Consider the following 114,921-nt stretch of genomic DNA (forward strand, 5'->3'; position numbering starts at 1 on the left):
TGGAGATCGCCGTCACGAGCGTCGGGCAGATCATCGGGCAGTGGCGACCGCTCGGGCTCGCACCGGTCGAGCTGCTGTCGGTCGATGAGCCGGCTGCACCGGCACCGGCAAGTGCGGGGCGCAACGAGGCCTGTCCGTGCGGCAGCGGCAAGAAATACAAGAAATGCTGCGGCGCCCCGCGATGACTGGCAGTTCGGCCTGTCCGGCGCCCCTGTCAAGGGCAGGGCGCGCGCCCGGCACGGCTTGCCGCTGTTGCAGTTCTGAAGCGGCTCGGCGTGCCGGCGCGCCGCGAGCGTCGGCTTCGGGGGCTTGCGGTTTCGATCACGCGGGAAATCCGACCGACGTCAGCAGGTGCAGTGGACCGATGCGGCGCACGACGTCGATCTGTTCGGGGCGGCGAACGAACAGCGACCCCGCGAAACCCAGCGCGTTCACCGAGATCCCTTCATGCTGCTCGCGGCTGCGCGGAACCACGACGAGCCAGCCGCCGCCGGTCAGCATGTTGTAGGGCGGCATCGGATCACGGTCCGCAGCGAGGCCGAGGGCGGCGCAGGCGGCGTGGAAAGCCTGATGCAGGGCTGCTCCGTTGAGGGCGGCGGAATCGCTGCCCGGCGGCGCGGGCCGGAGACGCACGAAACGATGTCGCCACGGGAGCTTCGCGTCGAATATGGCCTCACCACGCCCGACCACGGGCAGGCGGGCCGTGATGCGGTCGAAGTTCGAGCTGGCCGGAGTGGTGCCGGGAATCCATTGGAGATGCTTGTGGCGCTGGCTCGCGCCGGCTTCGGTGCCGCCGTTGTAGAAACCGAGCCCGCCGAGCTCGGTGGTGACGCGCGCGAGGGCGACGAAATCCGCAAGGCTGAGCGGCGTGGTCTGGGATTCGAACGCCTGCGTGACGATGAGCAGATGGCGCTCGATCACCGGATATTTGTTCAGCACCGCGAGATGGTGTTTGCCGACCGGCCCGACGTTCAGATCCTCTTCGGGCGGCAGGAAAGGATTATGGTCCGGGTCGCGGCGCAACGCCGCGCTGACCCGGCCGGCATCCTTCAGCGCGAGCGAAGATACCCAGCGAACGGTGAAGTCGAAGTCTTCGTCGCGGATGAGTGCGCGCTCGGTGCGGATTGGCTGCAGCGCCCCCGATTCGTTCGCGTGGACGTACGTGCGGTCGATTCTCGGCAGGAGCGGCAGCGGCATGTTTCTCGTTCACGGAAGCGGCAGACGGTGAGCTGGCAGTGTAGGCTCACGGCTTCCGATCGATCAATTGATTCGCGCAGCTCGAGGGGGTTGTGCGGGAGCATGCAATGACAATTTCCTTTGCCGTGCGCGGCGAATACGTCCAGCTCGATCAGCTGCTGAAAGCAACAGGTCTGACCGGGACCGGCGGCGAAGCGCATGCCGCCGTCGAACGCCAGCTTGTCCTCGTCGACGGGCGGGTCGAATTGCGCAAGCGGGCCAAGCTGCGCCCGGGCCAGACGGTCGCTTTCGGCAACGAGACGGTGGTCCTCGTCGCTGAGCATGGGTGAGAACCCTCTCAGCGTTCGTGCGGGGCCGGATCGGCCGCCGTAGCACGGGAGAATTTCTCCCACAGCCATCCTCCGGGCAGATCTCGCCCGGTCAGCACATAGGTGAGGGCATGTTCGTTCGATAGCGTCAGGTCGAATTCACGCCTCGCCTCCTGTCGACCGATCAGCAGCAGCTCGTCGCCCGCCCGGATTTCAGTCTCGGGATCGGGCAACAGCAGGTGATCGTCATCATCGCGGTGCAGGTACAGCACCTCGCACGCGAGCTCATCATTGCGGTTCGACGGCGCGCGCAGGATTTCCTCCAGGGCGATCGTCGAGCCATGCATCAGCTTGTGGTGGAGCGCCGGGGCCTGCATGAAACTGATGCGTTCGCTCCAGACGCTGGGTACCTGCCAGCCGAATTTTCCGGTCAGCCTGTCGAGCAGCGCCGCGCACCAGGGTTCGTCGCGGCGCTTGACCTCGTTCAGGAAGGGTACGAGCAGCGGCGTCGTCAGGATTGCCAGGCATTCGTGCGCAATGATTTCGCTGGGCACGACGTCGACGTCGGAATCGTAGGCCTCGAACAGTGAGCGGTTGGCATAGTGATTCTGGCGCAGGATCACGAACAGCGCGGGATTCAGTTCGCGCGCGGTGACCGCGATCGACAGGTTGTCGACGTCGTTGCCGGTGCCGGCGATGATGCCGGCAGCTTCGCGTACGCCTGCCTGCTCGAGCGCCGCGGCGCCGGTGCCATCCCCCTGCACCCAGCGATGGTGAGGGTCGTCGGACGATTCGCGGTCGATGATCGTAAGCGATACCGCAGATTCCTGTTCCATCGCCTGCACCAGAACTCGCCCGAAGCGGCCGTGGCCGCATACGATCCAGTTGCCCGACGGCGGATCCCGCTCGCGCTCGACGGTCGTCCCCGGCAGTCCCGTCAGCCAGGTCAGCAAATGCCACGCGGCCGGCGCGTGCAACGCGAGCGACAGGTATTCGGCGAACTTCTCGAACGGGTTGATGATGTGACGCGTGCCGAACGAAGCCATGTTCGCAGCGGTCTCCGGTGTCTCGGCGCGGCACAGCGCCGGGATTTTCGACGCGAGCAGGCGGGCGGCGATCCCGATTGCGAGGTTCGCGCTGTCGTCGTTCGTCAATGCGATCACGCCGACGCAATACGGATGGGTGAGGCCGGCGAACTGCAGCAGTTCGGGGTTGCGCGCATCGGCACACATCGTCGGCACGTCCGCCCGGTAGCTGTGCAGGTCGATCTCGCCGGCCTTGACTTCGTCGCATTCCACGACGACGGCGCGATAGCCGAGCTGGTCGAGCGCGCCGCAGATCAGCCGTCCGGTTTCGCCATATCCGCACACGAGGTAGAACGGCTCACGCAGGCGCTTGACCGCGCGCAGGAAGCGATGCGTGCGGATCGCCAGTTGCAGGCTGCGATCGGCGAGCAGGGCAAACACGGTGCCGATGCTGTATGCCCAGCCGATCACCGACAGGTAGATGCACAGCGTCACCCACAGTCGCTGCTGGTCTGAAAATGCGTGCGGAATCTCGCCGAAGCCGATCGTCGTCGCCGTGTAGCTCATGAAATAGAGCGCGTGGAAGAAGCTCAGGTAGTGCACCTTGCCTTCGTCGTCCACGCCCGGCGCGAGCGTCAGCCCCAGCACCGAGATCGCAAGGATGCTGATGAGCAGGATCAGCGGCGCGCGCAGGCGGCGCATGATCAGCAGAATGATGCTGTGATGGCGCAGCAGAGGCGTCATCGGCGCGCCTCGCCGCCTAGCGGCGCTGCATGATCGTTTCGGCGATCAGGATCACCACCGACACGACGTTCGCGAACAGCGCTCCGCCCGACAGTGAAACCACCCGCGCGACCATCTCGGGTGTCACTCCCCCGGCAGAGACATGCGCGGCATAGCCCCAGACCATCGCGGCCGCGATGAGCTGCAGGTCCGCCACCAGACTCGTCGCCAGATGGACCGCGCCGATCTGGGTGCGGTCGCCGAACTTCAGGACGGTCGCGATCAGGCTCACGACGAACGCGGCGAAAAGCTCGTAGATGTCGTGGTGCGAAGGATCGTCGATGTCGCCGACGAAGAAGCCGAAGTTGAGGGTGGCGGCGAGCACGATGAAGAAGCCGAAGATGACTTTTTCGAGGTTCATGTTTTTCTCGTTGCCGGATCGCTCCGAGGTGCGTCGGTTGCCGTCGGAGTTCAGCCGGGCGGGATATTCTTCCGGCAATTATAGGGGCCGGGGGGCGCCGCGCGACGGCTTCACTCGTGAATATCGCCCTCCACATACTGCCAGCGGCCCTCGGTGCGCACGAATCGGCTCGTCTCGTGCAGGCGATGGGCGCGGCCGCCGACGCGGTATCGCGCGACGAACTCGACGACCGCGGTGTCGGTGCCGGTCTGGACGTAGTGGCGGATCTGCAGCCCGATCCACTTTCGCGCCGGCTCCGCCGTGAAATCGATCGCTGCCGGCCGGCTCGACGGATGCCAGCTCGCCAGCAGATACGCCTCGTCGCCTACGGTGAACGCCGTGTAGCGGCTGCGCATCAGCGCCTCCGCGGTGTCGGGCAGGAGCTGGCCGGCGATGAGCGGAGCACAGCAGTCGTCGAACGACCTGCCCGACTGGCAGGGGCAGGGCAGGGAGGCGGTCCGTCGCATCGGCGAACTCGAATTCCGAACTCGAATTCTATTGCACGCGCCCGAGAATCTCCCGCAGTACATACGACAGGATGCCACCATGACGGTAGTAATCGACCTCGACCGGCGTGTCGATGCGGCACAACACCGGGACCTCGATCCTCTCGCCATTGCGCCGGTGCGCGACCAGCGACAGATCCTGCTGGGGTTTGAGCGTCGCATCGATGCCGAGGACGTCGAACGTCTCGTCGCCGACGAAACCGAGGCTCTCCCACGAGTCCTGGCCCTTGAACTGCAGCGGCAGCACGCCCATGCCAACGAGATTCGAGCGATGGATGCGCTCGAAACTTCTGGCGATGACGGCCCTGACGCCGAGCAGCTGCGTGCCTTTCGCGGCCCAGTCGCGGCTCGAGCCGGTGCCGTACTCCTCGCCGGCGAAGATCACCGTCGGCGTGCCGGTCGCCATGTAGGCCATCGCGGCGTCGAACACCGTCATCTGCCGGTCGTCGAGAAGCGTGTAGCCCCCTTCGACGCGCGAGCCGTCCTGTTTCGGCGGCAGCATCATGTTCCTGATCCGCACGTTGGCAAAAGTGCCGCGCACCATCACGTCGTGATTGCCTCGCCGCGAGCCGTAAGAGTTGAAATCCTGCTTCGCGACGCCCTTGGCGATCAGCCACTGCCCTGCCGGAGTTGTCTCCCTGAACGAACCGGCCGGCGAGATGTGGTCGGTCGTGACCGAGTCGCCGAGCATCAGCAGCACGCGCGCGCCCTTGATGTCGGCGACGGCGCCGGGTTGAGGCGAGAAACCTTCGAAGAACGGCGGACGCGCGATGTAGGTCGACTCCGGCCACGCGTACACCTGTCCCGCCGGCGCCGAGATCTCGTTCCACAGGTCGTGGTCTTTCGTGAAGTCGGAATACAGGCGCTTGAAAGTCGCCGGATCCATCGCATAAGGCATCACTGCGGCGATCTCGTCGGACGTCGGCCAGATGTCCTTCAGGTACACATGGTGGCCGTCCACTCCGGTGCCCAGCGGGTTCTCGGTGAGATCGACGTTGGCCCGCCCCGCGATCGCGAACGCGACCACGAGCGGCGGCGACGCGAGAAAGTTGGCGCGGATGTTCGGATGAATGCGCGCTTCGAAATTGCGGTTGCCGGACAGCACTGCGGCGGCGACGACGTTATGCTCGCCGATCGCCTCGTTGAGCTCCGGCGCGAGATCGCCCGAGTTGCCGATGCAGGTCGTGCAGCCGTAGCCGGCCAGCGCAAAGCCGAGCTCGGCGAGCGGCTCGAGCAACCCGGCCTTCTGCAGGTAGTCGGTGACGACGCGCGAGCCCGGCGCGAGCGAAGTCTTGACGTGAGGTTTCACGCGCAACCCTTTCGCCACCGCTTTCTTCGCCAGCAGGCCGGCGGCGATCAGCACGGCCGGGTTGCTGGTGTTCGTGCAGGACGTGATCGCGGCGATGAGGATGTCGCCATGGCCGAGGTCGACGCCCGGCAGCTTCGTCGGAAAACGCGTGCCGAGTGCAGCTTCCGGCTGGCCGAAGCCGTTTTCGCTCGCCGGCCGGGAGAACAGCCGGTCGAACATGTCTTCCATGTCGGACAGCGGGATGCGGTCTTGCGGCCGCTTCGGACCGGCGAGCGACGGGACGATCGATGCCAGATCGAGCGTCACCGTCTCCGAGTAGTCGATCTCGCCCGCCTGCGGCACGCCGAACAGCTGCTGCGCCCGGAAATAGGCTTCGAACAGTTCGCACTCGGCGTCGCTGCGACCGGTGCCGCGCATGTAGGCGACAGTCTTGTCATCGATCGGGAAGAAGCCCATCGTCGCGCCATATTCAGGGGCCATGTTGGCGAGCGTCGCCCGGTCGGTGACGGTCAGGCTGGCGGTGCCTTCGCCGAAGAACTCGACGAACTTGCCGACGACCTTGTGCCGGCGCAGCAGTTCGGTGACGGTCAGCACGAGGTCGGTCGCCGTGACGCCTTCGTTCAGTCGCCCCTTCAGTTCGACGCCGACGACGTCCGGCGTCAGCAGGTAGACCGGCTGGCCCAGCATGCCGGCTTCGGCTTCGATCCCGCCGACACCCCAGCCGACGACGCCGAGGCCGTTGATCATCGTCGTGTGCGAGTCGGTGCCGACCAGCGTGTCCGGGTAATACAGCATGCCATCGCCGGTGTCGTGCCCGCGCACGCCGCGGAACAGATATTCGAGATTGACCTGGTGGACGATGCCGATGCCCGGCGGCACGACGCGGAACGTGTCGAATGCCTGCATCCCCCATTTCATGAACTGGTAGCGCTCGCGGTTGCGCTGGAATTCGAGTTCCATGTTCTGCCGCAGCGCGAGCGGCGAGCCGTAGTGATCGACCTGCACGGAATGGTCGACGACCAGATCCACCGGCACGAGCGGTTCGATCAGCTTCGGGTCCTTGCCCATGTCGGCCGCGACGTTGCGCATCGCCGCCAGATCGCACAGCAGCGGCACGCCGGTAAAGTCCTGCAGCACGACGCGGGCGACGACGAACGGAATCTCGGCGGTACGCGGCGCGTTCGCAGTCCAGCCGGCGAGCTGGCGCACGTGGTCTTCGGTGATTTTCCTGCCGTCGCAATGGCGCAGCACGGCTTCCAGGACGATGCGGATCGACACCGGCAGGCGCGAGACCGTCGCGACGCCGGCGGTCTCCAGTGCCGGCAACGAGTAATAGCGGCCGCTGCGCCCGGTGGGGGTGGAGAAGGTCTGGAGCGTGTCGAACAGAGTATGGAGCATGGTTCGTCTCCCGAGGATTGGGACTTCGTCGAAGGGCGCGAGGTGCCGCCGCCGGTTGCACAGCCACCATTGGAGCCCCTGCTGGCGGCGCTCGTTCCCGTCGTGCTCCTTGCCCTGTTTAGTCGAAAGCGGTGCCCAAAGCAATGACGACGTGATGAGGGGGCGCCGGCCGGCCCGCAACCGGAGCGGGAAGAGTAGAATCCCGGCGCGGCAACGGGATGGCCCGAATGCTGCATTGCCCACCCAGTCTTATAAAAGACATATAATCACAGAGTTCCGTTCGGGTTCGCACCCGGACGCCCTGCCACCGTCCCGATATTGGAAGGAATCGCCCGTGCTTGAAGCCTACCGTGCCCATGTCGCCGAACGTGCCGCTCTCGGAATCCCGCCGCTGCCGCTGTCGAAGCAGCAGACCGAGGAACTGGTCGCGTTGCTGAAGAATCCCCCGAAGGGCGAGGAAGAGTTCCTCGTCGAACTCCTGACCTATCGCGTGCCGGCGGGCGTCGACGATGCCGCGAAGGTCAAGGCGGAATTCCTTGCCAAAGTCACGAAAGGTGACGAAACCTGTGCATTGGTGTCTCGCAAGAAGGCGACCGAACTGCTCGGCACGATGCTCGGCGGCTTCAACATCAAGCCGATGATCGACCTGCTCGCGAATTCGGAAAATGACGCCGAAGTCGGCGCGGTCGCGGCCGAAGGGTTGAAGAAGACGCTGCTGATGTTCGACTACTTCCATGACGTCAAGGACCTGGCCGTCGCCGGCAACGCGAATGCAAAGGCCGTGATGCAGTCGTGGGCCGATGCCGAGTGGTTCACGAGCCGTCCGGAAGTGCCCGCGTCGCAGAAGCTGACCGTGTTCAAGGTCACCGGCGAAACCAACACCGACGACCTGTCGCCTGCTCCGGACGCCTGGTCGCGGCCCGACATTCCGCTGCACGCGCTGGCGATGCTGAAGAACCCGCGTTCGGGCATCACGCCGGAAGAATCCGGCGTACGCGGTCCGGTGAAGTTCCTCGAAGACCTGCGCGCCAAGGGCAACCTTGTGGCCTACGTGGGCGATGTGGTCGGCACTGGTTCCTCGCGCAAGTCGGCGACCAACTCGGTGCTGTGGTTCACGGGCGAGGACATCCCGTTCGTGCCGAACAAGCGTTTCGGCGGCGTGTGCCTGGGCTCCAAGATTGCCCCGATCTTCTTCAACACGATGGAAGACGCCGGCGCGCTGCCGATCGAGCTCGACTGTGGCCAGCTCGACATGGGCGACGAGATCGAGCTGAAGGTCGACGCTGCCAGCGGCCAGGTCACCGCGCTCAAGAACGGTGCCGTGGTGTCTGAATCGCAACTCAAGACCCTCGTGATCCTCGACGAAGTGCGCGCTGGTGGCCGCATTCCGCTGATCATCGGCCGCGGTCTCACGGCCAAGGCGCGTGAAGCGCTGGGCCTGCCCGTGAGCACGCTGTTCCGCCTGCCGCAGGCTCCGGCCGATTCCGGCAAAGGTTTCTCGCTCGCGCAGAAGATGGTCGGCCGTGCCTGCGGTTTCCCCGAAGGCCAGGGCGTGCGTCCGGGGACCTACTGCGAACCGAAAATGACCACCGTCGGTTCGCAGGACACCACCGGACCGATGACCCGTGATGAACTCAAGGATCTCGCGTGCCTCGGCTTCTCGGCCGACCTGGTGATGCAGTCGTTCTGCCACACTGCCGCGTACCCGAAGCTCGTCGATGTCAAGATGCACCGCGAGCTGCCGGGCTTCATCAGCACGCGTGGCGGCGTTGCGCTGCGTCCGGGCGATGGCGTGATCCACTCGTGGCTCAACCGCCTGCTGCTGCCCGACACCGTAGGCACCGGCGGCGACAGCCACACGCGCTTCCCGATCGGCATCTCCTTCCCGGCCGGTTCGGGCCTCGTCGCGTTCGCCGCGGCGACCGGCGTGATGCCGCTCGATATGCCCGAATCGGTGCTGGTGCGCTTCAAGGGCACGATGCAGCCGGGCGTCACGCTGCGTGATCTCGTCAACGCGATCCCGCTGTACGCGATCCGCCAAGGCCTCTTGACCGTCGAGAAGAAAGGCAAGAAGAACGTCTTCTCCGGACGCATCCTCGAGATCGAGGGGCTGCCGGACCTCAAGGTCGAACAGGCGTTCGAGCTCACCGACGCGTCGGCCGAGCGCTCCGCTGCGGGCTGCACGGTGCACCTCGACAAGGCGCCGATCATCGAGTACATGCGCTCGAACATCACGCTGATGAAGTGGATGATCGCCAACGGCTACCAGGACGCGCGCACGCTGGGCCGCCGCATCAAGGCGATGGAGCAGTGGATCGCGAACCCGCAGCTGCTGAAGGGCGACGCCGACGCCGACTACGCCGCGGTGATCGAGATCGATCTGGCCGACATCAAGGAACCGATCGTCGCGTGCCCGAACGACCCGGACGACGTCAAGCTGCTGTCGGAAGTCGCCGGCGACAAGATCGACGAAGTCTTCATCGGCTCGTGCATGACCAACATCGGTCACTTCCGCGCCGCCGGCAAGGTGCTCGACGGCAAGTCGGACATCCCGACCCGCCTGTGGATCGCCCCGCCGACGAAGATGGACGCGATGATCCTCAACGAGGAAGGCTACTACTCGGTGCTCGGCAAGTCCGGCGCGCGCATGGAAATGCCGGGCTGCTCGCTGTGCATGGGCAACCAGGCGCAGGTGCGCAAGGGTTCGACCGCGATGTCGACGTCGACGCGCAACTTCCCGAACCGGCTGGGCATCGATACGCGTGTCTATCTGGGTTCGGCCGAGCTCGCTGCGGTGTGCGCGCTGATGGGCAAGATCCCGACGGTCGCGGAGTACATGTCGCAGGTGGCAGTGGTCAACGCGAAGGCGAAGGATGTCTACCGCTACATGAACTTCGATCAGATCGAGGAGTTCAAGAGCGTGGCCGACACCGTCACGGTCTGATGCAGGAAGCCGGGCCGATCGGGTTCGCCTGACCGGCCGCTTCATCAGAACGCCCCTGTCCGGGAAACCGGGCAGGGGCGTTGTGCTTGGTTTGACGGACCGCGCACGCCCGTCCCACCTCCGGGCCCGCCGGCGCGCTCGAATGCGTGGCTTCGCTGTTGTACTACGATGAAAATCAGGCGACGGAGATGTCCGGTCCGGCGCCGAGTCCGCACCCGACAGTGAAACTCCGACTTGCCAAAGGAGCACGCCATGCTAATCAACCCCTACCTGACGTTCGACGGCCAGTGCGAGGCCGCTTTCCGCTTCTATGCCGATTGCCTTGGCGGCACCGTGACGGCGTTGGTCCGTTTCGGCGAAGCCCCCCAGTGCGACGAGGTGCTGACGCCGGAGCAGCGTGAGCGGATCATGCATGTGCGCCTGGCGGTCGGCGACCAGGTGCTGATGGGCTCGGACACGACGCCCGAGCACCCGTACGAAGGCATCCACGGCTGCGCGGTGTCGCTGAACGTCGACTCCATTGCCGAGGCCGAACGCATCTTCAGGGCGCTGGCCGAAGGCGGCACAGTGCAGATGCGGCTGGGGCAGACGTTCTGGGCGGCACGCTTCGGCATGTGCGTCGATCGCTTCGGCGTGCCGTGGATGGTCAACTGCGAAAAGAACCAGTGATGCACTGGTGGTGAGGCGCGGTGTGACGTGCTGCGCCAGGCTTGGCCGTCTTCCGACAGCGATCGTGTCGCGACTTCACAAACGATAATTCAATGAGCAACGAAGTCATGATCGGCGAACCGTGGATGCGGGCCGCTTCCACCTGCTGAAGTATGGCTTGACGATGGCGCTGACCTTCATCGGCGTGAAGATGCCCACCGCCCCCTGGTATCACGTCCCGATTGCCCGCTCGTCGACGATCGTCGCCGTGCTGACCGGATCGAGGGCAGTCGTCAGCCTGCTGGCAACACACCGGCCGCCGTCCTGAGGTCCGTCCCGCGGCAAGCGCCAGCAGCGCTGCGGGACGAAAACCTGCAAGCCATGCAGGTGATTGTCGTGGCATAAAATATTTGTGCAAAAGCAATTTGCTATAATGGCTTCCACTTTCGCGCCGGAGGGCCGCGCTGGAGCGCAGGCAACGTTCGATCCGGCGTTTCGTCACGATCAACCTCCGGTGCGCTGCCGAAGGTTCCGATTCTTGCTTCCCGACACGAAGTTTCGACCGCGTGTGGCGAAGACTCGGACTGAATGGACCGCGTGATCCGGTGCCGTACTGTCGAAGGGCGCCTCCCGGCGCTCGGATAGTAAGAGCCGATCCGCGCGGACGAAAGAGGGGACAGGACATGTGCGGTATTGCAGGTGAAATCAGATTCGATGGGCAGTCGCCCGACGTGGGGGCGCTGGAGCGGATGAATGCGCGGCAGCGCGTGCGCGGCCCCGACAGCGGCGGCGTGTTCGTGCAAGGCGCGCTCGGCTTCGGCCACCGCCGGCTGAAGATCATCGACCTGTCCGAATCGGCGCAGCAGCCGATGTTCGACCCGGCCCTCGGCCTCGGGATCGTCTTCAATGGGGCGATCTATAACCACGCCGCGCTGCGCCGCGAGCTCGAGACTCTCGGCTACCGCTTCTACTCGCGCGGGGATACGGAAGTCCTGCTGAAGGCCTACCACGCGTGGGGGCAGGATTTCGTGCAGCGGCTCAACGGCATGTTCGCGTTCGCGATCTGGGAGCGGGACAGCGGCCGCGTCGTGCTCGGTCGCGACCGGCTCGGCATCAAGCCGCTGTATTACAGCGCACAGCCCGGCCTGCTGCGCTTCGCGTCGAGCCTGCCGGCGCTCGTTGCCGCCGGCGGCGTCGACACCACGGTCGATGCGGTGGCGTTGAACCACTACCTCTCGTTCCATGCGGTCGTGCCGGCTCCGCACACGATTCTTGCCGGTGTGCGCAAGCTGCCGCCCGCGACGCTGATGACGATCCACACGGACGGGCGTCGCAGTGAACGCAGCTACTGGTCGCTGGCCTACGCTCACGAGCCGGGCGACGCGGCGCGCAGCTTCGAGGAGTGGACGGAAATCCTGCTCGAAGGCTTGCGCAGTGCGGTCGGCCGCCGCCTGGTCGCCGACGTGCCGGTCGGCGCGCTGCTGTCCGGCGGCGTCGATTCGAGTCTGATCGTCGGGCTGATGGCGCAGGCCGGCGTGCAGGGCCTGCGGACCTACAACGTCGGCTTCGAGGACGTCGGCGGGGAAAAGGGCAACGAGTTCGAATATGCCGACATCGTCGCCGAACGTTTCGCCACGATCCACGAACGCATCTTCGTGCCCGAGGCGCAACTCCTCGCGCGGCTGCCGGAAGCGGTCGCGGCGATGAGCGAGCCGATGGTGAGTCATGACTGCATCGGCTTCTTCCTGCTGTCGGAGGCAGTGTCGCGCCATTCGAAAGTCGTGCAGAGCGGGCAGGGGGCGGACGAAGTGTTCGGCGGCTACCACTGGTACCCGAAGCTCGCCGGCAGCGTCGACCCGGTCGGCGATTACCTCGCGGCATTTCGCGACCGCGACTACGACGAGTATTGCCGCATGGTCGGCGCGGCGAATCGTGCCGACGATTGCAGCGGTGCGTTCGTCGCCGCCCACTTCGACCTGCCCGGTGCGATCGACCCGGTCGACAAGGCACTGCGTCTCGATACCACCGTGATGCTCGTCGATGATCCGGTAAAACGCGTCGATAACATGACGATGGCGTTCGGTCTGGAGGCCCGCGTGCCTTTCCTCGACCATGAACTCGTCGAGCTGGCGGCGCGCATTCCTGCGCGACACAAGCTCGCCCACGGCGGCAAGGGCGTACTGAAGGAGGCGGCGCGCCAGGTCATTCCTTCCGCGGTCATCGACCGGCCGAAAGGCTATTTTCCGGTGCCGGGGCTGAAATACCTGCAAGGCCAAGTGCTCGAGCGGGTGCGCGACGCGTTGACGAACCGCGCGGCCCGGGAGCGCGGCCTGTTCCGCCGGGAGTATGTCGACACGCTGCTCGCCGATCCCGGCGCGCACATGACACCGCTGCGCGGCTCCAAACTCTGGCAGCTCGGGCTGCTCGAATGGTGGCTGCAGACCCATGTCCGCTGAGGTGACTCGATGATCCGCAAACAGCTTGTCCGGTCGCTGCGCACCGGAAACCAGCCGCTGCACCTGCCCGCCCGCCAGCCCGAGGCACAGGCGATGCCCGACAACGTCGTGATCGAGTGTGGCTGGGGGCGACTGCTGCCCGGCCAGACCTGGCGCGAGCCGGCGCTGCTGGCGACGGAACTGCTGCAGGAACGAGCCGGCCAGCGCGACATCGCGTTCTACGTCGAGAAGCCGCACGTCGTGGTCGCGGCCGCGCCGCAGCAGCTCTTCGTCGATCCCTCCGAAGCGTTTCGCCTGTCGCTCGGCGGTTACCGCAGCGCCCGCCAGACGAGGCGAGGCTTCACGTTGCGGCGCCTGCGCACGCGCGCCGACGTTGCAGCGATCAACGTGCTGTACCGCAGCCGCGGCATGGTGCCGGTCGATACGCAGCGGGTGTGGCGCGAGCGCGCGAGCCGCGCGATCACGTATGCGATGGCCGAGGACCGCACGAGCGGCGAGATCATTGGCGTCGCGATGGGACTGGACCATGTCGAGGCGTTCGCCGACGCGCAACACGGCGCGAGCCTGTGGGCGCTCGCCGTCGCCCCGCAAGCCGCCCATCCCGGCGTCGGTGAGTCGCTCGTGCGCTACCTCGCCGAGCACTACCAGGCGCGCGGGCGGATCAGCCTCGACGTGTCGGTGATGCATGACAATTGCCAGGCGATCGCGCTGTACGAAAAGCTCGGATTCCAGCGCATCCCGGCGTTCGCGGTGAAGCGGCGCAACGCGATCAACGAACCGCTCTTCACCGGCCCGGAAGACGGGGCCCAGGACCTCAATCCCTACGCTCGCCTGATCGTGACCGAGGCGCGCCGGCGGGGCGTCCTCGTCGAAGTGCTGGACGCGGAAAACGGCTATTTCCGCCTCACGCTCGGCGGGCGCAGCATCGTCTGTCGCGAGTCGCTGTCGGAGCTGACCAGCGCGATCGCGATGAGCCGCTGCCAGGACAAACGGGTGACGCTGAAGCTGCTGCGCGAGGCGGGCCTGCGGGTTCCGGCGCAGGCCGACGCGACGGATGCCGAGGCCAACGAGCGCTTCCTCGCCGAGCACGGCGCGGTCGTCGTCAAGCCGGTCGAAGGCGAACAGGGCAAGGGCATCAGCGTGGATCTGCGCTCGCCCGACGATGTCGCAGCCGCGATCGGACGCGCGCATCACTTTTGCGACCGCGTGATTCTCGAGCAGTATTGCGAGGGTGAGGACCTGCGCATCGTCGTCATCGACTTTCGCGTCGTCGCCGCGGCGGTGCGCCGTCCACCGGTCGTCGTCGGCGACGGGCGTTCGACGGTGCTCGAGCTCATCGAGAAGCAGAGCCGCCGCCGCCAGGCCGCGACCGGGGGCGAGTCGAGCATTCCCGTCGATGAGGAGACCGAGCGCTGCCTGCGCATGCAGGGACACGGCCTCGAGGACGTGCTCGACCACGACGTGCAGATCAGGGTGCGAAATACCGCGAACCTTCACACCGGGGGGACAATCCACGATGTGACGGGCGAGCTTCACCCGGACTTGCGTGACGCGGCCGAGGCGGCTGCTCGCGCGCTCGACATCCCGGTCACGGGGCTGGATTTCCTGGTACCGGCAGTCGATCGCGGGGACTATGTGATCATCGAGGCGAACGAGCGCCCGGGGCTGGCCAACCACGAGCCGCAACCGACCGCGGAGCGCTTCATCGACCTGTTGTTCCCGCGCACCCGGGCCGCCTGACCTGCCAAAGGAGGGATGATGATTCCGCTTGCCAATGCATTGCCGGATATCGACTACGACTACCTCGAGGAGACGATGCTGCAGCTCCTCGCGATCCCGAGCCCGGTCGGGCTGACCGATGCGGTCGTGCGCTATACCGCCGCCCGGCTCGAGGCGCTCGGGATTGAGTACGAGCTCACGCGGCGTGGCGCCATCCGCGCGACGCTGCGCGGTCGCGAGGCGCAACCGGCGCGCGCGGTCGTCACGCACCTCGACACCCTGGGCGCGATGGTCCGGGAGATCAAGCCGAACGGGCGGCTGGCCATCGCCCCGATCGGACACTGGTCGGCGCGATTCGCCGAGGGTTCGCGCGTGACGGTGTTCACCGACCACCGCCAGCTGCGCGGCACCTGCCTGCCGTTGAAGACTTCGGGTCACGCATTCGGCAGCGAGATCGACAGCCAGCCGGTCGGTTGGGACCATGTCGAGGTGCGGGTCGACGTGCCGGCAACGACGGCGCTGGAACTCGAACAGGCCGGCCTGCATGTCGGTGACTGGATCGCGTTCGATCCGCAGACCGAGGTGCTGCCCGGCGGCTACATCAATTCGCGCTACCTCGACGACAAGGCCGCCGTCGCGGCCCTGCTCGCCGCATGCAAGGCGATCGGCGACCATCGCCTGCCCCTCGCAGTCGACGTCCACCCCTTGTTCACGATCACCGAGGAGGTCGGCTCGGGCGCGTCCGCGGCGCTGCACGGCGAGATCGCGGAGATGGTAAGCCTCGACATCTCGATCGCCGCGCCGGGCCAGAACACGTCCGAGCATGCCGCGACGATCTGCGTACAGGACATGTCGGGGCCGTTCGACTACCACCTCACGCACAAGCTGATCGCGCTCGCGCGCGAGCACGGCATTCCGCACCGCCGCGACGTGTTCCGCTTCTACCGCTCGGATTCCGCCGCCGCAGTCGAGGCGGGCAACGACATTCGTACGGCCCTGATCGGCTTCGGCGGCGACGCGTCGCACGCGCAGGAACGCACGCACCGCGACGCGCTGGTGGCGCTGACGCAGCTCGTGGTCGCCTACATGACGAGCGAACCCGTGACGCGGCGCGACCGGCGCACGATGAGTTCGCTGGCGGGCTTCACCGAGCAGCTGCGGCCCGAGGACATGGTGGTGCCGTCGACGCCGCTGCCGCTTCCGGGCGAATTTCTCGACTGCGGCCGGGAGGACGACGGGGTGGGCAGCGGCGGCGAGGCGCAGGATTGTGGCGCGCTGCAACGCGAGCCGGGGAGCGATCCGGAGGCTTGATTCGCCCTCTAGGGCCGCTCGTCGCCGTCGTGCAGGAAGTGTCCCGTCGCGAGGAAAGCTGCGACTTGGCGGGCGCAGGCTTTCGAGAACAGCATTTCGGAATGGGCGACGTGCAGCGTGAGCGAGTCGGTCGCACCGGCAAGCTGTGTCTCGGCGACTGCGACGATGCCGTCATTGGGTTTCGGCAGGCCGAACAGCAGCGGTCCCGTGCCGACGCCGCGATCGCCCGCGATGACGCCGATTTCCACCCCGGCAGTGAGCGGTGACGCGACTTCCTGCCAGTCCCGCATCGAGTGTCCGACGATCCGGGCGCAGCCGGGAATCCCTGCCAGCATCGCGGCGCAATGCGAGCCCCGGCAGGGCGTTCCCATCAGCACAGCACGGCCGATATGCGGCGCGACTGGCCGTGACAGCAGGTTCAATATCAGCAATCCGCCCAGGCTATGGCCGACGAGGTGCACTTTTTCGGCATCCCGGCCGGCGACGAAGTGCGCAAGCCGATCGGTGTTCGCGGCAAGGCCGCGACGCACCGAAGGATAGGAGAAAGTCTCCACCCGGAAACCGCAACGCACGAGCGCCCGCCGCAGAAAATGAAAGACGATCCCGTGCATCCATAACCCATGGACCAGGATGATGGTTTCGCCGCGCTGCGGGCGGGGGGGCTTTTCAGTTGAAGACAGGGTGAATCGCGTACTGCGGAGGGTATTCCGGAACTGCCAGTCAATCCTGCCGATCGACCTCGAACATATGGAGGACGGAATTGAAGGCATCGGCGCTGACGCACGGGTCGTAGCGCGAGAGAAGTTCGAGCTGGCGGACTTTCGTCGCCGACCGGGCGAGATCGATGATCAGCTGCCGCTCGGCGGCAATCTCGTCGCGCATGCGGCTGGTGACGAACAGGAACGGAATCGGGATGTAAAGGTCATCCGGCCCCTGCGTGTGATAGCGAAGATTCGTGATGCGTGTCTCGTTGTCGGAGTGTCTTTTCATTGGTTGCGCCTTTTTGGTGACGTTCGAAGCACATCTAACTCTGCGATTCCAATCGCTGAAAAGCGTTGATGTACCGCAAGAAATCTTGAAGGCATGCACCGGTGCGCACAATACCCATTTTCGCGCAATTACTATAAGCGGTTGCAAAGATGCGAAAACCGTGCACTATAATGCACCTATATGAATCATGCTTCCGACTGGTGAACGCTCATGCACAGCGAAAACAGTGGCGAAAGACTGAAGCGGCCCGATTTGACGGTCGAGGAAAACGGCTATCTGCTGATGCTGGGGGAACGTATACGCGAATTGCGTGCCCGGCGTGGAATGACGCGCAAGGCGCTGGCGCAACAGTCGGGCGTGTCGGAACGCTACCTCGCCCAACTGGAAACCGGCCACGGCAACATCTCGATCATCCTGCTGCGGCAGATCGCATTGGGGATGGGCCTGCCGCTCGTCGACCTGGTGCGCGAAGAGCCCGAGCAACCGCCGGAGCTGACGCTGCTGATGCAATACCTGAGCCGCTTTTCGCCGAAAAAGCTGAACTGGGCGCGCGGTCTGCTGGAGAACGAACTCGAATCGTCCGGCAAGACGGGTCGGAGTGAGCGGATCGCGCTGATCGGACTGCGCGGAGCGGGCAAGACGACGCTCGGTTCCCTGCTGGCGAAAGATCTCGAAGTGCCGTTCTTCGAGCTGGCGAAGACCATCGAGCAGGAAGCAGGGGCCGAGCTTTCGGAAATCTTTTCGCTCTACGGGCAGGGTGCCTACCGGCGCTACGAGCGCCGCAGCCTCGAATCGATCATAGAGAACAACGAGCGCTTCGTGCTCGTTCCGGGCGGAAGCATCGTCTCCGAGCCGGCGACGTTCGAATTCCTGCTGTCATCGTGCTACACGGTGTGGCTCAAGGCCTCGCCCGAAGAACACATGGAGCGCGTCGTCGCCCAGGGCGACTATCGGCCGATGAAGGACAGCCAGGAGGCGATGGACGACCTCCGGCGCATCATTGCCGGCCGGATCGCGATGTACAGCAAGGCCGACGCGATCGTCGAAACGTCGGGCAAGACCGTCGAGCAGAGCCTGGCTGCGCTGCGCGAAGTCGTCGTTTCGGCCTGAACTGCACACGGCCGGTGTCACCGGTCGTGCCAGCTGCCATTCTCCGGCGGCTGCTTTCCACTGCTCTCCCTCGGGCACCGAATCTCCTCCTTCCTTCCCGTTGCGCTGCGCTTCGTCCCTGTGTGCCCTTCGCGGGAAGGCCGGGGTCTGTCCCGCGATTTCACGACCCGTTCGGTCTGATTTGTCTTGTTGCAATGCACAAAATTGCATGCGCGGGAAAAACGTCGAAGAAAAATGCACGTGAGTGCAGTTTTCCTGTGCTGCGTTTGATCTATGTCAACAGTGGCTGCACTGGAGTGCGTACTATGCGCAATCATGCAGGGCCGGAAAAATAATGCAGCAGCCGCGGGGTCGGTACAGGCGTCGCGGATAAATCAGAGGAGATAGTTCGATGAGCGATGGTTTGTTCGACCAGTTCAAGACCTGGTACGAGAAGCGCCACGATTATGCACGGGACTGGAAGGCGCGGACCGGTGGGCAAGTGGTGGCAACGATGTGTACCTATACTGCCGAGGAATTGCTGATTGCCGCCGGGATGCTGCCGGTGCGCGTGCTCGGTGCCCATGAACCGCAAAACGTGACAGAGCCGCACATCTTCGGCATGTTCTGCCCGTTCTGCCGCGACTCGCTCGCCCAGGGCCTGCTCGGCCGCTTCGATTACGCCGAAGGCGTGACGCTGACCCAGTCGTGCATCCAGTATCGCCAGACCTTCGGTTCGTGGCGCCAGCACGTCCCGACGGTGAAGTGGGACTACTACGTGCCGATGCCCAACGAAGTTCAGTCGGAGCATGCTCGCAAGGCGCACTACGCGGAAATCCAGTCGTTCCGCGTGTTCCTGCAGACGCTGATCGGCAAGGAAATCACCGACGACATGCTGCGCGAGTCGCTCGCCGTGGTCGACGAGAACCGCCGCCTGCTGCGCGAACTGTTCGACTACCGCAAGGATGCGAATCCGAAAGTCACCGGTGTCGAAGCTGTCTATGCATCGCTGACCGCGCAGTTCATCGACAAGCGCGAGCACAACGAAATGCTGAAGAAAGTGCTCGCCGCGCTGCCGTCGCGCAAGGTCGAGCGCCAGACCGGTGCCCGCTTCATGACGATTGGTTCGGAAAACGACGACATCGCGTTCATGGCGATGGTCGAATCGGTCGGCGCGACGATCGTCATCGACGACCAGTGCTCCGGTACCCGTTACTTCTGGAACGAGTCGAAGCCCGAAACCGACGTCATCAAGGCGATTGCCGATCGTTATTGCGATCGTCCCGCCTGTCCGACGAAGGATTACCCGGTTCATACCCGTTACGACCACGTGCTCGGCCTGGCCAAGGACTACGGCGTTCAGGGTGCGATCTTCCTGCAGCAGAAGTTCTGCGATCCGCACGAGGGCGACTACCCGGACCTGAAGCGTCACCTGGAAGCCAACGGCATCCCGACGCTGTTCCTGGAATTCGACATCACGAACCCGATCGGCCCCTTCCGTATCCGTATCGAGGCATTCCTCGAGACGCTGAGCGAAGAAGAGCTGTTCTGAACTGACTGCGGAGAGAACGATGAACGCAATGGCAAACAAGTATCCGACCGAGCCGCTCAAGCTGTGGGGCAAGGCCAAGCAGCTGCGCGAGCAGTACTACCAGAACTACGCGCGGGCGAAGGAAAAGGGCGGCATCCGCTGGTCCGGTTCGGCATGGGCGCTGGACGCGATCCCGGCCGGCCTCGGCGAGGACGTGTATTCGCTGACCGGCGAGCCGTATGCGGCAGCTGTCGCGCATGACCGCAAGTTCGCGAAGGAGTGTATGGACGCTGCGGAAGCCTACGGCTTTGCCCGCGACCTGTGCTCGTACATGCGGATCTACTGGGGCGGCATGCATCTGAACAAGTACGCGTTCGGCGGCGAGTTCCCGAAGCCGGACTTCGTGTTCCAGACGCAGATCTGCTGCTCGCACTCGAAGTGGTACCAGCACGTCGCGAAGGAAGAGAAGGTTCCCGAGTTCTACCTGGACGTGGGCGTCGGCCCGTATCGCGACATGACCGATGCGCGCCTCGACTACGTCGCGAACCAGCTGCACGACGGCATCGAGTTCGTCGAGAAGGCGAGCGGGCGCAAGTTCGATGACGAGCTGTTCATCAAGGCGGTCAAGAACGAGATGCGTTCGACCAGCCGCTGGGCCGACATCTGCGCGCTGAACAAGGTCAAGCCCGCGCCGCTCGACGAGAAGACGATGTATTCGCTGTACGTGCTCTGCACGCTGCAGAAGTCGTCGCAATGGTGCGCCGACTTCATGGACGAGCTGTACGAGGAAGTGAAGGATCGCGTCGCGCGCGGCATCGCCGCAGTGCCGAACGAGTCCGTGCGCCTGATGACCGACACGCAGCCGCCCTGGTCGTTCCTGAAGATCTTCCGCTACCTCGAGACCTACGGTGCAGTGTCGATCGGTTCGCTCTACACTTTCGCGCTCGAAGGCATCTGGGAAGACAAGCCGGACGGTTCGTGGGGTGGCCGCACGCTGCCGTGGGAGAAGGGCATCGAGATCAACGATCGCGCGACGGCAGTGCGTCTGTATGCCGACTGGAACCTGTCGAAGCCGCAGTGGCAGCACTTCTACGATCCGCGCATCAAGAGCGAAATGATGCTGCGCATCATCAGGGAATGGCAGGTCGATGGCGTCATGCTGCACCTGAACCGCGGCTGCGAAGGCCTGTCGATCGGCATCATGGAAAATCGCCTCGCGATCGCCAAGGCCGGCATCCCGGTGATGACGTTCGAAGGGAACATGGGCGACGAGCGTGAGTTCGACGAAGTCCGTACCCAAGCCCGTGTCGATGCGTTCATGGAACAGCTCGGCATGCGCCGGCAAGCCGCTTGATCAGAACTGAGAATCCAAGGAGGACACGAGAATGATTACTGCAGGAATCGACATGGGCTCGCGCAGCGTGAAGGTGGTGCTGCTCGAAGAGATCGATGTGGAAGGCAAGCCGCAGCTGGCGATCAAGAAGACGCACCTGATGATGCCGGGCGACATCGACGCCGACCAGGCCGCCGAGGCGGCTTTCACCCAAGCGCTGGCCGCAGCCGGCGTGTCGCGTGACCAGGTGAAGTCGGTGTTCGCGACCGGTGCCGGGCGCAAACAGGTCGAGTTCGCCACCGAAGGCGTCACCGAGATGACGGCCGGGGCGCGCGGCGCGGTGTACATGTACCCGCAGGCGCGCACCGTGGTCGACGTCGGTGCCGAGGAAGGCCGCGGCATCAAGACCGACTCGGACGGCAAGGCGATCGACTTCGCCGGCAACGAGAAGTGCGCTGCCGGGGCCGGATCGTTCGCCGAGGCGATGAGCCGCGCGCTGCAGCTCACGCTGCAGGAATTCGGCGAAGCGAGCCTGAAGTCGGACAAGTCGATCCCGATGAACGCGCAATGCACGGTGTTCGCCGAGTCCGAAGTGGTGTCGCTGATCCACTCCTCGACGCCCAAGGAAGACATCGCCAAGGCGGTGCTCGACGCGGTGGCGAGCCGGGTGTGCGCGATGGTGCGTCGCGTCGGTATCGAAGGCAACGTCGTGCTGATCGGCGGCATGGCGCACAACCCGGGCTTCGTGCAATCGCTCAAGAACGCGATGGACGTCGATGAAGTGCTGCTGCCCGAGCTGCCCGAATTCGTCAGCGCGCTCGGTTGCGCGCTGATTGCGGCCGAACGAGTGCACTGAACCGACACGCGAACAGATACGGATAATAGGAGCAATCAAATGAATGCAGAAGTTGCTGCTGCTGCGGCCACCGCACCCGAGAAGAAGGAATTCTGGCGCTGGCAGGAAAACACCGTCTGGGACGAGAACAAGGACTGGCGCGACGCGAAGATCATCACCTGCGGCATCGACGTCGGCTCGGTGTCCTCGCAGGCGGTGCTGGTCTGTGACGGCGAGCTCTACGGCTACAACAGCATGCGCACCGGCAACAACTCGCCGGACTCGGCGCGCAACGCGCTGCAGGGCATCATGGACAAGATCGGCATGAAGCTCGAGGACATCAACTACGTCGTCGGCACCGGCTATGGCCGGGTGAACGTGCCGTTCGCCCACAAGGCGATCACCGAGATCGCGTGCCACGCCCGCGGCGCGAACTACATGGGCGGCAACGCCGTGCGCACGATTCTCGACATGGGCGGCCAGGACTGCAAGGCGATCCACTGCGACGAGAAGGGCAAGGTCACGAACTTCCTGATGAACGACAAGTGCGCGGCCGGTACCGGGCGCGGCATGGAAGTCATCTCCGACCTGATGCAGATCCCCATCGCCGACCTCGGTCCGCGTTCGTTCGACGTCGAAGTCGAGCCCGAAGCCGTGTCGTCGATCTGCGTCGTGTTCGCCAAGTCCGAAGCGCTGGGCCTGCTGAAAGCCGGCTACACCAAGAACATGGTGATCGCGGCCTACTGCCAGGCGATGGCCGAGCGCGTCGTGAGCCTGCTCGAGCGCATCGGCGTCGAGGAAGGCTTCTTCATCACCGGCGGCATTGCGAAGAACCCGGGTGTCGTCAAGCGCATCGAGCGCATCCTCGGCATCAAGGCGGTCGACACCAAGGTCGACAGCCAGATCGCCGGCGCGCTGGGCGCAGCGCTCTTTGGCTACACGCTGATGCAGAAGCAGGCGAAAGCGGCCTGAAGTCCGGGCTGAAGCACGCCGCCCCCCAGCCGGGAAAGCCGCGTTCAATCGCGGCGTTTCCCTGGGCGGGCGGCCTACGACTCAATTCACAGGAGAGAGGACGGACATGATTGCGAACTACGGCTACAAGGACGGGTCCGGCGAGTATTACATCAGCATCGATACCGACAAGTGCATCGACTGTGCCGCGGAGCGCGCCTGTCTGACTGCGTGTCCCAAGAATATGTTCGAAATCATCACCGATGATTACGACGACGAAGTGGCATGGGTGAAGAAGGAATGCACCCGTACGCTCGCTTATAGCTGTACCGAATGCAAGCCGGCCGGTGGTTACACCAGCCTGCCCTGTACCACCGCCTGTACTCCGGGCGCGATCAAGCATTCCTGGTAAGGCGGGACGAGATGAAAGGCGTGACGACGGAGGGTCCTGCGGTGAACGTGAAGAAGATGATCCCGATCAAGCTTGCTTCGGTGAATGAAGAAGAGGAAATCGAAGACCGTCTGTTGCGCCAGGGCTGGAAGCGACTGACGACGATCGGCGAACCGCGGTTGTCGGAGATCGCCGAAGCTTATCGCGGCATGGGTTTCGAGGTGCACGTCGAGACTTACAAGAGCGAAGGCGACGGCTGCAACACCTGCCTCGACGCTGACCAGGAAATGGGCAAGATCATCGGCACGGTATACACGCGCCGGGCGGCTGTGCCGCAAAAGGATGACGAATTGTTCTGAATGGCGTGCGAGCGCATCCAGCGCGAAGCCGCGATATCCAAGGAGGAATGCAAATGGCCGAACAGAAGCGCGTAATGCGGGTGCTGACCAAGGACGACCTGAATGCAGTCGTCGAGATCGATGCTGCGGCTTCGAAGCAGAATCGCCGTGACTACTACGAGCGCAAGTTCGCAGCGATCCTGAACCCGAAGCACGAGATCAATGCCTCGCTGATCTGTGAGATCGACGGCAAGATCGCCGGCTTCGTCATGGGCGACATCTATTTCGGCGAGTTCGGGATTCCGGAAAGCACCGCGACGATCGACACGATCGGCGTCGACCCGCGCTTCCAGAATCATGGTGTCGCGAGCGAACTGCTCGACCAGTTCATGATGAACATGAAGGCGGGTGGCGTGAGCAAGGTCTACACGCTGGTGAACTGGGACGACTTCGCACTCGAGAAATTCTTCTCGCGGCAGAAGTTCGCGCCCTCCAAGCGTATCAACCTCGAATACACGGTGGTCTGAGAAACGAGCGCGCGGAGCCCATCCCCATGTGGATCGATTGCCACTGCCACACCAAGTACTCGTACGACAACTGGCTGGAGCCGGTGAACCTGATCCGGCGCGCGAGAGCGCTCGGTCTCGATGCGGTGTGCATCACCGAGCATTACTCGTTCGAGGCGTCGGAACCGGTAGAGCAGGTCGGTCGCGACGAGGGGATGCTGGTTCTGCGCGGTGTCGAGATTGCGACGGACCGGGGCCACATGCTGGCCTACGGCGTCGAGGACGACGGCTGGAACATCTGGGGACGTGACAATTACCTCCCCCTGGACGCAGTTGTCGAGCGCATCAATGAACTCGGCGGCATCTGCGTGCCGGCGCATCCGTTCCGCGAAGTCGGGGCGTGCCTGCTCGAAAGCGTGCTCGACCTGACCGGGATTGCCGCAGTCGAGACGCACAACGGCGGCAACCGCGAGAGCGACAACGAACTGGCGATTTCCGCCGCGGGGCACATGGCGCTGCCGTCGCTCGGCGGCAGCGATTGCCACAAGACCGAAGCAGTCGGCCGCTGCGCGACGCAGTTCCTGCAGCCGGTGACCGACATGAAGAGTTTCATCGCGGCGGTGCGTGCCGGAGCGTGTCGGGGAGGGTACTTCCCCGGTTTCGCCCAGGCGGCGCTCGCAGCCTAGCCCGGCCCGCTGCCAGGCACGGCCCGGCAGCGAAACCGCACCACCGCAAACCGAACGCAACCTGGCCCCGCCGAGCCGGAGCCTGGAGCAAGAACAGCGCAAAACGACGCCGGAAAGCGAAAACCGGCGATAGCAGAGGGACGAGAGACATGGAAGCCGTACAGACATCGGAAATCAGGTGGTGGAAGGCCAGCCGGCCGGTCGATATGCCGGAGTTCGGCGCCCCGGTGCAGTTGAGCATCGACGGCGTCGACGTCGAAGCGCCCGCTGGCGCGTCGATCCTCAATGCCGCGACGGCGGCCGGCCTCTACATTCCCGCGCTGTGCGCGCATCCCGATCTGCCGCCAGCCGGCCAGCGGGGCGCCGGAGACGGCGGCTGCAACCTGTGCATGGTCGAGGTCGAAGGCGAAGAGGGGCTGCGCAAGGCCTGTTCGATGCCGGTCCGGGCCGGCCTCGTCGTCAAGACCCAGTCGCCCGCGATCCAGCAATCGCGCCAGGCGAGCCTCGCCAAGGTTCTCGGCCCCCATCCTCATGTCTGTCTGACCTGTCCGCAGCGCGAAGGCTGTTCGCGCTCGCAGTGCTCGTACGGCAACCCGCAGGAAACACGCTGCTGTTCGATCTTCTCGAGCTGCGAGCTGCGCAAGGTGTCCGACTATATCGGCATCCCGAACACGACTCCGCCGTACAAGCCCGCGCAGCTGCCGATCGTCCTCGACGAACCGTTCTTCGACCGCGACTACAACCTCTGTATCGACTGCCGCCGCTGCCTCGTCGCCTGTAACGACGTGCGCGGCGTGGGCTGCCTGGAAGTCAAGGAAGTCGAGACGCCGCAAGGCAAGCGCACCTATGTCGGTACGATCGCGCCGACGCTGATCGAATCCGGCTGCACGTTCTGCCAGGCTTGCGTGACCGTGTGCCCGACCGGCGCGCTGATGGACCGCACGCTCGACCCCGCGCGGCGCGAGGAATCGATGGTGCCGTGCAAGTCCGCGTGCCCGGCCGGCATCGACGTGCCGCGCTACGTGCAGCTTGCCGCCGAAGGCAAGTATGGCGAGGCGATTGCGGTGGTGCGCGAAAAGCTCCCGTTCCCGGGCATCCTCGGCCGCGCCTGTTTCGCAATGTGCGAATCGGCCTGCCGCCGCAAGGACCTCGACGACCCGCTGTCGATCCGCAACCTCAAGCGCATCGCCGCGGACAACGACACGGGCATCTGGCGCGAATTCGCGAAGAAGCTTCCCGCGACCGGCAAGAAGGCCGGCGTCATCGGCGCCGGCCCTGCGGGCCTGACCGTCGCGTACTATCTCGCGAAGCAGGGCCACGCGGTCACGATTTTCGATGCCCAGCCGGCTGCCGGTGGCATGGCGCGCTACGGCATTCCGTCGTATCGCGTGCCGGCTGAAGTCATCGACGACGAAGTCAGCGAGGTCGCTGCGCTCGGCGTCGAGTTCCGCTACGGTGCGAAAGTCGAGAACGTCGATGAGCTTTTCAATGACGGCTATGGGGCGGTGTTCGTTGGCATCGGCGCGCAGGGCGGCGACAGGCTGGGCATTCCCGGCGACGACCTGCCGGGCGTGGTCGACAGCCCGACTTACCTCAAGGCCGTGACGATGGGCCTGGTGAATACGCCGGAGGGTATCCAGACCGGCAAGAAGGTCGCGGTGATCGGCGGCGGCAACGTCGCGACCGACAACGCCCGCAGCTCGCGCCGCTACGGTGCCGAAGTCGACATGGTCTATCGCCGCACCCGCGAAGAAATGCCGGCACGCCTCGAGGAGTTCGAAGGCTGCGTCGAGGAAGGCGTGAATATCCGTTATCTGCTCGCGCCGAAGAAGATCGAGCCGGGCACCAACGGCTACCGGTTGCAGATCACGTACGCGAAGATGGCGCTGGGCGAGGCGGATGCTTCCGGCCGCCGTCGCCCGGTCGAGACCGGCGAGGAAATCGTCGAAGGCGTCGATCTCGTGATCGGTGCGATCGGCCAGTTCCCGAACCGCTTCGAAGGCTTCGGCGTCGAGACCGACCGCAAGGGCCGCATCACGGTGCGCGAGGATTCGATGCTGACGAGCCGGCCCAAGGTCTATGCCGGCGGCGACTGCGTGCTCGGACCTTCGACGCTGATCGAGTCGGTCGCCCAGGGCCGGGTTGCGGCCTCGGCGATGGACAAGGCGCTCGGCGGCGATGGCGACATCTCCGAAGTGCTGCTGCGCGACGGCTGGGAAACCAACCCGTGGATCGGGCGTAAGGACGGCTTCAACACGACGCGCAAGTTCCACCCGATCATGCTCGCGCCGGAACAGCGCACGGGCTGGGACGAAGTCGAACTCGGCTTCGACGACGCGACTGCCCGTCTCGAGGCCGCGCGCTGCTTCAAGTGCAACCTCGCGCCGAAGATCGCCGAAGCGGTGCTGCCGCCGGAATCGTCGCTGACTTTCGATGCCGCGGCGATCGCCGCAGTGCCGACCGAAGCCGGCGTGTTCCAGCTGCTCGACGGCGACAAGAACGTGCTGATGATCAAGGGCGTCGAGAACCTGCGCGAAGGGCTCACCGAGCAGCTCGAACGCGGCACGAGTGGTGACAACTGCGCGACGAATTTCGTGTTCGAGGAAGCGGCGATGTTCACGTCGCGCGAAAGCCAGATGATCCAGGCTTACCTGCAGCAGTACGGCAAGATGCCCGGCGGCGGCTCGGACGAACTCGACGACCTGTTCTGAGCGGCACCGACATGGGACAAGTCATCGATTTCTGGTCGGCGGAGGAACTCCGCCCGACGATCTCGGCGGAGGCCAAACGCCGCTGTACGAATTGTGGCGCCGACTTGTGGCACATCAGCTGTGACGGCGAAGTGTGCTGTGCGGACTGCGACGCCGTGTGCCCGTACCGCCTGCAGGTAAAGAACGAAAACTGAACACGATCCAACCGCACGACCCGGAAAAAACGGGAAACGGGAGACACCATGACGCAAGCGCAATTCAAGTTCATTACCTACGGCGTCGCCAATGGCCTGGCAACGCTGACGATCAACCGGCCGCCGTTCAATGTCCTCGACATTCCGACGATGGAAGAGGTCAACGTCGCGCTCGACCAGTGCCTCGCCGCGACCGACGTCAAGCTGCTAATGATCACCGGCGCCGGTGAGAAGGCGTTCTCGGCCGGTGTCGAGGTCGCTGACCACACGCCGGACAAGGTCGACCGCATGATCGAAGTGTTCCACGGCATCTTCCGTCGCCTGCAGGAACTGCCCGTGCCGACGCTCGCCGCAGTCAATGGCGCGGCGCTCGGCGGCGGCATGGAAGTGGCGATCGCGTGCGACATGATCGTCGCCGCGGCGAATGCCAAGTTCGGCCAGCCCGAAATCAAGCTCGCGGTGTTCCCGCCGATCGCGGCGGTGCTGCTGCCGCGCCTGGTGCCGCCGGCGCGGGCGATGGAACTGCTGCTCGGGGGCGAGAACATCGCGGCCGAGGAAGCCCGTGCGATCGGACTCGTGAATCGCGTCTTCGCGAAGGAAACTTTCGCCGCCGACGTGCAGGCTTTCGTCGCGCCGTATCTCGCGCTCTCGCGCGCCGCGCTGGTCAGCACGCGCAAGACGATCCGCGCGACCAGCGGCAAGCCGTTCGGGCAGGCGCTCGATGTCGCCGAGAACATCTATCTGAACGAACTGATGGCGACCGAGGATGCGAAAGAAGGTCTCGCCGCCTTCCTCGAAAAGCGCAAGCCGGTGTGGCGTGACCGCTGACCGCCGCGATCGACCGAACGACACTGATTTAATGGAGACAAGCGTGATTCCTCAATTCATCGATACCTGGCAGATGACCGAGCCGGGCAAGCTGCAAAAAACGCGCGTGCCGATGCCGGAACTCGGATCGGGCGACGTCGTCGTGAAGATCGCCGGCTGTGGCGTATGCCACACCGATCTGTCGTATTTCTACATGGGCGTGCCGACGGTGCAGAAGCCGCCGCTGTCGCTCGGCCACGAGATCTCCGGCACCATCATCGGCGGCGAAGCCTCGATGATCGGCAAGGAAGTCATCGTCCCTGCCGTGATCCCGTGCGGTGAATGCGAGCTGTGCAAAACGGGTCGCGGCAACCGCTGTCTCGCGCAGAAAATGCCGGGCAACTCGATGGGCATCTATGGCGGCTATTCGAGCCACATCGTCGCGCAGTCGAAGTACCTGTGCGTGGTCGAGAACCGCGGCGACACGCCGCTCGAGCATCTCGCAGTGGTCGCCGACGCGGTGACGACGCCCTACCAGGCTGCCGTGCGCGCGGACCTGAAGAAGGACGACCTCGTGATCGTCGTCGGTGCGGCGGGCGGCGTCGGCAGCTTCATGGTGCAGACTGCAAAAGGCATGGGTGCGAAAGCCGTCATCGGCATCGACATCAACGAAGAAAAGCTCGAGATGATGAAAGGCTTCGGTGCCGATTTCATCATCAACCCGAAAGACAAGAGCGCCAAGGAAGTGAAGGAGCTCTTCAAGGGCTTCTGCAAGGAGCGCGGCCTGCCGTCGAACTACGGCTGGAAGATCTTCGAAGTCACCGGCAGCAAGCCTGGCCAGGAGTTGGCGCTGTCCTTGCTGTCGTTCACCGGCAAGCTCGTCATCGTCGGCTACGGCACGGCCGAGACGAACTACATGCTGTCGAAGCTGATGGCCTTCGATGCCGAAATCATCGGCACCTGGGGCTGCCCGCCGGACCGCTATGCCGCCGTGCGCGACATGTGCCTCGACGGCCGCATCCAGCTCGGACCGTTCGTCGAGACGCGCCCGATGAGCCAGATCGAACACGTGTTCGACGAGGCGCACCACGGCAAACTCAAGCGACGCGTCATCCTGACGCCCGATTTCTGAACCACGCTGACAACTGTAAAAACAGGAGACATTCCAATGGCACTCGATTGGCTGCCCCGCGACAACGAAATCAAGGATCACGCCCTGATGGGCGAAGAGCACTTCGGCACCGAGGCTCCCTCGGTCCTCTTCGAGAAGCGTCCGGTGACGGATCCGCAGGGCAACGTGGTTCCCGGCCTGTATGCGGCGTGGATCATTCTGAACAACCCGAAGCAGTACAACTCCTACACCACCGAAATGGTGAAGGCGATCATCGCCGGCTTCCAGCGTGCATCGTCCGACCGCACGATCGTCGCGGCGGTGTTCACCGCCGTCGGCGACAAGGCGTTCTGCACCGGCGGCAACACCGCCGAGTACGCGTCCTACTATGCGCAGCGTCCGAACGAGTACGGCGAGTACATGGATCTGTTCAACGCGATGGTCGACGGCATCCTGAACTGCAAGAAACCGACGATCTGCCGCGTGAACGGCATGCGCGTCGGCGGAGGCCAGGAAATCGGCATGGCGACCGACCTCACGATCACCTCCGACATGGCGATTTTCGGCCAGGCCGGCCCGAAGCACGGCAGCGCGCCGGACGGCGGCTCGACCGACTTCCTGCCGTGGATGCTGAACATGGAAGATGCGATGTACAACTGCATCTCGTGCGAGCCGTGGAGCGCGTACAAGATGAAGTCGAAGAATCTCATCACCAAGGTCGTGCCGGTGCTGAAGAAAGATGGCGAATGGGTGCGCAACCCGCTGGTTCGCACCGATGCGTACGTCGATGACGGCGAGCTGGTCTATGGCGAACCGGTCGCGGCCGACAAGGCCAAGGCGGCGAAGGAACTGATCGCGCAATGCACGACCGACTTCGCGAAGCTTGACGAAGCCGTTGATGCGCTGGTGTGGAAGTTCGCAAACCTCTTCCCGCAGTGCCTGATCAAGTCCATCGACGGCATCCGCGGCAAGAAGAAGTTCTTCTGGGATCAGATGAAGCTCGCGAACCGCCACTGGCTGGCTGCGAACATGAACCACGAGGCGTACCTCGGTTTCACCGCCTTCAACAACAAGAAGGCCACCGGCAAGGACGTCATCGACTTCATCAAGTTCCGTCAGCTCGTCGCCGAAGGGCATGCGTTCGACGACGCTTTCGCCGAGCAGGTCCTGGCCAAGCCGCAGTCCTAGAGTCAAAAGTCTCTCCCTTCTCGGGGTGGGGGCGACGGTGATCCGTCTTTAACCCACCCCGTTTTTTTTCGCACGGGAGAGAGCGAAATCCCTCGCTGTACCTAACACGGGTAGTCGCGTCCGCAACAAGGGGAGCAGACATGCAATTGAAGGACAGAGTCGCCATCGTCACCGGCGCCGGGCAGGGCATCGGCGCCACGGTGGCGAGGGCTTACGCCCGCGAGGGCGCGAAAGTGGCGGTGATCGATCTGAACATCGACGCCGCCAATGCCGTTGCCGCCGAGATCGTCGCGAACGGCGGCGAGGCGCTCGGCGTCGCATGCGACGTGTCGAACCGCGACCAGGTGCTGGCGATGGCCGAGCAGGTAACGGCCAAATGGGGACGCGTCGACATTCTGGTCAACAACGCCGGCATCACGCGCACCGCGATGCTCAACAAGATGACGCCCGAGCAGTGGCAGCAGGTCCTCGGCGTGCATCTGACCGGCGCATTCAACTGTCTTCAGGCAGTCGTCGGCGGCATGATCGAGCGCCAGTACGGCCGCATCATCTACGTCACCTCGACGGCCGGCTTGCTGGGCACGATCGGGCAGATCAACTACAGCGCGGCCAAAGCCGGAATTCTCGGGATGACCAAGAGCACCGCGAAGGAACTCGCGCGCTACAACATCACCGCCAACGCGATCGCGCCGGGCGCGGCGACGCCGATGACGGAAACCATCCGCACCGACGAGCGCTTCAAGGAAAAGTATCTCGACCGCATTCCGCTCGGACGCTGGGCCGAACCGGAAGAGATCGCACCGGTATTCCTGTTCTTCGCCTCCGACGCGTCGAGCTATGTGACCGGACAAATACTGGCAGCTGACGGCGGAATGACGATTCATTAACCGCGGCGCCAACGGGCGAACGCACGGCATCGACGCGGCGGGTCGAAACGATTGGGCGGGATTCGGATCGCGTCGGTGAAAGATCATCAATCGAATCGAATTGGAGGAGAGAGCATGCCAGAACTGAGTACTGCAGACCACACATCGAGCCCCCCGCACATCACGATCCCGCGCGACTACAACGCTGCCCATGATCTGATCGAGCGCAACCTGCGTTCCGGCCGCGGCAACAAGATCGCGGTGATCGACGACGCCGGCCAATACACCTATGCGCAGCTGGCCGAGCGGGTCGACCGCTTCGCCCACGCGCTCGGCGAAATGGGCGTGCGCATGGAAGAGCGGGTGGTGCTGTGCCTGCTCGATACGGTCGATTTCCCGACGGCGTTTCTCGGCTGCATCAAGGCCGGCGTCGTCCCGGTGCCGATCAACACGCTGCTGACCGCCTCCGACTACAGCTACATGCTGCGGGACAGCCGCGCACGCGCGCTGGTGGTGTCGTCGCTGCTGCTGCCGGCGTTCGCGAATGCGATCGAGCAGAGCCCGTTCGTCAAGAACGTCGTCGTATCCGGCGGCGATGCAGGCGTCAGGGGCAGTCACCTCGATTTTGCCGACCTCCTGGCTGCGCCGCGTCCGCCATTCGAGGCGGCGCCGACGTGTGCCGACGACCCCTGTTTCTGGCTGTACTCGTCGGGCTCGACCGGCGCCCCGAAGGGGACGGTGCATCTGCATTCGAGCCTGATCACCACGTTCGAACTGTACGCGCGACCGATCCTCGACGTGCAGGAGAGCGACGTCGTGTTCTCCGCCGCCAAGCTGTTCTTCGCCTACGGCCTGGGCAACGGCCTGACTTTCCCGCTGGCGGCAGGCGCGACGGCGGTGCTGATGTCCGAGCGCCCGACGCCCGCGTCGGTCTCCCGCGTGCTGCGCCGGCACCAGCCGACGGTGTATTGCGGCGTGCCGACGCTGTATGCGTCGATGCTTGCGAGCCCCGAACTTCCGGGGCGCGCCGAAGTGTCGATCCGCCGCTGCGCCTCAGCCGGTGAAGCCCTGCCGGCCGAAGTCGGCAAGCGCTGGACCGAGCACTTCGGGGTCGAGATCCTCGATGGCCTCGGGTCGACCGAGATGCTGCACATCTTCCTGTCGAACCGGCATGGCGAGGCGCGCTACGGCACCAGCGGAAAGCCGGTGCCGGGCTATGAGCTTCGCCTCATCGGCGACGACGGCGAAGAAGTCGCGCCCGGCGAGCCCGGCGAACTGCAGGTGCGCGGGCCGACCAGTGCAGCGTTGTACTGGAACAACCGCAGCAAGAGCCGCGACACCTTCATGGGACAGTGGACGCGCAGCGGCGACAAGTACAGCCAGGATGCCGACGGCAATTTCGCTTATGCGGGTCGCAACGACGACATGCTCAAGGTGGGCGGCATCTACGTCTCGCCGATCGAGGTCGAGTCGGCGCTGATCACTCACGAGGCAGTGCTCGAAGCTGCAGTGGTCGGCAAGGCGGACGTCGACGGCCTGATCAAGCCGCTCGCCTTCGTCGTGCTCAAACCCGGCCTGCGCCCGTCGCCCGGCCTCGGCGACGAGCTCAAGCTGCACGTGAAATCGAAACTCGCACCGTACAAATATCCCCGCTGGCTCGAGTTCGTCGATGAGCTGCCGAAAACCGCGACCGGAAAAATCCAGCGATTCAAGCTGCGCGCTTCCTCCTCCGTGTAACATCACGTTCCAAATAAGAAACGTAACGCGCCGAATGAGCGGCCAATCACCGGAGGAGTCATGCCATGAGTCATGAAGTCAGTCGTCGCCAGTTTCTGCTGTCCAGCGCCGCGGTCGCGGCAGGCCTGGCGCTGCCGTCTGCGCCGCTGTTCGCGCAGGGCGCGAAGAAGGTGCGGGTCGGGCTGATGCTGCCCTATACCGGCACCTATGCGGCGCTCGGCAATGCGATCACCAACGGCTTCAAGCTGGCGGTCGAGCAGGGTGGAGGCAAGCTCGGCGGAAGCGAGGTCGAATACTTCACCGTCGACGACGAGTCGGATGCGGCGAAGGCGCCGGAGAATGCGAACAAGCTGATCAAGCGCGACAACGTCGACGTGCTCGTCGGCACGGTCCATTCCGGTGTCGCGCTGGCGATGACGCGCGTCGCGCGCGAGACCAAGGCCTTGCTGATCGTGCCGAACGCCGGTGCCGACGAGATCACCGGGCCGTTGTGCGCGCCGAACATCTTCCGCACCTCGTTCTCGGCGTGGCAGCCGGCCTATGCGATGGGCAACGTGATGGCCGAGCGCAAGCACAAGAACGTCGTCACGCTGAGCTGGAAGTATTCGTTCGGCGAACAGTCGGTGGCGGGTTTCAAGGAAGCGTTCGAGAAGGCCGGTGGCAAGGTCGTCAAGGAGTTGTACCTGCCGTTCCCGAACGTCGAGTTCCAGCCGTACCTGACCGAGATCGCGGCGCTCAAGCCGGACGCGGTGTTCGTGTTCTTCGCCGGCGGCGGCGCGGTGAAGTTCGTCAGGGACTACGCCGCTGCAGGGCTCAAGAGCACGATCCCGCTGTACGGCTCGGGCTTCCTCACCGACGGCACGCTCGAAGCCCAGGGCGAGGCCGCCGAGGGCCTGCTGACGACGCTGCATTATGCCGACGGCCTGGATATCCCGAAGGACAAGGAGTTCCGCGCTGCCTATGCGGCCGCGTTCAAGATGCAGCCGGACGTCTATGCGGTGCAGGGCTATGACGCGGCGCAGCTCTTCGCCGCAGGCCTCGCGGCCGTCAAGGGCGACGTCGACAAGCGCGACGAACTGGTCAAGGCCATGGAGTCCGCGACGATCGACAGCCCGCGCGGGAAGTTCACCCTTTCGAAGGCTCACAACCCGGTGCAGGACATCTACCTGCGCAAGGTCGAGGGGAAGGAAAACAAGGTCGTGTCGGTGGCAGCGAAGGCGCTGGCCGATCCGGCTCGCGGCTGCCGCATGTAATCCTCCTCACGCGGGGCCGCGTCGGCGGCTCCGCTCTCCCCCTCGCTTCGCCGTCATCCGGGCGCCTTCGCGGCGGCCCGGACTGGAGCCTTCATGGACTTGACGACCTTCCTGATTCAGCTACTGAATGCGTTGCAGTACGGGTTGCTGCTGTTCCTCGTCGCCAGCGGACTGACCCTGATTTTCGGCATCATGGGCATCATCAACCTCGCCCACGGCAGCTTCTACATGATGGGCGCCTACATGGCGTTCGCGCTGACCTCGGCGACGGGCAATCTCTTCGTCGCGATCCTCCTCGGCATCGTCCTCAGCGCGCTGATCGGCTTTCTCCTCGAATGGGGGCTGTTCAGCCGGCTCTACAAGCGCGACCACCTCGACCAGGTGCTGCTGACCTACGGCCTGATTCTGATGTTCGAGGAGATACGCAGCATGATCGTCGGCGACGACGTCCATGGCCTGCGGATTCCCGACATGCTGTCGGCGTCGGTCCAACTCAGCGAGACCCTCAGCTATCCCGTATACCGGCTGTTCATGTCCGTAGTCTGCATCGTGCTTGCGGTGCTGATGTACTGGCTGATCCGCCACACGCGGCTCGGCATGATGATTCGCGCGGGCAGCAGCAACCGCGAGATGGTCCAGTCGCTCGGCATCAATATCGATCTCATCTACCGCCTCGTGTTCGCGCTCGGCGTCACGCTCGCCGCGTTCGCCGGCATGCTCGCGGCGCCAGTGTCGTCGGTCTATCCGGGCATGGGCAACCAGGTGCTGATCATCTGTTTCGTTGTCGTCGTCATCGGCGGCGTCGGTTCCGTGTGGGGGGCGCTCGTCGCGGCCCTGCTGATCGGCCTCGCCGACACGTTCGGCAAGGTCATCATTCCCGACTTCGCCGGACTGACTGTCTATCTGCTGATGGCCGCGGTGCTGCTGTGGCGCCCTGAAGGCATCTTCCGGAGAATATGACCATGTCTGCAGCCATCAAGACTCCGCGCAGCGCGCTGCTGGCGACACTGCTGGTGCTGTCGATCTTTCCGTTGTTCGGCTCGGACTACTACAGCGAACTGCTGACGAAGATCATGATCATGGCGATCTTTGCCATGAGCCTCGACCTGCTGGTCGGTTTCACCGGCCTCGTGAGCTTCGGCCACGCGGCGTTCTTCGGCATCGCCGCGTATGCGGTGGTGCTGGTGTCGCCGCAGTACGATCCGGCCAGCCTGTTGCTCGTGCTGCCGGCCGCGGTGCTCGCGGCCGCAGTCGCCGCGTTCGTCATCGGCCTGTTCGTGCTGCGGACGAAGGGGATCTATTTCATCATGGTGACGCTCGCGTTCGCCCAGATGATCTACTTCGTGTTCCACGACTCTCCGCTCGGCGGCGGGTCGGACGGCGTGTTCATCAACTTCAAGCCGGAACTGCGGATCGGCGAGACGCAGCTGCTCGACCTCGGCAACGCAGCGCACTTCTACTACCTGGCGCTGCTGCTGCTGGTCGCGACCTACGTGTTCCTGCGCATCCTGCTGCGCTCGCCGCTCGGGCACGCGCTCGCCGGGATCAAGAGCAACGAACACCGCATGCTGTCGCTGGGCTTCCCGGTGTTCCTGTACAAGCTCGCCGGTTTCGTCATCGCGGGCGCGCTGGCCGGCGTGGCCGGGTTCCTCTCGGCGTGCCAGTACGGCTTCGTGACCCCGGAGATCCTGTCGTGGCACCAGTCAGGCAACGTGCTGCTGATGGTGATCCTGGGGGGCATCGGCACTCTCAACGGCGCCGCGATCGGCGCGTTCGCGTTCGTCGTGCTGCAGGAAGTGTTTTCGGCGCTGACCAAGCACTGGCAGTTCCTGATGGGCACGGTGATCGTCCTGGTGGTGATGCTGCTGCCAGGGGGGCTGTCGAGCCTGACACAGCGGCTGCGCCGCCTGCTCCTGGGAGGTGGCTCGAATGGGTGAATTGGTACTGGCCGCGCGCGGCCTGTCGCGCCAGTTCGGCGGGCTGGCCGCGAACAAGGACGTGTCGCTCGACATGCATCGCGGTGAACTGCACGCAGTACTGGGGCCGAACGGCGCCGGGAAATCGACGCTGATCAACCTGCTGTCAGGCGACCTGCCGCCGTCTGGCGGGCAGATTCTCTACCGCGGGCAGGATATTTCGGGCTGGAGCCCGGACCGGCGTTCGCGCGCCGGGATCGGCCGCAGCTATCAGCGCACCAATATCTTCCCGGCGTTCACGGCGTTCGAAAACTGCCGGCTCGCAGCGCAGTCGCGCACGCCGCGGGCATTGCATGTCTTCTCGCGGGCTCAGAACTACGACGACCTGCGCAGCGCGGCCGATCGTGCGCTCGAGCAGGCCGGACTCGCGGCGCGACGCGATGTCGTCGCCGCGACGCTGAGCCACGGCGAGCAGCGCCAGCTCGAGATCGCGATGGTGCTCGCAACCGCGCCGTCGGTGCTGCTGCTCGACGAGCCGCTTGCCGGGATGGGTTCGGAGGAGTCGCAGCTGATGGTCTCGCTGCTGCAGAAGCTCTCGGCCGATCACGCGATCCTGCTCGTCGAGCACGACATGGACGCGGTGTTCGCGGTCGCGGACGTCATTACCGTGATGGTGACCGGGCAGGTGCTCGAGAGCGGGCCGCCGGATCAGATCCGCTCGAGCCTCGCAGTGCAGGAAGCCTATCTGGGCGGAGGAGAACCCGACGATGAGTGAAACCTTGCTGGAAGCGGAAGGCCTTCATTCCTTCTACGGCAGCAGCCACATCCTGCACGGCATTGATTTCGTCGTGCGTCGCGGCGAGACGATCGGGCTGATGGGCCGCAATGGCATGGGCAAGACGACGCTGATCCGCAGCATGCTCGGCCACGTTCGTCCGCGCCACGGGCGCGTCGCAGTGCGCGGCAAGACGATGACCGGTGCGGCGCCGTATCTGATCGCGCGCAAGGGCATCGCCTACGTGCCGGAAGGGCGGGGCATTTTCCCGAACCTCTCGGTGCGCGAAAACCTGCTGATGGCCGCCAAGCCGGGCATCGACGGACGCCGGGACTGGACGTACGAGCGGGTGCTGGAGACTTTTCCGCGGCTCGGCGAGCGGCTGACGAACGGTGGCGGGCAGCTCTCCGGCGGCGAGCAGCAGATGCTGACGATCGGTCGGGCGCTGATGACGAACCCGGACGTGCTGATCCTCGACGAGGCTACTGAAGGCCTGGCGCCGCTGATCGCGAAAGAGATCTGGTACATCGTCCGCCAGATCCGCGCCACCGGCATCGCGACCATCGTCATCGACAAGAACCACGCGGCAGTGACCTCGATTTCGGATCGCAACGTGATCCTCGTCAAGGGCAAGGTCGCGTTCGAAGGCTCGAGCGCGGAGCTGCGCGCGCAGCCTGAACTGCTGCAGAAGCATCTCGGCGCCGGCTGACCCGGACTGCACGGCGGACGCCGTGCGGCGAATTCGATATTGATCCCGCCGACACTCATGAAGCGGCGTGGCACAGGATTTCACCCATAGGAGACAGGCAATGCGAAAAATCGATGTTCACGAGTTGATCGACAAGGCGAAATTCAACCGCTTTCACTGGCAGGTGTTGTTCTGGTGTGCGCTGATCATCATTTTCGACGGTTACGACCTGGTGATCTACGGTGTCGTGCTGCCGGTGCTGATGAAAGAGTGGGACCTGACGCCGCTGCAGGCTGGCACGCTCGGCAGCTACGCGCTGTTCGGGATGATGTTCGGGGCACTGATCTTCGGTCCGTTGTCCGACCGGTTCGGGCGCAAGCGGGTGATCGCGATCTGCGTCATGCTGTTCAGTTTCTTCACGTTCATAAACGGCTTCGCGACGACACCGACCGAATTCGCGATCTGCCGCTTCATCGCCGGGCTGGGTATCGGCGGGGTGATGCCGAACGTCGTCGCGCTGATGACCGAGTACTCGCCGAAAAAACTGCGCACGACGCTGGTCGCGATCATGTTCAGCGGCTATTCGGTGGGCGGCATGCTGTCGGCCGGCCTCGGCATGTACCTGATCCCGAATTTCGGCTGGCCATCGGTGTTCTTCGTCGCAGGGGTTCCGCTGCTGCTGCTCCCGGTGATCCTCTACGCGCTGCCGGAGTCGATCGGCTTCCTGCTGCATGCGAAGCGCGATGCCGAAGCGGGCGTGCTGCTCGGAAGGGTCGAGCCGAACTTCGCGGCCCGGACCGGGGACCGCTACGAGATGCCGACCGGCAAGACCTCCCATGTGTCGCTGGTCGCGCTGTTCAAGGACGGGCGCGCGCTGAGCACGCTGATGTTCTGGCTGGCGTTCTTCATGTGCCTGCTGATGGTGTACGCGCTCGCGTCCTGGCTGCCGAAGCTGATGACCCAGGCGGGATACGGACTCGGCTCGAGCCTGTCGTTCCTGCTGGTGCTCAATTTCGGTGCGATTTTCGGCGCCATCGGCGGCGGCTTCATCGCCGACCGGCTGCACCTGAAGACCGTCCTGATGGTGTTCTTCGTCATCGCCGCGTTCTCGATCAGCCTGCTCGGCTTCAAGAGCCCGACAGCCGTGCTCTACCTGCTGGTGGCCGCGGCGGGCGCGACGACGATCGGATCGCAGATCCTGCTCTATGCGTACGTGGCGCAGTTCTACCCGATGGCGATCCGCTCGACCGGAATCGGCTGGGCCTCCGGTGTCGGGCGCAGCGGCGCGATCGTCGGTCCGATCCTCGGCGGGACGCTGCTCGGCATGGCGATGCCTCTGGAGTACAACTTCATGTTCTTCGCGATCCCCGGCGCGATCGCGGCATTCGCGGTGTCGCTGGTCGCCCGCAGCGCGGCCCACGCTCCGAGCGAAGAGCTGCCTTTGCCGTTCGCCGCGGAGACAGGCGCCATTTCCGACTGAGTCGGTCGCGCGCCGCGTTCGCGCGGCGCGCGGGGTGCGCCCGCTATCGCGGGCTGGTGCCCCAGCGCAGCATGTCCACCATCGTCGCTGCGATTTCCTGCGGCGACCGTCGCCCTTCGCGGTACCACAGGTATACCCAGTTCATCGCGCCGAGCAGCATCAACCGCAGCAGCGAGCGGTCGGTGCCCGGCGCGACGGGCAGGGCGTCGATGAGTCCGCGGTACAGATCCTCGTAGTCGTCGCGCACCGGCCGGATTTTCGCCAGCAGTGTGTCGTGCCCGATCAGCGCCAGGCTGTGGCCGGTCACGCGGTGCACCGGCGAGCCGCCGACGATGAGATGTACATGCACTTCGCACGCACGCGTGAGGCGCTCCCACGGGTCGCTCGCGCTGTCGACCTCGCGCTGCACCGTTTCCATGACGTCGTGGAAACCTTCGCGGTGCACCGCCAGATACAGCTCGTCCTTCGACGCGAAGTGGTGATAGACCGATCCGGCGAGCAGTCCGGCCTTGTTCGCGATATCGCGGATCGACGCACGGTCGTAGCCCTGTTCCGAAAACAGTTCGGCAGCCGCGTTGAGGATCACCCGTCGCCGGTCCAGGCGTTCGTCATCCGGTCCCGCTTCTTCCCCCGCTCGCCCGCGGGACGCCTGCGCGCTCAATGTCGCTCGCTCGAGCAGCCGGCGTTGGCTGTCACTCAGCACCGCAAGGCCGCCATCGGAATCACGCACCAGCGCCTGCAGGCGCTTTGCCGCCGTCTCCAGCCCGTGCTTCTGCCACAGGTAGCGCACGCCGGACGCTGAAATCCGCATTCCCGATCGCCGTAGCCGCTCAGCGACCGCCGCCTGCCCGAGCTCGGGTTCCTCCCGCGCCAGCTGCAGTATCGCCTGCTCGGTGTCGAGTGCTGGCGTGTCGTCGTCTGAAGTTGTTTTCGGGGCCATCCGGAATCCTGCCGCGCTTCGGGCCGCAATGATAGCGAGCAATGGCCGGAACGCGCCGCATAACGTGTCCCGGCGCCGCGTCGAACTCTGGCGTGCTGCGCTCCGTCCGGGTTACAGTACTCACTCACAAACTACTCGAACAAGTGTTTGACAAGATCGTTCGTCATTGCTAACTTTGCGACACGCCGACATCTTTCGGCGCGATACCCAGAGCGGTCCAGCCGCCGTTCGATTGGCCCGGGAAAATCCCGTGTCGGAACCAGAGGAGTGACCATGCAAGTCAAGAAGCTCGCAGTCCTGTGCTCGTTCGCGTCGCTGTCGTTCGTTCAACCCGCTGTCGCGGACATCACGGTGGGAGTGTCACTGTCGGCGACCGGGCCCGGTGCGTCGCTCGGCATTCCCGAGAAAAACGTCTTCGCGCTGCTGCCGGCGCAGATCGCCGGGGAAAAAATCCAATACATCGTGCTGGATGATGCGACCGATCCGTCGATCGCAACGAAGAATGCGCGCAAGCTGGTCACGGAAAACAACGTTGACGTGCTCGTCGGCTCGTCGACGACCCCGGCCACCGCGGCAATGGCCGAAGTCGCAAACGAGAGCGCGACGCCGCAGATCACGATCAGCCCCGTGTCCCTGCCTGCGGACCGCAACAGATGGGTGTTCCGCACGCCGCAGCAGAACAGCGTGATGGCCGAGGCGCTGCTCGCCCACATGAAGGCGACAGGCGTCAGGACGCTCGGTTTCATCGGCTTTGCGGACGCCTACGGTGAAGACTGGCTGGGCGCCGTAAAGAGCCGCGCCGAGGCGGCAGGCATCAGGATGGTGGCGGTCGAGCGCTATGCGCGCGCCGACACGTCGGTCAGCGGGCAGGTGCTGAAGCTGATCGCGGCGCGGCCCGACGCGGTTTTGGTGGTGGGCTCCGGAAGCCCTGCCGCGCTGCCGCAGACGACGCTCGGCGAGCGCGGTTACAAAGGCCAGATCTACCAGACGCACGCGGCCGCCAACCAGGCTTTCCTGAAGGTCGCAGGCAAAGCCGCCGAGGGCGCGATCATGCCGGTCGGCCCGGTCGTCGTCGTCGACCAGGTGCCGGACGCTCACCCGTCGAAGACCGCCGGGCGCGAGCTCGTGAGCAAGTACGAAGCCGCATACGGCGCAGGCTCGTTCTCGTCGTTCGCGGGTCATGCGTTCGATGCGTTCCGCCTCATCGAACAGGCGATCCCGATCGCGCTGAAGACGGCCAAACCGGGAACGCCGCAGTTCCGCGCGGCGCTGCGGGATGCGATCGAGTCGAACAAGGAGGTCGTCGGCAGCCATGGCGTGTTCAACATGAGCGCCGCCGACCACTTCGGTCTCGATGCGCGCTCGCACGTGCTCGTGAAGATCGAGAGCGGTGCGTACAAGATGATCCCGCAGTGACCCCAACGGAAAATCCCATGAGCACCGTGATATCCGATATCGACGCGATGTTCGCCCGGCCGGTCGTGAACATCGAGGCACGCCCGGACGGCAGCCGCGTCCTGCGTTCCGGAATCCAATTGCCCGACGGCTACGCGCGCTGCGTCGGCGAGTGGCTCGAACGCTGGGCGCGCGACACGCCGGAGCGCCTGTTCCTCGCCGAGCGCAACGTGGCCGGTGAGTGGGACCGCGTCAGCTATGGCGAGGCGCGCCGGCGCGTCATCGCGATCGCGACTTGGCTGCTCGGCCAGAACCTGTCGGCCGAGCGGCCAGTCGCGATCCTTTCCGACAACTCGATCGAACATGCGCTGCTGATGCTCGCGGCGATGCACATCGGTGTGCCGTCGTGCGCGATCTCGTCGGGCAACTCGCTGATGTCGAAGGATTTCGCCAAGCTGAAGGCGAACATCGAGTTGCTGCGACCCGGCGTCATCTATGCCGATCAGGTCGGCAAGTTTGCGGCCGCGATCGATGCGATCCGCCCGCTGCACGACGGCGTCGTGGTCGCCGGGGGCGGCAGCGAATCGACCGCCGGCTGCATGCCGTTCGCCGCTATCGAGGCGGACAGCGACGAGGCGGCGGTGATGGAGGCATACGCCCGGATCACGCCGGACACGATCGCGAAGTTCCTGTTCACGTCCGGCTCGGTCGGTACACCGAAAGCGGTCATCAATACCCAGCGCATGCTGTGCGCAAGTCAGCTCGCGAAGGAGCTGGTGTGGCCTTTCCTGCTCCACGAGCCACCGCTGCTGATGGAATGGCTGCCGTGGAGCCACACTTTCGGCAGCAACCACAACTTCAACATGGTGCTGCGCTTCGGCGGCAGCATGTACCTTGACGACGGCAAGCCGACGCCGGCGCTGCTCGACAAAACGCTGCGCAACCTGCGCGAAGTCTCGCCGACGATCTATTTCAGCGTGCCGCGCGCGTTCGACATGCTGGTGCCGGTACTGCGTCGCGACAAGGTGCTGCGCGACAGTTTCTTCAAGCGCCTGAAGCTGATCTTCTACGCCGGCGCCGCGTTGCCGCAGCACCTGTGGGCCGAGCTGGAGAACCTGTCCGAGGAAGCGACCGGCCGCCGCGTCACGATGGTGTCGTCGTGGGGCTCGACCGAAACTTCGCCGCTTGCGACCGACTGCCATTTCCAGGCGGTGCGCTCAGGCGTCATCGGCGTGCCGGTGCCCGGCACCGAGCTGAAGCTCGTGCCGTCGGCCGACAAGCTCGAAGTGCGGGTCAGGGGGCCGAACGTGTTCCCCGGCTACTGGAAGCAGCCCGAGCTGACGGCGAAATCCTTCGACGACGAAGGCTTCTACCTGATCGGCGACGCAGTCGAGTTCGTCGATCCGGCCCGTCCCGAACAGGGCCTGCTGTTCGACGGACGCGTCGGCGAGGACTTCAAGCTGCTGACCGGCACGTGGGTGCACGTCGGAGCGCTGCGCGTCAAAGGCATCGACGCGCTCAAGCCGGTTGCGCAGGACATTGTCGTCACCGGGCATGACCGCGACGACATCGGCTTCCTGGTGTTCCCGAACATCCCCGAATGCCGTTCGCTGTGCCCGGGACTGCCCTCCGACGCTCCGGTCGAGCAGGTGCTGTCGAACCCGGCGGTGCTCGCCCGCGTGCGTCTCGGCATGGCGGCGATGATGCAGGCCGGCGGCGGCTCGTCGACGTGCCCGACGCGCGCGTTGCTGATGGCCGAGCCGCCGTCGGTCGAAGCCGGCGAGATCACCGACAAAGGCTACATCAACCAGCGCGCGGTGCTGACCCGGCGCCGCGACCTCATCGAATCCCTGTATGCGGCGATGCCGGACAAGTCCGTCGTCACTGCGTAGCCGGACGCCGACCGGAGAATTTCGGCATGAATCACGAAAGGATCATCCTGATGACCGAACAACTGGTAAGAACCTCGCATGAGGACGACATCTACACCGTCACGCTGGCGCGCCCCGCCAAGCGCAACGCGATCAGCGACCGTCTGCTGGCTGCGATCGACGAAGCTTTCGCGGCCGTCCCCGACGGCGCCCGAGTGATCGTGCTGGCCGCGGAGGGCGAGCATTTCTGCGCCGGCCTCGACCTGACCGAGCACCAACACCGCGAGCCTTTCGGCGTCATGAAGCACTCGCAGGGCTGGCACCGCGTGTTCAGCCGCATCCAGAACGGCGGCATTCCGGTCGTCGCCGCGCTGCACGGCGCGGTCATCGGCGGCGGCCTCGAGCTGGCGGCCGCGACCCACGTGCGCGTCGCCGAGCCGAACACGATCTACCAGCTGCCCGAAGGGCGCCACGGCATTTTCGTCGGCGGAGGCGCCTCGGTGCGGGTCGCGCGGATCATCGGCGCCGGACGGATGGGCGAAATGATGCTGACCGGACGCATCCTCGATGCCGACGAAGGGCAGCGCCTCGGCCTGTCGCATTACCTCGTCGGGCCCGGCGAAGGGCTCGCGAAGGCGCAGCAGCTCGCGCGCCGGATTGCCGAGAACGCGCCGATGGCGAACTGGGCGATGGTCACGTCGATCGCCCGCATCGAGAACATGGCGGCCGACGACGGCTTCTTCGTCGAGTCGCTGACGGCCGCGGTCACGCAGACCGGCCCGGAAGTCGCCGAGCGCATCGGCCAGTTCCTGCAGCGCAAAGGTCAGGGAGCGCAGCGATGAACACGACCAATTCCTACGCCGCGTCGCAAGCCGCGGCCCATGCCGCGCGCTACGACGACATCTGGCTCGTCGCCGGGAGCCGCACGCCTTTCGCCGACTACAACGGTGTGCTGCGCGACGTGTCGCCGACCGACCTCGGCATTTTCGCCGCTCGCGCGTTGTTCGACAGGAGCGGCATCCCGGCGAGCGAAATCGACGCGATCGTCGCCGGCAACATGGCGCAGGCGAGCTTCGATGCGTATTTCCTGCCGCGCCACATCGGCCTGTATTCGGGTGTGAACCCGAACGTTCCGGCATTGCTCGTGCAGCGCCTGTGCGGTACCGGCTTCGAGACGATCATCGCCGCCGCCGACCAGATCACGCTCGGCAAGGCTAAAGTCGCGCTCGCCGTCGGCACTGAATCGATGTCGCGCAACCCGATCGCCGCCTACACGCACCGCGCCGGTTTCCGCATGGGCCAGCTCGATTTCCGCGACTTCCTGTGGGAAGCGACGAAGGACACCGCGCCCGGAGCGAGCATGGGCGACACCGCGGAAAACCTCGCGAAGCGCTACGGCATTTCGCGCGGCGAGGTCGACCGCTTCGCCGAGCAGAGCTTTGCACATGCTTGTGCGGCCTGGGAGTCGGGCTGGTTCGCCGGCGAAGTTGCCCCCGTCGTCAATGCGAAATGGGAGTTGGACGGCTACAACGCCCGGTCGCTGAAGCTCGCCGACCGTGCCGAGGTGTGCGATCGCGACGGCCATGTGCGCCCGACGTCGTTCGACGCGCTGCAGAAGCTGAAACCGGCGTTCGGCGGCGTGCAGACCGGCGGCAACAGCTCGGCGATCGTCGATGGCGCCGCTGCGGTGATCGTCGCCCACGGCGACTGGGTGCGCGCGCACGGCGTCAAGCCGCTGGCGCGCATCGTCGCCGGCGCGTCGGTGGCAGTGCCGCCGGAGATCATGGGCATCGGTCCGGCGCCGGCGATTCGTGCCGCAGCAGCGAAGGCCGGACTCACCGTCGGCGACCTGGGGCGCGTCGAGATCAACGAAGCGTTCGGCGCGCAATACCTCGCGTGCGAACGCGAACTGGGGCTCGACCGCGAGCGTGCCAACGTGCATGGCGGCGCGATCGCGATCGGTCATCCGCTCGGCGCATCCGGTGTGCGGCTGACGACGACGGTGGCGCGCGAGCTGCAGGAGGCGCGGCTGCAGTTCGGCGTGTCGTCCGCGTGCTGTGGTGGCGGCCAGGGCGTTGCGATCGTCGTCGAGAACGTCGGCTGAGCCATCAGCCAGCGAAAAGGGGAAAAACGATGAAACTCGAAAGCAGCACTTTTATCGTCACCGGCGGGGCGTCGGGGCTCGGCGAAGCGACTGTGCGCGCGTTCCACGCTGCCGGCGCGAACGTCGTTATCGCGGACCTGAATAGCGTCGGCGGGGAAAAGCTCGCCGATGAGTTCGGCGCCCGCGCAGCGTTCCACCGCACCGACGTCGCATCCGAAGCCGATGCGCGCGGCTGCGTCGAGCTCGCGCTCGCACGCTTCGGCGCGCTCAACGGGCTCGTCAACTGCGCCGGCATCGGCACCGCCGCGAAAGTGCTCGGCCGCGACGGCCCGCATCCGCTCGACACGTTCGCGCGCATCGTGAACATCAACCTGGTCGGCACTTTCAACATGATCCGGCTCGCGTCCGAAGCGATGTCGAAAGGCGAACCGAACGCCGGCGGCGAGCGTGGCGTGATCATCAACACCGCGTCGATCGCCGCGTACGACGGCCAGATCGGCCAGGCCGGCTATGCCGCGTCGAAAGGCGGCATCGTGTCGATGACGCTGCCGGTCGCACGCGAACTCGCCCGCTTCGGCATCCGCGTCGTGACGATCGCGCCGGGCCTGTTCCTGACGCCGATGATGCAGGGCCTGCCCGAAGACGTGCAGCGCTCGCTCGGCGAAGCAGTGCCGTTCCCGTCGCGCCTCGGCGAACCGGCCGAATACGCCCAGCTCGCACGCCAGGTCGTCGAGAACGCGATGCTCAACGGCGAGACGATCCGCCTCGACGGCGCGATCCGCCTCGCGCCCCGCTAAGCCCGTTTGGCCGGACCTGTGCCGGCCGGAGCCAGTCCCATGCACGACTACGCCGCGCCGCTGCGCGACATGCACTTCATCCTCCGCGAGCTCGCCGGTCAGGACGCGGTTTCTGCACTGCAGGGATTCGAGGACGCGACGCCGGACGTCGTCGAAGCGATCCTGGACGAGGCGGGCAAGTTCGCCGCCGGCGTGCTCGGCCCGATCAACGCCCGGGGCGACGTGCAGGGTTGCCGTCTCGACGCCGACGGGCGTGTCGTGACCCCCGATGGTTGGAAGGAGGCGTGGGACCGCTTCGTCGAAGCCGGCTGGACCGGTCTGTCGCTGCCGCTGGAATTCGGCGGCCAGGGCCTGCCGAAGCTCGTGTCGACGCCAGTATGGGAGATGTGGTTCGCGACGAACATGGCGTTCGCGATGCTGCCGCAACTGAACGTCGGCCAGGCCGAAGCCCTGCTGATCGCCGCCAGCGACGAGCTCAAGCAGACGTGGCTGCCCAAAGTCGTCAGTGGCGAGTGGGGCAGCACGATGAACCTCACCGAGCCGCAGGCGGGCTCCGACCTCGCGGCGACGCGTACTCGCGCCGAGCCTGCCCCGGACGGAAGTTTTCGCCTCTTCGGCCAGAAGATCTTCATCTCGTACGGCGAGCACGAACTGACGAGCAACATCGTCCATCTCGTGCTCGCGCGGCTGCCCGACGCGCCGGCCGGCGTCAAAGGGCTGTCGCTGTTCCTCGTGCCGAAGTTCCTGCTTGACGCCGACGGCAATCCGGGCGCGAAGAACGACGTGCGCTGCATCGCGATCGAGCACAAGCTCGGCATCCACGGCAGCCCGACCTGCACGATGAGCTACGGCGACGCCGGCGACGCCGGCGGCGCGGTCGGCTGGCTCGTCGGGGGGCCGAACCGCGGCCTCGAGACGATGTTCATCATGATGAACGAAGCGCGCTTCGGCGTCGGCGTGCAGGGCGCCGGGCTCGGCGAGCGTGCCTACCAGCTCGCCCTCGGCTATGCGCGCGAACGCGTGCAGGGCCGCGACGCGATCACCGGCGAAGCGGGTCAGCCGATCCTCCATCACCCCGATGTCAAGCGCATGCTGCTGTCTATGCGCGCGAGGGTGATGGCAATGCGCGCGCTGCTGTATACGGCGGCCGGCTGGTTCGACTTCGCCGAGCATCATCCGGACGCCGCGCTCGCGGCGAAATGCCGGCGTTACGTCGACCTGTTGATGCCGGTCGCGAAAGGCTGGTGCACCGAAGTCGGCCAGCAGGTCTGCAGCGACGCGATCCAGGTGTTCGGCGGCATGGGCTTCGTCGAGGAGACGGGCATTGCGCAGTTCGCCCGCGACGCGCGCATCATCACGATCTATGAAGGCACGACGGGCATTCAGGCCAACGACCTGATCGGCCGCAAGATCCTGCGCGAAAGCGGGGAGACGCTGCGCGAACTGATCGCGGACCTGCATGCGACCGCCGCGACGTTGCGCGAAGAGGCCGAACTCGGGTCGCTTGCCGACGGATTCGCCGACAGCATCATCGCCGTCGAACGGGCGGCCGAGTGGGTGCTCGCGAACGGGAAGGAACGCTTTGCCGAGGTGCTCGCCGGCGCAGTGCCGTTCCTGCATCTGCTCGGGATCACATGCGGCGCGTGGCAGATGGCCCGCGTCGCGCTCGCCGCACGGCGACGGCTCGCCGCCGGCCAGGGCGACCCGGTGTACCTCGCGAGCCTCGTCGAGCTCGCCCGTTTCTACATCGCGAGCTTCGGCCCGCAGGCGGCGGCCTGCTCGCAGGCGGTGCGGGAAGCCGGCGGGCCCTTGATCCGCTTCGACGCTGCGGCCTTCTGAGCGAAGTAAGCCTCGCCGTGGCGAGGCAAAGCGAGACGGAGAAACAGCCGAGGCCGTTCGCCCTGAGTGGGATATTCGCCCGATGGTCGAAAGGCGTTGGCAAGAAACAGGGCGGTGGTAGTGTTCGGGGAGTTGCTTGTGGACAAAGACCGACTGAGCACTGGTGCCCTGGAGCCCGTCCTCTGAGTATGGTTGAGGCATCGTCGGCGAGTATGGTGAGTCCCCTGGCGCGTTGGTGCTGGCCACCGGCGGGTCTGTCCGACATCCCGATTGAGAGATTGAGCGTATCGACATGCCCACGTCCGCGAGCGACCTTGACTCAAGGAGAGAACATGGCGCAACGAGTTGGTCCGACCCGACGCGGAGTTGACGGCACACCGGTCGAGCCGTTGAGCATCAAGCATCCCAACGCTGCCGGCATCGACATCGGCGGGGCAAGCCACTATGTGGCGGTGCCGCCTGATCGGGTAGGCAAAGGCGAGCCCGCGGTGCGCGAATTCGGACCGCACACCGAAGACCTGGTCGCGGTTGCCAATTGGCTTTGCGCGTGCCGCATCGATACCGTCGCGCTCGAATCGACGGGGGTGTATTGGATAGCGCTGTACGAGCTTCTGCAAGCGCGTGGCTTTGAGGTGTGGCTGGTCGATGCCAAAAGCGTACGCCACGTCAAGGCGCGCAAATCCGACGTGCTTGATTGCCAGTGGTTGCAACAACTGCACAGCTTCGGACTGCTGAGTCAGGCGCATCGGCCGGATGAGCAGGTTTGCGCGCTGCGCGAGATGTCGCGGCTGCGCGACATCACCATCGATGAGCGCGCCCGGCATACCCAGCGCATGCAAAAGGCGCTCACCCAGATGAATGTGCAACTCACCAACGTGATTACCGACATCACCGGCGAGACGGGCATGAACATCATCCGCGCCATCGTTGCCGGCGGCGCGACCGCATGGCCCTCGCGCAGTTGAGGAACTACCGGGTACATGCCAGCACCGAGCAGATTGCCAAGGCGCTCGAAGGGCGTTGGAGCCGCGAGCATCTGTTCAGTCTTGCCCACGAGCTCAAGGCCTATGACTTTGCCAGCGAGCAGATTGCGCGGCTGGACGCCGAGATCGAGGGGCGGCTTGAGGCGATGCGCGTCTTCGACAAGAGGCCGGAGGCGAACGCGAACAAGGGACGTCGCAAGAACACGCTGGCCTTCGACGGACGGCGGGCACTGATGAACTGGTGCGGCGTGGATTTGACCGAAGTGCCCGGCATCGACGTGGGCACCGCCCTGAAGATCCTCTCGGAGTTGGGGAGCTCGCTCACCCGCTTCGCCACGGCAAAGCATTTCTGCTCGTGGCTGGGACTGTGCCCCGGCACGCGGATTTCTGGCAACAAGAAGCTCTCCGGCGCCAGCAAACGAATCCCCAACCGTGTCGCGCGGGCGTTGAAACTCGCCGCGCTGGGCTTGTCGCGCTCGCGCTGCGCCATGGGGGCCTATTACCGAAAGCTTGCCCTGCGCATGGGCTCGCCCAAGGCCATTACCGCCGTGGCGCATAAGCTCGCGCGTATTGTCCATGCGATGCTCAGCGGGCAGGCCAGCTACGTCAAGGAGGATCAGGCCAGGCACGAAGCGCGCTACCGCGAACGCGCCATCAAAGCACTGCAGAAGCGCGCCCAGGAGCTCGGCCTGACCCTCTCGCCGCAGGCTGTTCCCGCTCAACCATAATGCCGATCGTTCCTCGCTGCACATTTTTAACCCATTGAATCAAGATGCGAAAATTACTGTTTCTTGAGAGCCTGTCGAAGGGCGCTGCCAGGGCTTCGACAACCTCAGCCCGAACGGTAATTAGCTGACGAGCCAATAATGGCGAATGGAAGCTGTTTCTCAAGAGCCCGCACCGCCCGCTTCATACGAGCCGCTGCCGGGTCGCGTCGAATTCCTTGCGATAGCGTTCGACCAGTTCGCGCGCGGTTTGCCGCAGTTGCTCCGGGTCGGCGTTCAAGGCTTCGCCGATGCCGTCGGCGATCTCGTCCACCTCGACCGTCGCACGCACTTGCGGCGGCTCCCACGTCGCGGCGAACGCCGCCTGCTTGCCGGGATGCCCTGCGCGCCGATGGAGCAGGTTGACGCGCGGCAGCGCGAAGGCCATCGCGACGATCCGGCCGTGCAGGCTGCTGCCGCAGTACCCGCGACTCGCCGCGATCAGCGCGCAGATGTCCCAGATGTCGAGCGATTCGACGATCCTCACCAGTGTTGTCGGCAGGCGTGCCGCGAGCCGCGCGTAGCAGGCCGTGTCGTCGTGCCAAGGTGCCGCGCCGGCGCGAAACAGGGCGACGCCGTGGCCGCTCGAGCGCGCACTGCGTTCGAGCCCGGCAGCGATCGCGTCGAGCGTTGCATCGTCGCCGAAGTCGGCGCTGAACTGCACCGCGAGATAGCCTTGCGGGAACGCGGCGCGGATCTGCGCGACTTCGCCCACACGGGCGTGCCGGGCGATGCGCTCGCCGAACAGTACCGCGACCATCACCGCGGGGTCGGGCACGAGCCGGGCCGGGACACTCGCCGCGGCGAGCTGCGCGCGCGTCTCACGGTCCCGCACGCCGATTGTGTCGGCGGCGCGGAGATTCGCGAGGACTTCGGCGCGCAAGGCCTCGTCGCACTCGCCGAACCCGGCACCGCCGACGGCGTTGTAAATCACGCGTGCACCGGGGAAAAAATCGCGGGGCACGCAATAGGGTGCGAGCGCCCGCGTGCCCAGCCGGCGCTGCGCCCATTCCAGCGCCTCTTCCGGGCGCGGGTCGAAGCGGGCGACGACTGCGCGCGCTTCCGGCAGCGGGAGCAGCATCACCGCGGCATGCCACGCGCCGCAGGTGAGAATCTCGCCGCCGACGTGGATGAGGTTGACCGCGCGTTCGCCCCATGCCGCCGCGAGTGGCGCGATCGCGTGGACCGCATGTCCGCCGAAACGCCGCAAGTCGGCGTCGACGAGACCGGCGAATACCGGATTCCGGTCGTCGAGCATTGCGGCGACGATGTGCGGAAACAGCAGGTCACCGAAGTTGTGGCGGTCGAACGCGCCGAACAGGATCGTCGGAATGTGTGCTGGCGGTTCGCGAACGAGCGGAATTCGTGCCACCCGTGCCTCCTTTCGGTGCGCGCTGTCGGGGCGCAATGATTGCCTCTAGAATGTGCGGCCCGAGCCCAGCGCAAACCTTGCGGCGATTTCCGAAGGATCATGCCGGTCGCAGTCGTCGGCGCGCGTCTCTCGCGACACCGCTTCCCGATCCGGTTCTCCCGACAGGCTCTCCTGCCATGATGTCAGACACCTCCTTGCGCGTTTTGTCGGTAATCCCGCCGATGACGCAACTCAACACGCCGTACCCGTCCACCGCGTACCTGACCGGCTTCCTGCGCTCGCGCGGCATCGATGCGGTGCAGGAGGATCTTGCGCTGGCGCTCGTGCTGCGGCTGTTTTCCGGTGACGGGCTGGCGGCGATCCGCGACAACATCGAAGCGACGCCCGAATCCAGACGCCCGCCGCGCGTGCAGGCTTTCCTCGCGCAATTCGACCGCTACCGGACGACGATCGGACCGGCGATCGCGTTCCTGCAGGGGCGCGATCCGACCCTCGCGCATCGCATTGCCGGGCGCAGCTTCCTGCCCGAAGGCTCGCGCTTCGACTCGCTCGACGTCTACGTCGACCCGGACGGAGGCGATCCGCTCGCGTGGGCGTTCGGCGCGCTCGGGCTGCAGGACCGCGCGCGGCATCTGGCGACGCTGTATCTGAACGACGTCGCCGACGTGCTGCGCGAGGCCATCGATCCGCGCTTCGAGTTCGTGCGCTACGCCGAATCGCTGGCGCAGAGCCAGCCGACTTTCGATCCGCTCGCCGAAGCCCTCGCAGCGCCGCTCAATCTCGTCGGCCGCACGCTGCGCGCGCTGACGCTCGACGCGATCGCCCGCCATGCGCCGCAGCTCGTGCTGCTGTCGGTGCCGTTCCCGGGGGCCGTCTACGCGGCGTTTCGCATCGCGCAGGCGATCAAGGAACACGACCCGGCGATCGTCACCGCCCTCGGCGGCGGATTCGTGAACACCGAGTTGCGCGAGCTCTGCGAGCCGCGGGTGTTCGACTATTTCGACTACGTGACGCTGGACGACGGCGAGCGCCCGATCCTGGCGCTGCTCGACCACCTTGCCGGCGGGCGTTCGCAGGAGCGGCTGGTGCGTACTTTCGTGCGCGACGACGATGCGACGGTGCGTTACATCAACCTCGGGGAAGCCGACATCGCGTTCGCCGAAGTCGGCACGCCGACCTGGGACGGCCTGCCGCTGGATCGTTACCTTTCAGTCCTCGACATGCTCAACCCGATGCACCGGCTGTGGTCGGACGGGCGCTGGAACAAGCTCACCGTCGCGCACGGCTGTTACTGGAAAAAGTGCAGCTTCTGCGACGTCAGCCTCGATTACATCTCGCGCTACGACGGCGTTGCCGCGACGACGCTCGTCGATCGCATCGAGGCGATCATCGACGAGACCGGCCAGACGGGTTTCCATTTCGTCGACGAAGCCGCGCCGCCGAAAGCGCTGAAAGCTCTCGCGCAGGAGCTTCTCGACCGCCGCCGCGCGATCTCGTGGTGGGGCAATATCCGCTTCGAAAAATCGTTCACGCGTGAGCTGTGCCGGCTGCTTGCCGACAGCGGCTGCATCGCGATTTCCGGCGGCCTCGAAGTCGCGTCGGACCGCCTGCTCAAACTGATGAACAAGGGCGTGTCGGTCGAGCAGGTCGCGCGCGTCACGCACGGCTTCAGCGAAGCGGGAATCCTTGTCCACGCCTACCTGATGTACGGCTTTCCGACCCAGACCGTGCAGGATACCGTGGATGCGCTCGAATACGTGCGGCAGCTCTTCGAAGCCGGCTGCATCCAGTCCGGGTTTTTCCATCGCTTCGCCTGCACCGTGCACTCGCCGGTCGGCCAGCAGCCCGAAATGTACGGCGTCACGCTGGCACCGCTGCCGCCGGCATCGTTCGCCCGCAACGACGTGCGTTTCCTCGATCCGACGGGCGTCGACCACGACATGCTGGGGGTTGCGCTGAACAAGGCGCTGTACAACTACATGCACGGCATCGGTCTCGATGAAGACGTGCGCAGCTGGTTTTCCGATCGCGTACCTCGCCCCCGCGTGCCTCGCCAGTTCATCGCGCGGGCGTTGCGGTGAGCGTTTCGAGTGGCCCATATCCGCGTTAGCGCGCGGTCGCCGGCGTTTTCTCCGCCGCGGTCCTTGAGGCGAAGCGCCCCTTGCGCTAGGCTGGTACCCCAGTGCGGGGGGCGGAGGTCGATGATGACGATGCCGGCATGACGGCCGCACGATTCGGCGAGCCGGACTGCGGCCCCCGAAAATGCACTGTCCGCGACCATGGGTCGCGAGGTTCTTTGATATGGAAATGGAGTGTTCGAGCATGAGTGCGTGGAGCTGTCCTCACGATCTGGAAGGAATTTGTCAGCGGGTGCAGGGTGCGGTCTGTTCGCCCGGCATGCGTGGTTGCGAGCTGGAAGGCAAGGTCCGGTTCGCCCGCGACGAGATGAACCTGCCGCGCAAGCCGGTCAAGGCCACTCCCCCCGCGCGCAGCGAAAAGCCCGCGCAAGCTCCGAGGCGCCGACTGCCGTTCTGAGCGCCCGCAGAAAACGGCTTTGCCGTTTCCGCCCCCCGAGGGGGACAAGAAAACTTGAGGCGGCACGGCGTTTTCTCGAGAGCGGGCCGCACGCGACCATCGAGACAATCGGATTTCCCGGCCTCGGCGTCGCCGGAGCCTCTTCTCAAGGACAGCGAATGAGCCGACTCCGCTCCGATGTGACACTCGACGTGCTCAATCAGCGCGGCGGCGAATACCTGCCAGGCTATCTCGGTATCGAAATCCTGTCGGTGGAGCAGGGCACGCTCAACAGCCGGATGCCGGTCAGGCAGCTGCATTTCGCACCGAACAATTTTCTCCACGCGGCGAGCATCGTCGCGCTGGCGGACACCACTTGCGGCTACGGCACGATGGCGCACCTGCCGGACGGCGCCGAATCGTTCACGACGATCGAGCTCAAGAGCAACCATCTTGGCACCGTCAGGGACGGCAGCATCGCGTGTGTCGCAACGGCTCAGCACCTGGGGAAGAGCACGCAGGTGTGGGACGCCGTCGTGACCGACGAGGCGAGCGGGCGCAAGCTGGCGCTGTTCCGCTGTACCCAGATGATCCTGTGGCCGAAGTCCTGAGCGGGCACCCGCTGCTGGTACCGCACGGCGTTCGCGCAAAATAGCGTGCCGGCACCGGCTCCACAGAGCCTGAAACGCTTCCGCTCCGGTTCGGCGCGCCGCTCGCAGGCGCGGGTCCGCTTTTCTCAGCTCCGCCAATCCCCTGCGTTGCCCGCATCGCGATCAGACCCGAACTGCCGCTTCCTTCGTTGAAGCCGCGAAATCCACGGGTGTGCGCGCGTGTAGCGATTGCGCCGAATTGAAACCACTTGTCACTGAGAATGCTTCGCGTTTATGATGCGACGCGTTCTCATTTACTCACGTCAAATCTCCCGAGACGATTCAGCACAAATTTTCCAGTCATCGGCAAGCCAGGCGACATCTCTCCCAGCCAGCCAGGATTCACGAAGGAGCAAGATAGATGTCGTTCAAGATCCGCATGAAGCCCGCGGCAGTGGCCGTGTTCGCCGCGCTCGGCGGCGCTCATGTCGCTGTGCATGCCGCCGACGCGGTGCTGGCCCCGGTTCTCGTCAAGGGCGAGGCCGAGCGGGCCGACGGCCCGGTGCAGGGTTACCGCGCCACCCGCTCGGCCACTTTCACGAAGACCGACACGCCGTTGAAGGAAGTCCCGGCGTCGATCACCGTCGTGCCGGGAGAAGTCATCCAGGACCAGGCGATGCGCGGCATGTCCGACGTGCTGCGCTACGTGCCGGGCGTGACGGCGGCCCAGGGTGAAGGCAACCGTGACCAGATGGTCATCCGCGGCAACAACACGACGGCCGACTTCTTCGTCAACGGCATCCGCGACGACGCGCAGATCTTCCGTGACGTCTACAACCTCGAGCGCGTCGAAGTGCTGAAGGGCCCGGGCGGCATGACATTCGGCCGCGGCGGCGCGGGCGGTGTCGTCAACCGCGTGACGAAGCGCCCGCTGTTCGGCCATGTCGGCGAAGCCAGCCTTACCGTCGGCAGCTGGGATCAGCTGCGCGGCACTGTCGACGTCGGCGAAAAGATCAACGACGCGGCGGCGTGGCGCCTGAACGCGATGGCCGAAAAAGCCAACAGCTTCCGCGACGGCGTTGATCTCGACCGCTACGGCATCAATCCGACAATCACCTTCACGCCGGGCGGCAACACGGCGCTGACTCTCGGCTTCGAGCATTTCCGCGACGAGCGGACTGCCGACCGCGGCGTGCCGTCGCAGAACGGCCGGCCGTTCGACGACAGCCGCAGCCGCTTCTTCGGCAACGCCGACCAGAGCGAATCGCGCACCGGCGTGGATGCGCTCACCGCAGTCATCGAGCACGACTTTGGCGGCGTGCAGTTGAGGAACAGCTTCCGCGCGGCGCAGTACGACAAGTTCTACCAGAACGTCTTCTCGTCGAACGTCGCGATCAATCCAGCCCGACAGGCGACGCTTTCCGCCTACAACAACTCGAACGACCGGCTGAACGTCTTCAACCAGACTGACCTGACGACGAAATTCGCGACCGGCGGCCTGCAGCACACGCTGCTTGCCGGCATCGAGCTCGGCTATCAGGACAGCGACAATCGCCGCAAGACCGGTCAGTTCGCGCCCGGGACAAACGTCGTGCCGGCGAGCAATCCCTTCGGGACCGCGATCAGTTTCAATCCGACTGCCACGGATGCGAACAACAACGTCGAGTCGGACACTTACGCTGTCTATGTGCAGGACCAGATTGCGCTGAACGAGCAGTGGAAAGTGCTGGCCGGCCTGCGCTACGACAAGTTCGAAGTCGATTTCAACGACAAGCGCGCGGCGAACACCGACCTGTCGACGACCGATGAGGAAGTCAGCCCGCGTTTCGGCTTGATCTGGACTCCGACGGCCCGCCAGACCTACTACGCAAGCTACAGCTACTCCTTCCTGCCGGCCGGCGAACAGCTGAGTCTCTCGCCCAACACCGAGGACCTCAATCCCGAGAAGGCGATCAACTACGAAGTCGGCGCGCGATGGGACGTCCTGCCCGAGCTGACGTTGTCGACCGCGGTGTTCCGCCTCGACCGCGAGGACGTGCGTGCTGCCGACCCACTGAACCCGGGCTTCTTCGTGCAGACGGGCGAGCAGCGCACCGAAGGCTTCGAGATCGGTCTGCAGGGCCAGGTGACGCCGTGGTGGCAGGTCTTCGCCGGTTATGCGAACCTCGACGCCGAGATCACGAAGACCAGCGCGAGCGCGCCGAAGGGCCGCAAGGTCGGCCTCGTTCCCGACCACATGACGTCGATCTGGAACCGCTTCGACCTCGGGCAGGGCTGGGGCGTCGGTCTCGGCGTGATCAATCAGTCGTCGAGCTACACGTCCTTCACGAACAGCGTGAAACTGCCGTCGTTCACCCGCGTCGACGGCGCGGTCTACTACACTTTCAACGACCGCAAGACCCGCCTCGCGCTCAACGTCGAGAACATCACCGACAAGGAATACTTCCCGACTGCGCACAGCGACAACAACATCAGCCCGGGAGCGCCGCTCAACGCGCGCCTGACGTTGAGCACGGCTTTCTGAAAACCGATACTCCGGGGGCTGATGCGATGCGCAAAAGCCTCGCGGACGACTGGCCCGAGCGGGCCCGACGGACTTTCGCGAGCCCTCGGGCCCGTTTTTTGATATACCTTTCCGGCAGCAGACTTTGCCGGGAGGAAAAAACATGACGACGAACACTGCCTATTCCGCGACGGCGCCCGAGCGCGCGGAGATCGATGCGCTGCAGGAGCCCGCGGTCGTCGAGTTCGGAGCGAACTGGTGCGGGTACTGCCAAGGGGCACAGCCGCTGATTGCCGCTGCGTTCGCCCGTCATCCGGAGGTGCGGCATATCAGGGTCGAAGACGGCAAGGGGCGCAAGCTCGGCCGCTCGTTCGGTGTCAAGCTGTGGCCGACGCTGATCTTCCTGAAAGAGGGAAAGGAGGTCGCCCGCCTGGTCCGCCCTGCGAATGCGGAAGCGATCGCGGAAGCGCTCGGGCGGATCGACAGGAACGCGTGACGCGCGGGGCTTTCACCCGCCTTCGTTGAACCCTCTGATCTGCCGCCGTGCCTTCTTCGTCGGGCGCCCGCGCAGGTCGCTGCCCGGCACCGGCGCAAGCCGCCGGTTTTCCTTTTCTGCCGCGCGCCGCTCGCTGCTTTCGACGGTCTCCTCGTACAGTTCCCGTGCTTCGGGTGCGGGACGACGCTGTTCGTTGAGGCCGAGCACGACGACGGTCCAGTGCGCATCGCCCGTGACGATTTCGAGCATGTCGCCCGGGCGAACGTCGCGCGCCGGCTTGACGGCGTGACCGTTGAGTCTAGGATGAAACCCAGTCTTTTAAACGGGCACGACGCTCACGGCGTAACCGATCTGTTGAAGCCTTCGGATCAGTCGGTTGGCGGTCTTGTGAGCATCGGCACGATCGAAGTGTGTGGCGCCCAGGTCCTGCCATTCGGTGCCGTCTCGCAGCATGTGCCAAGCGGCGGTGAGCATCGAGGCGGCCACGCCGATGATGGCCTTCTTGGCACCGCGGCGAGCGCGCAGGCGATGGAACTGCGCCTGCAGGTAGCTGCCCTTGACCTTGATGGCGGCCCAGGCCGCTTGTACCAGCGTGGTCTTGAGCCAGTTGGCACCGCGACGCAACCGGGTGCTGCGGCGTTTGCCGGCGCTCTCGTCGTTACGCGGGCACAGGCAGGCCCAGGACAGCAAATGGCCGGGCGTGGCGAAGCGCGACATGTCGATGCCGATTTCGGCCACCACCACGTGGGCGCTGACCGCGCTCAAACCCGGCATCGTGCTCAGCAGCGCGGCCGCCTGTCGAAAGGGTTCGAGCCCCTGGCCGACCTCCTTCTCGATGGCGGCAATGGCGTGATCGAGCGCATCGATGTGCGTGAGGTGCAGCTTGAGCATGAAGCGGTGGTGCGGGCTGACGTGGCCGCGCAGGGCTTCGAGCAGCTCGGTGCGAGTCGCCTTCACGCGCGTGCTCACGCACGCGAGCAGGCGGAGGGGATCGTCCTGCCCCGCGATGATGGCCTGCAGCACCGCGCGCCCGCTCTGGCCGAGTATGTCGCTGAGCACGACGCCGAGTTTGAGATTGGCGTCTTCGAGCACTTTCTCGATGCGCTGGATGTGCGCACTGCGCTCGCGCACGAACTGTTTGCGGGTGCGGGTGAGCGAACGCAGTTCCTGCACCGCCACGGGCGGCACGAAGCTCGCGCGGATCAGGCCATGGGCCAGCAGGTCGGCCAGCCACGTCGCGTCATTGACGTCGGTCTTGCGCCCGGGCACGTTCTTGACGTGTGCCGCGTTGGCCAGTACCTGCTCGAAGTGGCCTTCGAGCACGTGCCACACCGGCTTCCAGTACACCCAGGGCTGCCGCAGCTACGCATTTGTCGTTGACCACCAAAGAATGACGTTCACGATCAAGCACTTGCCGCGCCCCTGTTCACAAGCCGTTGTTTTGTGTAGCTTCCTGTCTTTTTGGGTGACCGATGGACATAGGGAAGCTGGCCGACATGGTGGAGGTTTTCGAGGGGCTCGAGGACTGGCGCAACGCGCAACAGACGCGGCACCGCTTGAGCGAACTGCTCACGGTGGCGGTGTGTGCGGTGCTCAGCGGCGCCGACGACTTCGAGTGCGCATTCCGACGAACGTGACCGCCTGCACCGACGAACGTGACCGGGGGGTCTGCGCGCGAAGCGTGGTGTTCAGATTCTAACCGTGTCGGTCACGATCACGGTCAATTCGGGGCACGGCGCAGGCTTATCCACAGGCGGCCGCCAGCGCGCCTCATACGCTGGCGGGCGGGCGCCTGTGGGTAAGGCGTCTCGCGCGCACGGCCTCATGCCTTTTCCTTTCTTCTCATCGACTCGCCCTTGAGGGCGAGCTTGTGCGCGGCGTGCACGACGCGATCGAGGATCGCATCGGCGAAGGTCGGGTCGCCCAGGTAGGTGTGCCAGTGCTCGATCGGCAGCTGGCTGGTGATCACGGTCGAACGCGTGCCGACGCGGTCGTCGAGCAGCTCCAGCAGGTCGCTTCGCTCCTGCGCCGACGGCGCGGCCAGGCCCCAATCGTCGATGACGATGAGATCCATGCGCGCGAGCTGCATCAGGCGTCGGCTGAAGCTGCCATCGGCATGCGCGATGCGCAGCTCTTCGAAGAGCCGCGGCAGACGCACGTAGTAGGCCGCGAGGCCCTGCCGGCACGCCGCGTTGGCGAGCGCGCAGGCGAGCCACGTCTTGCCGCTGCCGGTGGGGCCCGTGATGAGGCAGTTCTGGTGGTGGCGAATCCACTGGCCGGTTCCGAGCGCGGCGATCTGACTGCGCTCGAGGCCGCGCCCGGCGCGGTAGTCGACGTCCTCCAGGCAGGCGGCAGCGGCTTTGATGCGGGCTGCCTTGAGCAGCCGATCGATGCGTTTGCCGTCGCGCAGCAGGATCTCGCGATCGATGAGCTGGGCGAAACGCTCCTCGAAGCTGAGCGCGGTGATGGCGGGCTGGGTGAGCTGCTCCTCGAAGGCGCGGGCCATGCCTTCCAGGTGCAGGGTGCGCAGTTGTTGCAGGCTGTGTTGTATCAGCATCGATGTTCTCCGGTGGGTGGAATCAGTGGTAGTAGCGCGCCCCGCGCAGGTTCTCGTGAGCGGCCGGTAGCGCAAGCTCGCTTTGCTGCGCAGTGGATGCGGGCAGCGGTGCGCGGTCGAGCCCGCTCTTGAGGATCGAGGCGACACTGCGGTAACGCATTGCCCCGAGGGTGACGGCGCGGGTCGCCGCGGCTTCGAGGCGTTCGTTGCCGTATTGACGACCGAGGCGCATCAGCCCGAGGCACGCCCGGTAGCCCTGCTCGGGGTGCGGCATGCGTTCGAGTTGGTGGCTGACCACCTGCTCGGTGTGAGGTCCGACCGTGGCACCCCAGGCGATGAGTTTGCCCGGGGACCACTGGCGATGCGCCTGATGCGATGCGGGCATGTGCTCGGTGAGCGTGGTGAAGGCACCGTGCCGGTGGCTCCTCGCATGCACGGCCACGCGCCTGCCGCCGGCGAGGCATTCGATGCTGCTCGCGGTGATGCGCAGCTCCACCGCCTGGCCGGCGAGCGCATAGGGCACGCTGTAGTAATGCCCGTCGAACTCGACGTGGTAATCGATGTTGGGCTTGGCCCGCTTCCACTGGGCGAACTGGAAGGGCGTGGCCGGCAACGCGCGCAGCGCCGGGCGGTCGAGCGTCTCGAACGCTTCGTGGCGCGAGCCTGGCAGGCGCCGGAAGGCACGCGTGTTCAGCGGCTCGAGTAACGCGGCGATCGCCTCGTTCAACTCCCCCAGCGAGAAAAAGCGCCGGTGACGCAGCCGCGCCAGAATCCAGCGCTGCACGATCTGCACGCCGACTTCGACCTTGGCCTTGTCCTGCGGCTTGTAAGGGCGCGCGGGCAGGATCGCCACGCCGTAGTGCGCGGCGAACTCGGCGGTGGTGCGCTGCAGTTGCGGCTCGTAGCGGTCGGCTTGGCCAACGAGCGAGCGCGTATTGTCGGGCACGACGAGCTCGGGCACGCCACCGATGAAGGTCAGCGCCTTCGCCAACGACCCCAGCCAATCCGCCTGCGACTGCGTCGCCGTGGCACAGGCGAAGGTGTAGCTCGAGGCCCCGAGGACCGCGACGAAGATCTGCGCGCGGGAAATCTCGCCCGTGTCGGCGTCAACAATCGGCACCGTGTCGCCGGCGTAGTCGATGAAGAGCTTCTCGCCGGCGCGGTGAACCTGGCGCATCGAGCGCTTCAGGTGCCGGGCGAACTCGCGGTACAGGTCGCAAAAGCGCGAGTACTGATAGCTCGGCCCGTCGGCCGTCTGCACGTACTCTTCCCACAGCAGCGCGAGCGTGACGTTCTTTCGCTTGAGCCCCTGATGCACCGCCGCCAGATCCGGCGGCACATTCGCGACGCTCGCGCCACGTCCACGCCGGGCGACCCCCAGCACCCGGCGCAACTCTGCCTCGTCGGCCGCTGACAACTCGGCCCACGTCAGCTCGCTCGCCTCGGCCGCCTTCACATACTTGGCGACCACGCCTTTGGAAATCGACAGCGCGCGGGCAATGCGCTCATGCGACAGCGCGCAGTCGTATTTGAGCCGTAACAGCTCCCTGATCTTGTGCATGGCAATCCGCTCCGCCGGCATCCTCGGTCTCCGCGCAAAGCGCGCGAGGGTAGCCGGCCTGACAAACGACGTTGCCACGCTTGGCCTCACAAACCCGTTCCGATTTGATCGTGACCATTGATTCCGACATCGTGACCGCCCATTCCGACAACTCGCCGAAATCGGTCACGATCAAATCGGAATCCGCGGTCACGACCGCGGATTCACCGGTCACACTATTTCGGAGTCAGCGGTCACGTTGGGTCGGAATCCGCATTCGAGGAGATCTCGCAGTGGGGGTGCGCCAAACTGCCGTGGCTGCGGGGCTTTCTGCAGCTCGACTACGGCGTGGCCTCGCCCGACACCTTCGAGCGCGTGTTCGCGCTGCTCGATCCGAAGCAGTTCGAGCAGGCCTTTCGCATTTGGGTGGGAGGCATTATCCCGGCAGTGGGCAAAGACCAGGTCATCGCCATCGATGGCAAGTCGAGCCGACGCACCACGAGCAAGGCGGCCGCTGCGCCACTGCATCTGGTCAGTGCGTTTGCGGCCAAGGTGGGCGTGGTGCTGGGCCAGACGGCGACGGCGGAGAAGTCCAACGAGATCACGGCGATCCCCGAACTGCTCAAGGTGCTCGACATCGACGGCTGCATCGTCACCATCGATGCGATGGGCACGCAGACCAAGATCGCGCGCGCCATCCGTGAGCGGGGTGCACACTACGTGCTGTGCGTGAAGGACAACCATCCGAAGCTGCTTGACTCGATCATCTTCGCGGACATCGATCCGCGCGGCCCGCTGACGCCGAGCTCGACGCACGAGAGCACGAGCACGGGCCACGGACGGATCGAAGTGCGACGCTGTACGGCGTATGACGCGACCGATCGGCTCTACAAGGCTGCTGCCTGGAAGGACGTGGCCAGCTTTGCCGTCGTCGAGCGCGTGCGAACGGTGGGCGAGCGCACCAGTACCGAGCGCGCGTACTACATCAGCAGTCTGCCGGGCGATGCCGAGCGAATCGCACTGGCGATCAGAAGTCATTGGGAAGTCGAGAATCGGCTGCACTGGTGTCTGGATGTTCAGTTCGGTGACGACTACGCAAGGGGCCGCATCGGCCACATTGCCCATAACCTGGCGCTGGTGCGCCACATGGTGCTCAATCTCATCCGGCTCGATAAGTCCATCAAGACGAGCATCAAGACCAAGCGGCTGCTGGCAGCAACATCCGATGAGTTTCGGGCCGCACTGCTCGGCTTCCAAGTGCCTGAAGAGGATGAGGATGACGACGAGTAATGATGAGCGCGTAGCTGCGGGAGCCCTGCCAGTACACCCCGGTGGCCTCCATCGCGACCTGCTCGACGCCAAAGCTCTCGAGCCAGTCGGCCAGGGCCAGCAGCCCCGAGGTGGTCGTGACGAACGTGCGCACTTGCTGCAACGGCGGGCCGTCGCCAGCGATACGGGCGCAGGCCACCACTGTTTGTTTGTGCACGTCGAGTCCCGCGCAGCGCGGATAGATGACTTCCATGATCGCCTCCATGTCGCGGCGACATCGGCGTGCGGCCCACGTCATCGAACTCTAGGATGCGTGCTCAGGGGCGCGAAGCTCCAGGCGACAGTACGGGGTGCTCGTGTGGCCGCGGGTCCAACTGACATACGGGTTCAAGACACCAAGGATGAACCGACCTCTGTGCCGGACGCCGCCCCACTATTTAACGCCCGTTTCATGCGTCGTGGGACGCGTGCAGCGCGGTGGAGTAACTGACATGACCGGCCTCGACCGATTGACTGGCGAGCGAGCGTGTTTTGTAGAAACGCGCCGCCCACAGCCACTTGTCGAGGCGCATGCGGTCGGTGTTTTCGGCGTTTGCCATGCTGGAACGTATATGTCCTGACGGTTATCCCGCCGCTGCCTCGGCACGCCGGGCCGGCAGGTCGGGTAGACGAGGGGGTAGGCCCGTGGCGGCTCAGCGTACCTCGATTTCGTTGATCACCCCGCTGATACCGTGCAGGAACCACGCATCCAGTTCGGCTCGCTGACGTTCGTCCTCGGAGGAGACGACGCCCTTGAGCGTGACGACGAAATCGCGGCTGGCGATGGCGATCTGCTCTGCATGCACGAGCGGGTCGGTTTCGAGCACGAGGCGCATCGCTTCGACGACTTCCTCGTCATTATCGTCTTCGGGGGGCCTGATTTCGAGCGCGTTGTCCACGTTTCGGCAACCGCGTGCCCACCACGCCAGCACGCCCGCCAGGCGTTTGTGGGACAGGCTGATGACGTGGCCGCTCAGCGTGATCACGCCGTCCTCGACAGCGATATCGATCGCGCCGCTCGGATCGACACTCGCGTCGCGCAGTACTTCCATGCGGCCCGAGCTCAGCCCTCTCAGAGTGCAATTGAAGAAATCCACGTCCCGCGAAATCCATTTGCACGCTGCGTCGCGAATCGCTCCGTCGCCTGCCTCCACGACCGGTGGAATCCGCAGCCGATCGATGACTGTCTGCACACCTTCGATCTCTGTGGCGGCCGCAACCGCACGTCGCTTGCTCGCGATTCCCGGTGCCTCGCCTGACAGGGTCACCACGCCCGCAGCAACGCTCACCTCGAGCGGATGACGGACGGGATCAATATGCGCCCCGCGCTCGAGTGCGGCAAGAACGCGGCGCACGATGTCGTCTTTCGTCTGCATGATCCCGTCTCCTTTGGTGATGTCGGTAGGGGCGTTTGTCTGATCATAGACAACGAACCGGCAGTGACGCGATCTGCAGGGGTGGCGGAGGTGCAGCAGGCGGGAGAGGGCAACTCCGGCCTGGCCGATCCGGGCCCCCGAAAGCACAACGCCCCGCTGCTGGCGGGGCGCTGTGGCGCTCTTTGCTGTCCTGTCAGGCCGCGATGCTCGACGGACGCAGCCTCAGCCGCCGGCGATGATCGGCACCAGCGTAACCCGGTCGCCGTCGTTCAACGCGGTCTCGCGCTCGCCCGACAGCACCATGCGGCCATTGACCGCGACGTTCCACGAATGGTCGCCGAGTTCCTCCTGCGCTTCCGGGAACCGCCGGCGCAGGGCGTCGCGCAGCGCGATCACGTTCGACACCGGCTCGTCGATGACGATGTCCTTGTCCGGTGCACCCGGAAGCGGCTTCGGCAGTTCGACGCGGACCGCAAAGCCGGTCATGGTGTGGGCGAGTTGTTCGTGCCAGTCCGCCGCCGGCACGCCTTCGGCGTTCAGCCCCGTGACCGTGTAGAAGCGCGACTTCATCGCCTCGAACTCCTTGCGATCGACTTTCTCGCCCTTGAACGGACCGACTTCGATTTCCTCGTCGAACCAGCGCCGCGGCAGCGTGTCGTCCTTCGCCCGCAGGCCGAGGCGGAAGTTCAGCAGCCGCTCGATGCCGGTGATGTTGCGGCCGATTTCGTTGAGCTCGTCGGCGCTGAGCGTCACGTCGGTGGCCGTCGACACCTGTGTCGCGAAGTCGCCGCAGTCGGGCGTGGTGGGCGAGTTGAACAGCTTGGTGTTGAAGCGGCACATGCCGACCGAGTCGCCGACGGCGAAAGTGTTCTCGCAGCGACGCACCGCGAATTCCTTGCCTCCATAGCCGTTCGGCTCCGGCACGACGGCGCCGCCGTAGAGCTGCGTCTTGAATGCCGCGTCGTCGTTGATGCGCGCGTTGATCTCCAGCGTCACGCGGTTCCTGAGATGGTCCATGCCGCGGGTCGCGACCGACAGGCCAAGCGCGAACGCCTTGAGGATGCGTGCGTCGTGCGGGTCGGACTGGAACAGGCCCTTGACCGCCATGCGGTAATCGAGCGCTTCCTTCGGGTACTTGCCGCGCTCGACGGCGCGCGACGAATCCGCGATGGTGTCGCCGAAGCCTTCGCGCTTGGCCGTCATGAACAGCAGTTTCTCGACGGTCTCGTAGTTGCCCCACGAGAGGTCGAGGCCGCCGGTGTGGCTCGCGTCGATGATGCCGCGCTGCCACAATTCCATTGCCCACGCGATCGCGCTGCCGGTGGACGAAGAGTCCAGGCCGAGGTCGTTGAGGATGTTGTTGAGGCGCAGCACGTGCTCCGGCTCCTTCAGTCCGATCATCGGGCCGAACTTGCCGACCGTGACGTACTCCGGGCCGTCGCCCTTGTCGTACTTGTCGAACTGGCCGTCGTTGTGGATGCCGTTATACGTGCGCTCTTTGCCGTGCTCGACATCGGCCTGGGCCTTGTCGTAGCTCGCATTGCCCTTGAGGCCTTTCAGCGCCGCCGAGCCCCAGCCGCCCTTGCCTTCGGGGGTCATGTCGTTGAGGTTGCGGCAATGCACTGGGCACTTGTAGCAGCCGTCCATACCGGGGCGGTAGGGGTCGAAGTTGTCGGCGTCGAGCGACTCGTGCCAGGCGGTCTTCTGGTTGTTCATCGTGCCCAGCGCGCCGAGCACGCGCGAAGGCTTGTACAGGAACGGCGTGCCGACCTGCTTGAGCGCATTCTTGATGACCGAGGTCGAGGTGATCTTCTTGCCGATTACCTTGTTGTGCTCCTTCAGCTCCTTGACCTTCGGCGCTTCGCCCGGCTTGCCGTGCACCATGATCGCTTTCAGGCGCAGCGCGCCCATCTTCGCGCCGCCGCCGCCACGCGCCCAGATCGCCTTGATGCCGCCCATGATGCCGCTGCACAGCGCGAGGTTTTCGCCGGCGCTGGTGATGCGCGCAAGCGCCATGTCCTTGCGTTCGGTGCAGTCGAAGTCGCGCTCGATTGCGCCGGGGATCTCGAGGTTGTCGAGGCCGACGTAAGGCGTCGCGTCGAGGAACTGGACTTCGTCGTGCGCGATACGCAGCAGCGTCCATTGCGGCGCCAGGCCGTACAGCACGATGTGGTCGTAGCCGTGGCGCTTGACGAAGGACGGGAAGTAGTCGCCGCCGTTGGTGTCGAGGATCGCGTCGCTTTCAGGGGAGCGGCTGGTGAAGTTGCCGCGCGTCGCGGCCGGCATGTCCCCGGTGAGCGTGCCGGCACCGAAGATCAGCGGCACTTCGGGGTCGAGGGCGTCGCGTTCTTCCTGCAGCAGGTTGTAGAGCAGGTACATGTTCGCGCCGCGACCGCCGAGGAACGTCTGCAGCACGTCGCGCGGCAGGTATTTGCGGCGCGTCTCACGGCGTTCGAGATCGACGAACAGGGTGAGGCCCTGCGTGGGGAACTGCGGCTCGTCATGCATTCTGGCGCACAACTGCTCGACCTTCGTCCTGATATTCATTGGCGTGTCCGTGGCGATCAAGAGAGTGGTTCGAAGTATAGAGAGCAAATTGTTTGACGTCAAACAATGGTGGCGAGCAATGAATGTCGGTGGACGACGATCGATTTTCGATATTTCGGCGACGAATCTCCTCGTTGTTTCATCCTCCCGATCGCCCGGCCCGTATGGGCACCGAAACGGGGGTGTAAATGAAAACGGGCGCCGCAGCGCCCGTCTATTCCAGTCGGGAGATGATCAGAACAGGTGGTTCAAACCGACCATCAGGTTGCGGCTCGTGTCGCCGGGCGAAGTATTGGCCGCACTGACAAACGACGGGGAGCGCACCGCCCGTCCGTCGTCGTTGCTGATGTGGCCGTAACCGGCGTAGGCGAGCGTGCGCTTCGACAGCGAGTGGGAGTACACCACGGCCCACGAGTCGGCGTCGCTGTCGTTCGTATCCGCGTCCAGTCGGCCATAGGCCACGGAGAATTTGCCCGAAGTGCCGATCGGCACGGTGCCGCCGATATGCCAGACGTTGTCGGTGTCTTCCGCTGCGGTGGCATCCTCGATGCGCTGATACGAGCCCGCCAGCTTGAACACGCCGAAATCGTAGGAGCCGCCGATGTACGCTTCGCGCTTGTCCTCGTCGCCGACGTGTTCCTTCACCTGGCTGTAGATCAGGCCGATGGCGAGCGGGCCGTTCGCGTAATCGGCGCCGATCGCCGCGATGTCGCCTTTCCGGCGGTCGTCGTCCTGGTTGACTTCATTGAGACCATAGATCGCGTTGAGCGTCAGGCCGCCGAAGTTCGGCGACTTGTAGTTGATCGAGTTGCTGACGCGGGCGGGACCACCTGCCACGAGGTTCGATCCGGCGGCAGCCGCCAGGGCGAACTGCGGGCTGATCGGCACGGGAACGATGGCGTCGTACTTGAACACGTAGTAGCCCGGATGGTACTGGCGACCGAGACCGATGAAGCCGAAGCCGCCCTGCAGGCCGATGAACTGCTGCCGCGAAAGGTTGGGGGCTGCACCCAGGCCTGCGTTCTGGTCGAGCTCGATCCCGTACTCCAGCGTGAACACGGCCTTGAGCCCGTTGCCGAGGTCTTCGGTGCCGCGGAAGCCGAGGCGCGAACCCGCCCAGCCGCCACTCTGCACACCGGTAAATTTGGCGTCTCCGGTCTTGCCGTAGCCGATGAAAGCATCGGCCACGCCATATACCGTCACATTCGACTGGGCTGCGGCGGAAGCCGAAACCAGACCGGCGACGATACAAGAGACCGCTATGGCGAGACGTTTTTTGTGCATTGATTTCCCCTTTTTTGATGTGGATTCGAAGCCCGTTGCAACTCGTCCGACGCGGGTCGGCAAGTTGAACTTTGTTATGAATAGTGCCGCTCTCTCTGGTGAAACCTGTGGCGGTTCTTGTCGGCGCATCGCCAGGGCGATAACCCTTCTGACGCCAATGTATTTTCCGAATCGTGTCTAACAAATAGTTACAAGTCAAACAAAAGATCAACGAATTCATCCGGCAGGGGGCGGACTACTCCCCGCGCGCAGCCCTGCAGACCCATCTGCGCGCCGGGGGGCACGATGCTCTCCAGAGCTCGCTTGCAAGAGACGTTTGTGAATATCGTAGATTGTTTGATATTCATCAATCGAAGCGAAGATAGGCAATGCTCCATGTTGTGGGGCGCCTACCTCAGGCCTATCGTGCAGAAAAACAAAAACCACGAACCGATACACCGGAGGAGCAGATGAGCAAAGGTATTTCAGCTGGATTCAGGGTAGTGGCAGGCGCGACGATGGCGCTGGCGTTCGGTGCAGCGTCGGCGGAGGAAGTGACGCTGAAGGTGCATCACTTTCTGCCGCCGGGTTCGACGGCGCACGCCAAGTTCATCACGCCGTGGTGCGACAAGATCAACAAGGAATCCGCCGGTCGGCTGAAATGCCAGATCTACCCGGCGATGCAGCTTGGCGGCACGCCGCCGCAGCTGATCGACCAGGCGCGGGACGGCATTGCAGATATCGTCTGGACGCTGCCCGGCTACAGCGCGGGGCGCTTCCCCGCGGTCGAAGTGTTCGAGTTGCCGTTCATGATCAAGAGCGCTGAAGGGTCGAGTCGTGCATTGTGGGAATACGTCACGGCGAACAAGCTCGACCAGACCGAGTTCAAGGATGTGCACCCGATCCTGTTCCACGTCCACGACAGCGGCCAACTGCACCTCGTCAAAAGGCCGATCACCCAGCAATCGGACTTCCGTGGTCTCAAGCTGAGAGCGCCGACGCGCCAGACGAACAAGTTCCTCGCCGCGCTCGGTGCGACGCCGGTCGGCATGCCGGTGCCGCAGGTTTCCGAGGCACTGTCGAAAGGCGTCATCGACGGAGCGATGCTGCCGTGGGAAGTCGTTCCTGCGGTCAAGGCGCACGAACTGGTCAAGTTCCACAGCGAAGGCGACCCGAAAGCGCGCGCGCTCTACACGGGGGCGTTCATCTTCGCGATGAACAAGGCGAAGTACGACAGCCTGCCGGCCGACCTGAAGCAGGTCATCGACGCCAATGGCGGAGCCGAGGCCTCGGCGTGGGTCGGCAAGGTGTGGGACGAGTCGGCGACCGCCGCGCGCAAACTGGCGTCGGACCGCGGCAACCAGTTCAACGTCATCCCGGCGGCCGAGCTCAAGAAATGGGAGAAATCCGGCCAGCACGTCTATGACTCATGGGTCTCGGAAGTCTCGGGCAAGGGATACGACGGCAAGGCGCTGCTCAAGAGCGCACAGGATCTGATCCAGAAGCACGACCCGATCTGAAGCATTCGGCACGCCGCGATGCGAACCGCCACGGTTCACATCGCGGTCACATGACCCGCGGTCTGCGGGTCCGGCGACGAATCGTCCGCCGGCCGGGATCGCCTCACCGGGAGACTTCAAATGTCCGAACCCATTGCAACGCCGGTCTGTGCGCCGCAGGACCCGATCGGCCGCTCACTGTTCTTCCTTTCCCGCACGTTCGCCGCGACCGGCGGACTGGTGCTGGTCGCAGTCAGCATCATGTCGGTGTTCAGCATCGCGAGCCGCGCGCTGACCGGCAACGCCGTGCTCGGTGACTTCGAGCTGGTGCAGATCGGCTCCGCCGTTGCGGTCGCCGCGTTCCTGCCGTGGGGCCAGATGCGCGGCAGCCACGTGTTCGTCGACTTCTTCACGACCGGCCTGCGCCCCTGTATGCGGGCACGGCTCGACGGTCTCGGGGCACTGTTGCTCGCGATCTGCGCTGCGATCGTGGCTTGGCGGATGACGATCGGCACGGTCGATCTCAGGGCCAGCAGTGAAACCTCGATGCTGCTCGGCGTGCCGACCTGGTACGCGTACATGCTGATGTCACCGTCCTTTGCGCTGCTCGCCGCGACCGCGTTCTACACGTCATCACGGAAATTCCGGGAGCAGCCAGCATGAGCGGTACGGCAATCGGTGCAAGCTTCTTCGTTTTCCTGCTGGTGCTGCTGGCACTGCGGGTGCCGATCGCGATCTCGATGCTGATCACCGGCGTGGCCGGCTACGTCACGATGGCGGGCTGGGATCCGCTGCTGGGCTATCTGAAGACCGCCGCCTACGGGCGCTATTCGATCTACGATCTGTCGGTTGTCCCGCTGTTCCTGCTGATGGGCAGCTTCGCGTCGCGCGGCGGCCTGTCGAAAGCGCTGTTCGGTGCCGCCGAATCGATGATCGGCCATTACCGCGGCGGCGTCGCGATGGCGGCGGTCGGCGCTTGCGCGGGGTTCGGCGCAATCTGCGGCTCGTCGCTCGCGACGGCGGCGACGATGGGGCAGGTCGCGTTGCCCGAACTGCGCCGGCTCAATTACTCGCCGGCACTCGCGACCGCGACGCTCGCCGCCGGGGGGACGCTGGGCATCCTGATTCCGCCGTCGGTCGTGCTGGTGATCTACGCGATCCTCGCCGAGCAGAACATCGCCAAGCTGTTCGCCGCGGCGCTCATTCCGGGGATCATCGCCGCCCTCGGCTACATGGCCGTCATCGCGCTGCACTGCCGGTTCAACCCGGGTGCGGGACCGGCCGGGGAACGCAAGAGCGTGGCGCTGCGCATTCGTGCGCTGATCGACGTATGGCCGGTGCTGACGATCTTCGTCGTCGTCATCGGCGGCATCTACGGCGGCATCTTCACGCCGACCGAAGCCGCTTCGGTCGGCACGATCGGCGCCGGCGTGCTGGCGGTCGCGAAAGGCATGCGCCTGGATGGACTGATGGAGTCGCTGTATTCGACCGCGGAGGCCACCGCGATGATTTTCCTGATCCTGCTCGGGGCCGACGTGCTCAACGTGTTTCTCGCGCTGACGCAGATGCCGGCGGAACTGGCGAGCTGGGTCTCGGGCTCGGGCCTGCCGCCGCTCCTGGTGCTGTTCGCGATCATCGTCATCTACATGTTCCTCGGCTGCGTCATGGACAGCCTGTCGATGATCCTGCTGACGATCCCGATCTTCTTCCCGGTGATCATGGGCCTCGATTTCTGGGGCCTGGGCCAGTCCGAAAAGGCGATCTGGTTCGGCATCCTCGCGCTGATGGTCGTCGAGGTCGGCCTCATCACACCGCCCGTCGGCATGAACGTCTACATCATCAACAGCATGGCGAAGAACGTCCCGATGTCGGCGACTTTCCGCGGCATCGTGCCGTTCCTGATGTCGGACGCGCTGCGCGTCGTCCTGCTGGTTTTCTTCCCGGTCCTGACGCTGTTTCTGGTCCGGGTGATTGAATGAAGTCCGGGGCTTCCGGGTTAGAGGAGAAAATCGCAATGAATGCTGCCGAAACTTTGCTGTCCGCGGGCGTCGACACGGCGATCGCGATCGAATGCGACGATGAAAAAGTGAGTTACGCGGTGCTTCGCGACCGCGTGAGCCGCGCGGCCGGCGCGTGGAAGACCCTCGGCCTGCAACCGGGCAACCGGGTCATCGTGTTCGCGCCGGACAGCGTCGACTGGGTCGTTGCCTACCTCGGCGCGATCTGGGCCGGCGGGGTCGCGATCGGCGTCAATCCGCGCCTGTCGATGAACGAGTTCGCGCCGATCCTCAACGAATGCGAGCCGCGCTTCGTGTGGTGCGAGACCGAGCAGGCCAGGGCGCTTGTCGCCGAAGCCCGCACCGTTGCGGAAATCGTTGCGGACGGTCCCGGCACGTCCAACTGGGCGACGCACCTCGCTGCGGCTGAAGCCGTCGCGCCGCTCGAGCGCGCCACCGAGGACGCTGCACTGTGGATCGGAACGTCCGGGACGACGGGCGTGCCGAAAGGCGTCGTCCATGCGCAGCGCACGGTGACCAACGCACATTCGTTCGCCTGCGGCATCCTCGGGCTGACCGCGGCCGACCGGCTCTACGCCAGTTCGAAGCTGTTCTTCGCCTACGCGCTGGGCAATAGTCTGTTCGCGGGCCTGCGCGTCGGCGCGACGGTGATTCTCGACCGCCAATGGCCGACTGCGGAGCGCGTCGAGTACATGGTCGAAAAATACCGTCCGACGCTGCTGTTCAGTGTTCCGACGCTGTACCGCAAGATGCTGCAGACCGGCGTCGCCCGGCGGATCGCTCAATACGGCATCCGCCACTGCGTCTCGGCCGGCGAGGCGCTGCCGCTGGCGGTGCGACAGGACTGGCGCGAAGCGACGGGCCATACGTTGATCAGCGGCTACGGGACGTCGGAGACGCTGTGCCTGATGCTCTTCAGCGATGACGATTCCGGCCTGATGCGGCCGACCCCGCTGACCGAAGTCCGTCATGCCGACGACGTCGATCCGGACGTGCCCCAGCGCGTGTGGATCCGCCATTCGGCGGTCGCGCTCGGCTACTGGGAGCGGCCCGAGGCGCAGGCGGACGGGTTCCGCGACGGCTGGTTTTCTCCTGGCGACATGTTCCTGCGCCACGCCGACGGGCGCCTCGAATACACCGGGCGCAACGACGACATGCTGAAGATCGCCGGCCAATGGGTCAGCACCTTGTGGGTGGAGCAGTCGCTTGCATCGGTTTGTGGCGAAACGCTTCATCAGATCGCGTCGGTGGGGGTAAGCTCCGCCGACGGCTTGACGGCACTCGCAGTGCTCGCCGTGGCATCGCCGGAGCGCCGCAGCGAAGCGCGCCAGAGGATGGACGAAGGCATTGCGACGCTGCCCGGTCATCGCCGTCCGCGCTGGGTGCACTGGCTCGACGAGCTGCCGCTGACGCCCACCGGCAAGCTTCAGCGCGGGCGTCTGCGGGCGTTGCACGAGAGCGCCGTCGCCGTGTCCTGACCGGGGGCTCCCGTCGCGCGCATTGTGAAAATTCTGCCAAGGCAGGGGAGAACTGGAATGCGCGCGGACGAACTTGATTTCTTCTCCCTCGTCGAGCTGCGGCCGAACGAGGGGGCGATCGAGTTCTGCGGCCGTCGCGCGATCCTGTTGCATACCGATGCGATGGGAGCGCTGCGCAAGGAACTCGTCGAGACGCTCGGCGCGGAAGCGGCGAAAGTCGTCCTGACGCGCTACGGCTTCAGCTGTGGCCACGAGGATGCCGGCCTCCTCGCCGCGTACATGCATCCGGACACCATCGAGCAGTTCGTCCGCGGCGGCCCGCGCACGCACATGTTCGCCGGCATCGCCGAAGTCGAGACCCGCTCCGTCGAGATCGACTGCGAGCGCCGGCGCTATCGCATGGGCGGTTTCTGGCGGCGTTCCTACGAAGCCGAGCAGCACTTGCGCCTGTTCGGCCGCTCTCATGAAGCGGTGTGCTGGACGCTGGCCGGCTACGCGTCCGGCTTCGCGTCCTTCGTGTTCCAGACCGACATGATCTGCATCGAACACGAATGTGAAGGGAGCGGCGCCGAGCGGTGTTCATGGACGCTGATGAATGCCGATGATTGCACTCCCGAACTCGCTGAACTGCGCAAGTATTTCCAGCCGCTGAACATCAAGGATCAGATCGACGGCCTCGAAACCAAGGTTTTCGAGCGCACGCGCGAGCTCGAGGCGTCCGAGCAGCGTTACCGCAACCTGATCGAGGACCTGCCCGAAATCGTTTTCGCGCTGCATCTGTCCGGCCGTCTGGTGCAGCTCAACAAGGCCGGGCGAACGCGCCTGGGCATCGACGAGGCCGAACTGCCGTCGCTGCGCCTGAAGGATCTGGTGCTGCCGGAGTATCGCGCGCAGGCATCGAGCTTCCTGAAGCACAGCGCGCAGCAGCGCAGCGTCGCCCGCCTCGACGTCGTGATGAGCGATTCGGCCGGAAACCCTTTCCCCGTGCAGCTGCAGGTCGAACCGGTCATCAAGGGCGACAAGATCGTCGGCTACAGCGGCCTGGCGCTCGATGTCACCGCGCAACACGAACGCGAACGCAAGCTCACCGAATACGCCGCACGGCTCGAAAACCGCGAACAGCAGATCCAGGACATCATCAATGACGCGGTGTACATCCTCGATCTGGACGGGCGCCTGAGCTTCGTCAACACGCGCATGGCCGATCTTCTCGGGGTGCCGGCAGATCGGGCGATCGGCCGGCGCTGCGGCGAATTCATGCTGCATTCGTCGGCATTGCGCCTCGAGCGCGATTTCCGGCGGCGGCTGGCCGGCGGGCCGGGGCTGCCGTTCGAGATCGCGATCGAGGCGCCGTGCGGGACGAACTGCCTCCTCGAAGTCAGCACCGCGGTGCTGCTGACGAACGGAAAAGCGGAAGGCGTCATCGGCGTCGCGCGCGACATCACTGCCCGGCGCGAAATGGAGCGGCAGCTCGCGCAGGCGAATCGCCTCAGTTCGCTCGGGCAGTTCGCGTCCGGCATTGCGCACGAGATCAACAACCCGCTCGGCCTCGTGTCGGGCTTCGCCGAAGAGCTGCAGTCGCTGATGGAGGCGATCCCGAATGCAGCGCAGATCCCCGACCTGGAAATCATCCGCGACGGGCTGACGACGATCCAGGAACAGGCGCAGCGCTGCAAGGCGATCACCGACAACCTGCTGCTTTTCTCGCGCCGGCAGAGTCCGCCGATCGAACCGGTCGACGTCGCGCTGTACGTGCAGGAGCGCTTTGCCTCGTACCGCGAGGTCGGCCTCACGCGCGGGCTGGAGATCACGTTCGACATCGAGGACCGCCTGCCACCGGTGCGTACGAACCCGACGCTGCTCGACCAGGTGATCCAGAACCTCGTCAAGAATGCACGCGACGCGATGAATGGCGCCGGCCCCCTGCGGGTCGAGCTGCGAAGCGCCGACGACGCCGTCGAGCTCGGCGTGCTCGACGAAGGCGCTGGGCTGCCTGCAGGCGTCATCGACCATGTCTTCGACCCTTTCTTCACGACCAAGCCGCCGGGCCGCGGCACCGGCCTGGGCCTGTCGATCTGCTACGGGATCATGTCCGAGCTGCACGGCAGGATCACCTGCGGCAACCGGCAAGAAGGCGGGGCGTGGTTCCGCATTTCGCTGCCGTACGATGAAGCCGGCATCGAGGGGGCGGACTGATGAACCGACACATCCTGATCGTCGACGACGAGGCGCTGTACCGCCAGCTGCTCACCAGCCGGCTCGGCCGCGCCGGCTACCGCCTCAGCGAAGCCGCGGACGGCGAGGCTGCGCTCGAATGTGCGCAACACGGCGGAATCGACCTCGCGCTCGTCGACATCAAGATGCCGGGCATCGACGGCATCGAGGTGTTGAAGCGGCTCAAGGAGCTCGATCCGCTGATCGAAGTCGTGATCCTGACGGGGCACGGCAACGTCGACACCGCGATCTCGGCAATGAAGCTCGGCGCCTTCGACTACCTGTCGAAACCTTACAAGCTGACCGAGCTCGACATCGTCGTCGAGCGCGCGCTCGAAAAGCGCGCGATGGCACAGCGCTGCGCGGCGCTGAGTGCCGAGGTCGCCGCGCTGCGCAGCACGGACGACGGCGCGGTGATCGGCGCGAGCGCCGCGTGGAAGCGCATGCTCGCGCTCGTGCGCCGCGCCGCACCGCTCGACCTGCCGGTGCTGATCACCGGCGAGAGCGGTGCCGGCAAGGAGGTCGTCGCGAGCGCGCTGCACCGCTGGAGCAACCGCGCGAAGGAATCCTACGTGCCGCTGAACTGCGGCCTGCTCGACGACGACCTCGTCGAGAGCGAACTTTTCGGCCACAAGCGCGGCGCGTTTTCAGGCGCGACGGCCGACAAGGAAGGCCTGTTCCAGGTCGCGAGCGCCGGGACTCTGTTCCTCGACGAGATCGGCGAACTCCCCCTCGGGTGCCAGGCGAAGCTGCTGCGCGTGCTCGACAGCGGCGAATTCCGCCAGCTCGGCGCGACCGCGCTGCGGCACACCCATGCGCGCGTCGTCGCCGCGACGCACCGCGACCTCGATAAGCTCGTCGCTGAAGGCAAATTCCGCCACGACCTGCTGTACCGACTCAACGTCGTACATATCCACGTGCCCCCGCTGCGCGAACGGACGGAGGACATCCCGCTGCTCGTCGAACACCTGCTCCGTCGCAGGACGCCCCAATCAGGGCCGGTGCCGCAACTCGCGCCGACCGCGCTCGCACACCTCGTCGCCTACCGCTGGCCCGGCAACGTCCGCGAGCTCCGCAACGTCGTCGAGCGACTTATCGCCTTCCGCGAAGGCGACACGATCGGGGAGGCGGAAGTGTGTGCGGTGCTCGGGATTGCCCCGGCGCCCGCGCCGGGCTGCGCGCGGGGAGGGGCGGCGGCCGCTTCGGATGGCATCGTGCCCCTCGACGATTTCCAGCGCGACTACGTGCTGCGCGTGCTCGACAAGCTCGACGGCAACGTCAGCGCAGCGGCACAGGCGCTGGGCGTGTCGCGCTCGACCGTCTATCGCTTCCTGCGAGAAATGCCTGTTACGGATGACGCCCAACGTTTGACATGAGCGGATCGCTTACAGAGAGCGAAACCGGCTGTAAGCCGTCCGCTCGATGAAAGGATCGGACGTCACGACGCGAGCGCCTCTTCGGCGGCTGTTCGTGCGTGAATAGCCGTGGTATCGAATAATGGGACCACTTGCTGCACCGTTCATCGTGTAACCGCGTGCTCGCTTCGATGCGCGCGCGCTGCCCGCAGTGCTTTCCAGGTAAGTGGAATCCGAGGCGGGGGAATGCGGCTGATGGAGCGCGCGTGCCTGCGCGTCAAGGATCTCGACTTCGAATATTGGCAGATCGTGGTTCGTGACGGGAAGGGGCAGAAGGACCGGGTTGTGCCGCCTCGGGCCCGTTGGCCGATGGTCCAAGAGCGCGCTTTTCGCGGAGGTGCGCGGCTGTCGCAAATATGGACACTGTCTGATTTTGTGATTCGCCTCACGAGTCCAGCTTCCGCGTGCCTGCTGACGGTGCCGCCGGGGCGTTGCGCGCCGAGGGTGTCCGGATTCTGGACAGCGGGGTCTTCCCGGCGACGCCTCCATATTTTTCGTCTCTGATTTCCAAGCTACTGTAAACAAACGACTAGTGAGATTCCGCGCTAAGCTGGCACTGCGCTTGCTTTAGCTCGTCCTGAGATGTTTGAAGGCCAACAATCAGGAGGAGGTCGAAATGAACGCAAGGAGATTGGCCGTTTTCGTCGGCGCCGCGGCTCTGATGGTCGCCGGCGGGGCGCACGCCGAGTGGCGGGATGGCGACGAGGTATACGACAAGGTCTGCGGCTATTGCCACGAGGCGAACGTCGGGCCGGTGCTGAAGGGGCGCGCGTTGCCGGCGGAGTACATCGAGCGGGTGGTGCGATTGGGCAACCGGGCGATGCCGGCGTTCCGGCAGAGCGAGATCGACGATGCGACGCTCGCCGATGTGGCGCGGCGCATCAGCGGCGAAGCCGCGGTCGCACGGGAGTGAGCCGACATGGACAGGCGGGTATTCCTGAAGGGTGTGCTGGGCGGCGGGGCGCTCGGGGTGATGCCGTTTGCGGCGATGGCGAATCCTTTTGTGCGGGGCGGGGGGCAGCGGCCGGTGATGGTGGTCGCGCAGGCGGAGTTGCCCGAGGCCTTGGCGATTGCGCGCGGGCTCGGGGCGGAGATGGGTGTGCAGCCGGTTTCGGCGAGCGTGCGCGAGCTGGGTAGTTTCGCGGGCGTGGCGGCCTTGCTGGACCGCGCGGGGCAGGGACGTGTGATCGGCGTGATGGACGACGCCTCGGCGCTGATCTTCCGGCAGATCGCAGCGGCTCGCGGGGCGGGGCTGGCGTTGGATTCCCATCGCCGTATCGGCACGGCCAGCCTGGTGTCGTTCGCGATCACGACCTGACGCGCCCGGCAACGACGACAAATATAACGGAGACAAGCGAATGAGTTCGAAGAGCAAGGCATTGCCGAAAGGCATGAGTGCGGCGGATTTCGACAAGGCGGTAGGCGAGCTGCGTGCGATCGTCGGCGACGAGCATGTGCTGATCGATGAGGAGAAGTTGGCGCCGTACCGCAAGATCGCGATCCCGGTGCCGGACGCGCAGCACGAACTGTCGGCCTCGGTGATGCCGGACGGCGTCGAGCAGATCCAGCGCATCATGAAGGTCGCCAACAAGTACCGGATGCCGGTGTATCCGATCTCGACCGGCAAGAACATCGGCTATGGCTCGGCGGCGCCCGTCGAGCGCGGGCAGATCGTGATGGACCTGCGGCGCATGAACCGCATCCTCGAGGTCGATCCTGAGCTGTGCACCGCGCTGGTCGAGCCGGGCGTCACCTACCAGCAGCTCTACGACTACCTGCAGGAACACAAGCTGCCGCTGTGGTTCTCGTGCCCGGCGCCGTCCGCGATCGCCGGGCCCGTCGGGAACATGGTCGACCGCGGGGTCGGCTATACGCCGTACGGCGAGCATTTCATGTTCTCGTGCGGCATGGAGGTCGTGCTCGCGGACGGGCAGGTGCTGCGTACCGGCATGGGCGCGATGGAGAACTCGAACACCTGGCAGGTGTTCAAGTGGGGCTACGGGCCGACGCTCGACGGCATGTTCACGCAGTCGAACTACGGCGTCGTGACCAAGATGGGGATGTGGCTGATGCCGGCGCCGCCGGACTTTCGCCCGTTCTGCATCCAGTACCCGGACGAGGCAGACATCACGAAGATCGTCGAGGCGCTGCGCCCGCTGCGCATCGCGATGGTGATCCCGAACGCGGTCGTCATCGCGCATACGCTGTGGGAGGCGCCCTGCACCCCGGTGAAACGCGCGGACTATTACACCGGGCCGGGCACGATCCCGGACGACGCCGTGAAGAAGATCCAGGCCGACCACAACATCGGTGCGTGGAACGTGTACGCAGGCCTCTACGGCACGAAGGAAACCAACGACGCCAACTGGAAAATCATCGAGTCGGTTGCGGCGACGACCGGCGGCCGGATCGTCACTCAGGAGCAGTCGAAGGGCAGCCAGGCACTGGAATACCGCTTCGACCTGATGAAGGGCAAGCCGAACCTCGGCGAGTTCGGCCTCTACAACTGGCGCGGGGGCGGCGGCTCGATCTGGTTCGCGCCGGTGTCGCAGGCGAAGGGCGCCGAGACGCTCAAGCAGATGCAGATGGCGAAGACGATCCTCGGGAAGTACGGCTTCGACTACGTCGGCGAGTTCATCGTCGGCTGGCGCGACATGCACCACGTGATCGACCTGCTGTACGACCGCTCGGATGAAACGCAGATGAAGAACGCGTACGCGTGCTACGACGAGCTGCTGCACACCTTCGCGAAGGAAGGCTACGGCATGTACCGCGCGAATACCGCCTTCGCCGAGAAGGTCGCGGCGACCTACGGACCCGTGAAGCGCGACGTCGAGAAGCGCCTGAAAAAGGCGCTCGATCCGAACAATATCCTCGCGCCGGGACGGTGCGGCATCAGCCTGTAAGGGAGCGAGCATGAAGGAATACAAGCTGTTCATCGACGGCGAGTGGGTGGGCTCGTCGACCGAAACGATCCTCGACGACCTCAACCCGGCGACCAGCGAGGTGTGGGGGCGGGTGCATCAGGCCTCCGCCGCCGACCTGGAGCGGGCGATCGCAGCGGCTTACCGCGCGCGTGAAAGCTGGGGCAACACCCTCGCGAACGAGCGCGAGGCAATCCTGCTGCGCGCGGCGGACGCGCTGCAGAAGCGCATCCCCGACGTCGCGGCCGTGTTGATCGACGAAGCCGGCTCGACTTACGGCAAGGCGATGTTCGAAGCATCCTTCGTCGTGAATCTGCTGCGCAGCGCCGCGGGCGAGTGCCGCCGCATCACCGGCGAGACGATGCCGTCCGACAGCCCCGGCGTGTTCTCGATGAGCGTGCGCCGGCCGCTCGGCGTCATTGCAGGGATTGCGCCGTTCAACTTCCCTTTCCTGCTTGCGACGAAGAAGGTCGCGCTCGCGCTCGCCGCGGGCAACACTTTCATCCTGAAGCCGGCGAGCTACACGCCGGTGACGGGCCTGAAGATCGCCGAAATCTTCGAGGCCGCCGGCTTGCCGAAAGGCGTGCTGAACGTCGTGCCGGTGCAGGGTTCGGTGCTCGGCAACACTTTCGTCGCCGATCCGCGCGTGCGGATGATCACTTTCACCGGCTCGACTGAGGTCGGGCGCGAGCTGTCGGCGGAAGCCGGCAGGCACTTCAAGCGCATCACGCTGGAACTCGGTGGCAAGAGCCCGATGATCGTACTGAAGGATGCGGACGTCGATTACGCGGTGAACGCCGCGGCCTTCGGCATCTTCCTGCACCAAGGCCAAGTCTGTATGGCGAACTCGCGCCTGATCGTCGAGGCACCGATCTTCGACGTCTTCTGCGACAAGCTCGCGACGAAGATTGCCGGTTTCAAGGTCGGCGATCCTCGTGATCCGCAGACGGTGATCGGGCCGCTGATCGACCGCAAGCAATGCGCGGTGCTCGATCGCCACGTCGCCGACGCAGTTGCGAAGGGTGCGAAGCTGCTGCACGGGGGAAAAAGCGACGGCGCGTTCTACCAGCCGACGATCCTCGCCGGCGTGACACCCGACATGGTCGTGTTCCGTGAGGAGAGCTTCGGTCCGGCGGTGTCGGTGATCCGCGCCGCCGACAGCGAGGACGCGCTGCGGCTCGCCAACGACTCATGCTACGGGCTGTCGTCGGGCCTGATCACGAACGACCTGCAGAAGGCGTTCGACCTGTCGCTGCGGCTGGAAGCCGGGATGGTGCACATCAACGACTCCTCGATCATGGACGAACCGCATGTGCCGTTCGGCGGCGTCAAGGACAGCGGCTTCGGGCGCGAGGGCGGGCATCACTCGATGGACGAGATGACCGAACTCAAGTGGATCACCGTGCAGATGGGGCAGCGGCAGTTCCCGTTCTGATGCAACCCGGTCCCTGCATTGCGCCCGCTGCGCGGTGCGGGCCGGTTAGTGCGAAAAATCGAATCAGGGAGAAAACATGAAGGTAAATCAAATGGCCGTCGCCGCCGTGCTGGCGGCCATGGTGGCGGGCAACGCAATGGCGAAGGAGGGAGGCGACCAGTACCCGAACGGCGGGGAAAACTGGCTGGCCGGCGCGGTGCCGCCGCCCGGCAACTACTTCCTCAATTACTTCGGCTATTACGACGCGGAGCTGCGCGACGGCGACGGCGACAAGGTGCCGAACACGTCGGTGCGCGCCTGGTTCGACGCGCTGCGGTTCATCAAGATGACCGACACGAAGATCCTCGGCGGCGACTGGGGCATGCACCTGATCGTGCCGGTAGTCAGCCAGGAGGTGAAGCTCGGCGGGCGCAGCGCATCGGTGACCGACCTCGGCGACATCACGATCAACCCGATCATCGTCGCCTGGCATACGCCGACCCTGCACTGGACCGTCGCGCTCGACTTCAACCTGCCGAGCGGCAAGTACAAGTCCGGCGATCCGCGCAAGAGCATCGGGACGAACTACTGGAGCGTCGAGCCGATCTTCGCGATGACGTGGCTGTCGGACTCCGGCTGGGAGGTGTCCGGCAAGTTCATGTACAACATCAAGTCGAAGAACAAGGATTTCCGCCCGGCGCCCGGCGCGCCGAAGATGGATTACGAGTCCGGCGACGACTTTCACATGGATTACGTCGTCGGAAAGCACATCGGCCCGTGGGCGGTGGGGCTGTCCGGCTACTATCTGAAGCAGACGACCGACGACAAGCTCGAGGGCAGGAAGATTTCGTCGGCGATCGGCCCGTGGTCGTCCGGGCGGCGGGGTGAAGTGTTCGCCATCGGCCCGAGCGTGAGCTACACGAGCAAGACCGGGACGATGTTCATCGCCCAGTGGCAGCATGAAACGGAAGCGGAGAATCGATTCCGCGGCGACAAGGCGTGGTTCAAGGCCGTGCTGCCGTTCTGAGCGGCTTCTCCGGGCGCTTCCCGCCCCCTGCGAGGCGCCCGGATCTTTCGCGGGCAGCAGGGTGAATTTCGTCGCGCCCCCAGTGCGACAGCCGGGTCAACGCTGTTCCGGAAATATCTTCTGCAGCAGCGTCACCAGCGTGACGCGCTCCTCTTCGGACAGGTGCTCGACCAGCCGTTTCTCGTGTTCGCCGACGCGGCGCTTGAGTTTTTTCAGCAGTGCGATTCCGTCCGGGGTGAGCACAAGCGCGTTCGAGCGACGGTCGTTTTCGGCCGGCCGTCGTTCGACGAGGCGGCGGCGTTCGAGATTGTCGATCACCGAGACCACCGTCGAGCGGTCGAGGTGCGCTGCGCGGGCAAGTTCGCTCTGCTTGAGTCCGGGGTTCGCGTCGATGATGACGATGACGCCGAACAGTCCGGGCGTGACGTCGAACTCGCCGAGCGCAGCGGCGAAATCGCGAAAGATCGCGATCTGCGCAAGCCGCAGCTGATAGCCGGCAAGGCTGGGCAGAATGCCGAAATCGAGGCCTTTATCTGCGGATGTCTTCTTTCTTGTCATGTCCATTCCGGGCTTGGCGTCACAGACGCTACTTGGGTTTCAGGCTCGAATGCTACCGTAGATCGCCTTCACGTTGAACTGCAATTATATTGTTAGACGTCAAACAATTTGACTGGGAGCAATACGGGTGCTACCGTTCGGCCATCGGAATGCCGGCGATGGCCGGAAGGGTGCTCCCGTCGATGCACCTCTCCGGCGAACCCGGGCCGAATCACCATGGACCCAAGCGTACAAAACAGGAGAAAGCGGCAATGGCCTTGATGATCAACGACGACTGCATCAGTTGCGACGTGTGCGTTCCGGAGTGTCCGAACGAGGCAATCACCGCCGGAGACGACGTTTTCGCCATCGATGCCGGCAAGTGCACGGAATGTGTCGGCTACTTCGACTCACCGCAGTGCATCGACGTCTGTCCGGTCGATGCCATCGTGCAACTGGTGGCTGCGTAGCGCCTCTTCCGGCCCTGCCCGGCCCGGGCGGTCAACCGTGGGCGGGAGAGAGTGACAAAACAGGATACAAACAAAAAGCTCGATAGAGCTTTTTGTGTATCAAGAATACGTTGTGAATTGATTGACCAGGAACGGTTTCCGGATCAGCAGTCAGCGCAGGCGGGTTTCTGCGCTACTGCTGCTCCGCTGCTTCACGGTGTGTAGTGTCCTCGAGGCCGCCGAAACGTTCGTAGAAATACGGCGCGGCGGGCGGCAGCGGGCCATTTGGCGTCTTGCATGTCGCCATCAGGTGCTGCTGGGCAAGGCGATACGTGATGCGATAAATGTCTCGGCACACTTCGCGGGCGACCGCACCGCTCCAGTCGACAGGCATCAGTTGATCGGGCAGCAGCGGGTCGTGCAGCAGGGCGCGACGAAAATCGTGCATCGTCAGGGTCTGCACGAGGAAGCACTGTTCCGGGTCCAGGTCGCGAGCAGTACGCAGCGCCCGCAGCACGGGCCGCAGCCGGTCCGCGAACTCCCGGTAAGTCGCGCCGATTGCCTCCAGATTCCAGCATTCACGCGCCAGATCCTGCAGCGGGCGGTTCGACAGCGCGCCGAGATTGTGCGCGGTCATCGGTACGACCTTGTCGTGGGTGCCGGTCTCCTGCAGGATTTCCAGCAAGGTTTCGGTGTCTGCCGACGGGTGTGCGAGCACGCACGGAGCGATCGTTCCGTAACCCGCCCATGACAGTTCCTTGCGCAGTGCGTCCCGCTGCGGGGCGGGCAGCGTCGAAGGCAGGATCACGAGCTGCCATTCGCCGTTCCACGGTAGCTGCCGTGCGTCGTAGATCCGGCGATAGGCGTGTTCGAAGCGCCGTCGTCCCGAGGCAGTGAGGCTGTAATAGCTTTTGCGTCCGATCTGCTCGGAAACCAGCCACTTGTCCTGCGACAGGCGATAGACGCTGGTGCGGACCATTCTCTCGTTCAGGCCCAGCGGCTCGACCAGCCGTATGAAACTGCCGAGCCACACGGTTCCGCCGTGCGGGGCGATGAAATCTCCGTAGATGGTGATGATCAGCGAGTTCGCGCGTACGCGGCGTTCCGCCAGGTAATCGTTGATCCACTGCGTGATGAACCGACTCTTCATTGTCGTGACCGTGTTTTTCTGAGGGGAGGGGTATTTCATTATTGAATTGAATGCCGATTGATTCTAGCGCCGGTCAGGCGATTTAAGAACAGGAGGCTCGTGATTCGGACAGGGGTGCCCGCTCATCGGAGAACGAAATACGACACTCTTTGCAGCGGCTGAAAATGATGCGTCGCACCATGAAATGTTGGAGGAAAAACGATACAAATGTATTGACTTCGTCCAGACTGATTTGTATCGTTACGGTCATGTGAAGAGGCTGATTCGCCAATCTCGGCGGATCGGGGTGAAACCGATTGGCGGGGTGAGCGATGCGGCACGATTCGGATTCGATCGCAGATTCGCACGGCAGGGTAGGGGTGGAGCGCTGGGTCGACGGCGACGCCACCCGCGCAGAAGACATGGTTGCCGAAGAAGTCCCCGCTGCCCTCGTGTACAACGGGTTTTCCCACGCCGTAATGATGACCACGCCTCAGGACCTCGAAGACTTCGCGCTCGGCTTCAGTCTGAGCGAAGGCATCATCAACGAGGCCCGCGAGCTCTACGACCTCGAAGTGGTCGAGCATCCCCAAGGCAGCGAAGTGCAGATGCGCATCGCCGGCGAACGCTTCGCCGGGCTGCGCCAGCGTCGCCGTGCGATGGCTGGGCGCACTGGCTGCGGGCTGTGCGGCGTCGAGAGCCTGGACCAGATCGCAGGCCGCCCGCTCGGCACGGTCGATGCGCGCCGCGGTGCGCTGCAGGCGGGCGCATTGTCCCGCGCACAGGCCGAGCTGCACGCGCGCCAGCACCTCTTCCACCTGACCGGCGCGGTGCATGCGGCGGCATGGTGCGCCCTCGATGGCGCGGTCGAGCTCGTGCGCGAGGACGTCGGCCGGCACAATGCGCTCGACAAGCTGATCGGCGCGGTCGCTGCCCACGGTGGCGCGTTCGGCGACGGCTTCGTGCTGATGACGAGCCGCGCGAGCTACGAGATCGTGCAGAAAGCCGCTGCCGTGGGTATCGCGGTCGTCGCGGCGGTCTCGGCGCCGACCGGCATGGCGGTACGCCTGGCCGAAGCGGCCGGCGTCACATTGATCGGGTTTGCACGCGGCGAGCGCCACAGCGTGTATTCGCATCCGCAACGCATTCATTGAGGTGAGGAACACCATGACGCTTGCCCCCAAGCCGCAGTCGGTCGCGAAAGTCCCGAGCTACTGCTACAACTGCGTGGCCGGCCCGGACTTCATGACCGTCAAGGTCGTCGACGGCGTCGCGACCGAAATCGAGCCGAACTTCGCCGCCGAGGACGTCCATCCGGCGCGCGGCCGCGTGTGCGTGAAAGCCTACGGACTGGTGCAAAAGACCTACAACCCGCACCGCGTGCTGCAGCCGATGAAGCGCACGAACCCGAAGAAAGGGCGCAACGAGGATCCGGGCTTCGTGCCGGTGTCGTGGGACGAGGCGCTCGACCTCGTCGCCGCGAAGCTCACCGCGACGCGCGCGAAAGGGGTGACGGACGAAGCCGGCCTGCCGCGACTCGCCGCGAGCTTCGGCCACGGCGGCACGCCGGCGATGTACATGGGTACGTTCCCGGCCTTTCTTTCCGCGTGGGGCCCGATCGACTTCAGCTTCGGCTCGGGCCAGGGCGTCAAGTGCGTGCACTCCGAGCACCTGTACGGCGAGTTCTGGCACCGCGCCTTCACGGTCGCGGCCGACACGCCGCTCGCCGACTACGTGATCTCGATCGGCTCGAACGTCGAAGCCTCCGGCGGCCCGTGCGCGGTCACGCGCCACGCCGGAGCGCGCGTGCGTGGCTACAAGCGCGTGCAGGTCGAGCCGCACCTGTCGGTGACCGGCGCCTGTTCGGCTGAATGGGTACCGATCCGGCCGAAGACCGACCCCGCGTTCATGTTCGCGCTGATCCACGTGCTGGTGTGCGAACAGGGGCTCGACAAGCTCGACGTGCCGTTCCTGCGCGATCGCACCTCGTCGCCGTATCTCGTCGGGCCGGACGGCCTGTACCTGCGTGACGCGGCGACACGCAAGCCGCTGCTGTGGGACGAGAGAACCGGGCGCGCCGTGCCGTTCGACACGCCGGGCGCGGTGCCGGCCGTGGCCGGATGCTTTGCCGTGGCCGGTGCCGTGAGTGTCGATGCCGACGATGTGTGTCGCGAGATGGGTGCGGTCGAAGGCAAGACCGCATTCACGATGCTCGTCGAGCACATGAAGAAATACACGCCGGAATGGGCCGCGGGCGTGTGCGACGTGCCGGCCGCGACGATCCGCCGCATCGCCAACGAATACCTCGAAGCGGCGTCGATCGGTACCACGATCGAGATCGACGGCCACACTTTGCCGCTGCGCCCGGTCGCGGTGACGCTCGGCAAGTCGGTCAACAACGGCTGGGGCGCGTTCGAATGCTGCTGGGCACGCACGCTCTTGGCGACTCTCGTCGGCGCGCTCGAGAACCCCGGCGGCACGCTCGGCACGACGGTGCGGCTGAACCGCCCGCACGATGACCGCCACGTCAGCGTCAAGGCCGGCGAAGACGGCTTCATGGCGCAGAACTTCAACCCGACCGACAAGGAACACTGGGTGTCGACGCCGACGGGGCGCAACGCGCACCGCACGCTCGTGCCGATCGTCGGCAACAGCGCCTGGAGCCAGGCGCTCGGCCCGACCCAACTGGCGTGGATGCACCTGCGCGAAGTGCCGAGCGACTGGTCGATGCCGGCGCCGACGCTGCCGGACGTGTGGTTCGTCTATCGCTCGAACCCGGCGATCTCGTTCTGGGATACGCCGACGCTGGTCGACACGATCGCGACGTTCCCCTTCACGGTGTGCTTCGCCTACACGGTCGATGAAACCAACTGGATGGCCGACGTGCTGCTGCCTGAGGCGACCGACCTTGAGTCGCTGCAGATGATCAAGGTCGGCGGCACGAAGTTCGTCGAGCAGTTCTGGGAGCACCGCGGCGTCGTGCTGCGCCAGCCCGCGGTCGAGCCGCAGGGCGAGGCGCGCGATTTCACGTGGATCAGCACCGAACTGGCGAAGCGCACGGGGCTGCTCGAAGGCTACAACGCCGCGCTCAACCGCGGCGCCGGAGGCGGGGCGCCGCTCAAAGGCGAGCATTACGACCATTCGCTCGACCTGAGCCAGGAACATGGCGTCGAGCCGATCTGGGACGCGATCTGCAAGGCTTCGTCGGCGAGCCTGTCGAATGGCGCCGAAACCCACGACCTCGAATGGTTCAAGGCGCACGGCTTCTACACCGTGCCGATGTCGAAGTTCGACTGGTACCTCACGCCGACGATGGAAAAACAGGGCTTGCGCTACGAGATGCCGTACCAGGAGCGGCTGTTGCGGATCGGGCGGGAACTGGGCAACCGGCTGCACGAGCAGAAGATGCACTGGTGGGACGCGCAGCTCTCCGAATACACGGCGCTGCCCGAGTGGCACGACGTGCCCGGGCGCTGGACCGAGCAGCTTGTCAATGTCGGCGCCAACCCGGACGACTTTCCGCTATGGCTGCTCGCGACCAAGAGCATGCAGTACCACACCGGCGGCAATGTCTCGATTGCGCTGATGCGTGAAGTCTCGCAGAACGTGCGCGGCCACACCGGCGTGATCATCAACGCTGGAACCGCGAAGCGCCTCGGCATCGCTGAGGGCGACCGCGTCGAGATCCGCTCGCACATCGGCGCGACCTACGGCGACGCGGTGCTCGCGCAGGGCGTGCGCCCGGACACGCTCGTGATCCTTGGCCAGTTCGACCACTGGGCGACGCCTTTCGCCAAGGATTTCGGCATGCCGAGCCTCAACACGATCGCGCCGATGTCGCTCGAGCTCACGGATGCGACCGGCTCGGGTTCGGACATCGTGCGCGTGGCGCTGCGCAAGGTTGCTGCTAAGGAGACCGTATGACCCGCTACGTGATGGCCATCGATCTGCGCCGCTGCGTCGGCTGCCAGACCTGTACCGCGGCGTGCAAGAACGCCAACGCGACGCCGCCGGGAGTGCAGTGGCGCCGCGTGCTCGATATCGAAACGGGCGAATTTCCCGACGTGCGCCGCAGCTTCGTGCCGATCTCGTGCATGCATTGCGACGAGCCGCCGTGCGAGGAAGTGTGCCCGACCACGGCGACGAAAAAGCGCGCCGACGGTCTGGTCACCATCGACTACGACACTTGTATCGGCTGCGCGAACTGCGTGATGGCCTGTCCGTACGAGGCGCGCTCGATCGTGCACGAGGCGAAGTTCGCCTACGGCGACACGCCGATCGCCTCCGAATCAGTGCGCTTCGACCCGGCGCGGATCGGCGTGTCGATGAAATGCACGTTCTGCGTCGATCGCATCGATGAAGCGGCGAGGACCGGCCAGGTGCCCGGGCGCGACCCCGAAGTCACGCCGGCGTGCGTCAATTCGTGCATCTCGGGAGCGATGAGCTTCGGCGATATCGACGACCCCAACAGCAACGTCAGCCGGCTCTTGGTCGAGACGCAATCATTTCGCATGCACGAGGAACTCGGCACGGGCCCCGGCGTGTATTACATCTGGGACAAGGGGTGAAGGCCGCGATGAAAGCGAAGACCTTGAAGGCGGGCGAGCGGATCGGGCCGCGCCAGCAGCACAACTGGGACTGGCGCGCGGCGTCGAACTTCATTGCCGGTGGCGCGGGCGGCGGACTGCTGTTCTTTGCCGCCTTGGCGAGCCTCGCGGGCACGGACGTTCGCGCCCTGCTGCTCGGCGGGATGGCGCTGATCGGCGCCGGGCTCACCTGCGTGTGGTTCGAGATCGGCAAGCCGTGGCGTGCGCTGAACGTCTATCGGCATCTGGCCACCTCGTGGATGACGCGCGAAGCGGCGGTGGCGCCGCTGGTATTCGTCTGTGGCGCGCTGGCGCTGCTCACCGGTCACAATCTGTTCGTGCTGCTGACGGGCGTGTTCGGCGCCGCTTTCGTCTATGCCCAGGCGCGCATCCTGTCCGCCGACAAGGGGATCCCGGCGTGGCGCCATGCGCGCTGCCGGCCGATGCTTGTCGCGACCGGTTTCGCTGAAGGCGCGGCGCTGGTGGCGGTGGCGGCGCCGTTCGTAATTACGAGCGCGGCGGGCCAGATCGCAGTCGCCGCCGTGACGCTCGGGCTGCTGCTGATTCGCGTCCTGCTGTGGCGCAGTTACCTCGCCGGCCTGCGCGCCGACGGCGCGCCGGAAGGCAGCCTGCGTGCGCTGGGGGCGGTCGACGGACAGTTCCTCAAGTTCGGCAACCTGGTTCCGGCAGCATTGCTGCTGCTGGCGGCGCTCGGCGCTCCGCTGGCCGGCCTCGCGCTGATTCCGGCCGGACTGATCGCGGTTGGCGGCGGCTGGCTCGTCAAATACACGCTGGTGCGCCGCGCCGCCTTCACGCAGGGCTTCGCGCTGCCGCACCTGCCGGTGCGCGGGCGCGGTCCGGCCGGCGCCGCGGTGAAACCGGGCTGGGGCGGCGCCAGCTGAACGGCCGGGGGCTGATCCCCCGCCAACCGAAGCAAACGACAGGGACCGGGCCAGCGAGCCGGGTTCCGCGAGCAGCAGGAGGAGACAAGATGTACGAGGTGCGATTCCATGGCCGGGGCGGCCAGGGTTCGGTGCTGGCGTCGGGCATTCTGGCCGCGGCGCTGGTCGAGGAAGGCAAATACGCGGTGTCGATCCCGTCGTTCGGCTTCGAGCGGCGCGGCGCGCCGGTGGTGTCGTTCCTGCGTGCGAGCGATCGCCCGATCCGCCAGCTCACCAATATCTACCACCCCGACTGCCTGATCTGCGTCGATCCGACGCTGACCCGCTCGGTCGATATCTTCGCCGGCCTGAAGCCGGGCGGCACGCTCATTCAGGCGACGCACAAGCCGCTCGCGGAGCTCGTGCTGCCTGACACGGTCGGGCGCGTGGGCCTGTGTGACGCGGTGAAAATCGCCATCGAGATCTTCCGCCGCCCGATCACCAACACCCTGATGCTCGGCGCGTTCGCGAAGACGACGGGCGTAGTGTCGCTCGACGCCTTGAAGCGCGCGCTCGAGGGCTCGGACTTTCGCGACGCCGGGCTCGCGCAGAACATGACAGCGCTCGAGCGCGGCTACGCCGAGACGAGCGTGCACCAGATCGAAAGGAGGGTCGCCGCATGAGCCGGCATCAAAGCTATCCGCTGTTCAACCTCGAGCAGGCGGGCGTCCCCGACGACCTGTGCCCGGTCGCGACCGACATCAGCCCGATGCTGCCCGGCGACTGGCGCAGCCAGCGTCCGGTCGTCGACCGCGACAAATGCGTCAAATGCGCGGTGTGCTGGCTGTACTGCCCGGTGCAGTGCGTCGAGGAGCACGCCGCGTGGTTCGACTTCAACCTCAACACCTGTAAAGGCTGCGGCATCTGTGCGACCGAGTGCCCGCAGCGCGCGATCACGATGATCGGGGAGGCCCAGTGAACATGAGCACCACCACGCTCGAAAAACCCGCCGTCAGCGCACCGAAGAAGCAGAAAGTGATGCTGTGCGAAGGCAACGAAGCGGCCGCGCTGGCCGTCGCGCTCGCGCGCCCCGACATGGTCGCGGTGTATCCGATCACGCCGCAGTCCTCGCTCGTCGAGCACGTCGCCAGCCTCATCGCCGACGGCAAGATGGACGCCGACATCGTGGACGCCGAAGGCGAACACTCGGTGCTGTCGGTGCTGCAAGGCGGCGCCCTGGCCGGCGCGCGCACCTACACGGCGACCTGCGGGCCTGGCCTCGCGTTCATGTTCGAGCCGTATTTCCGCACTTCCGGCATGCGCCTGCCGATCGTGATGTCGATCGTCACGCGCGACGGCATCACGCCGCAGTGCGTGTGGGGCGGGCACCAGGACGCGATGACGGTGCGCGAAGTCGGCTGGGTGCAGATCTACTGCGAAACGGTGCAGGAAGTGCTCGACACGACGGTGATGGCGTTCAGGATCGCCGAAGACCACGACGTGATGCTGCCGGTGAACATCTGTCTCGACGGCAACTACCTGTCGTACGGCACGGCGCGCATCGAGCTGCCCGAGCAGTCGGACGTCGATGCGTTCATGGGGGCGAAGGACGTCAACTGGCACGTCGCCCTCGACCCGTTGAAGCCGATGGCGGTCGATCCGCTCACCGGTGGCGCGGGCGGCAAGGGGCCGGCGACATTCGTGCGCTATCGCAAGAGCCAGTGCCGCGGCATGCAGAACGCGCTGGGCGTGATCGAAGCGGTGCATGCCGAGTGGGCCGAGCGCTTCGGGCGCAGTTACGCCCCGCTCGTCGAGGAGTACCGCTTGGAGGATGCCGAGTTCGCGATCATGACGCTCGGCAGCATGACGGGGGCAGCGAAGGACGCGGTCGACGAGGCGCGCGAAGCCGGCAAGAAAGTCGGCCTCATCAAGATCAAGACGTTCAGCCCGTTCCCGGTCGAAGCCTTGACGCGCGCCTTGTCGAAAGTGCGCGCGCTCGGCGTCGTCGACCGTTCAGTCGGTTTCCGCTGGAACTGCGGGCCGATGTACCAGGAAGTGCTCGGTGTGCTGTACCGCCTCGCGGGGCAAACGGGCACGGTGCTGCCGGCGATGAGCTTCATCGGCGGGCTGGCTGGCGCGGACATCACGACCGGGCACTTCCACCGCGTCATCGACGCCACCGAGCGGCTGCTCGACGGGCCAGCGCCTACCGAGCCGGTGTGGCTCAACGAGAATGACTGAGGGCGGCAGAACCATGGAACCAGCGATGGAACAGACTCAATATCTCGTCGTCGGCAGCAGCCATGCGGCGCTCGAGGCGATCAGCGCGATCCGCATGCACGACGCGACCGGCACGCTGACAGTGGTGACGCGCGATGCGCACCTGCCGTATTCCCCGACCGTGCTGCCCTATGTCGTCTCCGGAAAATCCGCGCCCGAGCGCGTGTTCCTCAGGGACGACGACTTCTTCGCACGCAACGCGGTGAGCTACCGGCCGGGTGCGGGACTCGCCGCGCTGCACGCGGACTCGAACACCGCGGAACTCGCCGACGGCACGCGGCTCGCCTACGACAAGCTCTTGCTCGCGACCGGCACCTCGCCGGCGATCCCGCCGATCCCGGGCATCGACACCGTCTCCTACCACGTGCTCCGGACGCTCGATGATGCGCTCGGGCTGCGCGAGGCGATCGCGCAGTCGCGCCAGGCGGTCGTGCTCGGCGCAGGGCTCGTCGGCATGCACGCGGCCGAAAATCTCGTCAAGGCCGGCGCGAGCGTGACCATCGTCGAGATGAGCGACCAGCTCACCGCGGGCTATTTCGACAAAGTCGCTGCGCAGATGATCGAGCAGGCTTTCACCGACAACGGCGCAAAGATCCTGACCGGCAGCCGCGTCGTGCGCCTCGAGCCCTCATCGGTGGGCGCGCGCCTGACGCTCGCCAACGGCCAGAGCCTCGAAGCCGATCTCCTGCTCGTCGCGACCGGCGTCAAGCCGAACCTCGAATACCTCAACGGCAGCGGCGTCGCGTTCGACCACGGCATCCTCGTCGACGACACGATGCGCACGAGCGTGGCCAACGTCTGGGCGGCGGGCGACTGTGCGCAGGCGAAGCATTTCTTCTCGCCGACGCCGCGCGTCAACGCCATCCTGCCTTCGGCGACCGAGCAGGGACGTCTGGCCGGCATGGCGATGGCGGGTGATGCGGGCATCAAGCCTTACGCGGGCGGCGTGCCGCTCAACACCTACCACTTCTTCGGCCGGCATGCGATCTCGGTCGGCTCGAGCGAAGCGCCCGAAGGCAGTGAAGTCCTGACCCGCTTCGATGAAAAAACCGGGCGTTACCTGAAGGCGATCTTCCGCGACGGGCGCCTCGCCGGCATCTTCGGCGTCAATGAATTCTTCGACGGCGGCATCATGTGCCAGCTGATCGTGCGGCGCATGGACCTCACGGCAGACAAGGAGCGCCTGGTCGCCGACCCGCTCAAAGTCGGCCGTGAGCTGATGTCGAGGACGTGGCGCTAGACGCGCCCGATCAAGGAGCAGATATGGGACGAGCTTACAGCACGATCGCCTTCGACCCCGCCAAGTGCGACGGCTGCGGCGATTGCATGACGGCCTGCGCGCAGGCCAAGACCGGCACCGATGATTGGGCGCGCTCGCGTATCCAGATCGTCGGCCGGGGTAACGCAACTCAGGACGCAACCTGGGACGCAACTCAGGATGCAATCAAGGACGCCACTGAAAAAGCGTTCGAGCTGGCGCTGTGCCGCCAGTGCGCCGATCCGAAATGCGTCACCGTGTGCCCGGCAGGCGCCTTGGCCAAGGACGGCGCGTCGGGCGTGATCGGCTGGGACGCTTCGAAATGCGTCGACTGCCTGCTGTGCACGGTCGGCTGTGCGTACGGCGGCATCGCGCTCGACGAAGTCAGCGGCCACGTGTCGAAGTGCGACACCTGCGATGGCAAGCCGGCGTGCGTGCCGGTATGCAGCAAGGGCGCGCTGACCTATGTGACGACGGCGAACATCTATAACGAAGTCGGCGACTGGGAAGACCTCTTCGCGCCGGGGCTCTCCGGCTGCCAGGGCTGCAACACGGAGCTGCTGATGCGCCACACGCTGCGCCGCGTCGGCCCCGACACCGTGCTTGCGACCCCTCCCGGGTGCGTGCCCGGCATGGGCTCGGTCGGCTTCAACGGCACGACCGGCACGAAGGTCCCGGTCTTCCATCCGCTCCTGACGAACACTGCGGCGATGCTCGCCGGCGTCAAGCGCCAGTTCAAGCGCATGGGGCGGGACGTCACGGCCTTGGCGATCGCCGGTGACGGCGGGGCGTCGGACGTCGGCTTCCAGTCGCTGTCGGGCGCCGCCGAGCGCGGCGAGCAGATGCTCTTCATGGTCGTCGACAACGAAGGCTACATGAACACCGGCATGCAGCGCTCGAGCTGCACGCCGTACGGCGCCTGGACTTCGACGACGCCGATCGGCGCCGGCTGCAGCGCCGGGCAACCTGCGCAGGGCAAGACGCAGGACGCGAAGAACCTGCCGCTGCTGATGGTCAATCACCGCTGCGCGTACGTCGCGACCGCCTCGACCGCGTACATGGAAGATCTCTACGCGAAGCTCGACCGCGCGATCGAAGCGTCGAAAACGGGTTTCGCCTACGTGCACGTCTATTCCCCCTGCACGACCGGCTGGCGCTTTCCGTCCGACCAGAACATGGAAGTCGCGAGAAAAGCCGTCGAGACCAACTTCGTCATGCTGTGGGAATTCACGCCGAGCGAAGGCCTCAGATTCAGTCGCTCCGTCGACGACCCGCTGCCGGTCACCGACTACCTCAAGGCCATGGGACGCTTCCGCCACCTGAGCGCCGATCAGATCGAGCACATCCAGGGGAAGGTCGTGGAAAATGCAAAATTCATCCAACGTTTTTCGGAGCAGGCCCATGGCGGCTAGACAAGACTGGGAGTCGGGGCGCGCCTCGGCAGGTGACGAACTGGAACCGATCGAGACGGCGAGCCGCGAGGAACTTGCCGCACTGCAGCTCGAACGCATGAAATGGTCGTTGCAGCACGCATACGACAACGTGCCGCACTACCGCGCCGCGTTCGACGCCGCCGGCGTGCATCCGTCCGACCTGAAGCAATTGTCCGATCTCGCCCGTTTCCCCTTCACGAGCAAGAAGGAACTGCGCGAGAACTACCCTTACGGAATGTTCGCGGTGCCGATGAGCGAGATCGTGCGCGTGCACGCCTCGTCCGGCACGACCGGTCTGCCGACCGTCGTCGGCTACACCAAGAACGACATCGAGATGTGGGCGGGCGTCGTGGGCCGCTCGCTGCGCGCCGCCGGCGGCACGCGCAACGACATCATCCTGAATTCCTACGGCTACGGCCTGTTCACGGGCGGCCTCGGGGCGCATTACGGCGGCGAGAATCTCGGCGCCGCGGTGATCCCGATGGGGGGCGGCAACACCGAGAAACAGGTGCAGCTGATCCGCGAATTCGCCCCGACGATCATCCTCGCGACGCCGTCGTACATGCTGACGATCGCCGACGAGCTGCAGCGCCAAGGCATCGACCCGACTTCGACGTCGTTGCGCCTCGGCGTATTCGGCGCCGAGCCGTGGACCAACGAGATGCGCCGCGAGATCGAGACGCGCCTCGGCATCGACGCGATCGACATTTACGGCCTGTCCGAAGTCATCGGCCCGGGCGTCGCCTGCGAATGCATCGAGACGAAGGACGGCCCACATATCTGGGAAGACCATTTCTATCCCGAGATCATCGATCCCGAGACCGGCGAAGTGCTGCCCGACGGCCAACTGGGCGAACTCGTGTTCACGTCGTTGACGAAGGAAGCGCTGCCGATCATCCGCTACCGCACGCGCGACCTCACCATGCTGCTGCCGGGAACCGCGCGGCCGATGAGGCGTATGGGCAAGATCACCGGCCGCAGCGACGACATGCTGATCATTCGCGGCGTGAACGTCTTCCCGACGCAGATCGAGGAAATCCTGCTCAAGCATGAATGCCTGTGTGGCCATTACCAGCTGCAGATCACTCGCGAGCACCACATGGACGAGATGACGGTGCTTGCCGAAGTGCGCCACGACCTGTCGGAGGTGCTCAGTGCGAGCCAGCGCGCCGCGATCGCGACCGAGCTCCGCCACGAGATCAAGAGCGCGGTCGGCGTGTCGGCTGACGTCCATGTGCTCGAGACGGACAGCATCGAGCGCACGCAGGTCGGCAAGGCGAAGCGCGTCGTCGACAAGCGGCCGAAGGCGAGTGTGTGATACGGCACCGGTAGCAGAAGGGAATTCCAACAAAAGCCGTGCGGCAAGCCGCGGGGCGATAACGGAGACAGCACAGTGAACGATCGGTCGACCTTCAATCCGGGCGCGACGGTGAACGCCGTGGCCGGAGAGCTGTTCAAGCAGGCGGCATCGGAAGGGCGCGACGCGCTCAACGCCGCGGAACTCGAGAAGTTCGTCGCCAGCTTCGGCGCCGCGCTGGCCGAGGGGACGCCGGGCGGCGTCGATCTTCGCATCGAATTGAACAACACGCGCGAGTTCGGCATCGTCATCACCGCAGGGCAGGGCGGCATCGATGCACAGCTCGACCGCGACAATTTCCGCAAGGACCGCGCGAGCGTTTCGGCCTCGGTCGAACTGACCGACGCCGCCGGCTTTCTCGGCCTGTTCCGGCGCACCCTCGCGTACCGCAAGATGGCAGCCTTGGCACAGCGTGACGGACGTCGTGCGCCGGACCAGGTGCTCGAATTCTGCTTCGGCCTGATGCTCGGCCTCGCCCGCGAGTATTCCGCGACGAACCCGCAAGCGCCGTACGTGCTGCGCACGCTCGAACTCGACTCGGTGCAGTTCAACAAGAAGCCCACGGTTGGCAGCGCCCGCTTCGAGTTCGGCGCCCCGGTCGCAGGCCGCCTGCCGCGTCCGGTGCACAAGATCGACAAGCTGATCCATCCCCAGTCGATCGGCATCATCGGCGTGTCGGCGACGAGCATGAACTTCGGCCGCATCATCCTGAAGAACCTGATGGGCAGCGGCTATCCGAAGGAAAAACTGACGATCCTGCGTCCCGGCGAGACCGAGATCGACGGCGTGCGCTGCGTCGAGGGTCTCAAGGCGCTCGACCACAAGCTCGATCTCCTGATCGTCGCGGTCGCCGCCGACGCGGTGTACGGCCTCGTCGACGAGATCATCGAAACCGACGCGGTCGAGTCGGTGATGCTGATTCCCGGCAGCCTTGGCGAGACGGCGAAGAGCCGGGAGCCGGCAGCGGCGCTGGCTGCGCGCATCAACGCGGCACACGGCAGACCCGACGGCGGGCCGGTCTTCCTCGGCGCGAACTGCCTCGGCGTGGTGTCGCATCCGGGCGGCTACGATTCCTGGTTCATTCCGCTCGAGCGCCTGCCCAAGCCGCAGAAGAAGCTCGAACGCAATTCGGTGATGCTGAGCCAGAGCGGCGCGTTCATGATCACGCGGCTGTCGCAGAACCCGTGGCTCGACCCGCGCTACATGCTCGCACTGGGCAACCAGACCGATCTGACGCACGGCGACATGCTCGGTTTCTTCGCCGAACGCCCGGACATCGAGACGATCGGCGTCTACATCGAAGGTTTCAAGGACGGCGACGGACTCGATTTCGCCAAGGCGGTGCGCCGCGCGGTCGAGAACGGCAAGCAGGTCGTCGTCTACAAGTCCGGCCGCACCGAAGCCGGGGCCGGTGGTGTCATGGGGCACACGGCTTCGATCGCCGGCGACCCGGTGCTGTTCGAGTCGGTGCTGCGCCAGGCCGGCGCGATCGTCGCCGAGGATTTCAATACGTTCGACGATCTTTTCTACATCGCTGGCGCGCTGCATCACAAGAAAGTCGGCAAACGCATCGGGGCGATCAGCGGCGCCGGTTTCGAGGCTGTCGGCATGGCCGATTCGATCGTCTCCGAGACTTTCGCGCTGGAGATGGGGACACTCGAAGACGCGGCCGTCAAGCGCGTCGAGGAGATCCTCGCGGCGAAGCGGCTCGACGCGCTGGTCGAAGTGCGCAATCCGATCGACATCAACCCCGGCGCCGACGACGAAGCGCACCTGCTGATCACGCAGGCTTTCCTCGACGATCCGAACATCGACGCCGTCGTCGTCGGCCTCGACCCGACCGCGCCGTCGATCCGCGCCCTCGAATCGAGCACGCTGCGCCCCGGCTTCGATTTGTCGGACCCGAAGAGCACAGTCCATCTGATGCCGCCGCTGGTCGAACGCAACGACAAGCCGGTGATCGGCATCGTCGACGGCGGCGTCCTCTACGACGCGATGGCCGCCCGCCTGATGGACCAGGGCGTGTGCGTGTTCCGCAACTGCGGGCGCGGCACGCGAGCGCTGGTCCGCTACGTCGAAGCCCGCCTCAACGCGGACGCGATCAAGAACCGCAATCAATAAGCCTGGGCTGAAAAAGCGGCAGCCTTCCATCCGGGCGGCTGCCTTTGGAAAACATGGAACAACTGGAGGAAATCAAATGAGCGAGACCCTGAAAGCCGGCCTGACCTCGACGCGCCGTTACGACATCGATGCCGGCCGCACGATCGGATTCATGGGCGACGATTGCCGCGTCTACTCGACGCCGAGCCTGCTGTACGACATCGAAGTCGTCTGCCGCGACCTGCTGCTCGAAAACATCGAAGCGGGCAAGGACTCGGTCGGCACGCGCGTCGAACTCGACCACGTCGGTGCGACCTTGCTCGGCATGTGGATCGAGATCACCGTGACGGTGACCGAAGTCAATGGCCCGGCCGTGACGTTCGAATTCACCGCGCGCGACGCGCTCGAGGAAGTCGCCCGCGGCAAGCACAGCCGCTTCGTCGTCGGCGCCGAGAAGACCGCCCAGCGGCTGAAGGCGAAACTCGCCAAGGCGCTGGCTGCGGCGTAATACCACAAGCATTGCGATGAACGTCGTACCAGGGAAGCGGCAGCTGGGCTGCCGCTTCCTTGGCAACCGCGCCAGCGCCACCCCGGGCGCACGAGCAAATCCTGTAGTTTTGGCTACCTGTCAGCTTCGTAGCCGGCCTGACCTGTCTTTGTCCCCAGCAACTTCGTCCGCCAGCCGCGCTCCAGTAAACTGCGGGGCGAGGAGACGAGTGCGATGAGTGACGAAGATTTCATGCGGGCGGCGCTGGAGCAGGCGCGAATGGCGGGGGCGTGTGACGAGGTGCCGGTCGGTGCAGTCGTCGTGCTCGACGGCGAGATCGTCGGCCGCGGCTTCAATCAGCCGATCAGGCGCCACGATCCGAGCGCGCACGCCGAAGTGATGGCGTTGCGCGACGCGGGCGAACGGCTCGGAAACTACCGCTTTCCCGGCTGCGAGCTGTTCGTCACGCTCGAACCGTGCGCGATGTGCAGTGGCGCGATCATGCATGCGCGGGTGGCGCGCGTCGTGTTCGGCGCCCGCGATCCGAGGACAGGCGTTGCCGGCAGCATCATTGACCTTTTTGCCGAGCGGCGGCTCAATCATCACGCGGAAGTCGCCGGCGGCGTGCTCGCCGACGAATGCGGCCGTCTGCTGTCGGGGTTCTTCGCTGCCCGGCGCGGGCGCACCCTCATCGCGTGACGATCGTGCACATCCGGATCAGCATTGCCGCGCAGCGGCTGTTTCTGTTCGGCCCGGACGGCGCCTGCATCCGGTGCTATCCGGTATCGACCGGCGAAAAAGGTGCCGGCGAAGTTCGGGACAGCGGCTGCACGCCGCGCGGCCTGCACCGCATTCGGGCCAGGATCGGCGCCAATGCGCCTGCGGGCGCAGTATTCCGCGGACGGCGTCGGACCGGCGAAGTCTGGTCGCCCGGTTTAGCTGCGCAGCATCCCGGCCGCGACTGGATTTTGTCGCGCATCCTGTGGCTGTGTGGGTGCGAGCCGGGGCGCAACCGGCTCGGCGACGTCGATTCGATGCGCCGCTATATCTACATTCATGGCACGCCGGACGGCGAGCCGATGGGCGTTCCACGTTCGCACGGCTGCATCCGCATGCGCAACCGCGACATCATCGAGCTGTTCGAACTCGTCCCGGTCGGCACCGCCGTCGAGATCGTCGGGTAGAGCCGCCCGGGGTACGCGGCGATTCGGCAGGCACGGCGCATCCGCTGCGACTCAGCGTGCAACGGGAGTGCGTGCGGTAAAGCGGTGCCGCACCTCGCTTGCCAGTTCGCCCTGGTCATCCCACGTCCATTCGACGAACTTCACGTCGCCATCGCGCCGCACGGTGATCACGGTCGAGCAGCGCGTGCCGTAACCCGGCGCGCGGATGAACGCGGACGACAGCCAACGCTCCCAGTCTGCACTGACGCCGGTTTCCGGCAGGTGGCTGTCGGGTGCCGCAGCGTCGTCGCGCAACAGCGGGAGGAACGCATCCTCTTCGTCTTCGGGCAGGCGGGCAAGGGCAGCGCCGAAGCGCTCGCGGGCGAGCCGGACTTTCGGCCACGGCGTATCGAGGAGATGGTTCGACAGCCCGTAGATGCCCGCGTCGAGCAGCCTTACGGCGCCAGTGGTGCTTTCATGGATGCCCAGATCCGCACCGTCGCTGACGAGCAGGTTGAACGCGGCATAGTCGGGACTGACCGCGGCAATGCGGCCAAGAGTTGCCTGGGTGTTGGCGTTGTCGGCGGGGGCGAGGCAGTCGCGCACCACAATGCCGCGCGACGGCGCCCCGGGCCGGTGCAGCGTCGGGTCGCGATAATTCGTCAATGCCGCGAAGCGCCCGCCGCGCGTGATTCCCATCCACGTCCCGCCGCCCTCGAGATCCCGGCCGGCGAGCAGATCCGGCGCGTCGGTCCACCAGTGGGCGGGCACCGCGGGACGAGCGAGGAACTCGTCGCGGTTCGCGGCCACGACGAGCGGGTAGTCGGGGTGAGCCTGCCAGCCGACGACGATCAGGCACATTCGACGAAACGTTCGAGGTGCCTGGCCGAACCGGGTTCGATCAGGTCGGCGAGCCGGTGCGCTTCGGTCTCGGCATTGAGCGTCGCTTCGAAAGCGGCTGGATCGGCAACGGATTCGTAGATCTCCATCCACGTCGCGTCGTCGCCGCGACGCTCCATCAGCCGGCCCGCGACCCTCGTGCGGGCGGCAATCGCGGCCTGCATCGCGCGCACGTTCGCATGCGCGTCGTCGCGGTCGACGCCGGCGCGAATGCGGTAGTAGATGAAGTAATGGATGCGCCCGGTTTCGCTGATGGCCATCGTTCAGGGCAGGGCGTAAGGAAGGTCGAGAAACGAAAGCCGCGGACCGGCGAGGCTGCCGAGATGCACGTCGCCCGCCTCTGCGCAGCGGGTCTGCATGACCGCGAGCGCTTCGAACCCGCCTTCGGGGGAGGGCGCGACGTTGACCAGCTTGCCTGCCGACTGGTCGCCGAACTCCGGCGCGAAGACGTCGGCGCCCGGCAGCGGCTCCGCACCATCGGCAATCCGGACGCGGTACATGCGCTTCTTGAGCTTCCCGAGGTATTGCGTCCGCGCGACGATCTCCTGGCCGGGGTAGCAGCCTTTCTGGAAACTGACGCCGCCGATGATTTCATAATTGAGCATTTGCGCGACGAATTCTTCCTGCGTCGGAACGGTGATCAGAGGCACGCCGGCGCGGACCATCGCGAGTTGCCACGCCGCAGTGCCGGCCTTCGTGGCGCCCGCCGCGAGCAGTGCGCCAAATGCTTGCGGAGCCTCGCCGACGGGAAGCGCGACGAGGAAGTTGTTGTCGTCGAGGCGAATGCAGCGCGTGTCTCCCGTTACCGTCTGAGTCGGCGCGGCGGCCGGCACCGCGAGGCCGGCGCGCGCAAGCACTTGGCCCGCCTCGCTGCCGCTGACACCCACGAGCGCCGTTTCGGCGCCGTCATCGGCGAGCTTGACCTTGCTGCGCAGCACGTACATCGACAGCTTCTTCAGCAGCGCTGGCAGGAGGTCGGCGGACATCACGAGCGCGTGACCGTCGGCTTCCTTCCACAGCAGGATGCTGGCGAGCATCCTGCCTTTCGGCGAGTTGAAGCTGGTCCACTGCGCGCCCTCGGCCGAGAGGTTCTTGACGTCGTTCGAGAACAGGTTGTGCAGGAACGGCGCGGAGTCTTCACCGCGGCTGCGGATGATCCCGAGATTGACGAGCGGCACGACGACAGTGGCAGCCGGCGTAAGCCCGGCGTCCGGGGCATCGAAGCGGATGCCGGTGCTTTCGATCGTGGCGCCTTCCGCGATGAGAAAATCGGTCCAGGTCGAATGGGTCCAAGTCGTATTCGTACTATTCGTATTCATGTCGTTAAGCCGGAGTCGAAGAATGCGATGAAGTATTATAGGGTCCGTCCGCCGCCAGCGGTCGCCGGCGCATCGCCTCCGACACGCTGAAGTCCAATTATTTCGCTATCGCATGAAGTCGCTGCTCCTCCGATTGTTTCTCGTCGTCGCACTCGGCGCTGCAGCGAGTCTCGCCGCCGCGTGGTGGTATGTCACGCGTCCGCTGCCGCTCGCCCGGCCGGTCGTCGACTTCACGGTGCAGCGCGGGTTTACGATGCGCGAGACGGCTGCGGCGATCGCCGGTGCCGGTGTCGATGTCGATCCGCGCGTGCTGTACTGGGTCGCGCGGCTCACGGGCAAGGCCGACCGCATTCTGGCGGGCAGCTACGAGGTCCACACCGGGGTCACGCCGTGGCTGCTGATCCTCAAGCTGTCTAGCGGTGACGTGTCGCAGGCTCAACTGCGCCTCGTCGAGGGCTGGAATTTCCGCCAGGTACGGGCCGCGCTCGAAGCAAGCCCCGAACTGATACAGGATACCGTGGGCCTGTCGGAGGCGGAGATCCTGCAGCGCATCGGCGCGACGGAGTCCCATCCCGAAGGGCTGTTCTTTCCCGATACCTATCTTTTCGACAAACAGTCGAGCGCGCTGGCGCTGCTCGCCCGCACGTATCGGGCGATGCACGAGCGGCTCGCGCAGGCGTGGGAGACGCGAAACCCCGATCTGCCTCTCGCGTCGCCGTACGAAGCGCTGATCCTCGCCTCGATCGTCGAGAAGGAAACAGGTCGCGCGGAAGATCGCACGCTCATTGCATCGGTGTTCGTGAACCGCCTGCGCAGCGGCATGCGTTTGCAGACCGATCCGACGGTGATCTATGGCCAGGGCAACGCGTTCGACGGGAATCTGCGCAAGCGCGACCTCGAAACCGACCACGCCTACAACACCTATACGCGCACCGGGCTTCCGCCGACCCCGATCGCGATGCCGGGACTCGACGCGCTGCTGGCCGCGGTCAGGCCGCCGACGACCGATTACCTCTATTTCGTCTCTCGCGGTGACGGCACGAGCGAGTTTTCGACGAATCTGAACGACCATAACAAGGCCGTGAGTCAATACCAGCGGAGAACGGGAAGTTGAGCGGATCGCAGGCGCAGGCACGTTTCATCACGTTCGAAGGCATAGACGGGGCGGGCAAGAGCAGCCAGATCGCGGCCGTCGTCGCGCTGCTCGAGGCACGCGGCCTGTGCGTCGAACAGACCCGTGAACCCGGCGGCACGGCGCTCGGCGAGCGCTTGCGCGAGCTGCTCCTGCACGAGCCGATGCATCTCGAGACCGAAGCGCTGCTGATGTTCGCCGCGCGCCGCGAGCATCTCGCCGCGCGCATCCTGCCGGCACTCGCGGCCGGGCGATGGGTCGTGTCGGACCGCTTTTCGGATGCCACCTATGCGTACCAGGTGGGCGGGCGCGGCCTCGACCCGGCGAAGTTCGCAGCGCTCGAAGCGTGGGTGCATCCGGGCTTCCAGCCCGACCTGACGCTCGTCTTCGATCTGCCACCGGAGGTCGCCGCTGCACGGCTCGCAAAAGGCGGCGCAGAACCCGACCGCTTCGAGCGCGAGCAGCGCGATTTCTTCGAGCGGGTGCGCGCCGCGTACCTCGAACGGGCGCGTATGGCGCCCGGGCGGATCCGGATCATCGATGCCGGAGGTACGGCCGAATCGATCCGCGCCGAGGTCGAGGCGATCGTCGAGGAGTGTTGCCTGCGATGATCCACCCGTGGCTGCAGGAAACCTGGCAGCGGCTCGTCGCGCTCGGTGAACGCCTGCCGCACGCGCTGCTGTTCGTCGGGCCGGCGGGACTCGGCAAGCGCGATCTCGCCGACGCGCTGGCGGCGCGGCTGCTGTGTGCGACGCCTCGCCCGGACGGCTGCGCCTGCGACCGGTGCACGACTTGCCAACTGCGCCGCTCGGGCAACCACCCCGATCTCTTCATGATCGTGCCGGCTGCCGACATGGAAGCGGGCAACGGCGACGAGAGCAGGGAAGGCGGGGAACGCGACATCGGGTCGGCAAAGAAGAAGTCCACGCAGATCGTCATCGAGCAGATCCGCGACCTGCAGCAATCGCTGTCGGTGACCGGGCACCAGAGCGGTCGACGCGTCATCGTCGTCGATCCGGCCGAGGCAATGAACCCATATACCGCCAACGCGCTACTGAAGCTGCTCGAAGAGCCTCCCGCCGGGTGCCTGTTCGTGCTCGTGTCCTCGGCTCCGCGCCGCCTGCTGCCGACGATCCGCAGCCGCTGCCAGCAGTGGAGCTTTTCGCAGCCGGCGACGGACGTGGTCGGGCAGTGGCTCGGCACGCAGGAAGCCCCGGCGGCGGACCTCCTCGCCCTGACCGGCGGCATGCCGCTTGCAGCGCAGCGGTTGGCCGGGCAGGGCGCCGGCGCGCTGCTTGCCCGTTTCGTGCGCGACGTGGCGCAGTTGCCCGCAACCGATCCGCTCCAGCTTGCGGGTCAGTGGGAAGCCTGGCTGAAATCGAAGGAAGCGCTCGCAGCCGGTTTCGGTATCGTGCAGCTGGTCGAATGGATGCAGCGCTGGGTCACCGATCTTGCTTCGCTGCGCCTCGGCGGCCGCGTACGGTTCTTTCCCCGCGAGGAAGAGGTGGTGCGCGCGCTGGCGCAGCGCTCCAACGTGGCCGCAGTGCTGAACTGCTACAATGAATTCGCCCGGATTCGCCGGGTCGCACAGCATCCGCTGAATGCCCGACTGATGCTCGAAGACATGCTGTTGCGCTATGCGCGCGCGCTGGCGGAACCCCGATCATGAGCGAAAACAAACCGAGCGCCGCACGTCCGAGCGTGTTGTCGCTGAACATCAACTCGAAGTCCGCGCTGTACGCCGCCTACATGCCATTCCTCGCGAACGGCGGCATCTTCGTGCCGACGCCGCGGCCCCACCAGATCGGCGACGAGGTGTTCATGCTGCTGCAACTGATGGACGACCCGACGAAGCACCCGGTCGCGGGGAGCGTCGTATGGATCACGCCACGTGGCCCCCAGGGCGGCCGCACGCAGGGGATAGGCGTGCATTTCAGTGCCGACGATTCGGGACGCGCGCTGCGCGGGCGCATCGAGCAGATCCTCGCCGGGCACCTCGGTTCCAGTCGCCCGACCCACACCCTTTGATTCCGCCCGGTTTCCACGAGGTTCGTCGATCCATGTTCGTCGATTCCCATTGTCATCTCGATTTTCCCGACCTGGCCGCGCGTGAAGACGCCGTGCTCGCGACGATGGCGGCCAATCGCGTCGGCCACGCGCTGTGCGTGAGCGTGAAGCTCGAAGACTTCCCGCGCGTGCTGGCGCTCGCCGAGCGTCATGCGAATCTCTTCGCCTCGGTCGGCGTGCATCCCGACAACGACGACGTCGAGGAGCCTGACGAGGCGCGACTCGGCACGCTCGCCGATCACCCGAAAGTGGTCGCGATCGGCGAGACAGGCCTCGACTACCACTGGCAGAAGGACGCTCCCGAATGGCAGCGGGCGCGCTTTCGCACCCACATTCGTGCCGCGCGGGCCTGCAGCAAGCCGCTGATCGTCCATACCCGCTCCGCCGCGGCCGATACGCTGCGCCTGATGCGTGAAGAAGATGCGGCGGGGGCTGGCGGTGTCATGCACTGCTTCACGGAGACGCGCGAAGTGGCCGAAGCGGCGCTCGACCTCGGCTTCTACATTTCCTTCTCCGGCATCGTCACGTTCAGGAACGCGACCGAGCTCAAGGCGGTCGCGCAGTACGTTCCGCTCGATCGCCTGCTGATCGAAACCGATGCGCCGTATCTCGCGCCGGTGCCGCACCGTGGCAAGACCAACGAACCCGCCTGGGTAGTGCATGTCGCCGAAGAGATCGCGCGCTTGCGCAACGAGCCGCTGGAGCGCATCGCTGTGGCGACGACCGAGAATTTCTTTCGCCTGTTCCGCCACGCCCGGAGATCCTGATTCCATGAAGCGAACGATCCTTGCCGCGCTGCTTGCCCTCACGCTCGGCAGTGCCCCCGTCCAGGCCAGCAGCTACGACGATTCGCTGGACGCCGCGCGGCTCGGCGACACCCGGCCGCTGGTACAGCTGCTCAACCGCGGGCTCGATCCGAACACCGTCGATGAACAGGGCAATACGCTGCTGATCCTCGCGGCGCGCGAAGGCCACGCGGACACCGTCGCGGCGATTCTCGAATTCCGGCCGAAGCTCGGCCAACGCAACGCGGCGGGCGATTCGGCGTTGATGATGGCGGTGCTCAAGGGCCATGACGGCGTCGTCGATCTGCTCCTCGAAGCGGGCGCTCCGGTCGATCACGACGGCTGGACGCCGCTGATGTACGCGGCTTTCGAAGGCCGTGCCGCGATCCTCGAACGCCTGCTGGCACAAGGGGCGGATGTCAACGCGCTGGCGCCGAACAAGTCGAACGCGCTGATGCTCGCCGCGCGCAACGGTCACATCGACGTCGTACGCCGGCTGCTGCGCACGGACGTCGATCTCGACCAGAAGAACGATGCCGGCTTCACGGTCGACAGCTGGGCGCAGGCCAACGGCAACACCGACATCGCCGAGCTGGTGCGAACCGAGCGCAGCAGGCGCACGAAGGAGGCGTCACCGGCGCTGCGGATGGAAACGAAGTAGGGGTTTCGGCATAAATCCATCGGCGATGGAAGTCGCGAACGAAGCAGAATGCGGCGCGTGATCAACGAAAATAGTGCAGGGAACGGCAACTTCAAGGAAAATCCTCGTCCGCCCGCGTCTCGCGGGCGTCCGGTCACCTTCCTGCCAAAGGTCAATGCAATGCGCTATAAGTCCCTCGAAGAGTTCCTGTCCCATGTAGAACAACGCAATCCCGGTCAGCCCGAGTTCATCCAGGCGGTGGCCGAGGTGATGGAAAGCCTCGTGCCGTTCATCACCGAATATCCGCGTTATGCCGAGCACGGCCTGCTTGACCGCCTCATCGAGCCGGAGCGCGCCATCCAGTTCCGTGTGTCGTGGGTCGACGACCGCGGCGAAGTCCAGGTCAACCGCGGCTACCGCATCCAGCACAGCTCGGCGATCGGGCCGTTCAAGGGGGGCCTGCGCTTCCATCCGTCGGTGAACCTGTCGGTGCTGAAATTCCTGGCATTCGAGCAGACGTTCAAGAACGCCTTGACGACGCTGCCGATGGGCGGCGGCAAGGGCGGCTCCGACTTCGATCCGAAAGGGCGCAGCCCCGGCGAGGTGATGCGTTTTTGCCAGAGCTTCATGACCGAACTGTATCGGCATGTCGGCTCGGATACCGATGTGCCGGCGGGTGACATCGGCGTCGGAGGGCGCGAGATCGGCTTTCTCGCCGGCATGATGAAAAAGCTGTCGAACAAGGCGAGCTGCGTATTCACGGGCAAGGGGCTGAGCTTTGGCGGCTCGCTGATCCGTCCGGAAGCGACCGGTTACGGCATGGTGTATTTCGCCGAGGAGATGCTGCGTCACGTCGGCAAGACGATGGCGGGCATGACGGTCTCGGTCTCGGGCTCGGGCAACGTCGCGCAGTACGGCATCGAGAAGGCGATGGCGCTCGGCGCGAAGGTCATCACCGCGTCCGACTCGAGCGGCACCGTCATCGACGAGGCGGGTTTCACGCCCGAGAAGCTCGCGGTGCTGATGGACGTCAAGAACGTCCATTACGGTCGCGTCAGCGAATACGCCGAGCGACTCGGTCTGCATTTCGAGCCCGGCAGGCGGCCGTGGCACGTGCCGGTCGACATCGCGTTCCCGTGTGCGACGCAGAACGAGCTCGACGGCGACGACGCCGCGGTGCTCGTGCGCAACGGCGTCAGTTGCGTCGCCGAGGGCGCGAACATGCCGTCCAATGCGGCTGCCGTGCGCGTGTTCGAGAAGAACGGCGTGCTGTATGCGCCAGGCAAGGCGAGCAATGCCGGTGGGGTGGCCACTTCCGGCCTCGAGATGAGCCAGAACGCGATGCGCCTGTCGTGGACGCGCGAAGAGGTCGATGGGCGCCTGCTCGAGATCATGCAGGGGATTCACCACATGTGCCTGCAGTACGGCACCAAGCCCGACGGCTCCGTGAATTACTCCGACGGCGCAAACGTCGCAGGTTTCGTCAAGGTCGCGGACGCGATGCTTTCTCAGGGCGTCATCTGAAGCCTTCGTAACGAAGGCGGCAACACTCTTCACTCGGAGGCCCGGCCTTCCCGGTGGAACGGAAGCAATTCGCGGCTGCGACCGAGCAGACGGCGCCCGGGTTCGACGGCCGGCGCCAGGATCATTACACTCGATGTTTTCGCACAACGTCACCGAAACCCGGTTCCCAAGGGGGCAGACATGAGCGTCATCGAATCCATCCGGCCCCGTCTCGCGAAACTCACCGAGATACGCCGCGACCTCCACGCCCATCCCGAGCTCGCGTTCGCCGAACACCGTACCGCCGAGCTGATCGCGCGCCATCTGGAGACGGCGGGCATCGAAGTCCACCGCGGGCTCGGCAGGACCGGCGTCGTTGGTGTCGTGCGCGGCGGGCGCGGCCTGCGGGCGATCGGCCTGCGCGCCGATATCGACGCGTTGCCGATGCAGGAGCGCAACGAGTTCGCCCACCGTTCCGTGCACGAAGGGTGCATGCACGCGTGCGGGCATGACGGACATGCCACGATGCTGCTCGGGGCGGCCGACGCGCTCGCGGCGCGACGCGACTTCGACGGCACGGTGTACCTGATTTTCCAGCCTGCCGAGGAGGGCGAAGGGGGCGGACTGGCGATGATCGAGGACGGCCTGTTCGAACGTTTCCCGATGGAGTCCGTTTTCGGCATGCACAACTGGCCCGGCATGCCCGCCGGACAGTTCGGCGTGCGCAGTGGCCCGGTCATGGCGAGCGCGGACCGTTTCGACATCGACGTGCGCGGCCACGGCGCCCATGCGGCGATGCCTCATCTGGGCGCCGACCCGGTGACCGCGGGCGCGGCGCTGGTGCAGGCGATCCAGACCATCGTCAGCCGTACCCTCGATCCGATCGACTCGGCGGTGGTTTCCGTCACGCGGTTCAATGCCGGCGAGGCATACAACGTGATTCCCGACCGCGCCCGGTTGTGCGGCACTGTGCGCGCCTTCAGCGAAACCGTTCAGGACCGGATCGAATCGGGGCTGCAGCGCATCTGCGACGGCGTCGCCGCGGCGTTCGATGTCGAGGTTACGCTGGATTACCGCCGCGGCTATCCGCCGACGATAAACAGCGCGGCGGAAGCTGCCATGTGTGCGGAAGTTGCGAGCGAACTGGTCGGCTCGGTGAATGTCGCGACCGACGCGCGCCCGAGCATGGGGGCCGAGGACTTCGCGTACTTCCTGCAGCGCAAGCCCGGCTGCTATGTCTGGATCGGCAACGGGGAGGGCGAGGGCGGGTGCATGCTGCACAATCCGACTTACGACTTCAACGACGACATCATCGCGACGGGCGTCGCGTACTGGGTCGAACTGGTGCGCAAGGTGCTGGCTCCGGCGCGATGAGCGGGCGCGACAGGACTCTCCGCTCGACATGAAAACCGTCCGGCTCGCGTGGCGCATGATGTTGCGCGACCTGCGCGCGGGCGAGCTGCTCCTGCTCGGCATCGCCATCGTCATCGCGGTGGCGAGCCTGACGAGCGTGGGTTTCCTTGCCGACCGCGTGTCACGCGGGCTGGACCGCGAAGCGAACCAGCTGCTCGGGGGCGACCTGTTGCTGCGTGCCGACCGGCCGTGGGACCGGCAATTTGCGGACGAAGCACGGCGGCGCGGCCTGCGGACCGCCGAGACGGTGGTATTCACCAGCATGGTGAGCACGGCAGAGGCGGCCCAGCTTGCCGGCGTCAAGGCGGTCGAGGCGGACTATCCGCTGCGCGGCAGCGTGCGCGTCGCGCCCGGTCCTAACCGGCCGGATGCGGTCGCCGAACGAATGCCGCAGCATGGCGAAGTCTGGCTCGACGAACGACTTTTCGCCGCGCTCGGCGTCGCCGTCGGCGACAAGGTCGGACTCGGGCAGCTCGAGTTCCTGGTTGGGGCCATGGTGACGTTCGAGTCTGACCGCGGCGCGAATTTCTTCAGCCTGCTGCCGCGCGCGATCTTCAATGCCGCTGACCTGCCCGCAACGGGCCTGTTGATCGCCGGCAGCCGCGCGAGGTGGCGGCTGCACCTGGCGGGCGAGCCGGAGGCCGTCGCGGGTTTCGAACGCTGGGCGCAGCAGCGGCTCGGGCGCGGTCAGGAGGTCGAAAGCATCGAGAATGCGCGCCCCGAGGTGCGCGGTGCGCTCGACCAGGCGCAGCGCTTCCTGCGGCTCGCGGCGCTCCTCGCGGTGATCCTCGCCGCGGTCGCAGTCGGCCTCGCGGCGCGCCGCTTCATGCAGCGTCATCTCGATGGCTGCGCGGTGATGCGCTGCCTCGGCGCGGGCCAGGCGCAGGTGTTGTGGATCGTCATCGGCGAGTTCGTGTTCTTCGGGCTCGTCGCGGCGACGCTCGGCGGTGCGGCCGGGTGGGCGGTGCAGTTCGGGCTTGCGGCGGTGCTCGCCGAAGTGATGGAGGCGGAGCTGCCAGCGCCGTCGCTGCTGCCGTTTGCGCATGGCGTGGCGGTCGGCATGGTGCTGCTGGTCGGCTTCGTGCTGCCGCAACTGCTGCGGCTCGGGAACGTATCAACCGTGCGGGTGCTGCGGCGCGAAATGGGCGCGGTCGAGCCGGTCAGCGGGCTCGCCTGGGCGTGCGGGGCCGGCGCGCTGCTCGCGATCATTTTCTGGATCGCCGGCGACCTGAAGCTCGGCGCGACAGTCGCGGCCGGCTTTGCGGCGGCGCTCGGCCTGTTTGCGCTCGCAGCCTGGGGCGTACTGCATGCGATTGCCGGGTCCAGGGGCCGCCGCACGATCCGCCAGGGGGGCTGGCGCTACGGCCTCGCGTCGCTCGCGCGACGGATGACGGGCAGCGTGATCCAGGCGACCGCACTCGGGCTCGGGATGACAGCGCTTCTGCTGCTGACGCTGGTGCGTACCGATCTGCTCGAGAACTGGCGCGGGATGACGCCGCCGGACGCGCCGAACCGCTTCATCATCAACATCCAGCCCGATCAGCGCGAACCGCTCGCAGCGTTCTTCGTGGACCACGGACTCGTTGCCCCCGACATCATGCCGATGATCCGCGGCCGCCTGGTCGCGATCAACGACCGGCCGGTCGACCCGGACGATTTCGTCGATCAGCGCACGAAACGGCTCGCCGAACGGGAATTCAACCTGAGCTACGGCGCCATGCTTCCCGACGGAAATCGGGTCGCGGACGGACGCTGGCACGGCGATCAGCGCGAACCTCAGTTCTCGGTCGAGAAAGGCCTCGCGCAGACTTTCGCGTTGCAGATCGGCGACCGCGTGCGCTTCGATATTGCCGGACGTCTCGTCGAGGCACCGATCACGAGCGTGCGCGAGCTCGATTGGAATTCGATGCGCGTCAATTTCTTTTTCATCGCCGCGCCCGGCATGCTCGAAGCCGATCCGGCGAGCCTGATCACGAGCTTTCGTCTGCCGCTTGAAAGCCACGCGTTCACGGCCGCGCTGGTGGCCCGCTTCCCGAACCTGTCCGTCATCGACGTCGGCGCAGTCATCGAGCAGGTCCGCTCGATGACCGACAAGCTGGTGCTGATCGTGCAGTTCGTGTTCGGCTTCGCGGTGCTGGCAGGGTTCGTCGTGCTGTACGCGGCGCTGCAATCGACGCACGACGAGCGCGATTACGAACTCGCGGTGCTGCGCACGCTCGGGGCGCGCAACCGCCAGGTGCGCGACGCGCTGCTCGCCGAATTTCTCGTGCTCGGCGGCGTCGCCGGGGCGCTCGCCGGTGTCGGTGCGACGGTGATCGGCTGGGCGCTTGCGCATTACGTGTTCAAGATGACGTATGTGCCGGCGCCGTGGCCGACCTTGCTCGCGATCGTCATCGGCGCGGTCGGTGTCGTCGCCGGGGGCTGGTTCGGCACGCGCAAGCTGCTCGCGCGCCCGCCGCTCGCGAGCCTGCGGGCAGCGGGGTGATGGCGGCGCGGACCGCCGGCATCCGTGCGACGTCGCGGCCGACTGTGTGCCGCAGTCCGGTGCCTCCGGCCGGTTGCCCCGCCACGGTAATTGCAATCGGGCGAGGCGCGCCGAATCATCGTCGCTATAATCCGGCACGATTTCGAACGGAGTGGGCTGCGGATGCCTGAATACATGCTGGCCGGGCTGGTGGCCGGACTGATCGTGATCGTCGTCTGGCTGGCGTGGCGCATGCGTCGGCTCGAACAGGATCTCCCCGACGTGCTCGTCGGCGAAGTCGGCGCCGCGCTCGCCGGACAGCATCGCGCGATGCTCGGCGACCTGCACGACGGTCTCGCGCGCCAGGCCGACCGGCTGGCGGAACATGCGCGCGCCGACCGCGACCTGCTGCAGCGCGGCCTTGCGGGCGCCTCGGGCCAGCTCGCCGCGAGCATCGAAGCAATGACGCGCAGCGTCGATCGTCGTCTCGAAACCCTGTCCGGCCACGTCAACGAGCGCCTCGACGAAGGTTTTCGCAAGACCAACGAGACGTTCACGAACGTCATGGCCAGGCTCGCGACGATCGACGAGGCGCAGAAAAAGATCGACGGCCTGACCACGAACGTCGTCAGCCTGCAGGAACTGCTCGGCGACAAGCGCGCGCGCGGGGCATTCGGCGAGGTGCAGCTCGAGGCCCTGGTGCGGAACATGCTGCCGCCCGATTCCTACGAATTCCAGCACACGCTGCCGAACAACACGCGTGTCGATTGCGCGCTGCGCCTGCCCGAGCCGACTGGCCTTGTCGGCGTCGATTCGAAGTTTCCGCTCGAAAACTACCACCGTATGGTCGGCCAAGGCGTTTCCGACATCGACCGCAAGCTCGCGCAGACGGCATTCCGCGCGGATATCAGGCGCCATGTGGACGCGATCGCGTCGAAATACATCATCTCCGACGTGACTTCCGACGGCGCGGTGATGTTCGTGCCCGCCGAGGCCGTGTTCGCGGAGATCCATGCCCATCATCCGGAGGTCGTGGCCTACGCGCAGGGGCGCCGGATATGGATCGTGTCGCCGACCACGCTGATGGCCGTGCTGAACACTGCGCGCGCGGTATTGAAGGACGTCGAGACGCGCAAGCAGGTGCACGTCATCAAGGATGCGCTCGGCAAGCTGGCGAAGGACTTTGCGCGCTTCGACGAACGCATGAATGCGCTCGTGCGTCACATCGAGCAGGCAAGCAAGGATGTTCAGGACGTGCAGGTCAGCTCACGCAAGATCACCGCGCATTTCCAGAAGATCGAGTCGGCGCAGCTCGACCAGGGTGCCAGCGACGAACTGGTTCCGGTGATGGTGGCGCCCGCGAGGCGGGCAGAAGGCGGTGCGGGCTGACGGGGAGATGGGTATGCGTGTCGCCGGTGTGGCTCAGCCGCCGATGTAGGACATCTCGATCTTGCGCAGTCCGGCGGTGTTCGCGGTGCGGATTTCCGAGTAGCGGTCTTCCCGGTTGTGCCACACGCCGGCGATCGTCTGGTCCAGCTCGGCATCGGAGACGCCCGCGCGCAGCATGTCGCGCAGATCGTGGCCGGTCTGCGCGAACAGGCAGGTATAGAGTTTTCCTTCGGTCGACAGCCGGATGCGCGAGCAGGTCGAGCAGAACGCCTGCGTCACCGACGAGATGACGCCGATCTCGCCGGCGCCGTCGCGATAGCGCCAGCGCTCGGCGACTTCGCCGGTGTAGTTGGGATCGACCTGTTCGAGCGGAAAGACCTGGTCGATGCGTTGGATGATTTCACGCGACGGCACGACCGAATCCAGCTTCCAGCCGTTCGAGCTGCCGACGTCCATGAACTCGATGAAGCGCAGGATGTGGCCGCTGCCGCGGAAATGACGTGCCATGTCGAGGATGCCCTGATCATTGACGCCACGCTTGACGACCATGTTCACCTTGATCGGTCCGAGCCCTGCGTCCTTTGCCGCGGCGATGCCTTCGAGCACCGCCGCGACCGGGAAATCGGCATCGTTCATGAGCCGGAAAGTCGGGTCGTCGATCGCGTCGAGGCTGATCGTCACGCGATCGAGGCCTGCGTCCTTCAAGGTACGCGCCATTTTCGGCAGCAGCACGCCGTTGGTCGTGAGCGTCAGTTCGACGTCGGGAATCTGCGCCAGCATTTCGATGAGGTTCTCGACATGCTTGCGCAGCAGCGGCTCGCCGCCGGTGATGCGGATCTTGCGCACGCCGCGTGTTGCAAAGCGGCGGGCGATCCGGGTGATTTCCTCGAACGACAGCAATTCCTTGCGCGGCAGGAACGGGTAGTCCGCCCCGAACACCGAGCGCGGCATGCAGTAGATGCAGCGGAAATTGCAGCGGTCGGTGACGGAAATCCTGAGATCCTGCACTGCCCGGTCCCGGCGATCCTTCAGTGGGCCGTCCGTGGGATAGGCGGTGCCGGCGACGGCTTGCAAGGCGGTCGAAGGATCGGGCTGGATCGGGATGATTTTCATGTAAGGCGGTTCGCTGAGAGCTTTTGGCGATTATTGGACGCCGGGCCTGCGGATTCCTTGTCCTGGAGCAAGCAGCCAGGATGGCAGCCAATGGCTTTGTTCATTATCGGCAGCATCGACAGGGCGCGCAAGGCGCGCGATCCGCTGCCTGAATCCATCGTGTTCCTTCGGCCTGCGCACTGTGTCACGACAGCTTGCTGGTCTCGGTGGTTCGGAATCGGCTTGTCGGATATAAAAACGAATTCTGGATTTCAACGGCTGTACGAGGCCGGATGGAGTGGTTCCGATGAGGGGAAGAGTCACCGAGACGCCTACCGAAGTGCTTTACGAGCGGTTTCCGCATCTGCGAAAAATCGACCTGGTATGGGGAAGCCCGGAGTGTCGGAAGTTCCTTTTCATGCTGATGAC

Annotated in this window: 99 protein-coding genes and 5 pseudogenes (2 of these 104 only partly in view); 80 read left to right on the forward strand and 24 right to left on the reverse strand. The window is 65.5% G+C overall.

All coding sequences use genetic code 11. From position 1 onward, the window contains the following. A protein-coding gene (locus tag EBN1_RS14840; RefSeq protein ID WP_011238785.1) for a UPF0149 family protein crosses the window boundary here: on the forward strand, positions 1 to 185 show its 3' end. It extends 544 nt beyond the left edge of the window; the window shows 185 of its 729 coding nt (coding positions 545-729); its start codon lies beyond the left edge, outside the window; the stop codon is at positions 183 to 185. Between the two features lie 136 nt (positions 186 to 321). On the opposite strand, the gene EBN1_RS14845 is transcribed toward EBN1_RS14840, so the two are convergent. Further along, entirely contained in the window at positions 322 to 1,197 is an 876-nt protein-coding gene (locus EBN1_RS14845) for an ATP adenylyltransferase family protein (RefSeq protein ID WP_011238786.1), read from the reverse strand. 107 nt (positions 1,198 to 1,304) lie between these two features. Here EBN1_RS14845 and EBN1_RS14850 point away from each other — a divergent pair, with 107 nt between their 5' ends. After that, the gene (locus EBN1_RS14850) at positions 1,305 to 1,526 is read left to right on the forward strand and encodes an RNA-binding S4 domain-containing protein (RefSeq protein ID WP_041646449.1); all 222 of its coding nucleotides are present in this window, start codon (positions 1,305 to 1,307) and stop codon (positions 1,524 to 1,526) included. 8 nt (positions 1,527 to 1,534) lie between these two features. On the opposite strand, the gene EBN1_RS14855 is transcribed toward EBN1_RS14850, so the two are convergent. The 4 genes from EBN1_RS14855 to acnA all read right to left on the reverse strand — a co-directional run bounded on the left by EBN1_RS14855 (position 1,535) and on the right by acnA (position 6,926). Continuing rightward, the gene (locus tag EBN1_RS14855; protein ID WP_011238788.1) at positions 1,535 to 3,274 is read right to left on the reverse strand and encodes a potassium channel family protein; all 1,740 of its coding nucleotides are present in this window, start codon (positions 3,272 to 3,274) and stop codon (positions 1,535 to 1,537) included. Between the two features lie 16 nt (positions 3,275 to 3,290). Next, positions 3,291 to 3,674 carry a DUF6394 family protein gene (locus tag EBN1_RS14860; RefSeq protein WP_011238789.1) on the reverse strand — a complete coding sequence of 128 codons (384 nt, stop codon included), beginning with the start codon at positions 3,672 to 3,674 and terminating at the stop codon, positions 3,291 to 3,293. A 110-nt stretch (positions 3,675 to 3,784) separates the two neighbouring features. Further along, positions 3,785 to 4,180, reverse strand: a complete 396-nt coding sequence (locus EBN1_RS14865) for a YchJ family protein (RefSeq protein WP_011238790.1) — start codon at positions 4,178 to 4,180, stop codon at positions 3,785 to 3,787. Between the two features lie 28 nt (positions 4,181 to 4,208). After that, positions 4,209 to 6,926, reverse strand: coding sequence for an aconitate hydratase AcnA (gene acnA / locus EBN1_RS14870; RefSeq protein ID WP_011238791.1), 2,718 nt, complete (start codon positions 6,924 to 6,926; stop codon positions 4,209 to 4,211). 334 nt (positions 6,927 to 7,260) lie between these two features. Here acnA and acnB point away from each other — a divergent pair, with 334 nt between their 5' ends. From acnB to EBN1_RS14900, 6 genes are all read left to right on the forward strand, one after another. Further along, the gene (gene acnB, locus EBN1_RS14875) at positions 7,261 to 9,870 is read left to right on the forward strand and encodes a bifunctional aconitate hydratase 2/2-methylisocitrate dehydratase (protein ID WP_011238792.1); all 2,610 of its coding nucleotides are present in this window, start codon (positions 7,261 to 7,263) and stop codon (positions 9,868 to 9,870) included. Between the two features lie 252 nt (positions 9,871 to 10,122). Continuing rightward, positions 10,123 to 10,539 (forward strand): VOC family protein, encoded by a 417-nt coding sequence (locus tag EBN1_RS14880; RefSeq protein WP_011238794.1) that lies wholly within the window; start codon positions 10,123 to 10,125, stop codon positions 10,537 to 10,539. Between the two features lie 121 nt (positions 10,540 to 10,660). Continuing rightward, on the forward strand, positions 10,661 to 10,846 hold the full coding sequence (locus EBN1_RS14885; RefSeq protein ID WP_011238795.1) for a transporter: 186 nt from the start codon (positions 10,661 to 10,663) through the stop codon (positions 10,844 to 10,846). Positions 10,847 to 11,201: 355 nt separating this feature from the next. Further along, the gene (locus EBN1_RS14890) at positions 11,202 to 12,974 is read left to right on the forward strand and encodes an N-acetylglutaminylglutamine amidotransferase (protein WP_011238796.1); all 1,773 of its coding nucleotides are present in this window, start codon (positions 11,202 to 11,204) and stop codon (positions 12,972 to 12,974) included. 9 nt (positions 12,975 to 12,983) lie between these two features. After that, positions 12,984 to 14,714, forward strand: a complete 1,731-nt coding sequence (gene ngg, locus EBN1_RS14895) for an N-acetylglutaminylglutamine synthetase (protein WP_011238797.1) — start codon at positions 12,984 to 12,986, stop codon at positions 14,712 to 14,714. A 15-nt stretch (positions 14,715 to 14,729) separates the two neighbouring features. Further along, positions 14,730 to 16,004 (forward strand): osmoprotectant NAGGN system M42 family peptidase, encoded by a 1,275-nt coding sequence (locus EBN1_RS14900; RefSeq protein WP_173361276.1) that lies wholly within the window; start codon positions 14,730 to 14,732, stop codon positions 16,002 to 16,004. Positions 16,005 to 16,012: 8 nt separating this feature from the next. On the opposite strand, the gene EBN1_RS14905 is transcribed toward EBN1_RS14900, so the two are convergent. Continuing rightward, positions 16,013 to 16,684 (reverse strand): esterase/lipase family protein, encoded by a 672-nt coding sequence (locus EBN1_RS14905; RefSeq protein WP_256469906.1) that lies wholly within the window; start codon positions 16,682 to 16,684, stop codon positions 16,013 to 16,015. Positions 16,685 to 16,724: 40 nt separating this feature from the next. Beyond that, positions 16,725 to 16,994 (reverse strand): hypothetical protein, encoded by a 270-nt coding sequence (locus EBN1_RS14910; RefSeq protein WP_041646452.1) that lies wholly within the window; start codon positions 16,992 to 16,994, stop codon positions 16,725 to 16,727. A 210-nt stretch (positions 16,995 to 17,204) separates the two neighbouring features. Here EBN1_RS14910 and EBN1_RS14915 point away from each other — a divergent pair, with 210 nt between their 5' ends. The 21 genes from EBN1_RS14915 (at position 17,205) to EBN1_RS15015 (ending at position 39,380) form a co-directional block, all read left to right on the forward strand. Then, positions 17,205 to 18,104, forward strand: coding sequence for a helix-turn-helix transcriptional regulator (locus tag EBN1_RS14915; protein WP_041646455.1), 900 nt, complete (start codon positions 17,205 to 17,207; stop codon positions 18,102 to 18,104). Between the two features lie 391 nt (positions 18,105 to 18,495). After that, positions 18,496 to 19,635: a benzoyl-CoA reductase, bzd-type, subunit N gene (bzdN, locus tag EBN1_RS14920; protein ID WP_011238803.1), complete on the forward strand. Its 1,140-nt coding sequence runs from the start codon at positions 18,496 to 18,498 to the stop codon at positions 19,633 to 19,635. 19 nt (positions 19,636 to 19,654) lie between these two features. Further along, on the forward strand, positions 19,655 to 20,968 hold the full coding sequence (gene bzdO, locus EBN1_RS14925) for a benzoyl-CoA reductase, bzd-type, subunit O (RefSeq protein ID WP_011238804.1): 1,314 nt from the start codon (positions 19,655 to 19,657) through the stop codon (positions 20,966 to 20,968). Between the two features lie 31 nt (positions 20,969 to 20,999). Next, positions 21,000 to 21,803 carry an acyl-CoA dehydratase activase gene (locus EBN1_RS14930; RefSeq protein ID WP_011236236.1) on the forward strand — a complete coding sequence of 268 codons (804 nt, stop codon included), beginning with the start codon at positions 21,000 to 21,002 and terminating at the stop codon, positions 21,801 to 21,803. A gap of 39 nt (positions 21,804 to 21,842) precedes the next feature. After that, on the forward strand, positions 21,843 to 22,754 hold the full coding sequence (bzdQ, locus tag EBN1_RS14935; protein WP_011236235.1) for a benzoyl-CoA reductase, bzd-type, subunit Q: 912 nt from the start codon (positions 21,843 to 21,845) through the stop codon (positions 22,752 to 22,754). Between the two features lie 106 nt (positions 22,755 to 22,860). After that, positions 22,861 to 23,145: a ferredoxin gene (locus EBN1_RS14940; protein ID WP_011238805.1), complete on the forward strand. Its 285-nt coding sequence runs from the start codon at positions 22,861 to 22,863 to the stop codon at positions 23,143 to 23,145. A 41-nt stretch (positions 23,146 to 23,186) separates the two neighbouring features. Then, positions 23,187 to 23,483, forward strand: coding sequence for a hypothetical protein (locus EBN1_RS14945; protein ID WP_241762742.1), 297 nt, complete (start codon positions 23,187 to 23,189; stop codon positions 23,481 to 23,483). A gap of 53 nt (positions 23,484 to 23,536) precedes the next feature. Continuing rightward, positions 23,537 to 23,989, forward strand: a complete 453-nt coding sequence (locus EBN1_RS14950; RefSeq protein WP_011238807.1) for a GNAT family N-acetyltransferase — start codon at positions 23,537 to 23,539, stop codon at positions 23,987 to 23,989. 26 nt (positions 23,990 to 24,015) lie between these two features. Continuing rightward, a complete protein-coding gene (locus EBN1_RS14955) occupies positions 24,016 to 24,654 on the forward strand; it encodes a PHP domain-containing protein (RefSeq protein WP_011238808.1) in 639 nt (212 codons plus the stop codon). Positions 24,655 to 24,803: 149 nt separating this feature from the next. Beyond that, positions 24,804 to 27,365 carry an FAD-dependent oxidoreductase gene (locus tag EBN1_RS14960; protein WP_011238809.1) on the forward strand — a complete coding sequence of 854 codons (2,562 nt, stop codon included), beginning with the start codon at positions 24,804 to 24,806 and terminating at the stop codon, positions 27,363 to 27,365. 242 nt (positions 27,366 to 27,607) lie between these two features. Then, positions 27,608 to 28,387 carry an enoyl-CoA hydratase/isomerase family protein gene (locus EBN1_RS14965; RefSeq protein WP_011238810.1) on the forward strand — a complete coding sequence of 260 codons (780 nt, stop codon included), beginning with the start codon at positions 27,608 to 27,610 and terminating at the stop codon, positions 28,385 to 28,387. A gap of 43 nt (positions 28,388 to 28,430) precedes the next feature. Continuing rightward, positions 28,431 to 29,498, forward strand: a complete 1,068-nt coding sequence (gene had / locus EBN1_RS14970) for a 6-hydroxycyclohex-1-ene-1-carbonyl-CoA dehydrogenase (RefSeq protein WP_011238811.1) — start codon at positions 28,431 to 28,433, stop codon at positions 29,496 to 29,498. Positions 29,499 to 29,534: 36 nt separating this feature from the next. After that, complete coding sequence (oah, locus tag EBN1_RS14975) at positions 29,535 to 30,665, forward strand: 6-oxocyclohex-1-ene-1-carbonyl-CoA hydratase (protein WP_011238812.1); 1,131 nt, start codon at positions 29,535 to 29,537, stop codon at positions 30,663 to 30,665. A gap of 140 nt (positions 30,666 to 30,805) precedes the next feature. Then, positions 30,806 to 31,552 (forward strand): SDR family NAD(P)-dependent oxidoreductase, encoded by a 747-nt coding sequence (locus EBN1_RS14980; protein WP_011238813.1) that lies wholly within the window; start codon positions 30,806 to 30,808, stop codon positions 31,550 to 31,552. 114 nt (positions 31,553 to 31,666) lie between these two features. Further along, positions 31,667 to 33,268 (forward strand): benzoate-CoA ligase family protein, encoded by a 1,602-nt coding sequence (locus EBN1_RS14985; protein ID WP_011238814.1) that lies wholly within the window; start codon positions 31,667 to 31,669, stop codon positions 33,266 to 33,268. Between the two features lie 65 nt (positions 33,269 to 33,333). Next, the gene (locus tag EBN1_RS14990; RefSeq protein WP_011238815.1) at positions 33,334 to 34,521 is read left to right on the forward strand and encodes an ABC transporter substrate-binding protein; all 1,188 of its coding nucleotides are present in this window, start codon (positions 33,334 to 33,336) and stop codon (positions 34,519 to 34,521) included. A gap of 93 nt (positions 34,522 to 34,614) precedes the next feature. Continuing rightward, on the forward strand, positions 34,615 to 35,481 hold the full coding sequence (locus tag EBN1_RS14995) for a branched-chain amino acid ABC transporter permease (protein ID WP_011238816.1): 867 nt from the start codon (positions 34,615 to 34,617) through the stop codon (positions 35,479 to 35,481). 2 nt (positions 35,482 to 35,483) lie between these two features. Next, on the forward strand, positions 35,484 to 36,458 hold the full coding sequence (locus tag EBN1_RS15000; RefSeq protein ID WP_011238817.1) for a branched-chain amino acid ABC transporter permease: 975 nt from the start codon (positions 35,484 to 35,486) through the stop codon (positions 36,456 to 36,458). Then, complete coding sequence (locus EBN1_RS15005; protein WP_011238818.1) at positions 36,451 to 37,212, forward strand: ABC transporter ATP-binding protein; 762 nt, start codon at positions 36,451 to 36,453, stop codon at positions 37,210 to 37,212. The genes EBN1_RS15000 and EBN1_RS15005 overlap by 8 nt, the downstream gene beginning before the upstream one ends. Next, on the forward strand, positions 37,205 to 37,921 hold the full coding sequence (locus EBN1_RS15010) for an ABC transporter ATP-binding protein (RefSeq protein ID WP_011238819.1): 717 nt from the start codon (positions 37,205 to 37,207) through the stop codon (positions 37,919 to 37,921). The genes EBN1_RS15005 and EBN1_RS15010 overlap by 8 nt, the downstream gene beginning before the upstream one ends. A 100-nt stretch (positions 37,922 to 38,021) precedes the next feature. Further along, positions 38,022 to 39,380: an MFS transporter gene (locus EBN1_RS15015; RefSeq protein ID WP_011238820.1), complete on the forward strand. Its 1,359-nt coding sequence runs from the start codon at positions 38,022 to 38,024 to the stop codon at positions 39,378 to 39,380. A 43-nt stretch (positions 39,381 to 39,423) separates the two neighbouring features. Here the strand turns inward: EBN1_RS15015 and EBN1_RS15020 are convergent, their stop codons facing one another. Further along, entirely contained in the window at positions 39,424 to 40,320 is an 897-nt protein-coding gene (locus EBN1_RS15020; RefSeq protein WP_011238821.1) for a TetR/AcrR family transcriptional regulator, read from the reverse strand. 273 nt (positions 40,321 to 40,593) lie between these two features. Here EBN1_RS15020 and EBN1_RS15025 point away from each other — a divergent pair, with 273 nt between their 5' ends. The 7 genes and pseudogenes from EBN1_RS15025 (at position 40,594) to EBN1_RS15055 (ending at position 50,037) form a co-directional block, all read left to right on the forward strand. After that, a complete protein-coding gene (locus EBN1_RS15025) occupies positions 40,594 to 41,736 on the forward strand; it encodes an ABC transporter substrate-binding protein (RefSeq protein ID WP_011238822.1) in 1,143 nt (380 codons plus the stop codon). A gap of 17 nt (positions 41,737 to 41,753) precedes the next feature. After that, complete coding sequence (locus EBN1_RS15030; RefSeq protein ID WP_041646462.1) at positions 41,754 to 43,607, forward strand: feruloyl-CoA synthase; 1,854 nt, start codon at positions 41,754 to 41,756, stop codon at positions 43,605 to 43,607. 50 nt (positions 43,608 to 43,657) lie between these two features. Further along, on the forward strand, positions 43,658 to 44,428 hold the full coding sequence (locus EBN1_RS15035) for a crotonase/enoyl-CoA hydratase family protein (RefSeq protein ID WP_041647421.1): 771 nt from the start codon (positions 43,658 to 43,660) through the stop codon (positions 44,426 to 44,428). Further along, a complete protein-coding gene (locus EBN1_RS15040; RefSeq protein WP_011238825.1) occupies positions 44,425 to 45,690 on the forward strand; it encodes a thiolase family protein in 1,266 nt (421 codons plus the stop codon). The genes EBN1_RS15035 and EBN1_RS15040 overlap by 4 nt, the downstream gene beginning before the upstream one ends. 29 nt (positions 45,691 to 45,719) lie before the next feature. Beyond that, the gene (locus EBN1_RS15045; protein WP_011238826.1) at positions 45,720 to 46,487 is read left to right on the forward strand and encodes a 3-hydroxyacyl-CoA dehydrogenase; all 768 of its coding nucleotides are present in this window, start codon (positions 45,720 to 45,722) and stop codon (positions 46,485 to 46,487) included. Positions 46,488 to 46,526: 39 nt separating this feature from the next. After that, positions 46,527 to 48,326, forward strand: coding sequence for an acyl-CoA dehydrogenase (locus tag EBN1_RS15050; RefSeq protein ID WP_011238827.1), 1,800 nt, complete (start codon positions 46,527 to 46,529; stop codon positions 48,324 to 48,326). Between the two features lie 332 nt (positions 48,327 to 48,658). Continuing rightward, positions 48,659 to 50,037 (forward strand): annotated as a pseudogene (locus EBN1_RS15055) (IS110-like element ISAzo22 family transposase). Positions 50,038 to 50,218: 181 nt separating this feature from the next. On the opposite strand, the gene EBN1_RS15060 reads toward EBN1_RS15055, so the two are convergent. After that, positions 50,219 to 51,445: a polysaccharide pyruvyl transferase family protein gene (locus EBN1_RS15060; protein WP_197531818.1), complete on the reverse strand. Its 1,227-nt coding sequence runs from the start codon at positions 51,443 to 51,445 to the stop codon at positions 50,219 to 50,221. Positions 51,446 to 51,624: 179 nt separating this feature from the next. On the opposite strand from EBN1_RS15060, the gene EBN1_RS15065 reads away from it, so the two are divergent. The 5 genes from EBN1_RS15065 to EBN1_RS15085 all read left to right on the forward strand — a co-directional run bounded on the left by EBN1_RS15065 (position 51,625) and on the right by EBN1_RS15085 (position 57,548). After that, positions 51,625 to 53,526 carry a B12-binding domain-containing radical SAM protein gene (locus EBN1_RS15065; RefSeq protein ID WP_041647426.1) on the forward strand — a complete coding sequence of 634 codons (1,902 nt, stop codon included), beginning with the start codon at positions 51,625 to 51,627 and terminating at the stop codon, positions 53,524 to 53,526. A 241-nt stretch (positions 53,527 to 53,767) separates the two neighbouring features. Next, positions 53,768 to 53,980 carry a hypothetical protein gene (locus EBN1_RS15070; RefSeq protein WP_041646464.1) on the forward strand — a complete coding sequence of 71 codons (213 nt, stop codon included), beginning with the start codon at positions 53,768 to 53,770 and terminating at the stop codon, positions 53,978 to 53,980. A gap of 158 nt (positions 53,981 to 54,138) precedes the next feature. Continuing rightward, positions 54,139 to 54,570, forward strand: coding sequence for a PaaI family thioesterase (locus tag EBN1_RS15075; RefSeq protein ID WP_041646466.1), 432 nt, complete (start codon positions 54,139 to 54,141; stop codon positions 54,568 to 54,570). Between the two features lie 400 nt (positions 54,571 to 54,970). Next, positions 54,971 to 57,073, forward strand: a complete 2,103-nt coding sequence (locus EBN1_RS15080) for a TonB-dependent receptor (protein WP_011238834.1) — start codon at positions 54,971 to 54,973, stop codon at positions 57,071 to 57,073. Between the two features lie 142 nt (positions 57,074 to 57,215). Then, the gene (locus EBN1_RS15085) at positions 57,216 to 57,548 is read left to right on the forward strand and encodes a thioredoxin family protein (RefSeq protein WP_041646468.1); all 333 of its coding nucleotides are present in this window, start codon (positions 57,216 to 57,218) and stop codon (positions 57,546 to 57,548) included. A 12-nt stretch (positions 57,549 to 57,560) separates the two neighbouring features. On the opposite strand, the gene EBN1_RS15090 is transcribed toward EBN1_RS15085, so the two are convergent. Then, positions 57,561 to 57,797 (reverse strand): Hsp15 family protein, encoded by a 237-nt coding sequence (locus tag EBN1_RS15090; protein WP_241762743.1) that lies wholly within the window; start codon positions 57,795 to 57,797, stop codon positions 57,561 to 57,563. A 69-nt stretch (positions 57,798 to 57,866) separates the two neighbouring features. Further along, a pseudogene (locus tag EBN1_RS15095) lies at positions 57,867 to 58,895 on the reverse strand (IS110-like element ISAzo28 family transposase); the annotation flags it as partial. A 125-nt stretch (positions 58,896 to 59,020) separates the two neighbouring features. Here EBN1_RS15095 and EBN1_RS15100 point away from each other — a divergent pair. After that, positions 59,021 to 59,164, forward strand: a pseudogene (locus EBN1_RS15100) (transposase family protein); the annotation flags it as partial. A gap of 206 nt (positions 59,165 to 59,370) precedes the next feature. Here EBN1_RS15100 and istB read toward each other — a convergent pair. Further along, a complete protein-coding gene (istB, locus tag EBN1_RS15105) occupies positions 59,371 to 60,105 on the reverse strand; it encodes an IS21-like element ISAzo4 family helper ATPase IstB (RefSeq protein ID WP_011238838.1) in 735 nt (244 codons plus the stop codon). Between the two features lie 22 nt (positions 60,106 to 60,127). Further along, on the reverse strand, positions 60,128 to 61,687 hold the full coding sequence (istA, locus tag EBN1_RS15110; protein ID WP_011238839.1) for an IS21 family transposase: 1,560 nt from the start codon (positions 61,685 to 61,687) through the stop codon (positions 60,128 to 60,130). 180 nt (positions 61,688 to 61,867) lie between these two features. Between istA and EBN1_RS15115 the strand changes: the two genes are divergently transcribed. After that, positions 61,868 to 62,935, forward strand: coding sequence for an ISAs1 family transposase (locus tag EBN1_RS15115; RefSeq protein WP_085938656.1), 1,068 nt, complete (start codon positions 61,868 to 61,870; stop codon positions 62,933 to 62,935). Between the two features lie 25 nt (positions 62,936 to 62,960). Here the strand turns inward: EBN1_RS15115 and EBN1_RS15120 are convergent. The 5 genes and pseudogenes from EBN1_RS15120 to EBN1_RS15140 all read right to left on the reverse strand — a co-directional run. Next, positions 62,961 to 63,167 (reverse strand): annotated as a pseudogene (locus EBN1_RS15120) (IS110 family transposase); the annotation flags it as partial. 196 nt (positions 63,168 to 63,363) lie between these two features. Continuing rightward, positions 63,364 to 63,513 carry a S4 domain-containing protein gene (locus EBN1_RS15125; protein ID WP_083782980.1) on the reverse strand — a complete coding sequence of 50 codons (150 nt, stop codon included), beginning with the start codon at positions 63,511 to 63,513 and terminating at the stop codon, positions 63,364 to 63,366. A gap of 93 nt (positions 63,514 to 63,606) precedes the next feature. After that, positions 63,607 to 64,329: a BON domain-containing protein gene (locus EBN1_RS15130; protein WP_011238842.1), complete on the reverse strand. Its 723-nt coding sequence runs from the start codon at positions 64,327 to 64,329 to the stop codon at positions 63,607 to 63,609. 222 nt (positions 64,330 to 64,551) lie between these two features. Beyond that, positions 64,552 to 66,876: an aldehyde ferredoxin oxidoreductase C-terminal domain-containing protein gene (locus tag EBN1_RS15135; protein ID WP_011238843.1), complete on the reverse strand. Its 2,325-nt coding sequence runs from the start codon at positions 66,874 to 66,876 to the stop codon at positions 64,552 to 64,554. A 234-nt stretch (positions 66,877 to 67,110) separates the two neighbouring features. Continuing rightward, positions 67,111 to 68,160, reverse strand: a complete 1,050-nt coding sequence (locus EBN1_RS15140) for a porin (RefSeq protein ID WP_011238844.1) — start codon at positions 68,158 to 68,160, stop codon at positions 67,111 to 67,113. 449 nt (positions 68,161 to 68,609) lie between these two features. Between EBN1_RS15140 and EBN1_RS15145 the strand changes: the two genes are divergently transcribed. The 11 genes from EBN1_RS15145 (at position 68,610) to EBN1_RS15195 (ending at position 82,128) form a co-directional block, all read left to right on the forward strand. After that, entirely contained in the window at positions 68,610 to 69,659 is a 1,050-nt protein-coding gene (locus EBN1_RS15145; RefSeq protein WP_011238846.1) for a TRAP transporter substrate-binding protein, read from the forward strand. A 120-nt stretch (positions 69,660 to 69,779) separates the two neighbouring features. Continuing rightward, positions 69,780 to 70,301 (forward strand): TRAP transporter small permease, encoded by a 522-nt coding sequence (locus EBN1_RS15150; RefSeq protein WP_011238847.1) that lies wholly within the window; start codon positions 69,780 to 69,782, stop codon positions 70,299 to 70,301. Then, positions 70,298 to 71,617, forward strand: coding sequence for a TRAP transporter large permease (locus EBN1_RS15155; RefSeq protein ID WP_011238848.1), 1,320 nt, complete (start codon positions 70,298 to 70,300; stop codon positions 71,615 to 71,617). Before EBN1_RS15150 ends, EBN1_RS15155 begins: the two co-directional genes overlap by 4 nt. 35 nt (positions 71,618 to 71,652) lie before the next feature. Continuing rightward, entirely contained in the window at positions 71,653 to 73,134 is a 1,482-nt protein-coding gene (locus tag EBN1_RS15160; protein WP_011238849.1) for an AMP-binding protein, read from the forward strand. A gap of 57 nt (positions 73,135 to 73,191) precedes the next feature. Beyond that, positions 73,192 to 75,330, forward strand: coding sequence for a XylR N-terminal domain-containing protein (locus tag EBN1_RS15165; RefSeq protein ID WP_011238850.1), 2,139 nt, complete (start codon positions 73,192 to 73,194; stop codon positions 75,328 to 75,330). Further along, positions 75,330 to 76,724 (forward strand): sigma-54-dependent transcriptional regulator, encoded by a 1,395-nt coding sequence (locus EBN1_RS15170; protein ID WP_011238851.1) that lies wholly within the window; start codon positions 75,330 to 75,332, stop codon positions 76,722 to 76,724. The genes EBN1_RS15165 and EBN1_RS15170 overlap by 1 nt, the downstream gene beginning before the upstream one ends. Positions 76,725 to 77,379: 655 nt before the next feature. Further along, a complete protein-coding gene (locus EBN1_RS15175) occupies positions 77,380 to 77,676 on the forward strand; it encodes a c-type cytochrome (RefSeq protein ID WP_041646473.1) in 297 nt (98 codons plus the stop codon). A 6-nt stretch (positions 77,677 to 77,682) separates the two neighbouring features. Further along, positions 77,683 to 78,081 carry a hypothetical protein gene (locus EBN1_RS15180; protein ID WP_041646476.1) on the forward strand — a complete coding sequence of 133 codons (399 nt, stop codon included), beginning with the start codon at positions 77,683 to 77,685 and terminating at the stop codon, positions 78,079 to 78,081. Between the two features lie 40 nt (positions 78,082 to 78,121). Then, the gene (locus EBN1_RS15185) at positions 78,122 to 79,669 is read left to right on the forward strand and encodes an FAD-binding oxidoreductase (protein WP_011238854.1); all 1,548 of its coding nucleotides are present in this window, start codon (positions 78,122 to 78,124) and stop codon (positions 79,667 to 79,669) included. A 10-nt stretch (positions 79,670 to 79,679) separates the two neighbouring features. Beyond that, positions 79,680 to 81,122, forward strand: a complete 1,443-nt coding sequence (locus tag EBN1_RS15190) for an aldehyde dehydrogenase family protein (protein ID WP_011238855.1) — start codon at positions 79,680 to 79,682, stop codon at positions 81,120 to 81,122. 76 nt (positions 81,123 to 81,198) lie between these two features. Then, positions 81,199 to 82,128: a SphA family protein gene (locus EBN1_RS15195; protein ID WP_011238856.1), complete on the forward strand. Its 930-nt coding sequence runs from the start codon at positions 81,199 to 81,201 to the stop codon at positions 82,126 to 82,128. A gap of 96 nt (positions 82,129 to 82,224) precedes the next feature. Here the strand turns inward: EBN1_RS15195 and EBN1_RS15200 are convergent, their stop codons facing one another. Next, complete coding sequence (locus tag EBN1_RS15200; protein ID WP_011238857.1) at positions 82,225 to 82,686, reverse strand: MarR family winged helix-turn-helix transcriptional regulator; 462 nt, start codon at positions 82,684 to 82,686, stop codon at positions 82,225 to 82,227. Positions 82,687 to 82,937: 251 nt separating this feature from the next. Between EBN1_RS15200 and EBN1_RS15205 the strand changes: the two are divergent. Next, a pseudogene (locus EBN1_RS15205) lies at positions 82,938 to 83,114 on the forward strand (YfhL family 4Fe-4S dicluster ferredoxin); the annotation flags it as partial. Between the two features lie 193 nt (positions 83,115 to 83,307). Here the strand turns inward: EBN1_RS15205 and paaX are convergent. Next, positions 83,308 to 84,264 carry a phenylacetic acid degradation operon negative regulatory protein PaaX gene (gene paaX, locus EBN1_RS15210; RefSeq protein WP_011238859.1) on the reverse strand — a complete coding sequence of 319 codons (957 nt, stop codon included), beginning with the start codon at positions 84,262 to 84,264 and terminating at the stop codon, positions 83,308 to 83,310. Positions 84,265 to 84,575: 311 nt separating this feature from the next. Between paaX and fdhD the strand changes: the two genes are divergently transcribed. From fdhD to EBN1_RS15280, 14 genes are all read left to right on the forward strand, one after another. After that, positions 84,576 to 85,397 carry a formate dehydrogenase accessory sulfurtransferase FdhD gene (fdhD, locus tag EBN1_RS15215; RefSeq protein ID WP_011238860.1) on the forward strand — a complete coding sequence of 274 codons (822 nt, stop codon included), beginning with the start codon at positions 84,576 to 84,578 and terminating at the stop codon, positions 85,395 to 85,397. 13 nt (positions 85,398 to 85,410) lie between these two features. Beyond that, complete coding sequence (locus EBN1_RS15220) at positions 85,411 to 88,167, forward strand: molybdopterin-dependent oxidoreductase (protein ID WP_011238861.1); 2,757 nt, start codon at positions 85,411 to 85,413, stop codon at positions 88,165 to 88,167. Beyond that, positions 88,164 to 88,811, forward strand: coding sequence for a 4Fe-4S dicluster domain-containing protein (locus EBN1_RS15225; RefSeq protein WP_011238862.1), 648 nt, complete (start codon positions 88,164 to 88,166; stop codon positions 88,809 to 88,811). Before EBN1_RS15220 ends, EBN1_RS15225 begins: the two co-directional genes overlap by 4 nt. A gap of 8 nt (positions 88,812 to 88,819) precedes the next feature. Further along, on the forward strand, positions 88,820 to 89,731 hold the full coding sequence (locus tag EBN1_RS15230; RefSeq protein ID WP_011238863.1) for a DmsC/YnfH family molybdoenzyme membrane anchor subunit: 912 nt from the start codon (positions 88,820 to 88,822) through the stop codon (positions 89,729 to 89,731). Positions 89,732 to 89,820: 89 nt separating this feature from the next. Next, positions 89,821 to 90,393, forward strand: coding sequence for an NADH-dependent phenylglyoxylate dehydrogenase subunit gamma (gene padE, locus EBN1_RS15235; protein ID WP_011238864.1), 573 nt, complete (start codon positions 89,821 to 89,823; stop codon positions 90,391 to 90,393). After that, positions 90,390 to 90,689, forward strand: coding sequence for an NADH-dependent phenylglyoxylate dehydrogenase subunit delta (gene padF, locus EBN1_RS15240; RefSeq protein ID WP_011238865.1), 300 nt, complete (start codon positions 90,390 to 90,392; stop codon positions 90,687 to 90,689). The genes padE and padF overlap by 4 nt, the downstream gene beginning before the upstream one ends. A gap of 2 nt (positions 90,690 to 90,691) precedes the next feature. After that, positions 90,692 to 91,951: an NADH-dependent phenylglyoxylate dehydrogenase subunit alpha gene (gene padG / locus EBN1_RS15245; protein ID WP_011238866.1), complete on the forward strand. Its 1,260-nt coding sequence runs from the start codon at positions 90,692 to 90,694 to the stop codon at positions 91,949 to 91,951. Between the two features lie 25 nt (positions 91,952 to 91,976). Continuing rightward, positions 91,977 to 93,230, forward strand: a complete 1,254-nt coding sequence (gene padH, locus EBN1_RS15250) for an NADH-dependent phenylglyoxylate dehydrogenase subunit epsilon (protein ID WP_041646480.1) — start codon at positions 91,977 to 91,979, stop codon at positions 93,228 to 93,230. Between the two features lie 23 nt (positions 93,231 to 93,253). Next, entirely contained in the window at positions 93,254 to 94,660 is a 1,407-nt protein-coding gene (gene padI / locus EBN1_RS15255) for an NADH-dependent phenylglyoxylate dehydrogenase subunit beta (protein ID WP_011238868.1), read from the forward strand. Next, the gene (gene paaK / locus EBN1_RS15260) at positions 94,650 to 95,999 is read left to right on the forward strand and encodes a phenylacetate--CoA ligase PaaK (protein WP_011238869.1); all 1,350 of its coding nucleotides are present in this window, start codon (positions 94,650 to 94,652) and stop codon (positions 95,997 to 95,999) included. Before padI ends, paaK begins: the two co-directional genes overlap by 11 nt. Before the next feature lie 75 nt (positions 96,000 to 96,074). Continuing rightward, entirely contained in the window at positions 96,075 to 98,159 is a 2,085-nt protein-coding gene (locus EBN1_RS15265) for a CoA-binding protein (protein ID WP_011238870.1), read from the forward strand. A gap of 76 nt (positions 98,160 to 98,235) precedes the next feature. Next, positions 98,236 to 98,646: a thioesterase family protein gene (locus EBN1_RS15270; RefSeq protein ID WP_011238871.1), complete on the forward strand. Its 411-nt coding sequence runs from the start codon at positions 98,236 to 98,238 to the stop codon at positions 98,644 to 98,646. A 213-nt stretch (positions 98,647 to 98,859) separates the two neighbouring features. Then, a complete protein-coding gene (tadA, locus tag EBN1_RS15275; protein WP_011238872.1) occupies positions 98,860 to 99,324 on the forward strand; it encodes a tRNA adenosine(34) deaminase TadA in 465 nt (154 codons plus the stop codon). After that, positions 99,321 to 99,809, forward strand: coding sequence for a L,D-transpeptidase (locus EBN1_RS15280; protein ID WP_011238873.1), 489 nt, complete (start codon positions 99,321 to 99,323; stop codon positions 99,807 to 99,809). Before tadA ends, EBN1_RS15280 begins: the two co-directional genes overlap by 4 nt. Positions 99,810 to 99,860: 51 nt before the next feature. On the opposite strand, the gene EBN1_RS15285 is transcribed toward EBN1_RS15280, so the two are convergent. From EBN1_RS15285 to ygfZ, 3 genes are read right to left on the reverse strand one after another with little or no spacing between them, the layout of a single operon-like run. Beyond that, positions 99,861 to 100,649: an NRDE family protein gene (locus tag EBN1_RS15285; RefSeq protein WP_011238874.1), complete on the reverse strand. Its 789-nt coding sequence runs from the start codon at positions 100,647 to 100,649 to the stop codon at positions 99,861 to 99,863. Then, positions 100,640 to 100,948, reverse strand: coding sequence for a DUF4936 family protein (locus tag EBN1_RS15290; protein WP_011238875.1), 309 nt, complete (start codon positions 100,946 to 100,948; stop codon positions 100,640 to 100,642). Before EBN1_RS15290 ends, EBN1_RS15285 begins: the two co-directional genes overlap by 10 nt. Positions 100,949 to 100,951: 3 nt before the next feature. Further along, positions 100,952 to 102,007 carry a CAF17-like 4Fe-4S cluster assembly/insertion protein YgfZ gene (gene ygfZ / locus EBN1_RS15295; RefSeq protein ID WP_011238876.1) on the reverse strand — a complete coding sequence of 352 codons (1,056 nt, stop codon included), beginning with the start codon at positions 102,005 to 102,007 and terminating at the stop codon, positions 100,952 to 100,954. Positions 102,008 to 102,119: 112 nt separating this feature from the next. On the opposite strand from ygfZ, the gene mltG reads away from it, so the two are divergent. The 10 genes from mltG (at position 102,120) to rmuC (ending at position 113,400) form a co-directional block, all read left to right on the forward strand. Further along, positions 102,120 to 103,121 (forward strand): endolytic transglycosylase MltG, encoded by a 1,002-nt coding sequence (gene mltG / locus EBN1_RS15300; protein WP_011238877.1) that lies wholly within the window; start codon positions 102,120 to 102,122, stop codon positions 103,119 to 103,121. Beyond that, positions 103,118 to 103,750 (forward strand): dTMP kinase, encoded by a 633-nt coding sequence (gene tmk, locus EBN1_RS15305; protein WP_011238878.1) that lies wholly within the window; start codon positions 103,118 to 103,120, stop codon positions 103,748 to 103,750. Before mltG ends, tmk begins: the two co-directional genes overlap by 4 nt. Beyond that, positions 103,747 to 104,808, forward strand: a complete 1,062-nt coding sequence (holB, locus tag EBN1_RS15310; RefSeq protein ID WP_011238879.1) for a DNA polymerase III subunit delta' — start codon at positions 103,747 to 103,749, stop codon at positions 104,806 to 104,808. The genes tmk and holB overlap by 4 nt, the downstream gene beginning before the upstream one ends. After that, positions 104,805 to 105,167, forward strand: coding sequence for a PilZ domain-containing protein (locus EBN1_RS15315; protein WP_011238880.1), 363 nt, complete (start codon positions 104,805 to 104,807; stop codon positions 105,165 to 105,167). Before holB ends, EBN1_RS15315 begins: the two co-directional genes overlap by 4 nt. Positions 105,168 to 105,199: 32 nt before the next feature. After that, the gene (locus EBN1_RS15320) at positions 105,200 to 105,973 is read left to right on the forward strand and encodes a TatD family hydrolase (RefSeq protein ID WP_011238881.1); all 774 of its coding nucleotides are present in this window, start codon (positions 105,200 to 105,202) and stop codon (positions 105,971 to 105,973) included. A gap of 4 nt (positions 105,974 to 105,977) precedes the next feature. After that, the gene (locus EBN1_RS15325; RefSeq protein ID WP_011238882.1) at positions 105,978 to 106,652 is read left to right on the forward strand and encodes an ankyrin repeat domain-containing protein; all 675 of its coding nucleotides are present in this window, start codon (positions 105,978 to 105,980) and stop codon (positions 106,650 to 106,652) included. A 159-nt stretch (positions 106,653 to 106,811) separates the two neighbouring features. Beyond that, positions 106,812 to 108,155: an NADP-specific glutamate dehydrogenase gene (gdhA, locus tag EBN1_RS15330; protein WP_011238883.1), complete on the forward strand. Its 1,344-nt coding sequence runs from the start codon at positions 106,812 to 106,814 to the stop codon at positions 108,153 to 108,155. Positions 108,156 to 108,335: 180 nt separating this feature from the next. After that, complete coding sequence (locus tag EBN1_RS15335) at positions 108,336 to 109,508, forward strand: M20 aminoacylase family protein (RefSeq protein ID WP_011238884.1); 1,173 nt, start codon at positions 108,336 to 108,338, stop codon at positions 109,506 to 109,508. A 28-nt stretch (positions 109,509 to 109,536) separates the two neighbouring features. After that, the gene (locus tag EBN1_RS15340) at positions 109,537 to 112,032 is read left to right on the forward strand and encodes an ABC transporter permease (RefSeq protein ID WP_011238885.1); all 2,496 of its coding nucleotides are present in this window, start codon (positions 109,537 to 109,539) and stop codon (positions 112,030 to 112,032) included. 162 nt (positions 112,033 to 112,194) lie between these two features. Continuing rightward, positions 112,195 to 113,400, forward strand: a complete 1,206-nt coding sequence (gene rmuC / locus EBN1_RS15345) for a DNA recombination protein RmuC (RefSeq protein ID WP_011238886.1) — start codon at positions 112,195 to 112,197, stop codon at positions 113,398 to 113,400. 33 nt (positions 113,401 to 113,433) lie between these two features. On the opposite strand, the gene moaA is transcribed toward rmuC, so the two are convergent. Further along, positions 113,434 to 114,513, reverse strand: a complete 1,080-nt coding sequence (gene moaA, locus EBN1_RS15350) for a GTP 3',8-cyclase MoaA (RefSeq protein WP_011238887.1) — start codon at positions 114,511 to 114,513, stop codon at positions 113,434 to 113,436. A 397-nt stretch (positions 114,514 to 114,910) separates the two neighbouring features. Between moaA and EBN1_RS15355 the strand changes: the two genes are divergently transcribed. Beyond that, a protein-coding gene (locus tag EBN1_RS15355) for a hypothetical protein (RefSeq protein WP_241762744.1) crosses the window boundary here: on the forward strand, positions 114,911 to 114,921 show its 5' end (the start). The gene runs 163 nt beyond the window's last position; only the first 11 of its 174 coding nucleotides appear in the window; its start codon is at positions 114,911 to 114,913; its stop codon lies off the right edge, out of view.

It is taken from the genome of Aromatoleum aromaticum EbN1 (genome assembly GCF_000025965.1).
Classification (GTDB): Bacteria; Pseudomonadota; Gammaproteobacteria; order Burkholderiales; family Rhodocyclaceae; genus Aromatoleum; species Aromatoleum aromaticum.

Bases quoted from the DNA above. Each gene is read 5' to 3' on its own strand.
- gdhA (WP_011238883.1), top strand. From the start codon at position 106,812: ATGCGCTATAAGTCCCTCGAAGAGTTCCTGTCCCATGTAGAACAACGC.
- EBN1_RS15125 (WP_083782980.1), bottom strand. From the start codon at position 63,513: ATGGCAAACGCCGAAAACACCGACCGCATGCGCCTCGACAAGTGGCTG.
- EBN1_RS14860 (WP_011238789.1), bottom strand. From the start codon at position 3,674: ATGAACCTCGAAAAAGTCATCTTCGGCTTCTTCATCGTGCTCGCCGCC.
- EBN1_RS15070 (WP_041646464.1), top strand. From the start codon at position 53,768: ATGAGTGCGTGGAGCTGTCCTCACGATCTGGAAGGAATTTGTCAGCGG.
- EBN1_RS15015 (WP_011238820.1), top strand. From the start codon at position 38,022: ATGCGAAAAATCGATGTTCACGAGTTGATCGACAAGGCGAAATTCAAC.
- EBN1_RS14960 (WP_011238809.1), top strand. From the start codon at position 24,804: ATGGAAGCCGTACAGACATCGGAAATCAGGTGGTGGAAGGCCAGCCGG.
- EBN1_RS14990 (WP_011238815.1), top strand. From the start codon at position 33,334: ATGAGTCATGAAGTCAGTCGTCGCCAGTTTCTGCTGTCCAGCGCCGCG.
- EBN1_RS15165 (WP_011238850.1), top strand. From the start codon at position 73,192: ATGCGCGCGGACGAACTTGATTTCTTCTCCCTCGTCGAGCTGCGGCCG.
- bzdN (WP_011238803.1), top strand. From the start codon at position 18,496: ATGAGCGATGGTTTGTTCGACCAGTTCAAGACCTGGTACGAGAAGCGC.
- paaX (WP_011238859.1), bottom strand. From the start codon at position 84,264: ATGAAGAGTCGGTTCATCACGCAGTGGATCAACGATTACCTGGCGGAA.
- EBN1_RS15140 (WP_011238844.1), bottom strand. From the start codon at position 68,160: ATGCACAAAAAACGTCTCGCCATAGCGGTCTCTTGTATCGTCGCCGGT.
- EBN1_RS15130 (WP_011238842.1), bottom strand. From the start codon at position 64,329: ATGCAGACGAAAGACGACATCGTGCGCCGCGTTCTTGCCGCACTCGAG.
- padH (WP_041646480.1), top strand. From the start codon at position 91,977: ATGGAACAGACTCAATATCTCGTCGTCGGCAGCAGCCATGCGGCGCTC.
- istA (WP_011238839.1), bottom strand. From the start codon at position 61,687: ATGCCGGCGGAGCGGATTGCCATGCACAAGATCAGGGAGCTGTTACGG.
- EBN1_RS14850 (WP_041646449.1), top strand. From the start codon at position 1,305: ATGACAATTTCCTTTGCCGTGCGCGGCGAATACGTCCAGCTCGATCAG.
- paaK (WP_011238869.1), top strand. From the start codon at position 94,650: ATGGCGGCTAGACAAGACTGGGAGTCGGGGCGCGCCTCGGCAGGTGAC.
- EBN1_RS15065 (WP_041647426.1), top strand. From the start codon at position 51,625: ATGTCAGACACCTCCTTGCGCGTTTTGTCGGTAATCCCGCCGATGACG.
- EBN1_RS15160 (WP_011238849.1), top strand. From the start codon at position 71,653: ATGAATGCTGCCGAAACTTTGCTGTCCGCGGGCGTCGACACGGCGATC.
- EBN1_RS15335 (WP_011238884.1), top strand. From the start codon at position 108,336: ATGAGCGTCATCGAATCCATCCGGCCCCGTCTCGCGAAACTCACCGAG.
- EBN1_RS15175 (WP_041646473.1), top strand. From the start codon at position 77,380: ATGAACGCAAGGAGATTGGCCGTTTTCGTCGGCGCCGCGGCTCTGATG.
- moaA (WP_011238887.1), bottom strand. From the start codon at position 114,513: ATGAAAATCATCCCGATCCAGCCCGATCCTTCGACCGCCTTGCAAGCC.
- EBN1_RS15225 (WP_011238862.1), top strand. From the start codon at position 88,164: ATGACCCGCTACGTGATGGCCATCGATCTGCGCCGCTGCGTCGGCTGC.
- rmuC (WP_011238886.1), top strand. From the start codon at position 112,195: ATGCCTGAATACATGCTGGCCGGGCTGGTGGCCGGACTGATCGTGATC.
- EBN1_RS14985 (WP_011238814.1), top strand. From the start codon at position 31,667: ATGCCAGAACTGAGTACTGCAGACCACACATCGAGCCCCCCGCACATC.
- EBN1_RS15180 (WP_041646476.1), top strand. From the start codon at position 77,683: ATGGACAGGCGGGTATTCCTGAAGGGTGTGCTGGGCGGCGGGGCGCTC.
- EBN1_RS14855 (WP_011238788.1), bottom strand. From the start codon at position 3,274: ATGACGCCTCTGCTGCGCCATCACAGCATCATTCTGCTGATCATGCGC.
- EBN1_RS15290 (WP_011238875.1), bottom strand. From the start codon at position 100,948: ATGGCCATCAGCGAAACCGGGCGCATCCATTACTTCATCTACTACCGC.
- EBN1_RS15080 (WP_011238834.1), top strand. From the start codon at position 54,971: ATGTCGTTCAAGATCCGCATGAAGCCCGCGGCAGTGGCCGTGTTCGCC.
- EBN1_RS14980 (WP_011238813.1), top strand. From the start codon at position 30,806: ATGCAATTGAAGGACAGAGTCGCCATCGTCACCGGCGCCGGGCAGGGC.
- EBN1_RS14995 (WP_011238816.1), top strand. From the start codon at position 34,615: ATGGACTTGACGACCTTCCTGATTCAGCTACTGAATGCGTTGCAGTAC.
- tadA (WP_011238872.1), top strand. From the start codon at position 98,860: ATGAGTGACGAAGATTTCATGCGGGCGGCGCTGGAGCAGGCGCGAATG.
- EBN1_RS15285 (WP_011238874.1), bottom strand. From the start codon at position 100,649: ATGTGCCTGATCGTCGTCGGCTGGCAGGCTCACCCCGACTACCCGCTC.
- EBN1_RS14880 (WP_011238794.1), top strand. From the start codon at position 10,123: ATGCTAATCAACCCCTACCTGACGTTCGACGGCCAGTGCGAGGCCGCT.
- EBN1_RS15200 (WP_011238857.1), bottom strand. From the start codon at position 82,686: ATGACAAGAAAGAAGACATCCGCAGATAAAGGCCTCGATTTCGGCATT.
- EBN1_RS15170 (WP_011238851.1), top strand. From the start codon at position 75,330: ATGAACCGACACATCCTGATCGTCGACGACGAGGCGCTGTACCGCCAG.
- EBN1_RS15020 (WP_011238821.1), bottom strand. From the start codon at position 40,320: ATGGCCCCGAAAACAACTTCAGACGACGACACGCCAGCACTCGACACC.
- oah (WP_011238812.1), top strand. From the start codon at position 29,535: ATGGCACTCGATTGGCTGCCCCGCGACAACGAAATCAAGGATCACGCC.
- EBN1_RS14890 (WP_011238796.1), top strand. From the start codon at position 11,202: ATGTGCGGTATTGCAGGTGAAATCAGATTCGATGGGCAGTCGCCCGAC.
- EBN1_RS14845 (WP_011238786.1), bottom strand. From the start codon at position 1,197: ATGCCGCTGCCGCTCCTGCCGAGAATCGACCGCACGTACGTCCACGCG.
- EBN1_RS14865 (WP_011238790.1), bottom strand. From the start codon at position 4,180: ATGCGACGGACCGCCTCCCTGCCCTGCCCCTGCCAGTCGGGCAGGTCG.
- EBN1_RS14965 (WP_011238810.1), top strand. From the start codon at position 27,608: ATGACGCAAGCGCAATTCAAGTTCATTACCTACGGCGTCGCCAATGGC.
- EBN1_RS15075 (WP_041646466.1), top strand. From the start codon at position 54,139: ATGAGCCGACTCCGCTCCGATGTGACACTCGACGTGCTCAATCAGCGC.
- EBN1_RS15185 (WP_011238854.1), top strand. From the start codon at position 78,122: ATGAGTTCGAAGAGCAAGGCATTGCCGAAAGGCATGAGTGCGGCGGAT.
- EBN1_RS15320 (WP_011238881.1), top strand. From the start codon at position 105,200: ATGTTCGTCGATTCCCATTGTCATCTCGATTTTCCCGACCTGGCCGCG.
- EBN1_RS15035 (WP_041647421.1), top strand. From the start codon at position 43,658: ATGACCGAACAACTGGTAAGAACCTCGCATGAGGACGACATCTACACC.
- padF (WP_011238865.1), top strand. From the start codon at position 90,390: ATGAGCCGGCATCAAAGCTATCCGCTGTTCAACCTCGAGCAGGCGGGC.
- EBN1_RS15340 (WP_011238885.1), top strand. From the start codon at position 109,537: ATGAAAACCGTCCGGCTCGCGTGGCGCATGATGTTGCGCGACCTGCGC.
- EBN1_RS15325 (WP_011238882.1), top strand. From the start codon at position 105,978: ATGAAGCGAACGATCCTTGCCGCGCTGCTTGCCCTCACGCTCGGCAGT.
- EBN1_RS15155 (WP_011238848.1), top strand. From the start codon at position 70,298: ATGAGCGGTACGGCAATCGGTGCAAGCTTCTTCGTTTTCCTGCTGGTG.
- EBN1_RS14900 (WP_173361276.1), top strand. From the start codon at position 14,730: ATGATGATTCCGCTTGCCAATGCATTGCCGGATATCGACTACGACTAC.
- padG (WP_011238866.1), top strand. From the start codon at position 90,692: ATGAGCACCACCACGCTCGAAAAACCCGCCGTCAGCGCACCGAAGAAG.
- fdhD (WP_011238860.1), top strand. From the start codon at position 84,576: ATGCGGCACGATTCGGATTCGATCGCAGATTCGCACGGCAGGGTAGGG.
- EBN1_RS15220 (WP_011238861.1), top strand. From the start codon at position 85,411: ATGACGCTTGCCCCCAAGCCGCAGTCGGTCGCGAAAGTCCCGAGCTAC.
- EBN1_RS14915 (WP_041646455.1), top strand. From the start codon at position 17,205: ATGCACAGCGAAAACAGTGGCGAAAGACTGAAGCGGCCCGATTTGACG.
- EBN1_RS15150 (WP_011238847.1), top strand. From the start codon at position 69,780: ATGTCCGAACCCATTGCAACGCCGGTCTGTGCGCCGCAGGACCCGATC.
- mltG (WP_011238877.1), top strand. From the start codon at position 102,120: ATGAAGTCGCTGCTCCTCCGATTGTTTCTCGTCGTCGCACTCGGCGCT.
- EBN1_RS15135 (WP_011238843.1), bottom strand. From the start codon at position 66,876: ATGAATATCAGGACGAAGGTCGAGCAGTTGTGCGCCAGAATGCATGAC.
- EBN1_RS15145 (WP_011238846.1), top strand. From the start codon at position 68,610: ATGAGCAAAGGTATTTCAGCTGGATTCAGGGTAGTGGCAGGCGCGACG.
- holB (WP_011238879.1), top strand. From the start codon at position 103,747: ATGATCCACCCGTGGCTGCAGGAAACCTGGCAGCGGCTCGTCGCGCTC.
- EBN1_RS15050 (WP_011238827.1), top strand. From the start codon at position 46,527: ATGCACGACTACGCCGCGCCGCTGCGCGACATGCACTTCATCCTCCGC.
- EBN1_RS15270 (WP_011238871.1), top strand. From the start codon at position 98,236: ATGAGCGAGACCCTGAAAGCCGGCCTGACCTCGACGCGCCGTTACGAC.
- ygfZ (WP_011238876.1), bottom strand. From the start codon at position 102,007: ATGAATACGAATAGTACGAATACGACTTGGACCCATTCGACCTGGACC.
- padI (WP_011238868.1), top strand. From the start codon at position 93,254: ATGGGACGAGCTTACAGCACGATCGCCTTCGACCCCGCCAAGTGCGAC.
- EBN1_RS15090 (WP_241762743.1), bottom strand. From the start codon at position 57,797: ATGCTCGAAATCGTCACGGGCGATGCGCACTGGACCGTCGTCGTGCTC.
- EBN1_RS15000 (WP_011238817.1), top strand. From the start codon at position 35,484: ATGTCTGCAGCCATCAAGACTCCGCGCAGCGCGCTGCTGGCGACACTG.
- EBN1_RS15045 (WP_011238826.1), top strand. From the start codon at position 45,720: ATGAAACTCGAAAGCAGCACTTTTATCGTCACCGGCGGGGCGTCGGGG.
- padE (WP_011238864.1), top strand. From the start codon at position 89,821: ATGTACGAGGTGCGATTCCATGGCCGGGGCGGCCAGGGTTCGGTGCTG.
- EBN1_RS14940 (WP_011238805.1), top strand. From the start codon at position 22,861: ATGATTGCGAACTACGGCTACAAGGACGGGTCCGGCGAGTATTACATC.
- EBN1_RS15230 (WP_011238863.1), top strand. From the start codon at position 88,820: ATGAAAGCGAAGACCTTGAAGGCGGGCGAGCGGATCGGGCCGCGCCAG.
- EBN1_RS15040 (WP_011238825.1), top strand. From the start codon at position 44,425: ATGAACACGACCAATTCCTACGCCGCGTCGCAAGCCGCGGCCCATGCC.
- EBN1_RS14950 (WP_011238807.1), top strand. From the start codon at position 23,537: ATGGCCGAACAGAAGCGCGTAATGCGGGTGCTGACCAAGGACGACCTG.
- EBN1_RS14910 (WP_041646452.1), bottom strand. From the start codon at position 16,994: ATGAAAAGACACTCCGACAACGAGACACGCATCACGAATCTTCGCTAT.
- bzdO (WP_011238804.1), top strand. From the start codon at position 19,655: ATGAACGCAATGGCAAACAAGTATCCGACCGAGCCGCTCAAGCTGTGG.
- acnA (WP_011238791.1), bottom strand. From the start codon at position 6,926: ATGCTCCATACTCTGTTCGACACGCTCCAGACCTTCTCCACCCCCACC.
- EBN1_RS14930 (WP_011236236.1), top strand. From the start codon at position 21,000: ATGATTACTGCAGGAATCGACATGGGCTCGCGCAGCGTGAAGGTGGTG.
- EBN1_RS15030 (WP_041646462.1), top strand. From the start codon at position 41,754: ATGAGCACCGTGATATCCGATATCGACGCGATGTTCGCCCGGCCGGTC.
- ngg (WP_011238797.1), top strand. From the start codon at position 12,984: ATGATCCGCAAACAGCTTGTCCGGTCGCTGCGCACCGGAAACCAGCCG.
- EBN1_RS15195 (WP_011238856.1), top strand. From the start codon at position 81,199: ATGAAGGTAAATCAAATGGCCGTCGCCGCCGTGCTGGCGGCCATGGTG.
- bzdQ (WP_011236235.1), top strand. From the start codon at position 21,843: ATGAATGCAGAAGTTGCTGCTGCTGCGGCCACCGCACCCGAGAAGAAG.
- EBN1_RS15315 (WP_011238880.1), top strand. From the start codon at position 104,805: ATGAGCGAAAACAAACCGAGCGCCGCACGTCCGAGCGTGTTGTCGCTG.
- EBN1_RS15010 (WP_011238819.1), top strand. From the start codon at position 37,205: ATGAGTGAAACCTTGCTGGAAGCGGAAGGCCTTCATTCCTTCTACGGC.
- EBN1_RS14955 (WP_011238808.1), top strand. From the start codon at position 24,016: ATGTGGATCGATTGCCACTGCCACACCAAGTACTCGTACGACAACTGG.
- EBN1_RS15085 (WP_041646468.1), top strand. From the start codon at position 57,216: ATGACGACGAACACTGCCTATTCCGCGACGGCGCCCGAGCGCGCGGAG.
- istB (WP_011238838.1), bottom strand. From the start codon at position 60,105: ATGCTGATACAACACAGCCTGCAACAACTGCGCACCCTGCACCTGGAA.
- EBN1_RS15190 (WP_011238855.1), top strand. From the start codon at position 79,680: ATGAAGGAATACAAGCTGTTCATCGACGGCGAGTGGGTGGGCTCGTCG.
- EBN1_RS15025 (WP_011238822.1), top strand. From the start codon at position 40,594: ATGCAAGTCAAGAAGCTCGCAGTCCTGTGCTCGTTCGCGTCGCTGTCG.
- EBN1_RS15005 (WP_011238818.1), top strand. From the start codon at position 36,451: ATGGGTGAATTGGTACTGGCCGCGCGCGGCCTGTCGCGCCAGTTCGGC.